This is a genomic window from Methylobacterium oxalidis, from assembly GCF_007992195.1.
Lineage (GTDB): Bacteria > Pseudomonadota > Alphaproteobacteria > Rhizobiales > Beijerinckiaceae > Methylobacterium > Methylobacterium oxalidis.
In genome coordinates, this window is the sequence record NZ_BJZU01000004.1 from 111,285 (window position 1) to 221,089 (window position 109,805).

General features: G+C 70.3%; 111 protein-coding genes and 3 pseudogenes (2 of these 114 cut by a window edge). 52 read left to right on the forward strand and 62 right to left on the reverse strand.

Translation table 11 applies throughout. The features are described 5' to 3' along the window. The 3 genes from MOX02_RS02175 to MOX02_RS02185 form a co-directional block, all read left to right on the forward strand. Positions 1-799, forward strand: the 3' end of a protein-coding gene (locus tag MOX02_RS02175; RefSeq protein ID WP_147024081.1) for a RelA/SpoT family protein. 1,442 nt of this gene lie to the left of the window's left edge; 799 of the gene's 2,241 nt are visible here — the last part of the coding sequence; its start codon lies beyond the left edge, outside the window; it ends in the stop codon at positions 797-799. A 77-nt stretch (positions 800-876) separates the two neighbouring features. Further along, entirely contained in the window at positions 877-1,464 is a 588-nt protein-coding gene (gene pyrE, locus MOX02_RS02180) for an orotate phosphoribosyltransferase (RefSeq protein ID WP_147024082.1), read from the forward strand. Positions 1,465-1,872: 408 nt separating this feature from the next. Beyond that, a complete protein-coding gene (locus MOX02_RS02185) occupies positions 1,873-2,538 on the forward strand; it encodes a LabA-like NYN domain-containing protein (RefSeq protein ID WP_147024083.1) in 666 nt (221 codons plus the stop codon). A gap of 25 nt (positions 2,539-2,563) precedes the next feature. Here MOX02_RS02185 and smpB read toward each other — a convergent pair whose 3' ends face one another. Further along, positions 2,564-3,037: an SsrA-binding protein SmpB gene (gene smpB, locus MOX02_RS02190; RefSeq protein WP_147024084.1), complete on the reverse strand. Its 474-nt coding sequence runs from the start codon at positions 3,035-3,037 to the stop codon at positions 2,564-2,566. An 80-nt stretch (positions 3,038-3,117) separates the two neighbouring features. Then, on the reverse strand, positions 3,118-4,017 hold the full coding sequence (gene dapA, locus MOX02_RS02195) for a 4-hydroxy-tetrahydrodipicolinate synthase (RefSeq protein ID WP_147024085.1): 900 nt from the start codon (positions 4,015-4,017) through the stop codon (positions 3,118-3,120). 185 nt (positions 4,018-4,202) lie between these two features. Here dapA and MOX02_RS02200 point away from each other — a divergent pair, with 185 nt between their 5' ends. Further along, a complete protein-coding gene (locus MOX02_RS02200) occupies positions 4,203-6,491 on the forward strand; it encodes a lytic transglycosylase domain-containing protein (RefSeq protein WP_147024086.1) in 2,289 nt (762 codons plus the stop codon). A 19-nt stretch (positions 6,492-6,510) separates the two neighbouring features. On the opposite strand, the gene MOX02_RS02205 is transcribed toward MOX02_RS02200, so the two are convergent. The 7 genes from MOX02_RS02205 to MOX02_RS02235 all read right to left on the reverse strand — a co-directional run bounded on the left by MOX02_RS02205 (position 6,511) and on the right by MOX02_RS02235 (position 14,050). Next, complete coding sequence (locus MOX02_RS02205) at positions 6,511-6,804, reverse strand: hypothetical protein (protein ID WP_306424531.1); 294 nt, start codon at positions 6,802-6,804, stop codon at positions 6,511-6,513. A 5-nt stretch (positions 6,805-6,809) separates the two neighbouring features. Further along, on the reverse strand, positions 6,810-8,876 hold the full coding sequence (locus MOX02_RS02210; protein ID WP_238179856.1) for an OmpA family protein: 2,067 nt from the start codon (positions 8,874-8,876) through the stop codon (positions 6,810-6,812). Between the two features lie 157 nt (positions 8,877-9,033). After that, positions 9,034-10,680 carry a porin gene (locus MOX02_RS02215; RefSeq protein ID WP_147024087.1) on the reverse strand — a complete coding sequence of 549 codons (1,647 nt, stop codon included), beginning with the start codon at positions 10,678-10,680 and terminating at the stop codon, positions 9,034-9,036. A 426-nt stretch (positions 10,681-11,106) separates the two neighbouring features. Then, complete coding sequence (locus MOX02_RS02220; RefSeq protein WP_147024088.1) at positions 11,107-12,927, reverse strand: ABC-F family ATP-binding cassette domain-containing protein; 1,821 nt, start codon at positions 12,925-12,927, stop codon at positions 11,107-11,109. Positions 12,928-12,978: 51 nt separating this feature from the next. Then, a complete protein-coding gene (locus MOX02_RS02225; protein ID WP_147024089.1) occupies positions 12,979-13,197 on the reverse strand; it encodes a hypothetical protein in 219 nt (72 codons plus the stop codon). A gap of 97 nt (positions 13,198-13,294) precedes the next feature. Next, on the reverse strand, positions 13,295-13,609 hold the full coding sequence (locus MOX02_RS02230; protein ID WP_147024090.1) for a polyhydroxyalkanoic acid system family protein: 315 nt from the start codon (positions 13,607-13,609) through the stop codon (positions 13,295-13,297). A gap of 93 nt (positions 13,610-13,702) precedes the next feature. Beyond that, positions 13,703-14,050: a septal ring lytic transglycosylase RlpA family protein gene (locus MOX02_RS02235; RefSeq protein WP_147024091.1), complete on the reverse strand. Its 348-nt coding sequence runs from the start codon at positions 14,048-14,050 to the stop codon at positions 13,703-13,705. A gap of 662 nt (positions 14,051-14,712) precedes the next feature. Between MOX02_RS02235 and MOX02_RS02240 the strand changes: the two genes are divergently transcribed. Then, entirely contained in the window at positions 14,713-15,894 is a 1,182-nt protein-coding gene (locus MOX02_RS02240; protein ID WP_147024092.1) for a site-specific DNA-methyltransferase, read from the forward strand. Between the two features lie 34 nt (positions 15,895-15,928). On the opposite strand, the gene mutY is transcribed toward MOX02_RS02240, so the two are convergent. Beyond that, positions 15,929-17,239 (reverse strand): A/G-specific adenine glycosylase, encoded by a 1,311-nt coding sequence (mutY, locus tag MOX02_RS02245; RefSeq protein ID WP_147024093.1) that lies wholly within the window; start codon positions 17,237-17,239, stop codon positions 15,929-15,931. A gap of 173 nt (positions 17,240-17,412) precedes the next feature. Between mutY and MOX02_RS02250 the strand changes: the two genes are divergently transcribed. From MOX02_RS02250 to MOX02_RS02290, 9 genes are all read left to right on the forward strand, one after another. Then, entirely contained in the window at positions 17,413-17,910 is a 498-nt protein-coding gene (locus MOX02_RS02250) for a DUF721 domain-containing protein (RefSeq protein WP_147024094.1), read from the forward strand. A 97-nt stretch (positions 17,911-18,007) separates the two neighbouring features. Continuing rightward, on the forward strand, positions 18,008-18,661 hold the full coding sequence (locus MOX02_RS02255) for a DsbA family protein (protein ID WP_147024095.1): 654 nt from the start codon (positions 18,008-18,010) through the stop codon (positions 18,659-18,661). 253 nt (positions 18,662-18,914) lie between these two features. Further along, on the forward strand, positions 18,915-19,292 hold the full coding sequence (locus tag MOX02_RS02260) for an AtpZ/AtpI family protein (RefSeq protein WP_147024096.1): 378 nt from the start codon (positions 18,915-18,917) through the stop codon (positions 19,290-19,292). Positions 19,293-19,368: 76 nt separating this feature from the next. Then, a complete protein-coding gene (locus MOX02_RS02265) occupies positions 19,369-20,124 on the forward strand; it encodes a F0F1 ATP synthase subunit A (protein ID WP_147024097.1) in 756 nt (251 codons plus the stop codon). A 59-nt stretch (positions 20,125-20,183) separates the two neighbouring features. Further along, a complete protein-coding gene (locus MOX02_RS02270; protein WP_007566773.1) occupies positions 20,184-20,411 on the forward strand; it encodes a F0F1 ATP synthase subunit C in 228 nt (75 codons plus the stop codon). A 112-nt stretch (positions 20,412-20,523) separates the two neighbouring features. Beyond that, a complete protein-coding gene (locus MOX02_RS02275) occupies positions 20,524-21,105 on the forward strand; it encodes a F0F1 ATP synthase subunit B (protein WP_147024098.1) in 582 nt (193 codons plus the stop codon). 19 nt (positions 21,106-21,124) lie between these two features. Then, on the forward strand, positions 21,125-21,610 hold the full coding sequence (locus tag MOX02_RS02280; protein WP_174804869.1) for a F0F1 ATP synthase subunit B family protein: 486 nt from the start codon (positions 21,125-21,127) through the stop codon (positions 21,608-21,610). 94 nt (positions 21,611-21,704) lie between these two features. Further along, positions 21,705-22,631, forward strand: coding sequence for an ABC transporter ATP-binding protein (locus MOX02_RS02285; RefSeq protein ID WP_147024100.1), 927 nt, complete (start codon positions 21,705-21,707; stop codon positions 22,629-22,631). Beyond that, the gene (locus MOX02_RS02290; protein ID WP_147024101.1) at positions 22,628-23,389 is read left to right on the forward strand and encodes an ABC transporter permease; all 762 of its coding nucleotides are present in this window, start codon (positions 22,628-22,630) and stop codon (positions 23,387-23,389) included. Before MOX02_RS02285 ends, MOX02_RS02290 begins: the two co-directional genes overlap by 4 nt. A gap of 10 nt (positions 23,390-23,399) precedes the next feature. Here MOX02_RS02290 and MOX02_RS02295 read toward each other — a convergent pair whose 3' ends face one another. Continuing rightward, a complete protein-coding gene (locus tag MOX02_RS02295; RefSeq protein ID WP_147024102.1) occupies positions 23,400-24,179 on the reverse strand; it encodes an alpha/beta fold hydrolase in 780 nt (259 codons plus the stop codon). Positions 24,180-24,294: 115 nt separating this feature from the next. Between MOX02_RS02295 and MOX02_RS02300 the strand changes: the two genes are divergently transcribed. Then, positions 24,295-25,125 (forward strand): FkbM family methyltransferase, encoded by an 831-nt coding sequence (locus tag MOX02_RS02300; RefSeq protein ID WP_147024103.1) that lies wholly within the window; start codon positions 24,295-24,297, stop codon positions 25,123-25,125. A 27-nt stretch (positions 25,126-25,152) separates the two neighbouring features. Here MOX02_RS02300 and sfsA read toward each other — a convergent pair whose 3' ends face one another. Next, a complete protein-coding gene (gene sfsA, locus MOX02_RS02305) occupies positions 25,153-25,878 on the reverse strand; it encodes a DNA/RNA nuclease SfsA (RefSeq protein ID WP_147024104.1) in 726 nt (241 codons plus the stop codon). Between the two features lie 132 nt (positions 25,879-26,010). On the opposite strand from sfsA, the gene MOX02_RS02310 reads away from it, so the two are divergent. After that, entirely contained in the window at positions 26,011-26,754 is a 744-nt protein-coding gene (locus MOX02_RS02310; protein WP_147024105.1) for a competence/damage-inducible protein A, read from the forward strand. Positions 26,755-26,800: 46 nt separating this feature from the next. Continuing rightward, positions 26,801-27,667 carry a formate/nitrite transporter family protein gene (locus MOX02_RS02315; protein WP_147024106.1) on the forward strand — a complete coding sequence of 289 codons (867 nt, stop codon included), beginning with the start codon at positions 26,801-26,803 and terminating at the stop codon, positions 27,665-27,667. Positions 27,668-27,677: 10 nt separating this feature from the next. Here MOX02_RS02315 and MOX02_RS02320 read toward each other — a convergent pair whose 3' ends face one another. Further along, positions 27,678-27,905 carry a hypothetical protein gene (locus MOX02_RS02320; protein WP_147024107.1) on the reverse strand — a complete coding sequence of 76 codons (228 nt, stop codon included), beginning with the start codon at positions 27,903-27,905 and terminating at the stop codon, positions 27,678-27,680. Positions 27,906-28,094: 189 nt separating this feature from the next. Between MOX02_RS02320 and MOX02_RS02325 the strand changes: the two genes are divergently transcribed. Further along, a complete protein-coding gene (locus MOX02_RS02325) occupies positions 28,095-28,484 on the forward strand; it encodes a hypothetical protein (protein ID WP_147024108.1) in 390 nt (129 codons plus the stop codon). A 54-nt stretch (positions 28,485-28,538) separates the two neighbouring features. On the opposite strand, the gene MOX02_RS30935 is transcribed toward MOX02_RS02325, so the two are convergent. From MOX02_RS30935 to MOX02_RS02375, 11 genes are all read right to left on the reverse strand, one after another. Then, positions 28,539-28,715, reverse strand: coding sequence for a hypothetical protein (locus tag MOX02_RS30935; protein WP_170267623.1), 177 nt, complete (start codon positions 28,713-28,715; stop codon positions 28,539-28,541). Positions 28,716-28,805: 90 nt separating this feature from the next. After that, positions 28,806-29,240 (reverse strand): GlcG/HbpS family heme-binding protein, encoded by a 435-nt coding sequence (locus tag MOX02_RS02330; RefSeq protein WP_147024109.1) that lies wholly within the window; start codon positions 29,238-29,240, stop codon positions 28,806-28,808. Positions 29,241-29,289: 49 nt separating this feature from the next. Beyond that, entirely contained in the window at positions 29,290-29,577 is a 288-nt protein-coding gene (locus tag MOX02_RS02335) for a hypothetical protein (RefSeq protein ID WP_147024196.1), read from the reverse strand. 194 nt (positions 29,578-29,771) lie between these two features. Next, the gene (locus MOX02_RS02340; protein ID WP_147024110.1) at positions 29,772-30,746 is read right to left on the reverse strand and encodes an HpcH/HpaI aldolase/citrate lyase family protein; all 975 of its coding nucleotides are present in this window, start codon (positions 30,744-30,746) and stop codon (positions 29,772-29,774) included. Between the two features lie 139 nt (positions 30,747-30,885). Then, positions 30,886-33,648: a phosphoenolpyruvate carboxylase gene (locus MOX02_RS02345; protein ID WP_147024111.1), complete on the reverse strand. Its 2,763-nt coding sequence runs from the start codon at positions 33,646-33,648 to the stop codon at positions 30,886-30,888. Between the two features lie 148 nt (positions 33,649-33,796). After that, on the reverse strand, positions 33,797-34,690 hold the full coding sequence (sucD, locus tag MOX02_RS02350; protein WP_147024112.1) for a succinate--CoA ligase subunit alpha: 894 nt from the start codon (positions 34,688-34,690) through the stop codon (positions 33,797-33,799). A gap of 21 nt (positions 34,691-34,711) precedes the next feature. After that, positions 34,712-35,890, reverse strand: coding sequence for a malate--CoA ligase subunit beta (locus tag MOX02_RS02355; protein WP_147024113.1), 1,179 nt, complete (start codon positions 35,888-35,890; stop codon positions 34,712-34,714). A gap of 219 nt (positions 35,891-36,109) precedes the next feature. Then, positions 36,110-36,736, reverse strand: a complete 627-nt coding sequence (gene fchA, locus MOX02_RS02360; RefSeq protein WP_147024114.1) for a methenyltetrahydrofolate cyclohydrolase — start codon at positions 36,734-36,736, stop codon at positions 36,110-36,112. Positions 36,737-36,748: 12 nt separating this feature from the next. Then, positions 36,749-37,609, reverse strand: coding sequence for an NADP-dependent methylenetetrahydromethanopterin/methylenetetrahydrofolate dehydrogenase (locus MOX02_RS02365; RefSeq protein WP_147024115.1), 861 nt, complete (start codon positions 37,607-37,609; stop codon positions 36,749-36,751). A gap of 249 nt (positions 37,610-37,858) precedes the next feature. Next, complete coding sequence (locus MOX02_RS02370; RefSeq protein WP_147024116.1) at positions 37,859-38,803, reverse strand: D-2-hydroxyacid dehydrogenase; 945 nt, start codon at positions 38,801-38,803, stop codon at positions 37,859-37,861. Between the two features lie 108 nt (positions 38,804-38,911). Beyond that, the gene (locus MOX02_RS02375) at positions 38,912-40,120 is read right to left on the reverse strand and encodes an aminotransferase class V-fold PLP-dependent enzyme (protein WP_147024117.1); all 1,209 of its coding nucleotides are present in this window, start codon (positions 40,118-40,120) and stop codon (positions 38,912-38,914) included. Between the two features lie 401 nt (positions 40,121-40,521). Between MOX02_RS02375 and MOX02_RS02380 the strand changes: the two genes are divergently transcribed. From MOX02_RS02380 to rnhB, 4 genes are all read left to right on the forward strand, one after another. After that, complete coding sequence (locus MOX02_RS02380) at positions 40,522-40,725, forward strand: hypothetical protein (protein WP_147024118.1); 204 nt, start codon at positions 40,522-40,524, stop codon at positions 40,723-40,725. 130 nt (positions 40,726-40,855) lie between these two features. After that, complete coding sequence (locus MOX02_RS02385) at positions 40,856-41,635, forward strand: UDP-2,3-diacylglucosamine diphosphatase (RefSeq protein WP_373866708.1); 780 nt, start codon at positions 40,856-40,858, stop codon at positions 41,633-41,635. Then, positions 41,632-42,696 carry a glycosyltransferase family 4 protein gene (locus MOX02_RS02390; protein WP_147024120.1) on the forward strand — a complete coding sequence of 355 codons (1,065 nt, stop codon included), beginning with the start codon at positions 41,632-41,634 and terminating at the stop codon, positions 42,694-42,696. The genes MOX02_RS02385 and MOX02_RS02390 overlap by 4 nt, the downstream gene beginning before the upstream one ends. A 92-nt stretch (positions 42,697-42,788) precedes the next feature. Beyond that, positions 42,789-43,400: a ribonuclease HII gene (gene rnhB / locus MOX02_RS02395; protein ID WP_147024121.1), complete on the forward strand. Its 612-nt coding sequence runs from the start codon at positions 42,789-42,791 to the stop codon at positions 43,398-43,400. Between the two features lie 4 nt (positions 43,401-43,404). Here the strand turns inward: rnhB and MOX02_RS02400 are convergent, their stop codons facing one another. Beyond that, a complete protein-coding gene (locus MOX02_RS02400; RefSeq protein ID WP_147024122.1) occupies positions 43,405-44,529 on the reverse strand; it encodes a PA0069 family radical SAM protein in 1,125 nt (374 codons plus the stop codon). A gap of 177 nt (positions 44,530-44,706) precedes the next feature. On the opposite strand from MOX02_RS02400, the gene MOX02_RS02405 reads away from it, so the two are divergent. Continuing rightward, positions 44,707-45,228: a hypothetical protein gene (locus MOX02_RS02405; RefSeq protein WP_147024123.1), complete on the forward strand. Its 522-nt coding sequence runs from the start codon at positions 44,707-44,709 to the stop codon at positions 45,226-45,228. Between the two features lie 7 nt (positions 45,229-45,235). On the opposite strand, the gene moaB is transcribed toward MOX02_RS02405, so the two are convergent. Next, positions 45,236-45,793 carry a molybdenum cofactor biosynthesis protein B gene (moaB, locus tag MOX02_RS02410; RefSeq protein ID WP_147024124.1) on the reverse strand — a complete coding sequence of 186 codons (558 nt, stop codon included), beginning with the start codon at positions 45,791-45,793 and terminating at the stop codon, positions 45,236-45,238. Positions 45,794-46,050: 257 nt separating this feature from the next. On the opposite strand from moaB, the gene MOX02_RS02415 reads away from it, so the two are divergent. The 6 genes from MOX02_RS02415 (at position 46,051) to MOX02_RS02440 (ending at position 53,500) form a co-directional block, all read left to right on the forward strand. Then, a complete protein-coding gene (locus tag MOX02_RS02415) occupies positions 46,051-48,018 on the forward strand; it encodes a glycosyltransferase (protein ID WP_238179182.1) in 1,968 nt (655 codons plus the stop codon). Next, on the forward strand, positions 48,015-49,091 hold the full coding sequence (locus MOX02_RS02420; RefSeq protein WP_147024125.1) for a glycosyltransferase: 1,077 nt from the start codon (positions 48,015-48,017) through the stop codon (positions 49,089-49,091). The genes MOX02_RS02415 and MOX02_RS02420 overlap by 4 nt, the downstream gene beginning before the upstream one ends. Positions 49,092-49,389: 298 nt before the next feature. Further along, the gene (locus MOX02_RS02425) at positions 49,390-50,886 is read left to right on the forward strand and encodes a GumC family protein (RefSeq protein WP_147024126.1); all 1,497 of its coding nucleotides are present in this window, start codon (positions 49,390-49,392) and stop codon (positions 50,884-50,886) included. Continuing rightward, complete coding sequence (locus MOX02_RS02430) at positions 50,879-51,691, forward strand: WecB/TagA/CpsF family glycosyltransferase (RefSeq protein WP_147024127.1); 813 nt, start codon at positions 50,879-50,881, stop codon at positions 51,689-51,691. The genes MOX02_RS02425 and MOX02_RS02430 overlap by 8 nt, the downstream gene beginning before the upstream one ends. A 4-nt stretch (positions 51,692-51,695) precedes the next feature. Beyond that, a complete protein-coding gene (locus tag MOX02_RS02435) occupies positions 51,696-52,172 on the forward strand; it encodes a DUF2269 family protein (RefSeq protein WP_147024128.1) in 477 nt (158 codons plus the stop codon). 2 nt (positions 52,173-52,174) lie between these two features. Beyond that, positions 52,175-53,500: an SDR family oxidoreductase gene (locus tag MOX02_RS02440; RefSeq protein ID WP_147024129.1), complete on the forward strand. Its 1,326-nt coding sequence runs from the start codon at positions 52,175-52,177 to the stop codon at positions 53,498-53,500. 10 nt (positions 53,501-53,510) lie between these two features. Here MOX02_RS02440 and MOX02_RS02445 read toward each other — a convergent pair whose 3' ends face one another. The 5 genes from MOX02_RS02445 to MOX02_RS02465 all read right to left on the reverse strand — a co-directional run bounded on the left by MOX02_RS02445 (position 53,511) and on the right by MOX02_RS02465 (position 57,408). Further along, on the reverse strand, positions 53,511-54,083 hold the full coding sequence (locus tag MOX02_RS02445) for an NUDIX domain-containing protein (protein WP_147024130.1): 573 nt from the start codon (positions 54,081-54,083) through the stop codon (positions 53,511-53,513). Between the two features lie 82 nt (positions 54,084-54,165). After that, positions 54,166-54,390 carry a sulfurtransferase TusA family protein gene (locus tag MOX02_RS02450; protein ID WP_147024198.1) on the reverse strand — a complete coding sequence of 75 codons (225 nt, stop codon included), beginning with the start codon at positions 54,388-54,390 and terminating at the stop codon, positions 54,166-54,168. Between the two features lie 116 nt (positions 54,391-54,506). Beyond that, positions 54,507-54,935, reverse strand: a complete 429-nt coding sequence (locus MOX02_RS02455) for a hypothetical protein (RefSeq protein ID WP_147024131.1) — start codon at positions 54,933-54,935, stop codon at positions 54,507-54,509. Positions 54,936-55,114: 179 nt separating this feature from the next. Beyond that, a complete protein-coding gene (locus MOX02_RS02460; RefSeq protein WP_147024132.1) occupies positions 55,115-56,482 on the reverse strand; it encodes a glutamate--cysteine ligase in 1,368 nt (455 codons plus the stop codon). Positions 56,483-56,655: 173 nt separating this feature from the next. Continuing rightward, positions 56,656-57,408, reverse strand: a complete 753-nt coding sequence (locus MOX02_RS02465; RefSeq protein ID WP_147024133.1) for a 16S rRNA (uracil(1498)-N(3))-methyltransferase — start codon at positions 57,406-57,408, stop codon at positions 56,656-56,658. A gap of 258 nt (positions 57,409-57,666) precedes the next feature. Between MOX02_RS02465 and MOX02_RS02470 the strand changes: the two genes are divergently transcribed. Then, complete coding sequence (locus tag MOX02_RS02470) at positions 57,667-58,143, forward strand: hypothetical protein (RefSeq protein ID WP_147024134.1); 477 nt, start codon at positions 57,667-57,669, stop codon at positions 58,141-58,143. A 337-nt stretch (positions 58,144-58,480) separates the two neighbouring features. Further along, positions 58,481-59,431 (forward strand): 4-hydroxybenzoate octaprenyltransferase, encoded by a 951-nt coding sequence (gene ubiA, locus MOX02_RS02475; protein WP_147024135.1) that lies wholly within the window; start codon positions 58,481-58,483, stop codon positions 59,429-59,431. Between the two features lie 6 nt (positions 59,432-59,437). On the opposite strand, the gene MOX02_RS02480 is transcribed toward ubiA, so the two are convergent. Further along, complete coding sequence (locus tag MOX02_RS02480) at positions 59,438-59,929, reverse strand: DUF6101 family protein (RefSeq protein ID WP_373866706.1); 492 nt, start codon at positions 59,927-59,929, stop codon at positions 59,438-59,440. Positions 59,930-60,296: 367 nt separating this feature from the next. On the opposite strand from MOX02_RS02480, the gene MOX02_RS02485 reads away from it, so the two are divergent. Next, positions 60,297-61,121: an inositol monophosphatase family protein gene (locus MOX02_RS02485; protein ID WP_147024137.1), complete on the forward strand. Its 825-nt coding sequence runs from the start codon at positions 60,297-60,299 to the stop codon at positions 61,119-61,121. Between the two features lie 6 nt (positions 61,122-61,127). Here the strand turns inward: MOX02_RS02485 and MOX02_RS02490 are convergent, their stop codons facing one another. Beyond that, entirely contained in the window at positions 61,128-61,361 is a 234-nt protein-coding gene (locus tag MOX02_RS02490) for an AsnC family transcriptional regulator (RefSeq protein WP_147024138.1), read from the reverse strand. Between the two features lie 197 nt (positions 61,362-61,558). Beyond that, complete coding sequence (locus MOX02_RS02495) at positions 61,559-61,768, reverse strand: cold-shock protein (RefSeq protein WP_109896418.1); 210 nt, start codon at positions 61,766-61,768, stop codon at positions 61,559-61,561. 299 nt (positions 61,769-62,067) lie between these two features. Between MOX02_RS02495 and MOX02_RS02500 the strand changes: the two genes are divergently transcribed. Further along, on the forward strand, positions 62,068-62,457 hold the full coding sequence (locus MOX02_RS02500) for a hypothetical protein (RefSeq protein WP_147024139.1): 390 nt from the start codon (positions 62,068-62,070) through the stop codon (positions 62,455-62,457). A 6-nt stretch (positions 62,458-62,463) separates the two neighbouring features. On the opposite strand, the gene MOX02_RS02505 is transcribed toward MOX02_RS02500, so the two are convergent. Then, positions 62,464-62,685 (reverse strand): hypothetical protein, encoded by a 222-nt coding sequence (locus MOX02_RS02505; RefSeq protein ID WP_147024140.1) that lies wholly within the window; start codon positions 62,683-62,685, stop codon positions 62,464-62,466. A 159-nt stretch (positions 62,686-62,844) separates the two neighbouring features. On the opposite strand from MOX02_RS02505, the gene MOX02_RS02510 reads away from it, so the two are divergent. Next, positions 62,845-63,423, forward strand: a complete 579-nt coding sequence (locus tag MOX02_RS02510; RefSeq protein WP_147024141.1) for a type 1 glutamine amidotransferase domain-containing protein — start codon at positions 62,845-62,847, stop codon at positions 63,421-63,423. A gap of 89 nt (positions 63,424-63,512) precedes the next feature. On the opposite strand, the gene MOX02_RS02515 is transcribed toward MOX02_RS02510, so the two are convergent. Together MOX02_RS02515 and MOX02_RS02520 are read right to left on the reverse strand one after the other, a co-directional pair. Beyond that, positions 63,513-63,806, reverse strand: coding sequence for a hypothetical protein (locus tag MOX02_RS02515; protein ID WP_147024142.1), 294 nt, complete (start codon positions 63,804-63,806; stop codon positions 63,513-63,515). A 480-nt stretch (positions 63,807-64,286) separates the two neighbouring features. Continuing rightward, positions 64,287-65,489, reverse strand: coding sequence for a pyridoxal phosphate-dependent aminotransferase (locus MOX02_RS02520; protein ID WP_147024143.1), 1,203 nt, complete (start codon positions 65,487-65,489; stop codon positions 64,287-64,289). Positions 65,490-65,727: 238 nt separating this feature from the next. Here MOX02_RS02520 and MOX02_RS02525 point away from each other — a divergent pair, with 238 nt between their 5' ends. Beyond that, a complete protein-coding gene (locus MOX02_RS02525) occupies positions 65,728-66,747 on the forward strand; it encodes an LLM class flavin-dependent oxidoreductase (protein ID WP_147024144.1) in 1,020 nt (339 codons plus the stop codon). Between the two features lie 7 nt (positions 66,748-66,754). Here the strand turns inward: MOX02_RS02525 and MOX02_RS02530 are convergent, their stop codons facing one another. Beyond that, entirely contained in the window at positions 66,755-67,051 is a 297-nt protein-coding gene (locus MOX02_RS02530; protein WP_147024145.1) for a GCG_CRPN prefix-to-repeats domain-containing protein, read from the reverse strand. Positions 67,052-67,305: 254 nt separating this feature from the next. Between MOX02_RS02530 and MOX02_RS02535 the strand changes: the two genes are divergently transcribed. Then, a complete protein-coding gene (locus MOX02_RS02535) occupies positions 67,306-67,584 on the forward strand; it encodes a DUF6894 family protein (RefSeq protein ID WP_147024146.1) in 279 nt (92 codons plus the stop codon). On the opposite strand, the gene MOX02_RS02540 is transcribed toward MOX02_RS02535, so the two are convergent. The 4 genes from MOX02_RS02540 to MOX02_RS02555 form a co-directional block, all read right to left on the reverse strand. Then, positions 67,581-67,982 (reverse strand): hypothetical protein, encoded by a 402-nt coding sequence (locus MOX02_RS02540; RefSeq protein ID WP_147024147.1) that lies wholly within the window; start codon positions 67,980-67,982, stop codon positions 67,581-67,583. The two genes, MOX02_RS02535 and MOX02_RS02540, sit on opposite strands and share 4 nt — an antisense overlap. Positions 67,983-68,064: 82 nt before the next feature. Further along, positions 68,065-69,453: a sulfate adenylyltransferase subunit CysN gene (cysN, locus tag MOX02_RS02545; RefSeq protein WP_147024148.1), complete on the reverse strand. Its 1,389-nt coding sequence runs from the start codon at positions 69,451-69,453 to the stop codon at positions 68,065-68,067. After that, on the reverse strand, positions 69,453-70,394 hold the full coding sequence (gene cysD / locus MOX02_RS02550) for a sulfate adenylyltransferase subunit CysD (RefSeq protein ID WP_373866707.1): 942 nt from the start codon (positions 70,392-70,394) through the stop codon (positions 69,453-69,455). Before cysD ends, cysN begins: the two co-directional genes overlap by 1 nt. Further along, complete coding sequence (locus MOX02_RS02555; protein ID WP_147024149.1) at positions 70,391-71,185, reverse strand: phosphoadenylyl-sulfate reductase; 795 nt, start codon at positions 71,183-71,185, stop codon at positions 70,391-70,393. The genes cysD and MOX02_RS02555 overlap by 4 nt, the downstream gene beginning before the upstream one ends. A gap of 236 nt (positions 71,186-71,421) precedes the next feature. Here MOX02_RS02555 and MOX02_RS02560 point away from each other — a divergent pair, with 236 nt between their 5' ends. From MOX02_RS02560 to MOX02_RS02580, 5 genes are all read left to right on the forward strand, one after another. Further along, positions 71,422-71,925, forward strand: a complete 504-nt coding sequence (locus MOX02_RS02560) for an Lrp/AsnC family transcriptional regulator (RefSeq protein WP_147024150.1) — start codon at positions 71,422-71,424, stop codon at positions 71,923-71,925. A gap of 110 nt (positions 71,926-72,035) precedes the next feature. Then, entirely contained in the window at positions 72,036-73,805 is a 1,770-nt protein-coding gene (locus MOX02_RS02565; protein ID WP_147024151.1) for a diflavin oxidoreductase, read from the forward strand. 56 nt (positions 73,806-73,861) lie between these two features. Beyond that, complete coding sequence (locus tag MOX02_RS02570) at positions 73,862-75,664, forward strand: NADPH-dependent assimilatory sulfite reductase hemoprotein subunit (RefSeq protein WP_147024152.1); 1,803 nt, start codon at positions 73,862-73,864, stop codon at positions 75,662-75,664. Between the two features lie 70 nt (positions 75,665-75,734). Next, positions 75,735-76,844, forward strand: coding sequence for a Gfo/Idh/MocA family protein (locus MOX02_RS02575; RefSeq protein WP_147024153.1), 1,110 nt, complete (start codon positions 75,735-75,737; stop codon positions 76,842-76,844). 164 nt (positions 76,845-77,008) lie between these two features. Further along, complete coding sequence (locus MOX02_RS02580) at positions 77,009-77,206, forward strand: hypothetical protein (RefSeq protein WP_147024154.1); 198 nt, start codon at positions 77,009-77,011, stop codon at positions 77,204-77,206. A gap of 58 nt (positions 77,207-77,264) precedes the next feature. On the opposite strand, the gene MOX02_RS02585 is transcribed toward MOX02_RS02580, so the two are convergent. Together MOX02_RS02585 and MOX02_RS02590 are read right to left on the reverse strand one after the other, a co-directional pair. Continuing rightward, positions 77,265-79,013 (reverse strand): methyl-accepting chemotaxis protein, encoded by a 1,749-nt coding sequence (locus tag MOX02_RS02585; RefSeq protein WP_238179185.1) that lies wholly within the window; start codon positions 79,011-79,013, stop codon positions 77,265-77,267. Between the two features lie 250 nt (positions 79,014-79,263). Then, positions 79,264-80,034 carry an SDR family NAD(P)-dependent oxidoreductase gene (locus tag MOX02_RS02590; protein ID WP_147024156.1) on the reverse strand — a complete coding sequence of 257 codons (771 nt, stop codon included), beginning with the start codon at positions 80,032-80,034 and terminating at the stop codon, positions 79,264-79,266. A 188-nt stretch (positions 80,035-80,222) separates the two neighbouring features. Here MOX02_RS02590 and MOX02_RS02595 point away from each other — a divergent pair, with 188 nt between their 5' ends. Further along, positions 80,223-80,855: a TetR/AcrR family transcriptional regulator gene (locus MOX02_RS02595; RefSeq protein ID WP_147024157.1), complete on the forward strand. Its 633-nt coding sequence runs from the start codon at positions 80,223-80,225 to the stop codon at positions 80,853-80,855. Positions 80,856-80,862: 7 nt separating this feature from the next. On the opposite strand, the gene MOX02_RS02600 is transcribed toward MOX02_RS02595, so the two are convergent. The 5 genes from MOX02_RS02600 to MOX02_RS02620 form a co-directional block, all read right to left on the reverse strand. Continuing rightward, entirely contained in the window at positions 80,863-81,207 is a 345-nt protein-coding gene (locus MOX02_RS02600) for a DUF1330 domain-containing protein (RefSeq protein WP_147024158.1), read from the reverse strand. 16 nt (positions 81,208-81,223) lie between these two features. Then, on the reverse strand, positions 81,224-81,919 hold the full coding sequence (gene pyrF / locus MOX02_RS02605; protein ID WP_147024159.1) for an orotidine-5'-phosphate decarboxylase: 696 nt from the start codon (positions 81,917-81,919) through the stop codon (positions 81,224-81,226). A gap of 71 nt (positions 81,920-81,990) precedes the next feature. Further along, a complete protein-coding gene (locus tag MOX02_RS02610; RefSeq protein WP_238179187.1) occupies positions 81,991-82,629 on the reverse strand; it encodes a uracil-DNA glycosylase family protein in 639 nt (212 codons plus the stop codon). Positions 82,630-82,791: 162 nt separating this feature from the next. Continuing rightward, positions 82,792-85,008, reverse strand: coding sequence for a xanthine dehydrogenase family protein molybdopterin-binding subunit (locus tag MOX02_RS02615; protein ID WP_147024160.1), 2,217 nt, complete (start codon positions 85,006-85,008; stop codon positions 82,792-82,794). A gap of 29 nt (positions 85,009-85,037) precedes the next feature. Beyond that, positions 85,038-85,493 carry a (2Fe-2S)-binding protein gene (locus MOX02_RS02620; RefSeq protein ID WP_147024161.1) on the reverse strand — a complete coding sequence of 152 codons (456 nt, stop codon included), beginning with the start codon at positions 85,491-85,493 and terminating at the stop codon, positions 85,038-85,040. 248 nt (positions 85,494-85,741) lie between these two features. Here MOX02_RS02620 and MOX02_RS02625 point away from each other — a divergent pair, with 248 nt between their 5' ends. After that, on the forward strand, positions 85,742-87,277 hold the full coding sequence (locus MOX02_RS02625) for a sensor histidine kinase (RefSeq protein WP_147024162.1): 1,536 nt from the start codon (positions 85,742-85,744) through the stop codon (positions 87,275-87,277). A 45-nt stretch (positions 87,278-87,322) separates the two neighbouring features. Here the strand turns inward: MOX02_RS02625 and cobT are convergent, their stop codons facing one another. After that, the gene (gene cobT, locus MOX02_RS02630; RefSeq protein ID WP_147024163.1) at positions 87,323-88,345 is read right to left on the reverse strand and encodes a nicotinate-nucleotide--dimethylbenzimidazole phosphoribosyltransferase; all 1,023 of its coding nucleotides are present in this window, start codon (positions 88,343-88,345) and stop codon (positions 87,323-87,325) included. A gap of 96 nt (positions 88,346-88,441) precedes the next feature. Here cobT and cobS point away from each other — a divergent pair, with 96 nt between their 5' ends. Genes cobS through MOX02_RS02645 form a run of 3 tightly spaced genes read left to right on the forward strand, consistent with a single transcriptional unit; the run spans position 88,442 to position 90,223 of the window. Then, the gene (gene cobS, locus MOX02_RS02635; protein ID WP_147024164.1) at positions 88,442-89,272 is read left to right on the forward strand and encodes an adenosylcobinamide-GDP ribazoletransferase; all 831 of its coding nucleotides are present in this window, start codon (positions 88,442-88,444) and stop codon (positions 89,270-89,272) included. A 46-nt stretch (positions 89,273-89,318) separates the two neighbouring features. Beyond that, on the forward strand, positions 89,319-89,537 hold the full coding sequence (locus tag MOX02_RS02640; RefSeq protein ID WP_147024165.1) for a DUF1289 domain-containing protein: 219 nt from the start codon (positions 89,319-89,321) through the stop codon (positions 89,535-89,537). Next, positions 89,534-90,223 (forward strand): retropepsin-like aspartic protease family protein, encoded by a 690-nt coding sequence (locus MOX02_RS02645; protein ID WP_147024166.1) that lies wholly within the window; start codon positions 89,534-89,536, stop codon positions 90,221-90,223. The genes MOX02_RS02640 and MOX02_RS02645 overlap by 4 nt, the downstream gene beginning before the upstream one ends. Positions 90,224-90,244: 21 nt before the next feature. On the opposite strand, the gene dusA is transcribed toward MOX02_RS02645, so the two are convergent. Further along, positions 90,245-91,258 carry a tRNA dihydrouridine(20/20a) synthase DusA gene (gene dusA / locus MOX02_RS02650; protein WP_147024167.1) on the reverse strand — a complete coding sequence of 338 codons (1,014 nt, stop codon included), beginning with the start codon at positions 91,256-91,258 and terminating at the stop codon, positions 90,245-90,247. Between the two features lie 102 nt (positions 91,259-91,360). Between dusA and MOX02_RS31735 the strand changes: the two genes are divergently transcribed. Beyond that, positions 91,361-91,507: a hypothetical protein gene (locus MOX02_RS31735; RefSeq protein ID WP_174804867.1), complete on the forward strand. Its 147-nt coding sequence runs from the start codon at positions 91,361-91,363 to the stop codon at positions 91,505-91,507. Between the two features lie 336 nt (positions 91,508-91,843). Here MOX02_RS31735 and MOX02_RS32895 read toward each other — a convergent pair whose 3' ends face one another. Together MOX02_RS32895 and MOX02_RS32900 are read right to left on the reverse strand one after the other, a co-directional pair. Continuing rightward, a complete protein-coding gene (locus MOX02_RS32895) occupies positions 91,844-94,267 on the reverse strand; it encodes a PAS domain-containing protein (RefSeq protein WP_373866709.1) in 2,424 nt (807 codons plus the stop codon). 27 nt (positions 94,268-94,294) lie between these two features. After that, positions 94,295-96,016: pseudogene (locus tag MOX02_RS32900) on the reverse strand (PAS domain-containing protein); the annotation flags it as partial. Between the two features lie 392 nt (positions 96,017-96,408). Here MOX02_RS32900 and MOX02_RS02665 point away from each other — a divergent pair. Further along, on the forward strand, positions 96,409-96,624 hold the full coding sequence (locus MOX02_RS02665) for a hypothetical protein (RefSeq protein WP_147024168.1): 216 nt from the start codon (positions 96,409-96,411) through the stop codon (positions 96,622-96,624). A 341-nt stretch (positions 96,625-96,965) separates the two neighbouring features. Here the strand turns inward: MOX02_RS02665 and MOX02_RS02670 are convergent, their stop codons facing one another. Beyond that, positions 96,966-97,265, reverse strand: a complete 300-nt coding sequence (locus tag MOX02_RS02670) for a hypothetical protein (RefSeq protein WP_147024169.1) — start codon at positions 97,263-97,265, stop codon at positions 96,966-96,968. A 22-nt stretch (positions 97,266-97,287) separates the two neighbouring features. Continuing rightward, positions 97,288-98,047: pseudogene (locus MOX02_RS02675) on the reverse strand (Crp/Fnr family transcriptional regulator). A 171-nt stretch (positions 98,048-98,218) separates the two neighbouring features. On the opposite strand from MOX02_RS02675, the gene MOX02_RS33125 reads away from it, so the two are divergent. Together MOX02_RS33125 and MOX02_RS02685 are read left to right on the forward strand one after the other, a co-directional pair. Then, the gene (locus tag MOX02_RS33125) at positions 98,219-99,055 is read left to right on the forward strand and encodes a hypothetical protein (RefSeq protein WP_170267625.1); all 837 of its coding nucleotides are present in this window, start codon (positions 98,219-98,221) and stop codon (positions 99,053-99,055) included. Positions 99,056-99,530: 475 nt separating this feature from the next. Further along, on the forward strand, positions 99,531-99,734 hold the full coding sequence (locus MOX02_RS02685) for a hypothetical protein (RefSeq protein WP_147024171.1): 204 nt from the start codon (positions 99,531-99,533) through the stop codon (positions 99,732-99,734). 124 nt (positions 99,735-99,858) lie between these two features. Here the strand turns inward: MOX02_RS02685 and MOX02_RS02690 are convergent, their stop codons facing one another. After that, positions 99,859-100,278, reverse strand: coding sequence for a winged helix-turn-helix transcriptional regulator (locus MOX02_RS02690; RefSeq protein ID WP_147024172.1), 420 nt, complete (start codon positions 100,276-100,278; stop codon positions 99,859-99,861). A 102-nt stretch (positions 100,279-100,380) separates the two neighbouring features. On the opposite strand from MOX02_RS02690, the gene MOX02_RS02695 reads away from it, so the two are divergent. Then, the gene (locus tag MOX02_RS02695) at positions 100,381-101,151 is read left to right on the forward strand and encodes an SDR family oxidoreductase (RefSeq protein WP_147024173.1); all 771 of its coding nucleotides are present in this window, start codon (positions 100,381-100,383) and stop codon (positions 101,149-101,151) included. 303 nt (positions 101,152-101,454) lie between these two features. On the opposite strand, the gene MOX02_RS02700 is transcribed toward MOX02_RS02695, so the two are convergent. The 5 genes from MOX02_RS02700 to MOX02_RS02720 form a co-directional block, all read right to left on the reverse strand. Next, on the reverse strand, positions 101,455-102,408 hold the full coding sequence (locus MOX02_RS02700; RefSeq protein ID WP_147024174.1) for a LysR family transcriptional regulator: 954 nt from the start codon (positions 102,406-102,408) through the stop codon (positions 101,455-101,457). Between the two features lie 98 nt (positions 102,409-102,506). After that, positions 102,507-102,797, reverse strand: a complete 291-nt coding sequence (locus tag MOX02_RS02705) for a formate dehydrogenase subunit delta (RefSeq protein WP_147024175.1) — start codon at positions 102,795-102,797, stop codon at positions 102,507-102,509. 4 nt (positions 102,798-102,801) lie between these two features. Next, complete coding sequence (gene fdhF, locus MOX02_RS02710; protein WP_147024176.1) at positions 102,802-105,663, reverse strand: formate dehydrogenase subunit alpha; 2,862 nt, start codon at positions 105,661-105,663, stop codon at positions 102,802-102,804. Between the two features lie 10 nt (positions 105,664-105,673). Continuing rightward, positions 105,674-107,233, reverse strand: coding sequence for a formate dehydrogenase beta subunit (locus MOX02_RS02715; protein WP_147024177.1), 1,560 nt, complete (start codon positions 107,231-107,233; stop codon positions 105,674-105,676). After that, positions 107,230-107,703, reverse strand: coding sequence for a formate dehydrogenase subunit gamma (locus tag MOX02_RS02720; RefSeq protein ID WP_147024178.1), 474 nt, complete (start codon positions 107,701-107,703; stop codon positions 107,230-107,232). The genes MOX02_RS02715 and MOX02_RS02720 overlap by 4 nt, the downstream gene beginning before the upstream one ends. Before the next feature lie 644 nt (positions 107,704-108,347). Here MOX02_RS02720 and MOX02_RS02730 point away from each other — a divergent pair. Next, a complete protein-coding gene (locus tag MOX02_RS02730) occupies positions 108,348-108,785 on the forward strand; it encodes a hypothetical protein (protein WP_147024180.1) in 438 nt (145 codons plus the stop codon). 42 nt (positions 108,786-108,827) lie between these two features. On the opposite strand, the pseudogene MOX02_RS02735 reads toward MOX02_RS02730, so the two are convergent. After that, positions 108,828-109,805, reverse strand: a pseudogene (locus MOX02_RS02735) (erythromycin esterase family protein); its annotated part runs 492 nt beyond the window's last position; the annotation flags it as partial.

The window sequence follows — 109,805 nt, forward strand, 5'->3', positions numbered from 1 at the left end:
GCGCTCGGCGGTGCGCCGGCAATACGCGGGCCTCGGCCGCCAGATCCTCGACAGGGCCTTCGAGCGGGCGGGCAAGAGCTTCTCCGAGGACAAGCTGCGGGGCGCCCTCCCCCGGCTCGCCCGCGGCTCCACCGAGGACGTGTTCGCGGCGGTGGGGCGCGGCGAGATGTTCTCGGGCGACGTGGTCCGGGCGGTCTACCCGGACTACAAGGACGAGCGGCGGGCCGGCGGAGCCTCCGTGCAGCAGCCGCTCGCCAACGGAGCCGGTCGCCTCAGCCGCTCGAAGGACCAGACGATGCGGCTGACCTTCCCCGGCGGCAACGGCGCCGCCGAGGGGGAGCAGGCGGACGCGATCCCGATCCGGGGGCTGGCCGGCGACCTGCCCGTCAGCTTCGCCCCGAACGGCGGGGCCGTGCCGGGAGACCGCATCGTCGGCATCCTGACGCCGGGGGTCGGGGTCACGATCTACCCGATCCAGTCCGCGGCGCTCGCCGCCTTCGACAACGAGCCCGACCGCTGGCTCGACGTCCGCTGGGACGTGGAAGCCGGATCGAGCGAGCGCTTCCCCGCGCGCATCGCCCTGCAATCGATCAACGAGCCGGGGACGCTCGCCCAGATCGCCCAGGTCATCGCCGACCACGACGGCAACATCGACAACGTCTCGATGAAGCGGCGCACGCAGGACTTCACGGAGATCGTCATCGATCTCTCGGTCTGGGACCTGCAGCACCTCAACGCCATCATCGCGGAGCTGCGCGGCAAGCGCGCCGTGAGCCGCGTCGACCGCGTGAACGGCTGATCGGGCGCTCGCTTGCCTCCCCGCGTCGCCGCTGCCACAAGCGGCCCGTTCGTCCAACCGCGCGGAGCCTCGATGCCATGATGCCGGAGCAGGTGCTCGAAGAGTTCCGTAACGCCGGTGCCCTGCTGGAGGGCCACTTCATCCTCAGCTCGGGCCTGCATTCGGGCGTCTTCCTGCAGAAGATGGCGATCTTCTCCGAGCCGCCGCGCACCGAGCGCCTGTGCCGGGCGCTGGCCGAGGCGATCCGCGAGCGCTTCGGACCGGTCGACATCGTGGTCTCGCCCGCGATCGGCGGCATCGTCCCCGGCTACGAGACGGCACGCCATCTCGGGGCACGAGCGATCTTCGTCGAGCGCGAGCCCGGCAAGCCTTTCCAGCTCCGGCGCGGCTTCGCGATCCCGAAGGGCACCAGGGCCGTGATCGTCGAGGATATCGTGACCACGGGCCTGTCGGCACGCGAGTGCCTCGCCTCCCTGCAGGACCAGGACGGCGAGATCGTCGGGGCGGCCTGCCTGATCGACCGCTCGGGCGGCCGCGGCGAGATCGGCGTCCCGCTCCTCTCCCTCGTCACCCTCGATATCCCCGCCTACCCGGCCGACGCGCTGCCGCCGGAACTCGCCGCGATCCCCGCGGTGAAGCCGGGCAGCCGCGCCATCCCGGTGTGAGGTGAGGCCCCGTCCACTCTCGGCAGGCGACTTCAACGAGAGTGGACACGGCCTCGAGCCGCGCACAACAAACGTGAGGTTTTGCTGTCAGGTTCGGCAGCGGACTACGATTCAGCGACAAGCAAATCTGATTGTCCCAGCGGCCGCTTGACAGGCACCAGCCCAACTCTCAAAGATAAGCCAGCATTCTCCAAACAGATCAAATGTGCGTGCGCAAGTTGTCGAGACCTGTGATCGTGTGTGCGATTTAAATAAGAGCTTTTTCAGAACGAGAGCTGACAGAAGCGAGCGTGCCGGCCACGCTCACGGATTTCGGGCATCCCCGAACATTGGACACCTTCATCTCGGGATCGCGATCTCCGCATCCTGAGGATTCTCTCGGCTTCTTTCGAACAGGCGAACGCCGTCATGCCCACTCAACAGCGCAGCGCACTCTTCATCGACGGCGCGAACCTCTACGCCACGACCAAGGCTCTCGGCTTCGACATCGATTACAAGCGCCTGCTGAAGGAATTTCAGAGCCGGGACAACCTAATCCGGGCTTTCTACTACACGGCCATGATCGAGGATCAGGAATACTCCTCGATCCGCCCGCTGATCGACTGGCTTGACTACAACGGTTACCGCGTCGTCACGAAGCCCGTGAAGGAGTTCACGGACTCGATGGGCCGGCGCAAGATCAAGGGCAACATGGACATCGAGCTCGCGATCGATGCCCTGGAGCTCGCCGCCTACATCGACCACATGGTCCTGTTCTCGGGCGACGGCGATTTCCGCTCGCTCGTCGAGGCCATGCAGCGCCGCGGCGTGCGCGTCACGGTGGTGTCGACCATCCAGACGCAGCCGGCGATGATCGCCGACGACCTGCGCCGGCAGGCCGACGAGTTCCTCGACCTCGTCCAGCTCATGCCGAAGGTCGGACGCGACCCCGGCGAGCGCCCGGCGCGCCCCGCGGGCGACAATGGACGCCCGACCCGCGACACCGCCGAGCGGGCGCCGCGGGGCAACCCGGGCCTGGAGAGCCGCTACGGCATCCGCCAGGGGCCGGGCAACGAAGACGTCGGGGAGGATTGAGGCGCAGAGCGACCGGCGGACCGGCTCAGCCCCGGTCGCGCAGGAGCCGCGCCCGGTCGCGCTCCCAGTCGCGCTGCTTGGCGCTCTCGCGCTTGTCGTGGAGCTGCTTGCCCTTGCCGAGGCCGAGCTCGACCTTCGCCCGGCCGCTCTCGTTGAAGTAGATCTTCAGCGGGATCACCGTGAAGCCCTGGCGCTGCGTGGCGCCGATCAGCTTGTCGATCTGCCGCCGGTGCAGGAGGAGCCGCCGCGGCCGCTTGGTGTCGTGGTTGAAGCGGTTGGCCTCGAGGTATTCGGGGATGTAGGCGTTGAACAGCATCAGGTCGTTGCCTGACGGCCCCGCATAGGCCTCGCCGATCGTCGCCTTGCCGTTGCGGAGCGACTTCACCTCGGTCCCGGTGAGTGAGATTCCGGCCTCCAAGGTCTCCGTGATGGCGTAGTGGAACCGCGCGGCGCGGTTGTCCGCGACGACGCGGCGGGACGGGTCGGATTTCGGGGCCATCGCGCTATCGTCTCAGGCCGGCCGCCCGATGCGGCCGGGCCGGTGCATATGGGTCGGTCCGCATCGGCGGACGAGGGCTCTCAGCCCTCGATCAGCCCGGCATGGCGCAGGGCGGCGTCGACGATGCCGCGCGTCTCGGCGCTCACCGGAAGGAGCGGCAGGCGCACCTCCTCGCTCATGTGGCCGAGCCGCGCCAGGGCGTACTTCACCGGCGACGGATTGGTCTCGCGGAACAGGCTCGTGTGCAACGGCATCAGCCTGTCCTGGATCTGCAGGGCTCGCGCATAGTCTCCGCCGAGCGTGGCCTCCTGCAGATCCGCGCAGAGGCGCGGCGCGACGTTCGAGACGACGGAGATGCAGCCGCGGCCACCGTGCGCATTGAAACCGAGCGCCGTCGCATCTTCGCCAGAAAGCTGGATGAAATCTTCGCCCATGGCTTGGCGTTGCAGGCTGACGCGGTCGATCTTGGCCGTGGCATCCTTCACGCCGGCGATGTTCCGGAGCTCGTACAGGCGCGCCATCGTCTCGACGCTCATGTCGACCACGGAACGGCCGGGGATGTTGTAGATGATGATCGGGATGCCGACCGCGTCGTTGACGGCCTTGAAGTGGGCGTACAGCCCGTCCTGGGTCGGCTTGTTGTAGTAGGGCGTGACGATGAGCACGGCGTCCGCCCCGGCCCGCTCCGCATGACGCGCCCGCTCGACGGCCTCAGCAGTCGAGTTCGAGCCGGCTCCGGCCACGACCGGCACACGGCCGCCGGCCTCGTCCACGCACACCTCGACCACGCGATCGTGCTCGGCGTGACTCAGCGTCGGGCTCTCGCCGGTGGTGCCCACCGGCACGAGGCCGTGCGTCCCCTGCTCGATCTGCCAGCTCACGAAGGCGCGGAAAGCCGCCTCGTCGAGGGCGCCCTCGCGGAACGGGGTCGCAAGCGCGGTCATCGAGCCCCTGAGGCGGCGCGCGTGTGTCTCGGTCATCCTGGCGTTCCCAGCCGTCGCTCTGTTCCCTCGCCGGAGGCCCGGCTGCTCCCCGCGAGGAGCGGCGCAGACATAGGGCTTCCGCCCCGCGCGCGCAAACAATCTGCGGTCGCGGTCAATGACTTCTTAACGGAGGAGGGGCGAGCCTGGGACATGCGCGCTCCCGTCGGGGACTGATCCAAGCCATGGCGATTTCCACCCGGCCTCCCCTCGCGGCCCTGGCCCTGGCGCTGATGGCGGGCGTCGCCTTCGCTGCGACGCTGCCCGCCGAGACGCGGGCGCCGATTCCCGAGGCCGCCTCGCAGCCGACGCCGCCCGCGAGCGACGCGAGCGCCCCCGCCGCGCAGGTGCAGGACGCGAAGACCAGGGTCGATCCCGTGGCGGCGGACGCCCTGCGGGTCGAGGCCGACACGACGGAGGCCGCGCCCAAGGCCGTGCCCCCGACCGCGGCGGCCTACGCCTCCGCCGATCCGGACACCCCGCTCGCCTTCCCGCTGCCCGATGCCGGAGTGGCGCCTGCCGCGCCCGTGCCCGAGATGCCGGACCCGGGCCGCGCCGCCCGCAGCGGCGACGCCGACGTGACGCAGCTCCGGCAGGCGATCGACCTCTACCGCAAGGGCAAGGTCGCGGACGGAGACCGGCTGCGCGAGAGCATCGCCGATCCGGCGGCGCGCGCCCTCCTCGAGTGGATCGCGATCCGCGCCGGTGCCGGCATCGGCTTCGAGCGCATCATGGCCTTCCAGCGCGCCAACCCCGACTGGCCGGCCGGCCCCCTCCTGCGCCGCCGGGCCGAGGAGGCGCTGCTCGCCGAGCGCAAGCCCGCCGCCACCGTGCGCGCCTTCTTCGCCGCTACCCGCCCGTCGAGTGCCCCAGGCCGCTTCGCGCTGGCCCTCGCCTTCCGGGCCGAGGGCCTCAACGAGGACGCCGCCGCCCTGGTGCGGGAGATGTGGCGCGAGGACGCGTTCGGGCGCTCGCTCGAGGCCAAGGTGCTCGACGCCTTCCCCGGCGTGCTCACCCGGGCCGATCATCGCTACCGCATGGAGCGCGCGCTCCTGAAGGAGGATTGGGAGGCGGCCGGCCGCGCCGCGGCGCTGGCCGGCGGCTCCTACGCGACGCTGGTGCGGGCGCGCCGGGCCGTGGAGGACAAGAGCTCGGGCGCCCTTGCCGCGCTCAACGCCGTGCCGCCGAGCCTGCGCAGCGATTCGTCCTACATCCTGTCGCGCGCGCAGTATCACCGTCGGGCCGACCGTGCGGCGGAAGCCGCGACGCTGCTCGCCGCCGCACCGACCAATCCGGACGTGCTCGTCGACGGCGACGAGTGGTGGGTGGAGCGCCGCATCGTCGCCCGCAAGCTGATGGATCTCGGCGACCCCAAAGGCGCCTACGCCGTGGCGAGCGGCCACAGCGCCCGCACCGTCGAGAAGCGGATCGAGGCCGAGTTCCACGCCGGCTGGATCGCCCTGCGCTTCCGCGGCGACGCCGTCGCGGCGAGCCTGCACTTCCGGCGCGCCGCCGACATTGCCGAGACTCCGATCTCGGTGGCGCGGGCCGCCTACTGGCAGGGCCGCGCCGCGGAGATCCTTGATCAGCCGGCCGACGCCAAGACCCATTACGAGCGGGCGGCACTCCAGCCGATCGCCTATTACGGCCAGTTGGCCCGAGCCAAGCTCGGGCAGACGAGCCTGCCGCTGCGCAGCCCCGCTCCCCTCGAGCCGGCCGGCCGCGCCGCTTTCGAGAACCGGCTCTGCGTGCGCGCGCTGCGGCTCCTCGGAGAGGCGTCGCTGAAGGAGCTCGCGCTGCCCCTCTACATCGACGCCGCGCAGAAGCTCACGGACCCGGGCGAATTGCAGGTCCTGGGCGACCTCGCCACCGAGATGAAGGATGCCCGCGCCCTCGTCGCCATCGGCAAGCTCGCCGTCCAGCGCGGCCTGCCCCTCGACGCCCATGCCTACCCGACGATTGGCATCCCGACCTACGAGACGTTCTCGGCGGTGCCCGCCGTCGAGCGGGCGATGGTCTTCGCGATCGCCCGCCAGGAGAGCCAGTTCGACCCGCGCGCGCAGTCGGGCGTCGGCGCCCGCGGCCTCATGCAGATGATGCCGGCCACCGCCCAGCGCACAGCCAAGCGCGTCAGCACGAGCTATGACCAGGACCGGCTCACGAGCGATCCCGCCTACAACGCCCGCCTCGGCCAAGCCCATCTCGGCGAGCTGATGGAGGATTGGCGCGGCTCCTACATCCTCGCCTTCGCCTCCTACAACGCGGGCGGCGGCAACGTGAAGAAGTGGATCGACGCCTACGGCGACCCGCGCAAGGGTGAGGTCGACGCGATCGACTGGGTCGAGCGCATCCCCTTCACGGAGACGCGCAACTACGTGCAGCGGGTGATGGAGAACCTGCAGGTCTACCGGAACAGGCTCGACGGCAAGAGCGCGCTGCTGATCGAGGGTGATCTCCAGCGCGGCGCCCGCTGAGGGGGGCGGCGCGCTCCGCTCAGCCCCTGGCCGGCGAGGCGGATGCGCGCATGCGTCCCGCCCCGGCACCGAGGGCGCAGCCTCCGAGATAGCACCAGAGCATCATCGCCGCGCTCTCGGTCCAGAAGCCGGCCCGGCCCGGCACCAGTCCCGCGAGGGCGACCGCTCCGAGGAGGGAGGCGGCGGTGAGGAGGCCGAGCCCGGTCGCGAGGCCGCGAGGCCAGCCGCCGAGCCAGCCCGCGCACAGTCCGAGGCCGAGCGCGCCGGCGAGGCCCGGCCACAGAGCGTTCAGCAGAACGATCATCGTGTCCATTCGGCTCACCCGCGCGGCGTGAGGACGACGCTCTGGGCCCCCGCCTCGGGCGCGCCCGAGGCCGCGGCGACCTGGTCGGCTCCGGCACCCGCCTGGAGCAGGTACTCGACGACGACCTGCGCGCGCAGGCGCGCGAGGTCCGGCTCCGGCTCGGCGTGCGCCGGGTCCGCGGCGCGCTCGGCCCTTCCGGTGGCCTTCTTGTCTGCCGGCTTCCCCTCCGCCGCCTGCCCCTTGGCCGACTTCGCCGCGTCCTTGGCCTGCTTGTCGTCCCGAGCCTGCTTGCTGTCCTTGCGGTGCGGGCCGTCCTTCGTCGGGGGAGCAGTCTTTCCGGATCTCGCGCCCGCTCCCGCCTCGGGAGCGGCTTTGCCGGTCCTGCTCTCGGCCGTGTCGATCGAGGCCGTGGTCTGGACGGCGGAGCCCTCCGTCTGCGGCTTCGCGAGTTGGCTGCCGGGCGGGTCGAGATGGGCCGCGACCTCGATCTTCAGGTCGGGGCAGAGCTTCGCGAGAGCCGCGACAGCATCGAGTACGGGATAGAAGTCGGGGCCGAGGGCGCTGCTGCCCTGCGAGAAGCGCAAGGGGTGCGCCCGGGTCTCGGCGGCGAGGTCGCGGCGGCAGGTCTCGCCGTCGCGCCGCTCCGGGGCGCCCGGCGTGCCGATTCTGACCGAGGCGCGCCACGCCGCCGGCAGGGTCGCCGGGAAGGCCGCGCGGAGGCGCCGCCCGCTCTCGGGATAGAGGCTGTCGCCCGAGAGCGTCACCTCCCGGTCGGACACCGCGAGCTCGCCGCTCGCCAGGATCGCGAACTGGGGAATCGCCGTCTCCAAGAGGGCGACGAGGTTCGGAGGCGCGCCCTCGGCGATACGGGTCCGGTCCACGACCCGCTCGCGGACGAAGCGCGGCCGCAGCGCGGCGAGCACCCGCTCGCGCGATGCCGCGTCCGGCAGGTGCCCGGTCAGGGTGACGCTGTCCGCGTCTCGCCTGAGGGCGACCCGGTAGGGCGAGAGCGGCACGGACTCGACCGCGACGCCGCCGAGTTCCACGCCGGTCGGCCGCCGATCGCGCAGCAGCGTGCCGATCTCGGCCACCGCCTGACCGTCCAGGGCGTGGCCGGCAGCCGACAGGCGGCCCGCCTCGAAGCTGACGCGGCCGTCCCGCAGCAACCCCGACGCCTCGAGCGCGAAGCGGGCGAGCGCGTCCGGGTCGATCCGCGGATCGATCCCGCGCGCGGTCCGCGTGCGATCCTCGACGGCGGCGCCTTCGGCCGCCTCCTGAGCCGCCTTGCGCAGGGCGCTCCGGGCCGCCTCGGAGACGACGTTGCCGGTCAGGGTCAGGCCGCCATCGGCGCGGCGCTCGACGGCGAACCGGAAGTCGGCAACCTGCGGCGCCCGGATCTCGATCCGGCCCGCGCTGAAGCCGGCGGGCAGGCTCGCGAGCGCGGCGCGCAGCGCCTCGTAGGCCTCCGCACCGGCGGCCTCACCCTCCAGGGACAGTGTCGTGTCGCGCACGGTGGCGACGGCGCCCGGTCCGAGAGCCTGCAGCCGCGCCACCGCGAAGGCGGCGGCGTCGAGGAAGTCCGGCGGACCGCCGCGGGCAGAGCGGGCCTCGTCGACGAGCGTGGCGGAGGGCGCCAGATCCGCCCGCAGCCGTGCCGCGATCTGTGCGCGCCCGATCTCCGCCGGACGATGCCCGGAGAGCTCGACCCGGTCCCGGGCCACCTGCGTCGCCGTCCACACGAAGGGCGAGACCTCCTCGACCAGGCCGACGCTTGACTGGACGCGGCGGGCGCCAGCCACATCGGCGAGCCGCAGGAGCAGCATGTCGCGCGCGCGCGCATCCGGCGCGTCGCCGCGGACCTCGAGGTCGCGCCCTTCCGCCGCGAGGCGGAACCACGTCTCGACCGCCGCATCGAGGGCGTTCCGCGGGTCCGTCGCCGTAGCGCGCCCGGCTGCCTCGACGGAACGCTCCAGGCCGGGCTGCCCATGGAGGGTGGCTCCGGCCCAGACCAGGCCGAGGGCGGGCAGGCCGAGCAGCCAGCCGTGACGCTGGAAGGCGGGAGAGGAGAGCACGGCGACCACGCTGCGTCCGGGTGAGAAGCCTCGGCGACGGTCCTGCAGTGGAACCCGCCATCACGGCAGCTTGAAGGCTATCCCCGCAATCCTCGGGGGGGCAAACGAAAAACCCCGGCCTCGCGGCCGGGGTTCTGGAGAGCGGGGTTAAGCCCGGTGCGGCGGCTTAGAAGTCGCGCTGCACGCGGAAGCGGGCCTGGAACGTGTCCTGCTGCGTGACCGTGAAGAGGTTCGTACCGGAGGACGTGTTGCGGTCCGCGTTGAGGACGCGGCCGTTGAGCGTGCCGACCTTGATGTACTGGGCCTCGGCGCCGATATCGAGATCCTTCACCGGCGACCAGATCAGGCTCGCGCCAGCGACGAACTGGTACGTGTCGCGCAGGACGGGGCTGAGGCCGAAGCCTGCCGTGCCCGGAGCGGCCGTGATCAGGTTGGTCGTGGGGTAGGTGACTGCGCCGCTGGTGAGCGTGCCGGCGGCCGTACCGATGTTGGCCAGAGCGGCGCGGGTGCCCGACGGGAAGCGCATCTCGCCGTAGCTGCCGAAGAAGGCCGAACGCCACTCGGGAGCCCAGTAGTGGAGGTACGAGCCGACCACCGTGAAGCTGTTCGAGAGCTCGATGCGGCCGGTGTTCGGGTTCACGACGGCGTCGGCCAGCCACTGGTTGAACGGGTTGCCGCCGTAGACCGAGGTCTGGTTGATGTAGGTGCCGGTGAAGGCGGTGTAGCCCGTGTAGATCGAGGCGCCCTCGCCGTAGGCACCCTGCAGGTAGAGGGCGTCGCCCGGCGCGATGAAGGGCGCGTTGACCTTCACGCCACCCTGCACGGCCCAGCCGTAGGTGGTCTGGGCGCCGACGAAGGCGCCGGTGGCGATGCGGGCCGCAGCCGGACCGCCGACGAAGGTCGCGTTGAGCGGACCGCCGACGTTGATGTCCTTGACCGCCGCCGAGATCTGGGCCGAACCCCAGGCCGCGTCGTAGCGGAGCGCGCCGACGAAGTCGGGCATGCGGGAACGCTCGACGGCGTCGATCTGGGTGACGCCGGTCACGACGCCCGCGGCGTTGCGCGAGATGATGATCGGGGTCGGGGCGGTCGTGCCCTGGAAGAAGGCGGCCGCCGTGCCCGCGCCCTGAGCAGGACCCGCGACCTGCGAGTAGAGCGGGTTCTTGCGGAACATCGGATCTTCCATCGAGATCGTCGCCGAGAAGCCCTCGCCGAACTTCGCCGTGTAGGCGAGCAGGTTCGTGGAGGGGACGTCGGAGCCGAGCGTCGAGGCGATGATCTCGAAGTCGTGGGCGTAGAAGTCGAAGAACGAGGAGGCGCGACCGGCGGTCAGGCCGGCGAACTGCACGAACGCCTTGTCGGCGACCACGAACTCCTGCACGCGGCCGAACGTGTCCTGACCGAAGGCCGGGAAGGCGTTGGCGATGCGCTGCTGGGTGCCCGAGGACATCTTGCTCTGGCCGGTGCGGCTCGCGATCTCGGCGCGGACGAAGGCGCGCAGCGTGCCGTAGCCGGTCTGGGTGCGCGCGTCGAGGTTGAGGCGCAGCAGGCCGCGGGACTGGAAGGCGTCACCGGCGCCGGAGACCTGACGGCTGCCGTCGGTCATGTAGCCGGCCTCGTAACGGGCGCGGCCCGAGATACGCAGGCAGGTCTCGGTACCCGGGATGTAGAAGAAGCCGGCTCCGTAGGCGGAGCAGACGCGGACGAACTCGACAGGAACGGCCTTCTTGACGGGAAGGTCCGCGGCCTGAGCCCCTGCGACGACGGTCAGCCCCGCCGCCGACCCCAGAAGAAGGCTCTTCACGAGCTTCATAGTGAAACCTCCAAAAGCTTCGAGACCCTCGGGACCGGACGTTATGTCGGCACCGGCTTTCCTTGCGCGCCGGCTTGTCCGCTCGTCCTTTTTCCCGTGGAGGTCTGGCCCTCCCCGCACGGGCATCGGCCGAACCTTGGGCGGGATTTCATCCCTGCCTTGGCCATACCATGAGCGAGGGTCCGCCCGGCGGCAACACGGATCAGCAAGTTCACAGCTGCGTGAGAGGGCTTTGCCAGGTGCTGTTGCAGGTCAGCAACGAATCCATACACGAGGCGCCGCTTAACCTGCCGATCGGGCGGCTTTCCCGGGGCTCCTGAGCCGCCTCAGCAAGATCGGACGAGGTGAAGGGAACGTCCTCCAGGCGGCGCGCAAGGTAATCCGGCCCGCCTCTTCGGCATTCGATTCGAGAATCGGGCGGTCGATTCAGGCGCCGGACGCCTCGCGCTGCATCTCCAGCGTGAGCCAACGCTCTTCTGCAACCGCGAGCTCGCTTTCCGCATCGACGAGGGTCGCGGATGCCTTCTCGAAGCGAGCCGGATCGCGGGCGTAGAGATTCGGATCGGCCAGGATCTCGCGCAGCTTGGCGATGGCGCCCTCGAGCTTCTCGATGCGCGCCGGGAGGGTCTTCAGCTCGTGCTGCTCCTTGAAGCCGAGCTTCGCCCGTGCCGCGCCCGGCGCTTCCTGAACGGCCTGCCGCTCGCGGAGGGACGCCTTCCTCGGCTCCGGCTTCGGACCCGTGCGGGCCTGAATGCCGGCGCCGCGCTGCGCCACCATGTCGGTATAGCCGCCCGCGTACTCGATCCAGCGCCCCTCCCCCTCGCTCACGAGCACGCTGCCGACGACCCGGTCGAGGAAGTCGCGATCGTGGCTGACGAGGATCAGGGTTCCGGCATAGTCGCCGAGCATCTCCTGGAGGAGGTCGAGGGTCTCGAGATCGAGGTCGTTCGTCGGCTCGTCGAGGACGAGGAGGTTCGAGGGCTGCGCGAGCGCCTTGGCGATCAGGAGGCGGTTGCGCTCGCCGCCAGAAAGGACGCTCACGGGCGTGCGCGCCTGCTCGGGCGTGAACAGGAAGTCCTTCAGGTAGCCGATCACGTGGCGGCTCTCGCCGCCGACCGAGACCGTGTCGCCGCGCCCGCCCGTCAGAACCTCGGTGACGGTCTGTCCAGGCTCCAGCACGGCGCGCGTCTGGTCGAGGAGCATCATCCGGAGGTTGGTGCCGAGCTGCACGCTGCCCGAATCGGGCTCGAGCTTGCCGGTGAGCAGGTTGACGAGGGTGGTCTTGCCCGCCCCGTTCGCTCCGACGATGCCGAGCCGGTCGCCGCGTGCGACGCGCAGGGACAGGCCGTCGACGATGCGCCGCGCTCCGTAGGACTTCGCGACGTTTCGCGCCTCGACCACGATGGTGCCGGAGGATTCCGCCTCGGTCGAGGTCATGCTGACGGTACCGACCGGGCGGCGGTCCTCCCGCCGCTGCTGCCGCAGGGCGTGCAGGTTGCCCAGGCGCCGGACGTTGCGCTTGCGGCGGGCGGTGACGCCGTAGCGGAGCCAATCCTCCTCGGCGGCGATCTTGCGGTCGAGTTTGTGCCGGTCCCGCTCCTCTTCCTCGAAGAAGGCGTCGCGCCACGCCTCGAAGCCCGAGAAGCCCTGCTCGATGCGCCGCGTCACGCCGCGGTCGAGCCAGATCGTCGCCCGCGACAAGGCGGAGAGGAAGCGCCGGTCGTGGCTGATCAGCACGAGGGCCGAGCGCGTGCCGCGCAGCTCCGCCTCGAGCCACTCGATGGCGGGCAGGTCGAGGTGGTTCGTCGGTTCGTCGAGGAGCAGGATGTCGGGCTCGGGCGCCAGCGCCTGGGCGAGCGCGGCACGCCGCCCCTCGCCGCCGGAGAGGCGGCGGGGATCCTCCTCGCCGGTGAGGCCGAGGCTTTCCAGGAGGTAGCGGGCCCGGTGCGGGTCGTCGCCGGGCGCGAGACCGGCCTCGGCGAAGGCGAGCACCGTCTCGAACCCCGAGAAATCCGGCTCCTGCGCGAGGTAGCGGATCGTCGTGCCCGGCTGCACGAAGCGCGCGCCCCGGTCGGGCTCGATCAGCCCGGCCGCGATGCGCAGCAGGGTCGACTTGCCGGACCCGTTGCGCCCGACGAGGCAGGCGCGCTCGCCCGGCGCGATCGCGATCTCGGCGCGCTCGATCAGCGGCGTGCCGCCGAAGGTGAGCGCGACGTCCTGGAGGGTGAGAAGCGGGGGAGCGGCCATGCGCGGGCTTATGACAGCGCGCGCGACCGCGAACAATTCCGCCGGCCGGCCTCAGGCCGTGGGATTGGCCGGCCCCGTCGGCGAGGGATCGGGCGTGATCTGGGGCGAGGGCCCGGGGTCGTTGATCGGGATCTCGGCCGGGCGCCCGCCGGGCGCCTCCTGCGGCGTCTCGCCGGGAATCTCCGGGCCGGGACTCGGCTGCGGAGTCTGCGGCGGCTCGTAGGGGGTCTCCGGGATCGGAGCCTCGGGGATCGGGCCCGGGTTCGACATGCGCGACGCTCCTCCTCACAGCGACGGGGTGTCGTCGCCAACGGATGCCCGCGCGCAGCGGTTCCTCGGGGAGCGCACGCTCTCCCGCCCCCTTCCGCTACTTCTTCGTGAGGAGGAGGTTGCCCTCCTTGCCGACCGACTTGCGGATCTTCTCGGCGAAGAGGGCGAGCAGCAGCGGCAGGCGAACCTCGACGCGCACGCTGTCCTGGCCGACATCGATCTGACCGTCGACGCTCTGCGTCAGCGCCGAGAGGGCGAAGTCGAGCCTGTCGCCCGTCCAGGCGAGATTGCCGATCGTGACGCCGCTCTTGCCGAGCAGCGCCCGGCCCTGCTCCACGCCGGTCTCGATGCGGCGCCGGGCCTCGTCCCGGCCGAGCTCGTGCGGGATCTCGACGATGAGGGGCTTGGCCATCTGCGGGTATCGTCCTCTTGGGCTGAACCCTGCTCAGATGGGGCCGCTCTGCGCCCCGGGCAACGCCGGCGCGCTGGCGCCGGCGCCGGAAGGTCAGTCGAGCACGTGAAGCGAGACGTAGGTGGTGCCGCCCATGCCGAGGGCCCGGGCCGAGCCGCGGGACAGGTCGATGATGCGGCCGCGCACGAACGGGCCCCGATCGTTGATGCGGACCACGACGGAACGGCCCGTGCGCGCGTCGGCGACCCGGACGCGGGTGCCGAAGGGCAGGCTGCGATGGGCGGCGGTCAACCCGTTCGGGTTGAAGCGCTCGCCATTCGCGGTCCGGCTGCCGCTGCCGTACCAGGAAGCCGCGCCGGACTGGGCCGAGGCGGTGTTCAGGGCGGCGACGGAGAGGACGGTTCCGAGGATGGCGGCGGCGGTCCAACGAACGGGCTTCATGTGCATCCCGCATTCCCTTGTTGTTTGTGACGGTCGCGGAAAATGAAGCGGATGTCGGCCAAAATGAGACGCCGCTCTTCGAACGGCGTTCAGGCCGCATGCAGGCTATATCCAACGCGCAAGCTCGGGTTGACCGGTCTAAGCAACGTGCAAGATCTGATTTCTTCAGCGCCACTTCGTTCGGCGGGCCAAATACATCGGTCTGCTGCCCTCTAAAGAAGACGGCAAGTCGAACGAGAACGGCATTCCGGCCGACGAGACCTGCGTGCGGCGAAACCCTGCCCCACGCGACATGCGGGAACTTTTCCCGCGCTTGCCCCGCGTGCGGGAATCGCGACCGTGCCGTTGCTCAGAGGTTTGTGCGGACGAATGGCTGACAGGCGCGAGCGTTGTCCGCCCGGTTCTCAGCGATGAGAGCCTGCCGCGCTCACGTCGAGCCGAGGATAGAGGCAGGCCAGCACAGCAGAGATCCGCGCGAGTCAGAATTCGAGCTTGATCTGCCGCACCTTACCGCAGTGCATCATCCTCGTTCTGCTGAGAAGGCGTGCCGCTCGGCAAAATCTGCAGCCCCAAATCGAGACGCCTTTTCTCGAACCTGGCAACCCGACCTTTACCCTACCCGCAGCATGGTGCCCCGGTCAGTCGCGTAACCGGTGTTTGCCATGGCTTCCCAGCGTACCGTGGTTGCCGGCGCCGCCGCCCGGAAACAAGTCTCGCGTACCGGGCGGGTCGCGCCGGCGCCACGGATGGGTCTCGTACCCGCCGTCCAGCGTCTTCCCCTCGACGACATCCTGATCGGCGACTGCATCGCCGCGATGAACAGCCTGCCGGCCGCGTCGGTCGACTGCGTCTTCGCCGACCCGCCCTACAATCTCCAGCTCGGAGAGGGCTCGCTGCTGCGCCCTGACCAGAGCCGCGTCGATGCCGTGGACGACGACTGGGACAAGTTCGCCAGCCTCGCGCAGTACGACGCCTTCACGCGCGACTGGCTCACCGCCTGCCGCCGGGTGATGAAGCCGAACGCCACGCTGTGGGTGATCGGCTCGTACCACAACATCTTCCGCGTCGGCAGCGTGCTGCAGGATCTTGGTTTCTGGATCCTCAACGACATCGTCTGGCGCAAGGCCAACCCGATGCCGAACTTCCGCGGCAAGCGCTTCACGAACGCCCACGAGACCCTGATCTGGGCCTCGCGCGACCAGAGCGCGAAGTACACCTTCCACTACGAGGCGCTGAAAGGGGGCAACGAGGACCTCCAGATGCGCTCGGACTGGTTCATCCCGCTCTGCACGGGCGAGGAGCGGCTGAAGGACACCGCCGGCCAGAAGGTCCATCCGACACAGAAGCCGGAGGCGCTGCTGGCGCGCACCCTGCTCTCGGCGACGAACCCGGGCGACGTGATCCTCGACCCGTTCTTCGGCACCGGCACGACGGGTGCCGTGGCCAAGCGCCTCGGGCGCCGCTTCATCGGGATCGAGCGCGAGACCGTCTACGCCGACGCCGCCCGCCGCCGCATCGCCGCGGTGGAGCCGCTCTCGCAGGCCGCCCTGGCGCTGGCGCCGGCCAAGCGCGCCGAGCCGCGGGTGCCCTTCCTCAGCGTGATCGAGGCCGGCCATGTCCGTGCCGGCGAGACGCTCACCGACGCCCGCGGCCGCTTCAAGGCGGTGGTCCGCCCGGACGGGACCGTGATGACCGGGCCGGTCAGCGGCTCGATCCACAAGATCGGTGCCCTCGTCCAGGGGCTTCCGGCCTGCAACGGCTGGGATTTCTGGCACGCGGAGCGCAACGGCCGACGCGTCGTGATCGACACGTTCCGCGCCGAGATGCGCGCGCAGATGGGCTGAACGCTGCCGGGTCCGGCGCCGGGCCCGTGTCGCCTCAGCGCTTCGGCGCCCGGGGTCGGCGTGCCCTCACCGCCGGCCTGGAAGGTGCCCGACCCTCCTCATCCCCCACTTCGGCCTCGTCCCGGGTGGGGCGGGGCGTGATCCGCGGCGCCGGCTTCGGCACGGGCCTGAAGCGCGGTGCGGGCGCCGGCACTTCGTCGGGCGCCTCGGCGATGGCCAGCAACGGCGCCGGCGCGGGCTCGCGCTTCGGCCGCCCGCGCGGCTTCGCCTCGGCCTCGGGCTTCGGGTCGAAGGCGTGGGCCAGCACCTTCTTCATGAGGCCCGGCAGCGGCTCCTCGCCGAGATCGCGCCGGGGCGTGAAGCGCATGCCATCGGGGGGACGCGTGTCGAGAGCGACACGGGCCTGAAACACCGTGAGCTCCAGCGGGAAATGCGTGAAGCCGTGGCGCACGAGGCCCGGCAGGCGTTTCCAGCGCGCGTCGAGCGGCGCATCGAGCAGGGCGCGGGCCGCATCGTAATCGGGCTCCCAGGGGCTCATCGGCGGCTCGGCCATGGCGCCGAGCAGGCCGCCGGGCGGGCGGGTCCGCAGCAGGATCGCCTCGTCGCCGCTGCGCACCGCGACGAAGGCCGCCCCCCGCCTGAGAGCTCCCTTCAAGGCCCTGACCTTGCGGGGGAAGGTCTCCTGCAGCCCGAGGTCCCGGGCCCGGCAGGGCGCCATCCAGGGGCAGAGCGCGCAGGCCGGCCGCTTCGGCGTGCAGATCGTGGCGCCGAGGTCCATCAGCGCCTGGGCGAAGTCGCCGGGCCGCTCCGCGGGGACGAGGGCCTGCGTCAGGCGGTGGATCTCCGGGCGACTGCCCGGCAGGGGCGCCTCGACCGCGAAGAGGCGCGTCATCACCCGCTCGACGTTGCCGTCGACCGCCGCCTCCTGGCGGTCGAAGGCGATCGCCGCGATGGCGCCGGCCGTGTAGGCGCCGATGCCGGGGAGCCGGCGCAGGCCCTCCGCATGGTCCGGGAAGCGGCCCGCCCCCGCCACGGCACGCGCGCAGGCGTGGAGATTGCGCGCGCGCGAGTAGTAACCGAGGCCGGCCCAGGCCGACATCACCGCCTCCTCGGGCGCCGCGGCCAACGCCTCCACGGTGGGAAAGCGTGCGAGGAAGCGCTCGTAATACGGCCGCACCGCCGCGATCGTGGTCTGCTGCAGCATCACCTCCGAGAGCCAGACCCGGTACGGGTCGGGCCGCTCGCCGGGCAACGCCCGCCACGGCAGGACGCGCCGGTGCCGGTCGTACCAGCACAGGAGGTCGGCGGGCCGAGGTTGGCCGGTCTGGATGCCAGGCTTTGCCATGCGTGCGGCTGCATAGCCGTCCCTCCCGGCCTCTCCAAGGACTTCCGAGGGGCGGTGAGGAACAAGAAGCCTCGGCGCGCGAGATGGCAGGTTTCCCGAAACCGCACCCGCGCTACACTGCGCGGGAGGATCCGCCCTCAGGGGATCCGTGCCTCGTCTCGCAGTGGTGACCCATGGCGCGCGTCAGACCGCTGGCCGAACTCATCGAATCGTGCGTCGGCCCGGCCTTCGCGGCGCAGGGTTTCGCCTCGACCGACATTCTGGCCGCGTGGCCCGACATCGTCGGGCCGCGGCTCGCCCGCTACTGCCAGCCCTCGAAGCTCGAGTGGCCGCGCCGGCGCCGGAAGGATTCGGGCGGAGACGAGGGCGCGCGCCCGGAATCCGGCACCCTCGTCGTCCGGGTGGAGGGCGTGTTCGCCCTCGAACTGCAGCACCTCGCCCCCGTCGTGATCGAGCGCATCAACGCCCATTACGGCTGGGCCTGCGTCGGCCGCATCGTGATGAAGCAGGGCCGCGTCGAGGCGGGTCGGCGGCGACCGGAGGCGCTGCGCGTCGACCCGGCCCGGCGCGGCGAGGTGGCGCTCGCGGTCTCGACGATCGGCGACGAGGCGCTGCGCGACGCCCTCGACCGGCTCGGCACGGCGGTCGTCGCCGCGGCGCCGAAGCGCTGAGCCCCTGAGCGACAGCGCGGCGCCTTGCCACCTTCGCCCCGAGATTCTACCGCAGGCGTCGTCTCTCGCAGGAACTGTCACCGGAGCCCGTCACGACATGATCACCCGGCGCGACGCCCTCAAAGCCACCGGCTTCGCCCTCGGCGCGGCCATCCTCCTGCCGAAGCTGACGCTCTCGGCGCTCGCCGAGGGCGAGAACGCCGCGGCCCTGATGCAGCCGGGCCCCCTCGGGGACGTCTGGCTCGGGCCGAAGGACGCCAAGGTCACCATCATCGAGTACGCCTCGATGACCTGCTCGCACTGCGCGGCCTTCCACAGGCTCACCTGGCCGGCGCTCAAGGAACGCTACATCGACACCGGCAAGGTGCGCTTCACGCTGCGCGAGTTCCCCCTCGACCCGCTCGCCACCGCCGCCTTCATGCTGGCGCGCTGCGACGGCGACGCGAAGTACTACCCGATCACCGACCTGCTCTTCGACCAGCAGCAGAACTGGGCCTTCGTGCAGAAGCCGCAATCGCCCGTCGACGCGCTGGAGGGCCTTCTCCGGCAGGCGGGCATCAACAAGGAGAAGTTCGAGGCCTGCCTCAAGGACCAGAAGCTCTACGCGGGCGTCAACGCCGTGAAGCAGCGCGGGCTCGACGTGTTCAAGGTCGATTCGACGCCGACCTTCTTCATCAACGGCGAGCGCTACAAGGGCGAGATGACGATCGAGGGCATGGAGAAGGTCATCAAGCCGATCCTCGGCGCCTGACCCCACGCTCCGGGGCGGTCCCAGGGAACTCTCCCGGAGAACTCTCCCGGAGACTTGGGCCGCCCGCTCGCGGGAGTGCGGAAGAAGGTTGCGCGCAATGCGCGGCAAAACCGCGTTTCTATATGAATTACAATCACTTAGACCATGCCCGGCTCGCCTTGACACCCAAGAAGGGCGAAACTATGGTGCGCCGCGCTTGAAGGGGGCGTTCCAGCCGGTTCCTCTCGCTCTCGCCAATGTTGTGAGTATCGCCGTGAGCGGCAACGACGCGCGGGACGAGGGGGAGAACGGTCGGGCAGCGACACCGGACAGCGATCTCTCCGCGAGGCTCAGACGTCTCGAGACGCAGATTGAACGGAAGCGGCCCTCGGCCTCTCCCGGCCTTTCGTCGCGTTCCGGGTCTGCCGGGCCGTCCCCCCTCGGGCAAGCGATGCGGCTCTCCACGGAGTTCGTCGCCGGCGTGATAGCGGGGGGCATCCTCGGCTGGATCTTCGATCATCTCCTCGGGACTAAGCCCTGGGGCCTGATCGTGTTCCTGATGCTGGGCTTCGTCACGGGCGTCTACAACGTGATGCGCGCGTCCGGCTTCGGCGGGCGGCGCTCCGGACCGGACGACCGGCGGGGATCTTGAGAGACGGCAGGCTTGACGGGATGGGCCGGGGCGGACCCTCGGGACGCCCGGCTGACAACAAGGGACGGAAGCGGGCATGGCGGTCAGTGTAGACCCGATCCACCAGTTCGAGCTGCAGCCGCTCGTGTCGCTGGGTCACATCGGAAACCAGCAGATCGCCTTCACGCAGTCGGCGCTCTACATGTTCGCCGCTGTCGGCGTCATCGCGCTCCTGACCATCGTGGCCACCTCCGGCCGCTCAATCGTGCCGAGCCGCATGCAATCGCTGGCCGAGATCTTCTACGAGTTCATCGCCGACACGCTGCACCAGGCGACCGGCGACGAGGGCAAGCGCTTCCTTCCGCTCGTGTTCTCGCTGTTCATGTTCGTCCTCATCCTGAACCTGTTCGGGATGATCCCCTACGCCTTCGCGGTGACGAGCCATCTCATCATCACCTTCGGCCTCGCCGCTCTCGTGATCGGCGTCGTCATCGGCTACGGCGTGATGAAGCACGGGTCCCACTTCTTCGGCCTGTTCGTGCCCTCGGGCGTGCCGAAGCCGCTCCTGGCGATCCTGGTGCCGATCGAGATCATCTCCTTCGTGTCGCGGCCGATCAGCCTCTCCGTCCGTCTCTTCGCGAACATCCTCGCCGGCCATATCGCGATGAAGATCTTCGCTTTCTTCGTCGCAGCGCTCCTTTCCGCCGGCGCCTGGAGCGTGCTATCGCCCCTGCCGCTCGCGCTGACGATCGCGCTGACGGCCCTCGAGTTCCTGGTGGCCGCGCTGCAGGCCTACGTCTTCGCGACGTTGACGGCGATCTACCTCAACGACGCCCTTCACCCCGGCCACTGACGGTCGGCTCCACCCGCCGAAAACGATCACTCGTTCTTCCAACACCCTAGGAGTTTCACATGGATCCCGTCGCTGCGAAGTACATCGGCGCCGGCCTCGCCTGCCTCGGCATGGCGGGTGCGGGCATCGGCCTCGGCAACCTGTTCGGTCAGTTCCTCGCCGGCGCCCTTCGCAACCCCTCCGCGGCCGACGGCCAGCGCGCCACCCTGCTCCTGGGCTTCGCCCTCACCGAGGCGCTCGGCATCTTCTCGCTGCTGATCGCGCTGCTGCTGCTCTTCGCCGTCTAAGGTGCGGCAGACCGGCTGACTCCGCGGCACCGGCCGCGGAGACCCGGCCGAGACGGACGAGCGCTCCGACTCCGTGGGGCGCTCCCTTTTTTATCAGCCAACGGACGAGGCCATGGCGCAGCCCAACGCACTCACCACCCCCCCGCCTGGCTCCGACACGCATGTGGGCGCGCATACCGAGCAGCCCGCGCCCCACAAGGGCGCCTTCCCGCCCTTCGAGAGCCACACCTTCCTCTCGCAGCTGATCTGGCTCGCGCTGGCCTTCGGGCTCCTCTACTATCTCATGGACAAGGTCGCCCTGCCGCGGATCCAGGCGATCCTGCACGACCGGGCGAACCGCCTCTCCTCCGACCTCGACGAGGCGCAGCGGATGAAGTCCGAGGCCGACGCCGCCGGCGCGGCTTACGAGAAGTCCCTCGCCGACGCGCAGTCGAAGGCCCGCGACATCGCGCAGGAGACGCGCAACGCGCTCGCCGCCGAGGCCGAGACCAAGCGCAAGGCCCTTGAGGCCGACCTCAACCAGAAGCTTGCCGCCTCCGAGGCGACCATCCGCCAGCGCACGGGCGAGGCGATGGGCAACGTCCGCGAGATCGCGGGCGAGACGGCCTCGGCCATCGTCGAGCGGCTGACCGGACAGGCCCCGGACCAGGCCAGCCTCGACCGCGCGCTCGACCGCGCCGCCACCGCGCACTGAGACGGGAACGACACCGATGCTGATGACAGCCGAGTTCTGGGTCGCCGTCGCCTTCGTCGTCTTCCTGGCGATCGTCTGGAAGGTCGGCGGCTTCGGGATGATGACGAAGGGCCTCGACGGCCGCGCCAAGCGCGTCCGCTCCGAGCTCGACGAGGCCCGCCGCCTCCGCGAGGAGGCCGCCGCCGTGCTGGCCGACTACAAGCGCCGCCGCACCGAGGCCGAGCGCGAGGCCGAGGCGATCGTCGCCTCCGCCCGCGAGGAGGCCGAGCGGATCGCCGAGGAGGGCCACACCCGCCTCAACGACTTCGTCGCCCGCCGCACCAAGGCGGCCGAGACGAAGATCGCCCAGGCTGAGGCGCAGGCCGCCGCCCAGGTCCGGGCCGCGGCCGCCGACGCCGCCGTGCGGGTCTCGGAGACGATCCTGCGCGAGCGCATGCAGGGTGAGGCCGCCCAGGACCTCGTCCGCCTCAGCCTCGGCGAGGTGCGCAACCGCCTGCGCGCCTGAGCCGGGCGCCGACACCCATCGAGAAGCCGCCTCCGGGCGGCTTTTTCGTTTCGCACGGTTGCCTATCCGGACGGCAGCCCATCGGGAGGCGCCCATGCAGCCGATCATCGAGATCGAGAATCTCTCGAAGACCTACGCCTCCGGCCTCGCGGCCCTGAGCGAGGTGAGCCTGACGATCCGGCGGGGCGAGATCTTCGCGCTGCTGGGGCCGAACGGGGCCGGCAAGTCGACCCTCATCAACATCGTCTGCGGCATCGTCACGCCGAGTTCCGGCCGCGTGCGGGCGAACGGGCATGACATCCTCTCCGACTACCGCGCCGCCCGCGGGGCGATCGGCCTCGTGCCGCAGGAGCTCACCACGGACGCGTTCGAGACGGTCTGGGACACGGTGAGCTTCACCCGCGGCCTGTTCGGCCTGCGCAAGGATCCCGCCCATATCGAGCGGGTGCTGCGCGACCTCTCGCTCTGGGAGAAGCGCGACAGCCGGATCATGACCCTCTCCGGCGGCATGAAGCGGCGCGTGCTGATCGCCAAGGCGCTCTCCCACGAGCCGCAGATCCTGTTCCTCGACGAGCCGACCGCAGGCGTCGACGTGGCCCTGCGGCAGGACATGTGGCGCCTCGTGCGGCGCCTGCGCGAGCAGGGCGTCACCGTCATCCTCACAACCCACTACATCGAGGAGGCGGAGGAGATGGCCGACCGGGTCGGCGTCATCCGGGGCGGGCGCATCATCCTCGTCGAGGAGAAGGCGGAGCTGATGCGCAAGCTCGGCCGCAAGCAACTCACCCTGCAGCTCCCGGCGCCGGTCGAGGTCCTTCCGGACTCGCTCGCGGGCTTCGGCCTGGAACTCGCCTCCGGCGGTCAGGAACTCGTCTACACCTACGACACCAAGGGCGAGCGCACCGGCATCACGGGCCTGCTCACCGCGCTGTCGGCCGCCGGCATCCGCTTCAGCGACCTCAACACCAGCCAGAGCTCGCTGGAGGACATCTTCGTCGACCTCGTGAAGGAGCGCGCATGAACTGGCACGCGGTCCGCGCCATCTACGGCTTCGAGATGGCCCGGTTCTGGCGCACCTCGATGCAGAGCATCCTGGCGCCGGTGATCTCGACCTCGCTCTACTTCGTGGTGTTCGGCGCGGCGATCGGCTCGCGGGTGAGCGCGGTCGACGGGGTGCCCTACGGGCTTTTCATCGTGCCCGGGCTGATGATGCTGGCGCTTCTCACGCAGAGCATCTCCAACGCCTCCTTCGGCATCTACTTCCCGCGCTTCGCCGGCACGATCTACGAGATCCTGTCCGCGCCGATCTCACCTCTCGAGGTGGTGCTCGGCTACGTCGGGGCGGCGGCCTCGAAGTCGATCCTGATCGGGCTGATCATCCTGGCGACCTCGGCCCTGTTCGTGCCGCTGCACATCGAGCATCCGTTCTGGATGGTGGTCTTCCTGCTGCTCACCGCGATCACCTTCAGCCTGTTCGGCTTCGTGATCGGTCTGTGGGCGGACGGGTTCGAGAAGCTGCAGCTGGTGCCGCTGCTCATCGTCACCCCGCTCACCTTCCTCGGCGGCAGCTTCTACGCGATCGACATGCTGCCGCCCTTCTGGCGGGCGGTGAGCCTGTTCAACCCGGTCGTCTACCTGATCAGCGCCTTCCGCTGGAGCTTCTTCGGCAAGGCCGACGTGAGCCTCGGCGTCAGCGTCGCGATGATCGGCCTGTTCCTGGCGGTCTGCCTCGGCCTCGTCACCTACATCTTCCGCACGGGCTACCGGCTGAAGAGCTGAGGGCCTGCCCTCAGGGTCGCGCCGCCAGGAAGGCCAGCACCCCGTCCCGGTGCGGCTTGGCGCCGACCGCCGTGCTGTGGTCGCGGTCGGGCAGTTCCAGCGCCCGGGCATTCGGCATCAGGGCGGCGAGCCCCGCGGCCGAGCCCGCCACCGTGTCGAGGGTGCCGACCGTGACGAGGGCCGGCACCTCGATCTGGGCAATCTCGGCCCGGGACAGGGTCTGGCGCGAGCCGCGCATGCAGGCCGCGAGCGCGCGCAGGTCGCTCTTCGTCTGCTCGGCGAAGGTGCGGAAGGCCGCCGCGGTCGGGTTCGGGGCGGGCGTGCCGGGGGGCGCCTCCAGCGCCTCGGCGATGCCACTCGGCAGCCCCCTCCCCTCGACGAGGTGCATGCCGAGCCCCCCGAACAGGGCCGAGCGGACCCGGTCGGCGTGGTCGAGGGCGAGGTAGGCGGTGATCCGCGCGCCCATCGAGTAGCCCATGATGTCGGCCCGCCCGATGCCGAGATGGTCGAGGAGGCGCCGCGCGTCGCCCGCCATCGCCTCCGAGCTGTAGGCGGCCGGGTCGTAGAGCTTCTCGCTCTCACCGTGGCCCCGGTTGTCGAGGGCGATCACCCGGTAGCCCGCCTGGCTCAGCGTCCTCACCCAGAGGGTGTTGACCCAGTTGACCACGTGGTTCGAGGCGAAGCCGTGGATGAGCAGGACCGGGTCGCTCCGACCCGGGGCATCCGCCCCGCCGGCGGCCGGCACGTCGATGTAGGCGATGGTCACGCCGTCGGAATCGAAGGTCTGCATCGGTATGGCCAGCGCCTCTCGGATCGTCGCCGACCGGCTTAGATCAGCAGCGGCGCGCGGTGCAATGCGGCCCGCGGCTTGCGGCGTGACGATCCGGCTGGCATCACCGCTGCCGATGAAGGATACGCAGCCCTACGGAACCTACGCGCCGGCCGGCCTCGTCGCGCGCATCGCGGAGCGGACGGGGCGGTTCTCGCCGGACACGTGGCGCGGCCGCCGCCTCGCCCTGGCCCTGCGCCGGCTCGCGATCACCCTGCTGCGGGGGCAGCCCCTCGACGTGGAGCGCTTCGGCGCCCGGATGCGGCTCTACCCCTACAACAACAACTGCGAGAAGAAGGTGCTCTTCACGCCGCAATTCTTCGATCCGCGGGAGCGCGCGCTCCTGAAGGAGCGGCTGCCGGCGGACTGTGTCTTCCTCGACATCGGCGCCAACATAGGGGCCTACGCCCTGTTCGTCGCGGCCTTCGCAGGGCCCCGCGCCCGCATCCTGGCGGTGGAGCCGCAGCCCGACGTGTTCGACCGCCTGACCTACAACATCGCCCAGAACCCGTTCGGGACCGTGAAGGCGGTGGCCTGCGCGCTGGCCGACCGGGCGGGCGAGTTGACCCTCTTCATCGACCCGCGCAACCGCGGCGAATCGAGTCTCAAGATCGTGGGCACGAACGAGGGCGCGCAGATCAAGGTCCCGGCCATGACGCTGCTCGACCTCGTGCGCGGCGAGGGGATCGAGCGGATCGACGCGATCAAGCTCGACGTCGAGGGGGCGGAGGACCTGATCCTGGAGCCGTTCCTGCGCGAGGCGCCCCCTGCCCTGCTGCCGAAGCTGCTTCTCGTGGAGAACGGCACGGACCGCTGGCAGCTCGACCTGCCGAAGCACCTGGAGAGCCACGGCTACCGGGAGATCGCCCGCACGCGGCTCAACCTGATGTTCGAGCGGACGGGCTGACGGAGCGGGCCGGGGCGCCCTCGCGCATCAACCCGGCAGGCCCGGCAAGAGCACGGGGATCGCCTCCGCGATCGCCACGCCCTCGGGGCCGACCGCGCAGCGGAAGGCGTGGACGTCGACGCCGGCCTCGCGCGCGGCACGGAAGGCGCGATCGAAGGCGGGATCGATGTCGCGCGCCACGTCGAAGGCGTCGGCCCGCATCTGCACCACGACCACGAGCATGGCCCGTCCGCCCTCCGCGACGACGGCGGTGAGTTCCTGCATGTGCCGCGCGCTGCGGGCGGCCGTGCAATCGGGAAACTCGGCGAGGCCGGGTTGGCGCATGAGGTGACAGTTCTTCACCTCGACGTGGCAGGGCGGCAGGCCCTCGGCCGTGGCCAGGAAATCGACCCGGCTCGCCCGCCCGTAGCGGACCTCGGGCTGCAGGGCCGCGTAGCCCGCGAGCGGCGGCAGCCGACCCTCGCGGAAGGCCTCCGCCACCAGGGCATTGGGGCGCATCGTGTTGATCCCGACCCATTGCGGGCCACCGGGCAGGTCGGCCTCAACCAGTTCCCAGGAATAGGCGAGCTTGCGCCCGGGCCCGCTCGCCCGCGAGAGGAGGACGCGGCTGCCCGGCTCGTTGAGGCCGAGCATCGCACCCGGATTCGCGCAGTGTGCGGTGATCTCCGTACCGTCCGCGAGCATCACGTCGGCGAGGAAGCGCTTGTAGCGCCGGACGAGACGGCCGGCGACGAGCGGGTCAGTGAAGCGCATCGGTGATCTCGCCTGCAGGAGCGGCCGGAGATCGCGCATTTTTCCCGCCCTGGCGATGCGGCGCAGCCGCGCTAAGTCGGATGATCGCGATCATTCCCGCGAAGATCCCCGAAGATCACTGAAGACCCCTCGATGACGTCCGCTTCGAACGACGCCGTGACCGCCGCCATCCTCGTGATCGGCGACGAGATCCTGTCCGGCCGCACCAAGGATCGGAACATCGGCACCATCGCCGACTATCTCACGGCGGTCGGCATCGACCTGCGGGAAGTCCGCATCGTGCCGGACGAGCGGGCGATGATCGTCGAGGCGGTGAACGCGCTTCGCGCCCGCTACACCTATCTCTTCACGACCGGCGGCATCGGGCCGACCCATGACGACATCACAGCGGATTGCATCGCCGAGGCGTTCGGCGTGCCGATCGACGTCGACCCGCGCGCGCGCGCGATGCTGCTCGAGCGCATCAAGCCCGAGGATCTCAACGCCGCGCGCCTGCGCATGGCCCGGATCCCCGAGGGCGCCGACCTGATCCCGAACCCGATCTCGAAGGCGCCGGGCTTCCGCATCGGCAACGTCCACGTCATGGCCGGCGTGCCAGCGATCATGCAGGCGATGCTCGACCAGATCGGCCCCTCGCTCCGCACGGGCGGGCGGGTCATCTCGGAGACGATCGAGGTCGGCAACATGCCCGAGGGCGCCTACGCCTCGGAGCTCGCGGCGATCGCGGGCGCACATGCCGGCGTCTCCATCGGCTCCTACCCGTCGATGACCGAGTCGGGCTTCCTCAACCGCATCGTGGTGCGCGGCCGGGATGGGGCCGCGATCACCGCCGCCCGGTCGGAGATCGAAGCGCTCATCGCACGGCTGCGCGCGTGAGCACCCACCCGGCGGGCCGACGGCCCCACCAATCCAGGCGGAGACGATGACGGAGCGGGACCGAGCCGAGGCTGTCGCCAAGCACGACGAGATGATCGAGGCGGTCAACGAGATCGGCCGCCCGGACGCCTACGTCCTGCACGAGGTGATCCGCCACGAGGGCGACGAGGAGCTTCGGCGCCACGGCCTCGCCCTCTTCCTCTCGGCCTTCGCCGCCGGCCTCAGCATCGCCCTGTCGCTGATCGTGCCGGGGGTGCTGAAGGCCCATCTGCCCAGCGCCGAGTGGGCGAAGCTCGTGACGACGACGGGCTACGCGGTGGGCTTTCTCGTGGTGGTGCTGGGCCGCCAGCAGCTCTTCACCGAGAACACCATCACGCCCATCCTGCCCCTGCTGCACGACCGCTCGGTCAAGACCGCGCTCCGGGTGCTGCGTCTCTGGGCGATCGTCCTGTCCGGCAACATCCTGGCGACCGCCGCCATCGCCACGGTGCTGGCGCACTCGGACGCGTTCGGACCGGCCGTCACGGCGGCCTTCTCCGAGATCAGCCATCACGCCATCGCCTTTCCCTTCGGCGCGACCGTGATCAAGGCGATCTTCGCCGGCTGGATGATCGCCCTGATGGTCTGGATCCTGCCCGCGACCGGCACCGCCGCGCCGTTCGTGATCTTCCTGATGACGTGGCTCGTCTCGATGTGCGGCCTCGCCCACATCGTGGCGGGTTCGGTCGAGGGGTTTTTCCTCGTGGCAAGCGGGGCGGCCACCCTCGGCGACTACGCCTACCGGTTCTTCCTGCCGACGCTCATCGGGAACGTGTTCGGCGGCGTCGCCCTCGTGGCCGTGCTGAATTACGGGCAGGTCGCACCTGAGGTGGAGGAGAACCGGGAGGTCGAGGAGGGCCCGGCGCGGCCGTGACGCTCCGCCTTCAGCTGTCGGACCTCTCCGCATCGAGGGCTCTGCGCACGTAGCCGCGCGAGATCAGCCGGTCGCGCCGCAGAGTCCGGCGCTCGGCCTCGCACAGGTCGGTCAGCGCGTCGCGGATGATCGCGCGCATCGCCGCCTCCGCATCTCCCTGCGCCGCGTCGAGATAGGCGGCCGCGATGGCCTCGACGGTCGGCGGAAGAGTGGATTCTGCGCTGCGTACCGGGCCCATCGCGTGTCCTGCTATGCGAACAGAACAAGAACACGCCACGGCACTCATGGTTCGGTCAAGAGCCTCTGCGCCGCCATCCTGAACGGATGCACACGCTGTCGCTCCGGCGCCGTTCAGCCCGGACGACGGAAGATCGCGGCCGAACGGTAGCCGCGCGATCCTGCCGGCCCTTCCCGGAGCCAGAAGCCTGTGTCGAGTCCGATCCTGATGCGCCTCTGCGGCCTCGCGGCCATCGCGCTCGCAGCCGGTGCGGCGCACGCCGCCGACTTCGACCGCCCCTACCCGCCGCCAGGAGAGGTCGAGTTCGAGCGGGGACCGCCCCCTCCCCCGCCGCCGGAGCCACGGCTGCACGCACCCCGGTTCACCGCCGGCCCGCGCTTCGAGCCCCCGGTCGACGAGTGCCGCGTGTTCGTGAAGCGCCGCTTCGACGTCTACGGCGACGAGGTGGTGCGGCGGGTGAAGGTCTGCGACGAGCGCCCCGGTTTCAGGGGCGGTCCCCGTTTCGGACGGGACGATTTCGCGCCGCCGATCCCTCCGGCGCCTGTCCCCGAGGGGCGCTGGGGTGGGCCGCGCTGGTAGCGCGGGACGGTCGGGCCGCGCTACCGGCGCCTGTCGCGGCGCCCGCGTCCTGCCTCAGGCTCGCGCCGGCGCCTTCTTGAGGGCGGCAGCGAAAGCCTTGAGCTGGCGGTTGAGGTCCGCCAGCTCGTTCAGCGCGATGGTCTTGTGCCCGTCCCTGACCGCGCGCTCGATGTCCTCGACCTGTGAGGCGGCCAGCCGCCTCAGCGCGTCCGCGAGTTGCTCCCGATTCATCGCCGCTCCCCGTTCCCGCAGCCCATGGCTCTCGGGTCCGTGATAGGGCGCCTATGCTTAACCGCAGGTTTTTGGCGGGTGGTCGGCCGCTCAGGTCCGCCAGGGGTGCTCCGGCAGCTCGGTCGCGCCGATCGCGCTGGCGCCGGCCTCGGCGACCGCGTGATCGTTCTCGACGGTCGAGCCGCTGACACCGATCGCCCCCGACATCACGCCGTCCTTGTCCACGATCGGAATGCCGCCGGGAAAGGTGATGAGCCCGTCGTTCGAGTGCTCGATGCCGTAGAGGGGACCGCCGGGCTGGGAGAGCTGGCCGATCTGGCCCGTGGGCATGCCGAAGAACAGGGCGGTCTTGGCCTTCTTCTGCGAGATGTCGATCGAGCCGACCCAGGCATCGTCCATCCGGTAGAACGCCTTCAGGTTGCCGCCCGAGTCGACCACGGCAATGCACATCTGCGTGCCGAGCTCGACGGCCTTGGCGCGGGCCGCCTCGATGGCCTTGTGGGCGTCCTCGATCGTCACGTGCATGGCGGAACTCCTCCGAGCTTGGCCGCGGAGCGCGGCGCTGTAGAAAAGGCTAGAGGTGGCGGCCGGTTCCGCCGTCGGGCCCGCGGGCCAGCCATGTGACCGAGGCGTAGGCGCCGATCCACGAGCCAGCGGCCGCGAACATGACGTAGAGCGCGTTCTGCGTGTAGCTGATCACGGCGAAGGCGGAGAGCAGGTACCAGACCGCGCTCCAGTTGGCGGCGCGGATCCGGTGCCGAGCACCGACGGCGGCGTTGAAGAAGACGTAGGCCGCGTCCGTCACGGCGGTGGCGACGACGACCCCCACCGTCACGAGGGGATCGAGGTCCGAGAGGGACATCACCGAGAGCGGCGTGGCTGCAGCGTTCATGGGCGGCTCCTGCACGTCCGGCCGGGACGATTGCCGCGATCCGGCCGGATGCGCCGAGGCTGCCTCGTGCGGCGCGCCTCGCCAAGCCTCCTGTAACCGAGAGGCCCGGCGCGGCGCGGCGCGGAGCCGGTCCCGGGCGGACCCGGGCTCGGGATGCGCCCTCGTTACTTCGACGCCATGGCGTTGGCCTTCTCGATCAGCGCCTCGGCCATGCGGATCGAGGCGATGTCGATGAGGCGCCCGTCGAGGGAGACGGCGCCGCGGCCGGCCTTGGCCGCCTCCTCCATCGCCTCCAGGATGCGCCGCGCCTTGGTGACCTCGGCCTCGGAGGGCGTGAAGACATCGTTGGCGAGCTCGATCTGGGTCGGGTGGATCGCCCATTTGCCCTCGAAGCCGAGGGCGGCGCAGCGCTTGGCCGCCGAGACATAGCCGTCCGGATCCGAGAAGTCGCCGAAGGGACCGTCGATCGGGCGCAGGCCGTAGGCGCGGCAGGCCACCAGCATCCGGTTCTGCGCGAACAGCCACGGGTCCTGCCAGTGGGTCTGGCGGTTGCCGCCCTCATCCTTGTCGGTGAGCACGCTGTAGTCCTGGTTGACGCCGCCGATGACGGTGGAGCGGGCGCGGGCCGAGGCCGCGTAGTCGGCGACGCCGAAGGACATCGCCTCCAGGCGCTTCGAGGACTGCGCGATCGCCTCGACGTTCGCCATGCCCAGCGCGGTCTCGATCAGCACCTCGAAGCCGATCGCCTTGTCGCGCTTCTTCGCCTGCTCGATCTGGGTGACCAGAACGTCGATCGCGTAGACGTCCGCGGGCACGCCGACTTTCGGGATCAGGATCATGTCGAGGCGCGGGCAGGCCTCAACGATGTCAACCACGTCTCGATACATGTAGTGGGTGTCGAGACCATTGATGCGGATCATCATGGTCTTGTTGCCCCAGTCGATCTCGTTGAGCGCCTGGATGATGTTGGTGCGGGCCTTCTCCTTGTCGTCGGGCGCGACCGCGTCCTCGAGGTCGAGGAAGATCACGTCCGCTGCGGACTTGGCCGACTTCTCCATGAAGGTCGGATTGGAGCCCGGAACGGCGAGTTCCGAGCGGTGCAGGCGCGGGGTGGCCTGCTGGATCAGGGTGAAGCTCATCGGGGTCCTCCGTGTTGTGAGACTTGCGTGTTGTGAGACTTGGGATGTCTGGAATTCCGGCGGGCAGCTAGGGCACGGCCCGCCTCTGTTTCAACCTCTCGCCCGGCTTCCCCTGAGACAGGGCGCTCGGATCGTCGGCTCACCCGGTCGCGCCGAAGCCCACCGCGATGCAGTTGATCGAGAGGAGCAGCGCGGACTTCACGGCCTCGCGCTTGTCCTCGTCCTCCTCGCCGCGGAAGCGGCGCAGAAGCTCGACCTGCTCGCGGCTAACTTGGTTGATCGTCGGCAGGCGCTCGTTCAGCCGGTCGCGGAAGAGGGGAAAGCGCTCGGCGAGCTCGCGGCCGCCGCTCACCAGCAGCGCCATCTCGCAGGTGAGCCGGTACTCGGCCTCGATCATGCGGAAGATGTTCTCGCGCACGCTCTCGTCCGGCACGAGGCTCGCGTAGTCGCGGGCGATCTCCAGATCGACCATCAGGAGCGTCTTCTCGACCTCGTCGAGGATGAGGCGGAACAGGCGCGAGTCGCGGAACATCCGCTTGAGCTGCATCTCCCCTTGCGCGCCGCGCACGTCGAGGAAGCTCTGGAGCCCCGAGCCGACGCCGTACCAGCCCGTGATGACGTGCCGGTTCTGCGCCCACGCGAACACCCAGGGGATCGCCCGGAGGTCGCTGAGCGAGCGGGCGCCGAAGCGCCGGGCCGGCCGCGAGCCGATGTTGAGGAGCGCGATCTCGTCGAGCGGGCTCGCACAGCCGAAATAGGTCACGAGATCCGGGTGCTGGATCAGGTTGACGTAGGCCGCCCGGCTCGCGCCCGAGAAGGCTTCCAGCACGTCGTCGAACTCGGCGCGGGGCAGCGAGGCCGCCTCGCGCTCGGACCGGAGCGCGTGCTCGAAGACCGAGGAGGCGAGAAGCTCCATCTGGTAGGCGGCGGTGCCGCGGTTGGCGTACTTGAACGAGACCACCTCACCCTGCTCGGTGGTGCGGAAGCGCCCGTTGATCGAGCCCGGCGGCTGGGCGGCGATGGCCCGCGCGGTCGGCGCGCCGCCGCGGCTCACCGAGCCGCCGCGGCCGTGGAAGAAGGCGATCGGCACGCCGAGATGCTTGCCGAGCACCGTGAGCTTCGACTGCGCCTTGTAGAGCTCCCAGTTCGAGGCGACGAAGCCGCCGTCCTTGTTCGAGTCCGAGTAGCCGATCATCACCTCCTGCACGCCGCCCTGCCAGCGGGTGGAGCGGCGTACGACGGGGATCGACAAGAGCTCCTTCATGATGACGGGCGCGGCGCGCAGATCGTCGATCGTCTCGAAGAGCGGCACGATCGGCAGCGGGCAGATCTCGGTGCCCGCCGTGTCGAGGAAGATGCCGGCCTCCTTGGCCAGCAGGTAGGCGCCGAGGATGTCGGGCACCGATCGGGTCATCGAGAGGATGAAGGCGCCGAACGCCTCGCGGTCGAGTTGCTCGCGCATCTCCCCGACGAGGGCGAAGGTCTCCAGCGTCTCGCGGGCGTCGTCCGGCAGGTCGTCGAAGCTGCGCTCCAGGTTGCGGGGTTTCGCCAGCTCGGCGATGAGCCACGCCTTCCATTCCGGCGTATCGACGTCCGGCGGAGTCTTGCCCTCGCCGTACTGCTGGCGCCAGAGAGCCTGCAGCGCCTGCGTGGTGCGGGTGCTGTTCTCACGCAGGTCGAGGCGCACGGTCGAGAAGCGGAAGATCTCGACCATCCGCCGCACGGGCCGCACGAGATCGACCGCGAGCGAGGCGCATTTCGCGTCCGCAAGCCCCTGTTCGAGGATGCGCAGGTCGTTGATGAGCCCGTCGGCGCTCGGATAGTCGGGGCCCGTCGCCCTCTGGCCCTCGTTGCGGGCGATCGTCGCCTCGATCTTGCGCAGGATGCAGGTGAGATACTGGCGGAAGGCTTCTCCGGGATTGCGGCCGGCGATGGCCTTGCCGTCCCCGCTCTCCGCTAGGAGATGCGCGAGCTCGCGCTTGAAGCTCTCCGGCACCGGCAGCGAGCGCTCGGTGAGCGAGAGCATGCGGCCGAGCCCGTTCACGCCGTCCCGGTAGCGGTGGAGCGAAGCCAGCGCGTTGCGCTGGAGCGTCGCCCGGGTGACGCTCGCGGTGACGTAGGGGTTGCCGTCCCGGTCGCCGCCGATCCAGGAGCCGAACTGGAAGAAGGCCGGCACCTCGAACTTCTCGTCCGGGTAGAATTCCGCGAGGCTCTCCTCCAACGAGTAGAGAACCTCCGGCAGCATCTCGAAGAGCGTCTCGTCGAAGAAGTGCAGGCCCCAGGCGACCTCGCGCTCGACGGTCGGCTTCTCCAGGTGCAGTTCGCCCGTCATCCAGACCAGCTCGATCTGGTCGCGCAGGTCGTTCATCAGACCGTTGCGCTCGCGCTCCGTCCAGCGCGGCAGCTCCAGCTCGCGCAGCAGAAGGTAGATGCGCCGGAACTTCTCCAGCACCGTCACGCGCTTGCCCTCGGTGGGGTGCGCCGTGATGGTCGGACGGATCCGCAGGTCCTTGAGCAGGGCGTGGATCTCGCGCGCCTCGATGCCGCCCGCAACGGCCTCGGCCAGCACCTTGCTGAAACTGCCGCCGAGCGCCGCGCGGCCCTCGTTCCGCTCGATGTGGCGGCGGCGGCGCATCGCGGCGTTCTGTTCCGCGATCGAGAGGAGCTGGAACCAGATCCCCTGCACCTGCAGCGCGCGCGCGAGCAGCTCGGGCGAGAACTCCGAGATGTTGGCGTTGCCGTGCAGAACCACCTCGAGCTCGGGCTCGTGCCGCCGCGCGACCTCGAGCAGCGCGTGGAACAGGATGTCGAGCGCCTCCTTCGAGGAGGTGCCCGTGATCACCGGAGGCGCGAAGACGTGGTCGACCGCGGTGCCCGGCGAGGCGTGGAGCGTCTGGGTCATGGCTGATCGTGCCTCCCGCGCGACGGCGATTCCCCTCCCCTTCGGGGAAGAAGTTGGAGGTGGGGATGCGCGGGAGGCTTCGCGGAGCCTCGCGCGGACACCATCCCCGCCCCTGCCCCTCCCCGCGAGGGGAGGGAATGCGTGCGGCTCAGGCCGCGCGCTTGCGCATCACCTCGGCGACGGTCGCGCCGAAGGAGCCGGGGTCCGGCGCCACGGTGAGGCCGTAGGAGCGCATGATCTCCGCCTTCTCGGCGGCACTGTCGCCCGTGGCCGAGATGATGGCGCCGGCATGCCCCATGCGCCGGCCCTTCGGCGCCGTGAGGCCGGCCACGAAGCCGATCACGGGCTTCGTCATGTTCTCCTTGATCCAGGCCGAGGCCTCGGCCTCCTGCGGGCCGCCGATCTCGCCGATCATCAGCACCGCGTCCGTGTCCGGATCCTGCTCGAACAGGGCGAGATGGTCGAGGAACGAGGAGCCGTTGATCGGGTCACCGCCGATGCCGACCGAGGTCGAGATGCCGATGCCCTCCGCCTTCATCTGCGAGGCGGCCTCGTAGCCCAGCGTCCCGGAGCGCGAGATGATGCCCACGTTGCCCTGGAGATAGATATGGCCGGGCATGATGCCGAGCATCGACTTGCCGGGCGAGATGATGCCGGCGCAGTTCGGCCCGACCACCATGGAGCGGCGGTCCTTCGGGTAGCGCATCAGGTAGCGCTTCACGCGCATCATGTCCTGGGCCGGAATGCCGTCGGTGATCGAGCAGATCAGCCGCACGCCCGCATCCGCCGCCTCCATGATGGCGTCCGCCGCGAAGGGCGGGGCCACGAAGGTTATGGTGGCGGTGGCCCCCGTCTCGCGTACGGCCTCCTTGACCGTGTTGAAGACCGGCACGCCCACATGGGTCTTCCCGCCCTTGCCCGGCGTGACTCCGCCGACGACGTTCGAGCCGTACTCGATCATCTCGCGGGCGTGGAACGTGCCCTTGTCGCCCGTGATGCCCTGAACGAGGATCGGGGTCTTCTCGTCGATGAGGATGCTCATGGTCCGTCTCCTCCCGTCCGCTCAGTGGGTTGCCCGGGCGCCCTGGCAGGCCTGAACGGCCTTGCGGGCAGCCTCGGTCAGCGTGTCGGCGGTGATCAGGTCGAGCCCGCTCTCCGAGAGGATCTTCTTGCCGGCTTCCACATTCGTGCCCGCGAGCCGGACGACCAGCGGTACGTCGATCTTCACCTCCCGCGCGGCCTTGACCACGCCCTCGGCGATCCAGTCGCAGCGGTTGATCCCGGCGAAGATGTTGACGAGGATCGCCTTCACATTGCGGTCGGACAGGACCAGCCGGAAGGCGGTGGCCACGCGCTCCGGACTCGCGCCGCCGCCCACGTCGAGGAAGTTCGCCGGCTCGCCGCCCGCGTGCTTGATCATGTCCATGGTCGCCATGGCGAGGCCGGCCCCGTTGACGATGCAGCCGATCTCGCCGTCGAGGCCAATGTAGTTGAGGTTGTGCTCGGCGGCCTGCGCCTCACGCGGGTCGCTCTGGGACGGGTCGTGCATGTCCGCGATGTTGCGGCGGCGGAACATGGCGTTGTCGTCGAAGGACATCTTGGCGTCGAGCGCCAGCACCCGATCGTCCTTGGTGACGACGAGCGGGTTGATCTCCAGCATGGTGCCGTCGCAGTCGCGGAACGCGCGGTAGGCGTTCATGATCGTCTTCACCGCGGCCGAGACCTGCTTGATGTTGAGGCCGAGCTGGAAGGCGATCTCGCGGGCCTGGAACTGCTGCAGGCCGACCGCGGGCTCGACCACGATCTGGATCAGCGCCTCCGGCTCCTTGGCCGCGATCTCCTCGATGTCCATGCCGCCGCGCTGGCTCGCGATCACGCGGACGCGCTCGGCCTTCCGGTCGAGGACGTAGCCGAGATAGAGCTCGCGCTCGAAGGGATCGGCGGTCTCGACGTAGACGCGCTGGACGGGCTTGCCGTCCGCCCCGGTCTGGATGGTGACGAGGCGCTTGCCGAGGAGCTCGCGGGCGGCGTCGCGCACCTCGTTGTAGGTGCGGCAGAGCTTGATCCCCCCGGCCTTGCCGCGGGCGCCCGCATGGATCTGCGCCTTCACCGCCCAGAACGAGCCGCCGAGCTCGGTCGCGGCGTAGACCGCCTGATCGGGGCTGAAGGCGACGGCGCCCTTCGGCACGGCGACGCCGAAGCTCGCGAGCAGCTCTTTGGCTTGGTACTCGTGAACGTCCATCCGAGACCTCCTGTTTTTTGGCGCTTCCTTGGGAGCGATCATCCCGCAAATTTCATTTCGCGGGAAGCGCTCCAGCGTTTATATTTTTTTGCATTCTCCTTAAGTCTGCCTTGAAGGGCAGCCGGAATGCTTTTCGTATTCAGAATGAGATCGTCCCCGGCGGCAGGAACCGGGGACGCGGCGAGCCAAGACTGAGAAGCTGGCTCAGTTCAACTTGTCTCAATTCACCTTGGCCTTGACGACCTCGTAGACCTTCTCGTTGAGAGCACCGGCCTCGGCGAGGAGCCCTTCGAGTTCCTTCAGACGCGCCTCGGCGAAGGCACGGTCATCGAGCCCCTTGGCGTTGACGTAGACGTTGAGGGCGGCGCTGCGCAGGCCCGCATAGGCTGAGAGGACCGCCACGCCCGCGTCCGAGATCACGTTGAGGTTGCCCTTGTCGGCGGCGATGGCGGCGAGATCGATCACCTCTCGGCAGACGCGGCAGCAGGCGAGCGGCACGTCCGTGGCGATCTTGAGGGCGGCCTGGATCTTCTCGGCCCGCGCAGCCTTCTGCTCGTCGGTCTCCTTCGGGAGCCCGTAGGCGCCCATCACCGCGTCGAAGGCCTCGACGTCGTCGGCGATCATGCCGGTGAGCGTCGAGCGGAGGGCTTCCGACTTGGCGAGCACCTCCTTCAGGTCGGCCTCGACCTCGACGTACTTCTTCTTGCCGATGGTGAGGTTGCACACCATCGAGACGAGGGCCGCGCCCATCGCGCCGGAGATGGCGGCGGCACCGCCGCCGCCGGGAGTCGGGGCCGAGCTCGCCAGCCCGTCGAGGAACTTCTGGATGGTCTCGTTCTCGGCCATATGCCCCTCCCCTCAGGCCATCTTCTTGGCGAGCGCGTAGATCTCCTCGGCATCGAGCACCTGCTCGGTGTTGTCGAAGAGCTGGCCGACGCAGGCGCGATGCAGCTTCAGCTTGAGGCCGCCGATGCCGAGAGCGCCGAAGACACGCTTGCCGTTGCGCTCCTTGCCCTTGTCCATGGCCTCGATGGCGCCGAAGCCAAGCGGGGGCTGCGCGTTGTAATCGGCCAGGAACTCGATGCTGGCCTCGTCCTTCCAGGCCTCCTCGGGCAGCAGCTCGAGGCCGATGGCGCCCGCCGAGAAGACGAGGTTCTGACCCTTGACGATGCGCGCGCGCGAGCCCGCGTCCGGCGTCTCGGCGGCCATCACTTTGACGTTGAAGCGCTTGTTGATGGCGTCCGCGGCGGCCTGCGCCTTGTCCATGGAGCGGCCGGCGACGGTCACCTGGGCGCCCTCCTTGGCGAGCAGCGCGGCCGAGCGCATGCCGACCGGGCCGGTGCCAGCGAGCACCACGGCCTTCTTGCCCTCGAGCGAGCCGGCGGCCTTGGCGACGAGCGCCACGCCCGCGGCCGCGGTGGTGTTCGAGCCGTTCGAGTCGAGCATGGTCGAAACGCGGAAGGGCCCGAAGAAGCGCTTCTTCACCGCCGCGAGCACCGCCTCGCCGGCCGCCATGTTGCCGCCGCCGACGAAGATCGCGGTCGACTTCTTCTCCGAGCCGCCACGGGTGTAGATCGTCCCGTCGACCAGGGCGCCCACGTTCTCGGGCGTCACGTTGCCGTAGCCCGTGATGTGGTCGGCGCCGCCGTCGTAGCCGACGACCGTATCGAACACGCTCGGCACCGGATCCGTGTCGAACAGGAAAAGCAGCTTCTTCATTGGTTGTCCCTTCAGTCCGCGCCGTTTCGCGCGGTTCAGCGTTTCCGAGATACCGGGTTCAAGTCCGGGATGTTCGAGCCGGCCGCCACCCCGTCGTCAGGCCGGGGTTGCCCGGCGCGGCTCGGGAGCCGTGCGCTCCGGCGCTCCTCGCCCGCGCTGGCCCGGCTTCCGGGCGCCCGCGGCGCTTTGGAATGGCGAAGCGGTACCGTGACGCGAGGCGGTGAACCGCCTCGCGTCACGGAAACCGGCTCAGGCCTCGACGACGTTCTGCGGCTTGCCCGCGACGAACGCCTCGACGTTGTCGACGAGCTGATCGGCGAGGATCTGCATCGCCTGCTTGCTCGCCCACGCGACGTGCGGCGTGACGATGAGGTTCGGCAGGTCGGCATCGCACAGGATGTTGCCGTTCTTCGGCGGCTCCTGCGCCACGACGTCGAAGCCCGCGCCCCCGATGGTGCCGTTCTTGAGGGCCTCCAGCAGGGCCTCCTCGTCCACGAGGCCGCCGCGGGCCGTGTTGATGAGGATGGCGCTGCTCTTCATCTTCGCGAGCTCGTCGCGCCCGATCATGTTCTTGGTGTCGGGCGTCAGCGGCACGTGGAGCGTGATGACGTCGGATTCCCTCAGGATCGTCTCGAAGTCGACGAGCCCGTCCTGCGGGAACACGTCGTAGGCGATCACCTTCATGCCGAGCGCCTCGGCGCGCTTGCCGATCGACTTGCCGAGCGCCCCGTAGCCGACGATGCCGAGCGTCGAGCCCGCGATGTCGTGGATCGGGTAGTCGAAGTAGCAGAACTGCGTCGACTTGTTCCAATCGCCCCGGCGGACCGAGATCGCATAGGGGACGATCGCGCGGCGCAGGGCGAACATCAGCGCGATGACGTGCTCCGGCACCGTGTTGAAGGCGTAGTTGCGGATGTTCGAGACCGTGATGCCCTGAGCCTTGGCCTGGGCCTTGTCGACGACGTCCGTGCCCGTGGCGGCCACCGCGATGAGCTTCAGCTTCGGCAGTTGCTTCAGGACGTCGGCGCGCATCGGCACCTTGTTGATGAGCGCGATCTCCGCGTCCTTCAGGCGCTCGACGATCTCCTCCGGCGTCCAGGTGGACTCGTACTCGGTGTACTCGTGCGGGAAGTTGAACTCACGCACCTTGGCGTCGAGGGATTCGCGGTCGAGGAAGACGATTTTCTGCGTCATGGGGAACCCCTTTCAGAACCGGGCGGCCGGCGCGGCCTCCGCCCGGCCTTCGTCCGTGTCTCTCAGCGAGACGGGGCCGGCAACCGCCGACCCCGCCCGGGATGTCCCTTACGCCTTCGAGAGGGGGTTCTCCCGCAGGTAGCTCGACGCGGCGGCAACGCCCGAGCCCGGGGTCACCTTGATGCCGTTGTCGAGCATCGACATCTCGGCGCCCGCGATGGCGCCGAGGAGCGACAGCTCGTTCAGGTCGCCGACATGGCCGATGCGGAACACCTTGCCCGCCACTTCCGACAGGCCCGCGCCGAGGGCGAGGTTGTAACGGACGTAGGCGTGCTTGATGATCTTGGCGGCGTCGACGCCCTCCGGCACGACGATCGCCGTGACGGTGTCGGAGTTCCACTTGGGCTCCTTGGCGCAGGTCTTGAGGCCCCAGGCGGCGACCGCCTGGCGGGTGGCCTCACCGAGCACGGCGTGCCGGTGGTAGACGTTCTCCAGCCCCTCCTCGAACAGGCAGTCGAGCGCCTCGCGCAGGCCGTAGAGCAGCGGCAGCGGCGGGGTGTAGGGGAAGTAGCCGGTCGGGTTCGCCTTCCGCTGGTCGGCGTAGTCGAAGTAGACCTTGGCGAGGCGGTCGTTCTTGCCCGCCTGGCTCTCCGCGGCCTGCATGCCCTTCGGGCTGATGCAGGCGACGCCGAGGCCGGCCGGCAGCATCAGGCCCTTCTGGGAGCCGGCGATGGCCGCGTCGACCTTCCACTCGTCCGCGTAGAACGGCAGCGAGCCGATCGAGGACACGCCGTCCACGAAGAGCAGCGCCGGGTGGCCGGCCGCGTCGATCGCCTTGCGCACGGCGCCGATGTCGCTCGTGACGCCCGTGGCGGTCTCGTTGTGGACCACCATGACGGCCTTGATCTCGTGGTTCGTGTCGGCGCGCAGCGCCTCCTCGATCCGCTGCGGGTTCGCGCCCGTCCCCCAGGCCTCCTCCTGGACGATCACGTCGAGGCCGAGGCGCTGCGCCATGTCGATCCAGAGGTGGCTGAACTGGCCGAAGCGCGAGGACAGCACCTTGTCGCCGCGGGCGAGGGTGTTGCAGAGCGCGGATTCCCAGATGCCGGTGCCGCTCGACGGGAACAGGAAGATGGTGCCGTCGGTCGAGCCGAACACCTTCTTGGAATCCTCGAACAGGGGCTTCGTCAGCGAGGGGAAGTCGACCGAGCGGTGATCCTCGGACTGAACCATCATCGCGCGCAGCACGCGGTCCGGGATGTTGGTCGGGCCCGGCACGAAGAGATGGTTACGACCCGGCCGTCTCGTTGCCGCCATGTTGTGTCCTCCGATTTCCTAAACTCGTGGCCGGCCCGTCGGGCGGGACCAGGATGATGTCAGTGAGCCAGCGTCGCTCGTTTGTGGCCCGTCGTCGGGGCCCGTGGATGCCGTGACCGGAGGGGGCAGGTCCCTCGACCACGGGGGGTCGTCGGGCGGTCTCGGACGTGACGGTCCGGTTCTCGCGGATCCCGCCGCCTGGAACGGGCCGGGCCGGGTTGAGTGGCCGCACTCCATTCCGCCGACGTCGTCCGCCCCAGCTCAGATCATGGTGCCGCACGGAGCGGCGGACCGGCATGAGCCGGCCGCGTTCGCGGCATGTTCGCATGCCGGTCGCCTCCGATGGGCCGAGAGCCTCAATGCGTCGGTCCGGCCGCGCTTGCAAGCACTCCCGACGCCGTGTGGACACCTTCCTTCCTGCCGCGGTTGATCCCATTGGCCGTTTCCGGCACCGGGCGAGCCCGGTGGTCTCCTTGGCCACGATTATGACCGCCTTCGCCGAGGAAGGAAAACTCAAAAAACTTGGGCGGCCGTCCAAAAAATTTGTCGTGCACTGCAGCGTAAACCTGTGCAGTTGCTCACTCTTCTTCGGCGCTGCAACATGAAGTCCGGGCTGGCGTCATCAAACTGATACGGGAATCCGGTTTGGCTCCCCCGCGGGAATATCGCCGGGAGACGCTCGTGGCCGAAGATACGGAGAAGGCTGTGCGGGTCCGGACGCTCTTCCTGTCCGACATGCATCTGGGCACGAAGGGCTGCCAGGCCGGCCTCCTGCTCGACTTCCTCCGGGATTACGACGCCGACGAGATCTACCTCGTGGGCGACATCGTGGACGGCTGGCAGCTCCGCTCGGGCTGGTACTGGCCGCAGGCGCACAACGACGTCGTGCAGAAGCTCCTGCGCAAGGTCCGCAAGGGCTCGACCATCATCTACGTGCCGGGCAACCACGACGAGTTCCTGCGCGACTACATCGGCACGACCTTCGGCGGCATCGAGATCGCGGAGAGCCGGATCCACACGGCGGCGGACGGCAGGCGCTACCTCGTCATCCACGGCGACCAGTTCGACATGGTGGTGCGCCACGCCAAGTGGCTCGCCTATCTCGGCGACGGGGCCTACAGCCTCGCCCTGTCGGTCAACACGGTGCTCAACAAGGTGCGCCGCCGCCTCGGCCTCGCCTACTGGTCGCTCTCGGCCTGGGCGAAGCTGAAGGTGAAGAACGCGGTCAACTTCATCGGCAAGTTCGAGGAATTCCTGGCGGCCGAGGCGCGGCGCGTCGGCGCCGACGGGGTGATCTGCGGCCACATCCACCACGCGGCGAACCGCGAGATCGAGGGCCTGCGCTACCTCAACACCGGCGACTGGGTGGAATCCTGCACCGCCATCGTCGAGCATTACGACGGCCGCATGGAGGTGCTGCACTACCCGAGCCTCCTGCGGGCCCGCGACGCGGAAGCCGCCGCGGAGACGCGGCGGACGCAGGATGCGGCTCCGGGCCGGCGGGCCGTCGCGTGAGGCTCCTCATCGCCTCCGATGCCTGGCACCCGCAGGTCAACGGCGTCGTGCGCTCGCTCGAGCACATGGCCTCGGCCGGGCGCAGCCTCGGTTTCGACCCCGTCTTCCTGACGCATCAGGATTTCCCGTCCCTGCCCCTGCCGGGCTACCGGGAGATCCGCCTCGCCTACGCGACGCGGCGCAAGCTCGCGGCGCGGGTGGCCGCCATCGCGCCCACCCACGTCCATATCGCGACCGAGGGCACGGTGGGCTACGCGGCGCGCCGCTACTGCCTCGCGCACGAACGGCCCTTCACGACGAGCTATCACACCCGCTTCCCCGAATACCTCGCTGCCCGGGCCCCGGTGCCGCAATCCTGGAGCTACGCCTGGCTGCGGCGCTTCCACGGGGCGGGCAGCGGCACCATGGTGAGCACGTCCTCGCTGGAGCGCGAGCTGTCAGGCCGGGGCTTCACCAACCTGATGCGCTGGACCCGCGGCGTCGACACAGACCTGTTCCGGCCGCAGGATTCCGACGCGCTCGCCGGCCTGCCGCGCCCGATCTTCCTGTTCGTCGGGCGGCTCGCCGTGGAGAAGAACGTCGCCGCCTTCCTCGGTCTCGACCTGCCCGGCACGAAGGTCGTGGTCGGGGACGGCCCGGACCGCCAGCGCCTCGAGGCGCTGGCGCCGCAGGCGCGCTTCCTCGGCACGCGGACGGGTGCGGACCTGGCGCGGATCTACGCGGCGGCCGACGCCTTCGTCTTCCCGAGCCTCACCGACACGTTCGGCATCGTGCTGCTCGAAGCCCTGGCCTGCGGCCTGCCGGTCGCCGCCTACCCGGTGACCGGCCCCCTCGACGTCCTGAGTGAGACGGGCGCCGGCGTGCTCGGCGCCGATCTGCGGCAGGCCGCGCTCTCCGCCCTCGCGATCCCGCGGGAGCGCTGCCGCGAGGAGGCTCTGCGCTACACCTGGGCCGAGAGCGCGCGCCAGTTCTACACGAACGTCGAGCTCGCCCATCAGCGCGGCGCCCTGCGGAAGCGCGCGGCCAAGCGCCCGGCCGCAGGCATGGTGGAACTCGGCTGAGGCCGCGGCGGCGAGGCCGTGACGCCGACCGCCGATGATGCCAAGGAGAGGATTGCCACGTCCCTCACCCGAGCGTCCTGCGAGCCGGCCCCATGCCTCCCTTCGACCCCGCGCGCGCGGCGGAGTACCCCGCCGTCATCGGCTGCGACGAGGTCGGCCGGGGCGCGCTGTGCGGTCCGGTGGTGGTGGCCGCGGTCTGGTTCGACCCGACGGCGCTGCCGCCCGGGATCCTGGGGCGCCTTGACGACAGCAAGCGCCTGAAGCAGCCGCTGCGGGAGACCCTGGCGCCGCTCATCCGCGCGCATGCCCGCGTGGCCTTGGCGGCGGGGTCCCGCGCTCTCGTCGACCGGCTCAACGTGCGCGGGGCGACCCTCGACGCGATGGCGCGGGCGGTGGCCCGCCTCGGGCTCGACGCGCCCGTGTTGGTCGACGGGCGCGACGCCATCCCCGGGCTCGGGGAGACCTGCCGGGCCGTGATCGGCGGCGACCGGCTGGTGCCGCAGATCGCGGCGGCCTCGATCGTCGCCAAGACGCTGCGCGACGACCTGATGCGCGCGCTTGCCCGCCGCCACCCGCACTACGCCTGGGACCGGAACGTCGGCTACGGCACCGCCGCCCATCTGGCCGGTCTCGCGCGGCTCGGCCGGAGCCCGCACCACCGCATCAGCTTCACCCGCTCCCTCGGACCGGACCCTCGGACCTGAGGCGTCAGAACAGGCTGAGCTGCGCGCCCGGCGCCGCGAAGGCGTCGGCGTTCAGGGTGACGCGCTCCATCGCGTAGCCGAGCCGCGCCCTGGCGACCTGCATGCGGCGGGCGATCAGCTCCGCGTAGGCGCCCTGCCCGACCATGCGGCGCCCGAAGGCGGCGTCGTAGACCTTGCCGCCCCGCGCCTGCCGGATCAGGGAGAAGACGTGGCGGGCGCGATCGGGATAGTGCTCCGCGAACCAGTCGGAGACCAGGGCGTCGAGCTCGTGGGGCAGGCGCAGGAGCACATGGTTCGCTTCGCCCGCGCCGCGGGCCCGTGCCTCGGCGAGGATCGTCTCGATCTCGTGGTCGTTCAGCGAGGGGATGATGGGGGCCACGATCACCATTACGGGGATCCCGGCCGCGCTCAGCCGCTCGATCGCCTCCAGGCGCTTGCGCGGATGCGGCGCCCGCGGCTCCATCCGGCGCGCGAGGGCGGGGTCGAGCGTCGTCACCGAGACCGCGACCTTCACGAGACGATCCGCGGCCATGGCGCCGAGGATGTCGATGTCGCGCACCACGAGGTTCGACTTGGTGACGATGCCGACCGGGTGGCGGAAGCGGGCGAGCACCTCCAGCACGCTCCGGGTGATGCGGTGGGCTCGCTCGATCGGCTGGTAGGGATCCGTCGCCGTGCCGAGCGCGATCGTGCGCGGCGCATATCCGGGTGCCGAGAGCTCGCGCTCCAGGAGGCGCGCAGCGTCGGGCTTGGTGAAGAGCCGCGTCTCGAAATCGAGGCCCGGCGAGAGGCCCGCATAGGCGTGGTTCGGCCGCGCGAAGCAGTAGATGCAGCCGTGCTCGCAGCCGCGATAGGGGTTGATCGAGCGGTCGAACGGGATGTCGGGCGAGGCGTTCCGGGTGATGATGTGGGAGGCCCGCTCAGGCAGGACGTGGGTGCGCAGGCGCGGCCTCTCCACGGGCTCCCAACCGTCGTCGAAAGCCTCCCGGCTCAGGCGCTCGAAGCGGCCGTCGGGGTTTGCCGTGGCGCCGCGCCCGCGCCGGGAGGCGGCCTCCACCGTCGTCCCGGCGAGCCGGCGCGAGGCGTGGGGGTCGGTGCCGTCCCGGAATCGTCCCAGGTCGTTGGACATGTGGTGAAATCTCGCGAGGCTTTCCGGGCGTCCGAATAGAACATAAAGCGAACACGCGCGAGTCCGCCTGCCCGAATGTCGGACATTTGCTGTGCATTCCGCCCCGATGCGGGGCCGCAACGCCGCGCGTCGCGCAAACGGCTGTCGCATCCCACGGAAAATGGTCTATGGGCGCGCATGATCTCCGCCCTGACCTACGTGGCGCGACCGGCAGATCCGGACACGATCGATCGCCTTGCGGACACTCTCGGCGCCCTGGTGACCGGTGTGGCCGCGGGACTGATCGGCGACGCCGTGATCATCGCGGCCGCGCCGCATGAGACCGTGGCCGCGGTCGCCGAGGCCACGGGGGCCGCGCTCGTGGTGCGGCCGCGCGGCGCCTCGCCCTGGGCGGCGGGCGCCAAGGCCGCCCGGCGCGAGTGGGTGCTGTGCCTCGAATCGGGCGACGTCCCGGCCGAAGGCTGGATCCGCACGCTCGACCGCTTCGTCAACACCGCGCGGCCGGACGTCGCCCTGGCCCGGCTGCGCCGGCCCCATGCGAACCTGCCGGTGCGCCTCGCGACGAAGGGCGAGAGCGTCCTCGGCGCCAGCGCCCCCCGGCCCGGCGACCTCGTCCGCCGCGAGCGGCTGGTGGCCGGCCCGAACTTCTCGCCGCGGCTGAAGCCGCGCCTGCTCCTGGCGCGGCTGGAGCGGGCCTGAGCCGCCCTCAGGCCACGACGGAAGCTCCGCGGCGCAGGTGCTCGTCGAGGCGGGGCATGATCTCGACGAAGTTGCAGGGCCGGTGCCGGTAGTCGAGCTGCTGGGCAAGGATGCCGTCCCAGGCATCCTTGCAGGCACCGGGCGAGCCCGGCAGGACGAAGACGTAGGTGGCGTTGACCACCCCGGCGGTTGCCCGCGACTGCAGGGTCGAGGTGCCGATCTTGTCGTAGGAGATTCGGTGGAACACCGCCGAGAAGCCGTCCATGCGCTTCTCGAAGAGCGGCTCCAGAGCCTCGGGCGTCACGTCGCGGCCGGTGAAGCCGGTCCCGCCCGTGGTGATGACGACGTCGATGCCGGGATCGCGCGACCACGCCTCGACCTGAGTGCGGATCGCCGCCACCTCGTCCGGCACGATGGCGCGGGCCGCGAGGCGATGGCCCGCATCCGTGAGGCGCTGCACCAGCGTGTCGCCGGACCGGTCGTCCTCCGGGCGCCGCGTGTCGGACACCGTGAGCACGGCGATCGAGAGCGGTATGAAGCTGCGCGAGGCGTCGGAGGCGGGCATGGTTCTGGCTCGCAGGAACGCGTGGGCTGGAGGCCGGGAGGATGCCCCCGGCTCGAAGGATCAGATAGGCTCGGCGGGCAGGCGTGGGAAGTTCGGCCGGGAAAGGGCTTCTTCAACCACTGTGCGTTCAGGATGCGAGATCTGAGACCCGCGATGCAGCCCCGCCCGTACCAGCCGTGAAGCGCCCTTCCGACGATCTCGCAGACGGCGCGCACGCGGCCGTGCCCGCCGCCGGCCGGCCACGGCCGGCGCACGGCGTGGCGGATTGGCCTCGGGGTGGGCATCGCTCCGCACCGGAGCGTCCGGACACGCTGCCCGACGGGCGGCCCTGGCCGCGGCTGCGCGTCGTCACCATCGCCGACGGATCGGAGGTTGGCCTCGCCGACACGCTCGCCTCGGTCCTCGCCCAGGCCTATCCGGAGGCACGCCACGACGTGCTGCCCGCGGGCGCGGCGATCGCGGAGGCGTTCGGCACCGAGGCGGATGAGGCGGGGGCCGGCCACGCCCTGATCCTGCGGGCGGGCGACATGCTCGCGCCCGGAGCCCTCGTCGCCCTGGCGCTCGAGGCGGCGTTGACGGGTGCCGCCGCGGTGGCGGGCCTGCGCGTCCTCTACGGGGAGACCGTCCTCGGCCTCGATGCCGCCTCCCTGCGCGGGGCAGCCGCCGGGGACGACGCCCTCCCCTCCGGCAGCGAGATCCTGTTCGACCTCGCGCGTGTCGGAAGGGCCGCGAACCTCGCGGAGCCGGCCGCCCTGTGGGCGCAACTCGCGGCCTCCGGCGCGCCGCTCGCGCGGATCGGGCGGCCCGTCCTCCTGCAGCGCGCGAGCGAGCCGCCCGCGAGCGGCGCTAGCCTGTCGATCGTGTCGCTCACTGGAACCGGCCACCGTGGCGGGGCGGGCATCGCGCAGCGCCGCCTCGGCGAGGCGCTGAGCCTCGCGGGCCATCGCTTGGCGCACGTGGCGCTCACGGATGAATCACCGGCCGCCGCGGCCGAGTGGGCCGACCGCTTCCCCCGCGCCGAGGCCGCGATCCGCGACTTCGCACCGGACCTCGTCATCGCCGGCAACCTTCATGGGGCGACCCGCAGCCTCGACATTCTCGGGCGCCTCCGCTCGGAGAGCCCGGTCGCCGTGGTGCTCCACGACTTGTTTCCGCTCACCGGTCGCTGCGCCTACCCGAAGGGCTGCACCCGGATCGTCACGGGGTGCGACGCCGCCTGCCCGACGCCCGACGAGTACCCGCAGCTCCGGCGCGGGCGCATCGCCGCCGAGCACACCCGAAAGCGCACATTACTCGCTGGAGCCGCCGGGCCGCTGCTGCTTGCCAATTCCGACTGGACGGCGGAGCAGGCGCGGGGTCACGCGCCGGGGTCGGCCGTCGCGCGCGTCGCCCTGGCCTTTCCCACCGGCGTTTTTGCCCCCGGCGACCGGCGGGGGCTTCGCCATCGCCTCGGCCTGCCGGGCGACGACGTGCTGATCCTGTTCTCCGCGGTGATCGTCGACGCGCCCGACAAGGGTGTCGCCGACCTCGTCGCCGCGCTCCGGTCCGTGGCGGGCCCGGGAGTGGGATTCGTGGCGATCGGCCGGCTCGACGATCCGGCGCGCCTCGGCCTGCCGAACCTGTACGCGCCCGGCCCGATCGCCGAGGAGGCGGATCTCGCCGCCTGGTATGGCGCCTGTGACCTGCACGTCACCGCGAGCCGGCTGGAGACCCTCGGCCAGACGCCGATCGAGGCAGGGCTGTGCGGCACGCCGACCCTCGCCTACCGGGCGACCGGCCTCACCTCCGCCGTCATCGACGGGGTGAGCGGGCGGCTGGTGCCGGAGGAGCCCGGCGCCCTCGCCGCCGCCCTGAAGGATCTCGTCGCGGACGGGGCCGCCCGCCAGCGTCTCGGCGCCTTCGGCCGGATCACCCTGGAGAGCCGCTTCAGCCACGCGGCGGCGGCGATGTCCCTCGACGAGGCCCTCACCGGCGCCGGTCTCCTGCCGCCCCGGGCCGGGCGCGTGCGCTTCGCCCCCGAGATGCTCGCCCGCTTCGCCCTCGCCGCCGAGCGGGACGGCGGCTCGGGCGGTACCGTCGATGCTCTCTCTCCTCCGTTCGTCCGTCGCCTGAGGCGCGCGAAGCACGCCGTCCTCGGCCGCAACCTCCCCTTCTGGATGCGCCGGGGCCTCTACCTCGCGGCACGGATGCGCGGCGCCCTGCGCCGGGCGGAGCGCCTGGCGTGAGCGCGCGCCGCATCTACGTCGACCAGACCCACATCCGCGGCCATGTCACGGGCATCGAACGGGTCGCCCGCGACCTGTTCGCAGCGGACCTCCTCGATCCCCACGACGTCCGCTTCGTGAGGAGCCGCGGCCTGCCCGGGATGCTGGCCGCCCAGCAGGTCGGCCTGCCCTGGAGGGGCCTGACCGACCGGGATGCCCTCGTCATCCTCCCGGGCTTCCCGCCCGGTCCCCTGTGCGCGGCACTCGGCGAGCGCTGCATCCTCTACGTCCACGACATCTTCCTGATGACCCGCCCGCAGGATCTGAACTGGAAGAGCAGGCTCTACATGGCGCCGAGCTTCGCGCTCGCGACGCGCTACGTCCGGCGCTTCCTCGTCAACTCGCGCACGACGGGGCGCGACCTGCGGCGCATCTGCCGGCGGGATGCCCTCGTCGCCCTGCTGCGGCCTGCCGTCGGCGACGTGTTCGGGCTCGCCGGCCTGCCCGACCGGCACCGCGCCCCTGCGCCCGGCGAACCCCTGCGCCTCCTCGCTCTCGGCACGATCGAGCCGCGCAAGAACTATCCGGCCGCCATCGCCATCGTGGCGGCTCTCAACCGGATGGGCGTGCCGGCCGAGCTGCACCTCGTCGGCCGCGTCGGCTGGGGCCGCCACGCTTTCCTCGACGCGCCTCCACCCTTCCTGACGTGCCACGGCTACGTGGACGATGCGGGCGTGCGCCGCCTCGTCGAGAGCAGCCACCTCCTTCTCTCCACCTCGAAGGCGGAAGGTCTCGGGCTGCCGCTCCTGGAGGTGCAGCACGGCGGCCTGCCCGTCGCCGCGCCGGTCGGTCCCGTGTTCGAGGAGGTGCTGGGAGAATCCGGCCTCCATCTGGATCCGGACGATCCGGAGGGCGCTGCGGGGGCCGTGGCGGCCTGGGTGGCCGAGGGCCGACTGGCCGCAGCGGCGCGGGCTGCTCGCCGCAACGTCGCTGCGTGGAACACAGAGGCAACGCGGGACGCGACTCGATTTCGCGACTTCCTCGTCCGCGGGATGGCCGCCTATGCGGAGGGCGGCACTGTTGCGACAACGTGAAGCTGCGGAAATCATAATTTCGCGATTTCACGCGATCAGGAGTGGCAGCCGGATTAATCTTAATCGTCGGTAACTGCTGATGACCTGACGTTTGCACTGCGATGACTCGCGCCTCACAAGACATTCGTGGCGCGAGGTGATCTATCTCTTCGGCATGACGGTTGCGATTGGTTGATCGTTCGTCACCGTTAGCGGAGACACCGTGCCGATTCGGTACGGCACGCCCACAGGACGGGTCCGACGAGGCCAAGCGTTGCCCCTGCGCGTGCCGGGGGCGGACAGGTCAGGGACGAGGCAGATGTTCGACTTCGCGACACCCATTCGCGGCGAGCCGGTTCAGGTTGTCCTCCAGCACTCGGAGAGTGCCGGGCCGAGCCTGCGCACCGTCGCCCGGCGCCTCTGGGGCGGGCTGAGCTTCATCCTGCTCGGCGGCCTGTTCATGCTGGCCGTGGCGGTGGCCGTGATGGGCCTGCTGACCCCGAGCTACACCTCGACCATCCAGATCCTGATCGACCCTTCCGATCTCCGGGTCGTCGAGAACGAGATCAGCGCCCGCACGCCGCAGGCCGATGCCGGCGTCTCGATCGCCGAGAGCCAGGTGCGGGTGATCCAGTCGGACAACGTGCTGCGCCGGGCCGTCGCCAAGGTCGGCCTCGCCGAGGACGACGAGTTCGTGAAACCGGATTCGAACAATCCGGTCATCGTCGGCCTGAAACGCGCTCTCGGCATGACGCCGCCGCCGGCGAGCCGCGACCCCGTGAACCTCGCCCTCGACACCCTTCGCCTGAAGCTCACCGTGCGCCGGGCCGAGCGCACCTTCGTGATCGAGGTCGCCGTCCAGTCGCGCGATCCCGAGAAGGCGGCCCGCATCGCGAACGCGATCGGCGACGCCTATTTCGCGGAGGAAGCAGGCGCCCGCACCGAGGCGGCGCGCCGCGCCTCCGACGCACTCTCCGCCCGGCTGAACGCCCTGCGCCAGGACGTCGAGGCGGCCGAGAGCAAGGTCGTGCGCTACCGTGAGGAGAACCACCTCGTCGCCTCGTCCGGGCGCCTCCTCACCGACCAGCAGCTCGGCGACCTGAACCAGCAGCTCGTCACCGCCTCGATCAAGACGGCGGAGGCCCGCTCGCGCCTTGAGCAGGCCCGCAAGATGAAGGTCGGCGACGCCGGCACGGCGCTGCCCGAGATGCTGCAATCCCTCGAGATGCAGGCTCTGCGGCAGCAATACGCCACGCTCTCCCGCAACACCGCCGAACTCGCGACGCGCCTCGGCGAGCGCCACCCGGCCATGGCGGAGCAGTACGCCCAGCAGCGCGATCTGCAGCGCCTGATCCAGCGCGAGAAGGAGCGCATCATCGAGACGACACAGAAGGACTACGACCGCGCCGCCGCGAGCGAAGCCGCCATCCAGAAGAACCTGGAGCGGGTGAAAACGGAGAACGCCGCGAGCGACCGCGCCAATGTCGGGCTGCGGGAACTGGAGCGGGCGGTCGAATCGCGCCGCGGCATCTACGAGACCTTCCTGCGCCGCTCCCGCGAGGCCAGCGAGCAGGAGCGCCTGAACAACACCAACGTGCGGATCATCTCACCGGCGACGCCGGCCCGCGAGCGGACATGGCCGCCCTCGCCCAAGATCGTGCTGCCGGTGGCCCTGCTGCTCGGCCTGCTGCTCGGTGCCGGCATCGCGCTCATGCTCGGCGCCGACCGGGACCGGCGCCAGGCGCAGCGCCGGAGCGTGCCCGCGCCGGCCCCCGCACCGGCCCGAGCCCGCAGCTTCCGGGCGGCCGATGCCTGAGACCGGACGCGACGCCACGGGCGGGATGCCGGAATGCCGGGCGAGCCTGCGCCTGTTCGGCCTCGACTTCTCCACCGGCGGACCCGACGAGATCATCGCAGAGGCGGCGGCCCGCTCCGGCAGCGCCCCCCGCCTCGTGGTGACGGCGAATGTCGACCACATCGTCCTCCTGTCCGAGCACGCGGCCTTCCGGGCGGCCTACGAGAGCGCCGCGGTGCGCACCCTCGACGGCATGCCGCTCGTCTGGTTCTCGCGCCTCATCGGGCGGTCGGGCGCCCGGCGCGTGACCGGGCACGACCTCCTCACCAGCGCCCTCTCGGCGCCTGCGGACCCGCGGGCCCGGATCTTCCTGGTCTGTCCGAACGCTCTCGTCGGCGAGCGCCTGCGGGCGCGGCTCGTGCGCCGCGGTCACGCCGAGGCCGGCGTCGCAGTCGCGGTGCCGCCCTTCGGCTTCGAGGACGACGCGGCCTACGGGCGCCATCTCGCGGAGCGGGTGCGGACGCACGGCACCACCCTCCTCGTCATGGGCGTCGGCGCGCCGAAATCGGAGATCTGGGTCCACCGGCAGGGCGCGGCGCTCGGCGCCCCCGTGACACTCGCTGTCGGGGACGCGCTCAGCGTCGCGGCCGGTCTCGTACCGCGCGCGCCGCTCCTGATGCAGCGCACCGGCCTCGAGTGGCTGTTCCGTTTCCTGCACGCGCCGCAACGCCTGTTCTGGCGCTACTTCGTCCGATCCTGGCGGTTCCTGCGCATCGCCGCGCAGGATCTCGCGGAGTCGGGCAAGGCCGCGGCGCCCCGGGCGTGAGGCGGTGAGCCTCTACCTCGCCCTCAAGTTCCTGCACCTGCTCGGCGCCACGATCCTCCTCGGCACCGGGACGGGCATCGCCTTCTTCATGCTGATGGCGCACCTGAGCCGGGATGCGGCGTTCGTGGCCGGAACCGCCGGCATCGTCGTGGTCGCGGACGCGCTCTTCACGGCAACGGCGGTGGTCGCGCAGCCGGTCACGGGTTATCTCCTCACTCGCGAGACCGGCATCGGCCTCGGCGAGGGGTGGGTGGCGCTCTCCCTCGGGCTCTACGTCACCGCGGGTCTGTTCTGGCTGCCCGTGGTCTGGATACAGGCCCGCATGCGCGACCTCGCCGCAGCCGCCGCGCGGGCCGGCGCGCCACTTCCCGCAGCCTACAACCGGCTGTTCCGGATCTGGTTCGCCTGCGGCATCCCCGGCTTCGGCTCGGTCATGGCCATCGTCTGGCTGATGGTCGCGAAGCCGGCGCTCGGCGGGTGAGCATGGACGCCTCCGCACGCATCGCCATCCTCGGGGCTTCGGGCCTGATCGGGCAGGGTCTCGCCGAGGCGCTCGGGCGCGAAGGGTTCGCCGTTACGGCCATCGCGCGCCGTTTCACGCCGGCCCAGACCGAAGCCTTCGGCGCGGGGGCGATCTGCTGCCCCATCGTCGATCTCGGCGAGCCCGAACTCGGAGCGCTGCTGGCCGAGCATCGGCCGGACCTCGTCGTGAACTGCCTCGGTGTCCTGCAGGACGGCCCGCGGGGCTCGACCCAGGACGTCCACGGCGGCTTCGTCGGTCGGCTGCTCCGGGCGATCGGAGCGCAGGGCCGGTCGATCCTGCTCGTCCACGTCTCGATTCCCGGAGACCCCGACGAGGACGAGACCGCGTTCAGCCGGACGAAGCGGGAGGCCGAGCGCCTGATCGCGGACGCGGCCTGCCCCTCGGTCATCCTCCGGCCCGGCTTCGTGATCGGTCCGGCCGCCTTCGGCGGCAGCGCCCTGATCCGCGCGCTCGCCGCGGCTCCGCTCGACCTGCCCGAGGCGGTCGCGAAGCGGCCGTTCGCCGCAACGGCGATGGCGGACATCGTGCGTACGGTCTCGACGGTCGCCCGGCGCTGGCAGGCAGGCGAGCGGGACTGGCACGCGGTCTGGGACCTCCTGGAGGAACGCCCCTCGCGGGTCGGGACGGTGATCGATGGCATACGGCTGCGCTTGGGCGGCCCGCGGCCGCGCATGACGCTGCCCACCTGGCTCCTGAGCGTCGGCGCCCGGCTGGGCGACGCGGCGGCGATGCTCGGCTGGTCGCCCCCCGTCCGGACGACGGCAATGCGCGAGATGATGCGCGGCGTCAGAGGCGATCCGGGACCGTTCATCGCCGAGAGCGGGATCCGGCCGGCCCCGCTGCCGCAGATTCTCGCGGACCTGCCGCCGACGGTCCAGGAGCGCTGGTTCGGTGGTCTCTACCTGCTGAAGCCGCTCGTCATCGGCGGCCTCGCCGTGTTCTGGGCCATGTCGGGGCTGATCGCGCTGGTTCCAGCTTTCGATGCCGCCGCCGCTATCCTCACGGCAAGGGGTTTTCCGGACGGCCTCGCCCGCTTCATCACGCTCGTCACGAGCCTCGCCGACATCGCGGTCGGCCTCGCGATCGCGCTCCGCCGAACCTGCCGGGCCGGGCTCGTCGCGGGCATCGCCCTGTCGCTGTTCTACATGGCCGGTGCGGCGATCCTCGCGCCGTCCCTCTGGATCGAGCCGCTCGGCGCCCTCGTTAAGACCGGCCCGGCGGTCATCCTGATGCTCGTGGCGCTGGCGACGCTGGACGAGCGCTGAGGCCGGCGCCTCAGCCCGCGGCGAACAGCTCGGGCCGGCGCAGGCGGAGGGCCTGGACGAGAACCAGGGTCTTCATGTCGTTGAGCTCGCCACGGTCGCTCATGGCGGCGAGATCCGCGAGCGGCACCTCGTGAACCGTGATCGCCTCGTGCTCGGAAGCGAGGCCACCGCCGGGTCCGGTGCGGTCGGCGGCCGTGAAGGCAGCGAGGAACAGATCCATCTGCTCCGTCGAGATGCCCGGCATGCTCCAGGCGCGCACCACCCGCTCCAGGGAGCCGAGGGCGATGCCTGTCTCCTCGAACACCTCGCGCCGCGCACCGTCCTCCGGCTCACCTTCGTCGAGGAGGCCGGCCGGCGCCTCCAGGAGGTCCGGAACTCCGTCGGCGTAGAAGGGCGCTGCGCGGAACTGCGAGATCAGCACGGCGACGCGGCGCTCTGGATCGTAGGGCAGCACACCGACCGCGCGGCCGTGATCCTCGATCTCCCGCTTGATCGGGGTGCCGTCGGGCATCGTGACCTCGGCGACGAGGAAGCGGCTCCAGCCGTCGTGCACGGTGCGCGTGCCGCGAATGATGGGGGCCATGCCGAGATCTCCGCCGGGCCCGTTGCCCCGGGCCTCCGAATCCGGCCTCTAGGAGACTGTTGCCGCAGGAATGAGGCGGCCCTTATCCGCCGTCCCGACAAATCGTGAAGCGGAGCGTCTCGCCGAGCCGCTCCTGCGCGTCGAGGCGCGCGCCCTCCTCGCGCACGAGGTTCGGGATGTCGATCGCCGACATCGGATCCGTGCAGGCGACGACGAGGCGCCGACCCGGCGCGAGGCCGCGCAGGACCTTGCGGGTCCGCAGGACCGGGAGCGGGCATTTGAGGCCCCTCAGATCCAGCTCGATCATGCTGCCGACGTCTACCTGATCGCTCACACGAAAACCCCGCCGGGGCGCTTGCCTTCGGCGGGGTGTCTAGACGATGGCGGCGGCCGCGTCAGGCGGAGCGGCGCGCCTGTCCGGTCTCAGTAGCCCCAGCCGTAAGCCGGGTAGCCGTAGCCATAGCCGTAGGACGGGTAGCTGTACCCGTAGCCGTAGGCCGGGTAGCCGCCGTAGCCGGCGCCGTAATAGCCGTCGTAGTAGCCGTAGCGGGGTGCGGAGCTGGCCGCGATGGCGCCGCCGATGATGCCGAGGGCCGCACCGGCCGCCAGCGCACCGCCGACGCCGCGGCGGTAGCCGTAACCGCGATAGCCGTAGCCGCGGTAACCGATGCCGCGGTAGCCGCCGTAATAGCCGCCGCCGCGCCAGCGAACCTGGTCGACGTTTCCGGCCGGACCGCCTACCTGCGACGAGGAGAGGGCCGGCAGCGGAGCGGCCTCGGCAGCGGTGAAGGAACCTGCAGTCATGCCGATCGCGGCAGTGCCGGCGAGGGCGAGGGTCATGATGCGGGACATGCGGACGAACTCCTGAGTCGAAGCCTTAGTGCCCTAGGAACGACGTCGCTCCGCTTCCGTTCCGCCGGCCGTGAGTTCCCCGGCAATCTCCGGGTGCCTTCACGCACATGTGTACGGTCCAGCCTCCGGTAGGGCGGCGCCGCACGATCCTGGCAGGCTGGCGCGACCCTGTCGAAGGGTCAGAACACGCACTCCGCGAAGGCAGGTGAGACCGAGCGCCGCCAAGGGCCTTCGTAATCGGCGAGGTGATCCTCGGCCTCGGTGCGGCCCGCCGCGACGATCGCCTCCAGCGGCTGCAGGTACACGGTCTCGTCCCGTCCCGCGGCGTCGCGACGCGCCCGTGCCTGGAGTCCGGTGCGGGCGATCGTGAGCGCCTCGGCCGCCACCTCCCCGAGGCTGCGACCAGCGATGGGCGTGGCGAGGCCGAGGCGCGGCACCGTGGCCCGCACCGCCTCGCGCTCCGCCTCGGTCCAGTCCTTCGCCAGGTCGAGCGCGGCGTCGAGGGCGGCCTCGTCGTAGAGGAGTCCGGTCCAGAAGGCAGCCTGCGCCGCGATCATCGCGGGGCCGCCGACATCGGAGCCGCGCATCTCGAGGAATCGCTTCAGGCGCACCTCCGGAAACGCCGTGGAGGCGTGGTTCGCCCAGTCGGAGACGGTGGCGAATTCGCCCGGCAACTGGGGCAGCTTGCCGGCCATGAGGTCGCGGAACGAAGCGCCCGCGACGTCGTGGTAGGTGTCGCCACGCTTCACGAAGTACATCGGCATGTCGAGCAGCCAGTCGACATAAGCCTCGTAGCCGAAGCCGGGCTTGAACGCCTCGGGCAGCATGCCGGTGCGGTCGGCGTCGGTGTCGCGCCAGATCTCGGAGCGGCGGGAGAGAAATCCGTTCGGCCGCCCGTCCGTGAACGGCGAGTTGGCGAACAGCGCGGTCGCCACCGGCTGGAGCGCCAACGAGGCGCGCATCTTGCGCACCATGTCGGCCTCCGAGCAGAAGTCGACGTTCACCTGCACGGTGGCTGTGCGCAGCATCATGTCGAGGCCAAGCGAGCCGACCTTCGGCATGTAGGCCGCCATGATGCGGTAGCGGCTCTTCGGCATCACGGGCGTCTCCTCCCGCGTCCATCTCGGGCTCATACCGAGGGTGAGGAAGCCGATGCCGTGGGGCTCGGCGGCGCGGGCGACCGCGTCGAGATGCTCCTGCAATTCCCGCACGGTGGCGTGGACGTCGGGCAGGGGCGCGCCGGAGAGCTCGAACTGGCCGCCCGGCTCGATCGAGATCGCCCCGCCCTCGGCGCCGGCCAACCCGATGATGTTGCCGGAATCGACGATGGGCTCCCAGCCCGTCTCGCGAGCGACGCCTTCGAGGAGTGCGCGGACGCCGTGATCGCCCGCGTAAGGAACGGGGGCGCCGCCGTCGCGGTAGAACGGGATCTTCTCGTGCTCGGTGCCGATCGCGAACTGCTCGCGCGGCTTCTCGCCGGCGGCGAACCACGCGATCAGCTCGGCGCGCCTGGTCAGCGGGGTCGTGTCGGACGTATCGCGCGCCATGCGCTGCCTCGTCGTGCGGGATCGTTCGGGGGAAAGAGAGGCGCGCCGGTCATGCGTGCGGTCGAGCCCTTCGATCGGATGTCGTGTCCTTAATCCAGCCCGCGAGGCGCGACAACGCGAGGAACGGGCGCCGCCGCGCGTCCCGGTGTGCGCCCGCGCACGCTGGACCGGGCTCAGCGGGCGTCGCCGAGGACCGCCTGGACGAGGGCCAGCACCGCCACGGCCGCCGTGTCGGCCCGCAGGATCCGAGGTCCCAGCGACAGGGCCACGGTGTTCGGCCGGGCCGCGATGAGGGCCCGCTCGTCCAGCGCGAAGCCGCCCTCGGGCCCGACGAGAACGGCGAGCGGCGGCGGGGCGGCCGGATCCGCAGCGCCGCGCAGGGCCGCGATCGGATCGGAGACGGGAGCGTCCTCGTCGCAGAAGACGAGCAGGCGCTCGGGCGCGAGGTCGGCGAGCGCGGCCGGCAGGCGCACCGCCTCCGGCAGGTCCGGGATCGCGAGGATGCCGCACTGCTCGGCCGCCTCGATCGCGTTGGCGCGCAGCCGCTCGGCGTTGATGCGTTCGCCCTGCGTGTAGCGGGTGAAGACCGGGCGTATCGTGCCCGCCCCCATCTCGACGGCCTTCTGGGCGAGATAGTCGAGGCGCGCGCTCTTCAGCGGCGCGAACAGGTAGTGAAGGTCGGATGACTTGGGCTGGGTCCGCGTCCGCTCCTCGAGGACGAGGTCGGCGCTCTTGCGGCCGGTGGGGTCGAGGCGGGCGCGCCACTCGCCGTCGCGCCCGTTGAAGACGAGGATCATATCCTCGGGCTTCCGACGCAGCACGGTGAGGAGGTAGTTCGCCTGCGCCCGGTCGAGGGGCAGGCGCGCGCCCGATCCGAGATCCGTCTCGACGAAGAGGCGGGGAGCGGTGAAGTCGTAGGCGGCCATGAGGGCGAAGTCGCGCGTGCGGCCGGCGCTGTCAACGCGCCCGAAGAAGCGTTGCAAAAACGTTACGCCCCGCCTCATTCGGCGATTTGCCCACGCCCGATCGCGCGCGCCGGTTTGCGGCTCGAATGACGCCACATTCTCATGCAGAACCGAGCCCAAGCAGAACGGAACGATCCCGGTCCCGCCCTGGAGAGTCGATCGCGCATCTGTCGCGGACGGGGCAGCGGACCGAAGACCGACGCCTAGAGGGAAGACGGCATGCTCACGAAAACCATCGCCACGCTGACCGGCGCGATCACGGGTGTCGTCGTCCTCGGCGGCGCCGCGCTCGCGCAGGCCCCTGAGTGCGGCGCGATCCAGCAGACGCTGAAGACCCGCCAGGAGCTCGTGGCGAAGGCGAACGCGGCCTCGCAATCGAAGAAGAAGATGACGCCGCAGGAGGCATGTGCCCTGTTCGGCAAGCTGCAGTCGAACGGTGCCGACGGGCTGAAGTGGATCGCCGCCAACAAGGAATGGTGCTCGATCCCCGATTCCTTCGCCGAGGGCTTCAAGGCCGACCACGTGAAGGTCTCGGGCATCCGCACCAAGATCTGCTCGGTGGCCGCCCAGGCGGCGAAGATGGAGGCGCAGGCGAAGGCTCAGGCTGCGGCGGGCGGCGGCATGCCGGGCGCCGGCGGCCTCCTCGGCGGACCCGGCCTGACCGGCTCCTTCAAGATGCCACAGGGCGCGCTCTGAGCGCCCTTGCCCGGACCGCACGTCGTCTCATCACGGATAGGCGCCGCGCCTGAGCGCAGCGCTGCTCCGCCCCGCGACCGCTTCCCGGGACAGCGCGTGGGGGCGCCTTCGTAAGCGGCCTCCTGCCCCCGCGAGCCCTGAAGCCCGCCTGCGAGGCTGCCGAGCCGGAATTCGGCCTTCGGCTGGTGAGCCGGCGGGGCCGCGTCATACACGGGGGTGGCCTCGGCCGGGCAACGCGCGCATACCCGTTCCGCGCAGAAGCCCCTGCCCGCCCTCGAAGCTCCGCGATGACCGCCCGCGCGTCGATGTCCCGTCCTTCCCCCCGCCCCGGTTGGCCGTGAGCGATCTCTCCGTCGAGAACGGCCGTGTCGCCGACGCTGTGGCGGGACATTGGGTCGATCGCCTCGCACCCCGGCGCGCGCGGCCCTACCTGCGGCTCGCGCGGATCGACCGGCCGGTCGGCTGGTGGCTGCTGCTTCTGCCGTGCTGGTGGTCGGCGGCGCTCGCGGCAGGCCGGGACGGGAGCCTCTACCCCGATCCCTGGCATCTCGCCCTGTTCCTGATCGGCGCGGTCGCGATGCGGGGCGCGGGCTCGACCTACAACGACATCGCCGACCGCGACCTCGACGCGCAGGTGGAGCGCACGCGCTCCCGCCCTCTTCCCTCCGGCCAGGTGAGCACGAAGGCGGCCGCCCTGTTCCTTCTCGCCCAATCCTTGGTCGGGCTGGCCGTGCTGCTGCAGTTCAACGCGACCGCCGTCGCCGTGGGCATGGCCTCGCTGGTGCCGGTCGTGATCTACCCGTTCATGAAGCGGGTGATGTCGATGCCGCAGGCCGTGCTCGGCCTCGCCTTCGCCTGGGGCGCGCTGATGGGCTGGGTCGCCGTGTTCGGGCGGCTCGATCCGCCGGCCCTGCTGCTCTACGCCGGCGCGGTCGCGTGGGTGATCGGCTACGACACGATCTACGCGGTGCAGGACATCGAGGACGACGAGATCGCCGGGATCCGGTCCTCGGCGCGGCTGTTCGGGCAGCGGCTGCGCCTCGCGGTGGGGCTCTGCTACGGGGCGGCGGTGCTGCTCGCCGGGCTCGCCGCCCACGCGGCCGGCGCCGGTGCGGCGGGTTTCGCCGGGATCGCGCTGTTCGCGGCCCATCTCGGACGGCAGGTGCTGAAGCTGCGCGAGCGCGACGGGCGGGGGGCGCTCGCCCTCTTCCGCTCGAACCGCGACGCGGGGCTGATCCTGTTCGCGGGCCTCGCCGCGGACGCCCTCTTCAGGAACTGGCCCGGCTGAATCCGCTCACGAGCGGGCGATGATCTCCTGCTCGCCGCGGTGGATCAGCGGGCGCACCGGCAGGCGGCCGGTCTTGCGGCGCACGAGGAAGCGGGGGCGGCGCCCGCCGAGGAGGCCGCAGCGGCGGCGCATCCGGGTGGTGCCGAGTGCGAGCCGGCCGATCAGCGAGGAGACGGGGCTCAGGCCGCCGTCCTCGCGCACGATCATCCGCGGCAGGCCGGTCCGGTTCGAGAGGTCCCGCCAGACCGCGACCACGTCCTCCTCCGCGAACGGTCCGAGCCGCGAGGCCACCTCGCCCTGCCCGTCGACGAGCAGGAGGTCGAAACGGTCCTCGCCGCAGCTCTCGGCGGCGTCCGCAGCGAAAGCGAGGGCGATCCCGGCGAGCCGAGCGGCGCCGGGCAGGGTGCCGAGGATCGGGAGCGGCGAGGCGACGAAGGCAGGAGACTTCGCCGAGGCCGGGTCGAGGCTGTGCGCGTTCATGCTCTGATAAGTGTTCATCTGCCTGACGCCCTGATGCAAGTGGCGATCTCTGTCGGATCGTCCGTTATGCCAAGCAAAATCGCGTCGAACCTCCTCAGACCACCTTAAGAGTGAGCGTTAAGCGTTCGTGGAGAGCCGCCTGATGGCCGGAATGCTCAACGCTTCCTTGCACAGAACGGCGCAAAGACGGCGTATCCCATTCTGCGTCGCGCTGCTTGTGACGAATCGGGTCGCGACCTAGTTTCAGCTTGCGCAACGCACGGGCCATGCCGCACCCTCGGCGGGGAGCCTCCCGCCATCGGAAGCGGCGACCGCCCGACCCGCCGCCTGCACGACGCCGCCTTGGGCCCGTGCGGGCAGACCGCCCCGTCCGACCCGGTTCTTCATGCCCGACACGATGTCCTCCGAGGCCGCGCAGGCCGTGATGCCGGCCTTGCGCGAGGCGATCCGCGAGGCCGCCTCGCTCGCACTGCCGCATTTCCGGCCGGGCGAGCAGACACGGGCGCGGATCTGGTCGAAGGCGGGCGGCTCCCCGGTGACGGAAGCGGACGTGGCCGTGGACGCCTTCCTGAAGGTGCGGCTCAGTCAGATCGTGCCGGCGGCGGCATGGCTCTCGGAGGAGACGCGGGACGATTCCGGGCGGCTCGGGGCCGACCTCGTCTGGATCGTCGACCCGATCGACGGCACCCGCGCCTTCCTGTCGGGCCATCCGGACTGGTCGATCGCGGTGGGTCTGCTCTCGGCGGGCCAGCCCGTCGTCGGCATCGTGCACGCACCCGCGAGCGGGCACTTCTACGAGGCCGTTGCGGGCGCCGGCGCGCGTCGCGACGACGTGCCGATCGCGGTCTCGGCCTGTACCGATCTCCCCGGCGCGCGGGTCACGGGTCCGAAACCCATGATCGAGCGCCTCGCGCGCGGCCTCACGCGCGAGGGCGTCGAGCCGGACTTCGTCCGGATCGACCGTGTGCCCTCGCTCGCGCTGCGGGTCGCCCGGGTGGCGGAGGGCGCCATCGATGTGGGGCTTGTCTCGTCGGACGCGCGGGATTGGGATCTCGCGGCGGCCGACCTGATCCTGCGCGAGGCGGGCGGTTCGGTCTGCGATCTCGCAGGCCGCCGCACCGTCTACAACCGGAACAACCCGGTGCACGGCGAACTCGTCGCCGTTTCGGAGGGATTGCTCGCGCCGGTGATCGCTGCGCTCACCGCCTGATTGAGCTCAGGCCCGAGCCTCGCGCAGCGAGACGTCGGCGGGCGGCAGGCCGAAGCGCTCGGCCAGATGCCAGCGCAGCTCCCGCGGCGAGTGGTAATTGTAGGAGCGATCGATGATGTGGCTGCAATCGGTGCCGGGGCGTCCGGCGATCGAGGCCTGGTTCAGGCGGGCCACACGGAAGGTCGCGGCGTCGGTGACGGGCGACCGGGCGCTACGGCGCCGGGTGAACTCGAACTGCATGTCGTTTCTTCTTATGTCTCTAGGACCGGATATTCGCGCGTCGGCGAAGCCCGGACTCGTTTCTGGTTATGGGTTTCACCGTCCGGCGCGACCGGCCCGAAACGGGCATTCGGCGGCGTCGGATGGTTTCGGCTCGGAGAGCCGTTCGTGGACGCCAGCCCGCGCGAACGGGCTGGCGCTGGACGATCGGTCGCCGATCAGGCCGCCTGAAGGTTGCCTGCAGCGTCCTTTCCGCTGCGCTTGTCGGTCAGGATCTCGTAGGAGATCTTCTGACCCTCGACGAGATTGCGCATGCCTGCGCGCTCGACGGCGGAGATGTGAACGAACACGTCCTTGCCGCCATCATCGGGCTGGATGAAGCCGTAGCCCTTGGTCTCGTTGAACCACTTCACAGTGCCGGTATTCACGAATAGAACCTCGTATCGTCCATTGGTCGACAACGCGCGTCCACGCGAGACATGCGTCGTGACCTCTTCCGTAGTCTGATGGAGCGGCGGGGCTGGAGACGCAAGACCTGTAGAGCGCCCGTCTCACCAATGGCCCCCCGAGACCCTATGTAGGCGCTTCATGCGGCCGCAACAAGGCGTTGCCGGCCCGACCATCCGTCTTCCTGCCGCGTGGACAGGGGGCGGCCGCCGCCGCGACCCTGTGTTTTTCGCGCCGCAGCGTGCATATATGAGTTCGGCTCCAGGCAGTTAGGCGATCCATGGCGGGTATCTCGGTTTCCCTCGAAGGCGGCAACATCCAGCTCTCGTTTCAGAAGGACGACCAGGCGACGGCGGTCGTGATGGACGCCCGCGCGGCCCGCGCCCTCGTGCGCGCCGTCGGCCAGCTCCTCACCGCGATCGACGAGCCGGACGAGACGGACTTGGCCGACGAGATGGGCGACGAGGACATCGCCATGCTGGACGTCACATCCTCCGCCATCGAGGTCGGCACCGACGAGCAGGGCCAGGCCGTCGTCGCCCTGCAGGCTGGCGCCCTGCCCCCGTTCCAGCTGCGCCTGACGGACGAAGAGGCCCGCCACGTCGCGACGAGCCTCTCCGAGATCCTCAACGCCCCGCGCGACGTGCGTGCCTCGCACGGGGGCCACTGAGCCGAACTACATCCGCACACCGGGATCGGTCGGGTTGCCCGGCAGGTAGTCGGGTTCGGAACCGGGTCCGGAGGGCTCGTCGATGCCGGGGTCGTCGACTGGATAGGGCGTGCGCGGCCCGGTCGGGCCGGTATCCGGCAGCTCGTCGGGCTGTGGCGGCGGCGGAAGGTCGCCGGGGATGTTGCCGCCGGGCGTGGGTTCGGGGGTCGGAAGGCCGGGATTGGCCATGCGGAGCCTCCTCTCAGATGTCGGGATATGCGAGTCAACGGGACCGTTAGGCGGGCGGTTCCGTTTTTGTCCCGTGCGGCATCGGGCCTGCAGCCCTGCCGGAACCTCGCCGAACCCCTGCGGTTTGCGCCTCCAGATCCCGAACATGGAGGTTTGACCATGGCCGACATCAAGCAGGCCAAGATCCTGATTCTCGCCACCGACGGCTTCGAGGAGAGCGAGCTGACGGTGCCGCAGGCCAAGCTCAAGCAGGCTGGCGCGACCGTCGACGTGGCCGCTCCACAGTCGCGTCAGTCGAAGGATTCCATCCGCGGCTGGGACAAGACCGACTGGGGCGAGAGCGTGGCCGTCGACAGGGATGTGGAGAGCGTGAGCGCGGGCGACTACGACGCGCTCGTGCTGCCGGGTGGCCAGATCAACCCCGACAAGCTGAGACTGGAGCCGAAGGCGCTCGAGGTGATCCGGAGCTTCCTGACATCCGGCAAGGTGGTTGCCGCGATCTGCCACGCACCCTGGCTGCTGATCGAGACCGGCGCCGTGAAGGGTCGGCAGCTCACCTCCTACGCGTCGATCAAGCGCGATGTCATGAATGCCGGCGGGAACTGGCAGGACAAGGAGGTCGTGACCGATCAGGGCATCATCACGAGCCGCAATCCCGGTGACCTCGATGCGTTCTGTGCGAAGATCATCGAGGAGGTGCAGGAGGGCAAGCACGAGGCCCGTCAGCTCGCGGCCTGAACGCCATTCGTCCGCGCCGCCGCAAGCTGCGCGGCGACATCACGCGCGGGCGCGACGCGGGCCGGGATCGGCCGCGCCCGTCCCGCATGTCAGCGCTTCGCGACCGCCTTCTGCACCTTGGCCTTGTCGCCGGTCGTGCTCGCGATGAGTGCCGAGAGATGGTCCTGGTCGAGGCCGCGGGTCGGGGTCCCGGAGATCGATTGGCGGCCCGCCTCGACCTTGCGCGCCTCGATCGAGCCCGTGGTGACGGGGTCGGGGACCGCCGCGACCGGGCCGGGGCGGGCGGCGGGCTCGCGCTGCACGCGCATGGCCCAGTGGGCGGCGGTGGAGAGGGCCGCGATCGCCAGGATCGCCTTGATGCCGCCGGACAGGAGGCGCCGCATGATGGGTAACCTGAGGATACGCGGTGGAACGCGGCCGGTTTCACGGCCAAGCTCAGCTTCGCTCAGGATCGTGAATGAAGCCGCAAGGCGGTCCCGCTGAAGCGATCCCGGAATGGCGCAGGTGCGGAAGGCAGGTGGGCCATGCGCCAAGGTCCGCGGTTCCTGTTCCCCGCGCTCCCGACACGCCTGCAGCTACTCGGCCCACTGAGCCTCACAGGAGGAGCGCAGAGAACTGGTCCGCGCCATCCCGTCACTGCCGGCCCCGCCGCCATGCAGGCCCGAGAGGGCTCGCGAAACCGTCGGACGCATCGGCGGCTGGGGAGAGCGGATGTAGGCGGTGGTACCCGCCCGGGCAACAGACGATCGGCGTTTCGGCAAAGCTGTGACGATCAGCCTGGGGCGGCTCAGAGAGCCCGGCATGAGAAAGGCGCCCGGTGCGAGGCACCGGGCGCCCGATTTCGCCGACCAGGAGGTTCGCGATTACCGCAGCGAGCCGCAGAAGCGCTGGATGCGGTGACAGGCCTCCTCCAGCGTCTTGTTCGAGGTCGCGTAGGAGATGCGCAGGTTGGGCCCGAGGCCGAAGGCCGAGCCGTGGACGGCGGCGACGCCCTCGGCCTGGAGCAGCTCCGTGACGAAATCCTCGTCCGTCTCGATGGTCTTGCCCGAGGGCGCCTTGCGGCCGATCGTCTCCGCGCAGGACGGGTAGACGTAGAAGGCACCCTCCGGCACCGGGCATTGCAGGCCCTTGGTCTGGTTGAGCATCGAGACCACGAGGTCGCGGCGCTCCTGGAAGGCCGCCTTGAAGCGCTTCAGGTGCTCCTGCGTGCCGTCGAGGGCCGCCACCGCCGCCCATTGCGAGATCGACGAGGCGCCCGAGGTCTGCTGGCCCTGGACGAAGTCCATGGCCTTGATCAGGTGCTCGGGCCCCGCCGCGTAGCCGATGCGCCAGCCGGTCATCGCGTAGGCCTTCGAGACGCCGTTCATGGTGAGCGTGCGCTCGTAGAGGCCGGGCTCGACCTGGGCCGGCGTCACGAACTCGAAGTCGCCGTAGGTCAGGTGCTCGTACATGTCGTCAGTCAGTACCCAGACGTGCGGGTGGCGCATCAGCACGTCGGTGATCCGCCTCATCTCGTCCCGCGTGTAGGCGGCGCCCGACGGGTTCGAGGGCGAGTTGAGGATGATCCACTTGGTCTTCGGTGTGATGACGCGCTCGAGATCCTCCGGCTGGAGCTTGAAGTCGTGCTCCATCGTGGTGTCGGCGAAGACGGGCGTCGCGCCGCACAGGATCACCATTTCGGGGTACGAGACCCAGTAGGGACGCGGGATCACGACCTCGTCGCCCGGGTTCAGGGTCGCGAGCAACGCGTTGTAGATGACGTGCTTGCCGCCCGTGCCGACGATCGTCTGGGAGACCTTGTAGTCGAGCCCGTTCTCGCGCTTGAACTTCTTGACGATGGCCTCGCGCAGCGGGTTGATGCCGGAGACCGGCGGGTACTTGGTCTCGCCGCGCCGGATCGCCTCGATCGCCGCTTCCTTGATGTGGTCGGGCGTGTCGAAGTCGGGCTCGCCGACCGAGAGGCTGATCACGTCCATCCCCTGCGCTTTCAGCTCGCGCGCCTTCTGCGTCATCGCGATGGTCGCGGACGGCTTCACGCGGGAGAGGGCGTCGGCCAGAAAGCCCATGGGGTGGTACTCCGATCGAAGGATAGGTGGTGTGCCGTGTTCCAGGCGGCGCGGACCCTAGTCGCGGCTCGTGCCAGGGGCAAGGTGCGGAGGCTGGCCTCGGGCGGCGAATGTCATGCTTGGCCGGAATGCCGGAGCAGTCCGGACCCCGTGCCGGCGCGGGGCTCACGGCCGGGCTGCCCGCGCCGCATGCGGGGCGGCCTCGTACGGGCCGCAGCGCCTTCCCATCTCGCAGGGCATGATCCCGCTCTCCGTCCTCGACCTCTCCTTCGTCAACGCCGGCGCGAGTCCGGCGCAGGCGCTGCACGACTCGCTCGCCCTCGCCCGCCACGTCGACGGGCTCGGCTTCACCCGCTACTGGCTCGCCGAGCATCACGCCCTTCCCTCCGTGGCGAGCCCGGCGCCCGAGATCATGATCGGTCAGATCGCCGCCGCCACCCGCTCCCTTCGGGTCGGCTCCGGCGGCATCATGCTGCCGAACCACGCCCCGCTGATGGTCGCCGAGCGCTTCAAGATGCTGGAGGCCCTGTTCCCCGGCCGGATCGACCTCGGGCTCGGGCGGGCACCCGGAACGGACGGCGTCACCGCGCAGGCTCTGCGGCGCCGCGATGTCGCGCGCGGTGGCGACGACTTCCTCGATCGCCTTCAGGAGTTGATGCTCTGGGAGACGGGCGATTTCCCCGCGGGCCACCCGTTCCGCAGCGTCGAGGTGATGCCGGCGGGCGCGCCGCTGCCGCCGCTCTTCCTGCTCGGGTCTTCAGACTACAGCGCGCACCTGTCGGCGCAGGTCGGAACCGGGTTCGCCTTCGCGCAGCACTTCGCATCCTTCGACGCGGAAGCCGCGATGCTGGCCTACAGGCAGGGCTTCCGCCCCTCCCGCTGGCGGGAGAGCCCGCACGCGATTCTCGCCGTCGCGGCGGTCTGCGCGCCCACGGATGCGGAGGCCGAGCGCCTGGCGCTGAGCGCCGGGCTCGCCACGCTTCGGCGTGAGCGGGGCGAGTACCTGCCCCTGCCGAACCTCGCCGAGGCGGAGGCCTATCCGTACTCGGCGGCCGAGCGCGCCCGCCTGGAACGGGGACGCGCCCGGCTTCATGTCGGCTCGCCGGAGACCCTGCGGGCGCGCCTCGGCGCTCTGGCCGAGGCGACCCGTTCCGACGAGATCATGGTCTTCTCGGCGATCCACGATCAGGCGGCGCGGCAGCGCTCCTACACGCTCCTCGCGGAGGCGTTCGGCTCCGCCGCACCGGCTGCGGCCTGAGGTTGGCTCACCAGCGGCAGACGCGCCGCGGCCCGAACGGCGTCGGGCGCAGGAAGCAGCGCCGGCCGTAGAACGGGCGCGGACCGTAGACGCGCCCGGGGCCCGCGAAGGGGCGGCAGCGGCCGTAGGCGCCCCGGCCCCAGCCGGGCCCGCAGCCCTGCGCCACCTGCTCGACGAGGGGGGTGGTGCCGGTCAGGCCCTCGACCGCACCGACGCCGAGCGGCGCGGCCTGCGCGGCCGGGACGGCTCCGAGGCCGCCGAGGGCGAGCGCGGCGCCCAGGCCGAGCATCCAGCGTTTCGACATCGCAGATTCCTCCTGTTCGCGTCCTACCTGTTCGCGTCCTGCACCGCGGCGGTCGCGCGGCTTGGCCGTAGGCCCATCTAGGGCACGGCAGCCTTGCGAGCGCCTGTGCGCAACATGACGATTTGGACAGGTGTGGATGATCCCGGCGCGCACGCGTCGCCCGGCGCGAGGCGCGGGCGGCCGCGGGCCTGCTTCAGGTTAATGCGGCCGGCCGCGGATCGCCTAGCGTCGCAGGGACCGGAATGGGAGCTACCATGCCTCGCTACTTCATCGACGCTGCCGTCGGGTCCCTCCGCGACCGCGACGACGACGGTGTGGTCGCCCTCGATGATACGAGCGCCCACGAGATCGCGGTCGCGACGCTCCACGATCTTGCCCGCATCGCCACCGCCGAGGGCCGCGAGGCGCCCCTCAGCGTCGTCGTGCGCACGGAGACCGGCGAGCGGCTCTGCACGGTCTCGATGACGATCAGCACGGAATGGTCGAGGGCGCGCGGCAGTGCGGCCGGACGGGTGCTGGAGCAGGTCGCCTAGGATCGACCCGCCGGAAACCAGCGCTGCACCGCCTCCGCCGTGTCGGTCGGCCGCGTGTTGAAGCAGAATTTCGCCTGCGGCGCGTGCACGTGGATCACGTTGAGGAGCTTTTCGAACAGGGCGGTGTTCTCCGGGATCAGGCGGACACCCGCGCCGATCATCACCGCGTCGAAGAGCCTGCGCCGAAGACGCTCGCGCACCACCGCCTCGGCCGTCTGCCCGAGATCGACGAAGCAGATCTCCGGGTCGTAGCCGAGGTCCCGGAGGCGCGCCGCGTCGGCCTCCAGCCCCGCGCGGATCTTGGCCGCGTCGAGTCCGGGGAAGCCGCTGTAGGCGGGGGCGGAGAAGTCGATCAGGTCGGGGTCGATGCCGACCAGCACCACGCTGATGGGAGCCATGGCAGCCTCCGCACGGGACGCGCGGCACGACTCGCCGCGCGGAGGCCGATGTTAGGGCCGGCCCTCCGAAAGGGCCATCTGGTCACCCCCCGAACAGGCGGCGCAGGCCCGCCAGGAAGCCGCCGGACTTGCGTGCCTCGGATACCGGAGCCGCCTGCGCGTCGGGCGGGCGAGACGCCTGCACCAGGCCGAGGGCCGCCGTGTCGGTGGTCTCGCGGTCGATCAGGATGAGGCTGCCCGTGTCCCGGTTCTCCGCGTAGGCGTCGAAGGCGACCGCGCGGTCGAGGCTCAGGGTCACGTCGGCGATGTCGTTGGCAGCGAGCCGCTCGGCCGGGCAGGGCCGTCCCGTCTCGGGGTCGATGCGGGTGCGGATCGCGCTCACCGTGGCGTTCACCGTCACCGTTCCGATCTTGGCGAGCAGGGTCGCGCCGGGCCGGAGCTCGGTCTCGGCCGCCCAGAACAGGCGCGTCTCGAGCGTGTCGGACACCTGCATCGGCGCCGTCTCCGCAGCGATCACGGAACCGCGGGAGGCATCGACCTCGTCCGCCAGCACCAGCGTCACCGACTGGCCCTCGACCGCCTCCTCGAGGTCGCCGTCAGCGGTGACGATACGGGCGATCGCCGTGGAGCGGCCCGAAGGCGCGATGGCGACCCGGTCGCCGGGACGCACGCGCCCGCTGGCGATGAGGCCGGAGAAGCCGCGGAACTCCGAGTTCGGGCGGTTCACCCACTGGACCGGCATGCGGAAGGGGGCGGCCTGCGCCTCCTCGTGCACAGGCACGTCCTCGAGGTATTCGAGGAGCGGACTGCCCGTGTACCAAGTGGCGGCAGCACCGGGGAGCACGACGTTGTCGCCGTTCTTGGCCGAGAGCGGGATCGCCCGCACCTCCGCGAAGCCGAAGCTCGCGGTGAAATCCAGGAAGCCCGCCAGGATCGCCTCGAACTTGTCCTGCGACCAGCCGACGAGGTCCATCTTGTTCACGGCGAGCGCGACGCGGCGGATGCCGAGCATCGAGACGAGGAGCGCGTGGCGCCGCGTCTGGCGGGTAAGGCCCTGGCGCGCGTCGACGAGGATGACCGCGACGTCCGCCGTCGAGGCGCCCGTGGCCATGTTGCGGGTGTACTGCTCGTGTCCGGGCGTGTCGGCGACGATGAAGGAGCGCCGGTCGGTCGAGAAGAACCGATAGGCGACGTCGATCGTGATGCCCTGCTCGCGCTCGGCCTGAAGGCCGTCGACGAGGAGGGCGAGATCGACCTCCGCTCCCTGCGTGCCGTGCTTGCGCGAATCCCGCTGCAGGGCCGTGATCTGATCGTCGAAGATCTGCTTGGTGTCGTGCAGGAGGCGCCCGATCAGGGTCGACTTGCCGTCGTCCACGGAGCCGCAGGCGATGAAGCGCAGGACTTCCTTGCTCTGGTGAGCGGCCAGGAACGCGTCGTAGCCGAACGCCTCGGGTGACTGATGGATCGTCATCAGAAATAGCCCTCCTGCTTCTTGCGCTCCATGGCGCCGGCACCGTCCTTGTCGATCACCCGGCCCTGGCGCTCCGAGGTGCGGGCGGCGAGCGTCTCGCCGATGATCTCGGGCAGCGTCGCGGCCCGGCTCTCGACGGCGCCCGTGAGCGGATAGTCACCGAGCGTCCGGAATCTCACGGAGAGGGATTTCGGGGTTTCGCCGGGCTCGAGCGGCAGCCGCTCGTCATCGACCATGATGAGCTGGCCCTCGCGCTCGACGACGGGGCGCGGCTTGGCGAAGTAGAGCGGCACGATCGGGATCCGCTCCTGCTCGATGTAGAGCCAGATATCGAGCTCGGTCCAATTCGAGAGCGGGAAGACGCGCAGGCTCTCACCGCGCTTCTTCCTCATGTTGTAGAGGTGCCAGGGCTCGGCGCGCTGGCGCTTCGGATCCCAACGGTGCTGGGCCGTGCGCAGGGAGACGATGCGCTCCTTGGCGCGGCTCGCCTCCTCGTCGCGGCGCGCGCCGCCGAAGGCCGCGTCGAACTTGTGCCTGTCGAGCGCCTGACGCAGGGCCTGCGTCTTCATCACGTCCGTGTGCACCTCGGAGCCGTGGCTGATCGGGCCGATGCCCTTGGCCAGACCCTCCTGGTTCGTGTGCACGATGAGTTCGGCGCCGATCTCGGCCGCGCGCCGGTCCCGGAAGGCGATCATCTCGCGGAACTTCCAGGTCGTGTCGATGTGCATAAGCGGGAACGGCAGCCGCCCCGGCGCGAACGCCTTCTGCGCGAGGTGCAGCAGGACGGAGGAATCCTTGCCGATCGAGTAGAGCATCACCGGGTTCTCGGTCTCGGCGACCGTCTCCCGCAGGATATGGATGCTCTCCGCCTCCAGGCGCTGGAGGTGGGTCAGGCGATCGTGGCCGCTCCGGGCGGCCGTCATCGCGGGGGCGGCGCTCATCGGGCCATCTCCGGTGTCTTGAGGTTCGTGGTCTCGAAGGCGGCCGCTTCCTGGCCGGGCCGCACGTCCGCCTCGGGCGTGTGGACGTGCAGGCCGCACTCCTTCTTGGATTCCTGCTCCCACCACCAGCGGCCGGCGCGCTCGGGCTCGCCGACGCGCACCGCGCGGGTGCAGGGGGCACAGCCGATCGAGGGGAAGCCCCGGTCGTGCAGCACGTTGTAGGGAATGAAATTGTCGCGCACGAAAGCGTCGACATCCGCCCGGGTCCAGTCCGCGAGCGGGTTCACCTTGATCAGGCCGCGAGCCTCGTCGGCCTCCGCGAGCGGGGTCTCGGCGCGATTCGCGGACTGGCCCGCCCGCAGGCCGGTGAACCAGACGGCGGCGCCCGCGAGCGCGCGGCCGAGCGGCTCGACCTTCCGGAAGCCGCAGCATGCCTGCCTTGCGGCCACGGAATGCCTGAAGCCGTTGATACCCTCCTCCCGCACGAAGCGCTCCTCGGCCTCGCGCTCCGGGGCGTAGGCCCGGATGCGGATGCCGTAGGCCGATTCGGTCTCGGCCCAGACGTCGTAGGTCTCGGGAAAGAGCCGGCCGGTATCGAGGGTGACGATCTCGGTGCGGGACTTGCCCATCGCCAGAGCGTGCGTGAGCGCCTGATCCTCGATGCCGAGGCTCGTGGTGAAGACGAGGCGGCCCGGCACGCGCCGTTCCACGAGCGCGATGCGCCCGGCGAGATCGAGGCCGGCCATCGCCGCGGCCAGCTCGTCCGCAGCCTGTGCGATTTCGCGATTCATGACGATTGACGGGTTCGAGATGGGATGACTGCTTGTCCGACCCCTGAAATGTTCGCTATAACGAACGGTGTCAAGGCGTGAACGGCGGGGCAACGTGGCCCTCGCACTGCGGCAAGCTGTGGGCGGGCAACCGATGCCGGGGCCTCCCGGTTGCGTGAGTGAGGAAAATCCTTCTCATGCACGGGTGATGTCGGTGCGGCCTCGCACCCTGCCTTCATGAACAAGAGGGGTCCGGCTTGGATTCGATCGACCTGAAGATCCTCGCGCTCCTGCAGCAGGACGCCACGCTCTCCATCGCCGCCATCGGCGAGAAGGTGGGCCTGTCGCAGACACCCTGCTGGAAGCGCATCCAGCGCCTGGAGGCGGACGGCGTGATCGACCGGCGCGTGGCCGTGCTCGACCCGGTCAAGCTCGGCCTCGGTCTCACCGTCTTCGTCTCCATCGAGACGGCCGACCACTCGAAGGAGTGGCTCGACCGCTTCGCCGCGACCGTCGCGGCCATGCCGGAGGTGCTCGAGTTCTACCGGATGGCCGGTGACGTCGACTACATGCTGCGCGTCGTGGTGGCCGACATGCAGGCCTACGACGCCTTCTACAAGAAGCTGATCGCGACGCTGCCGCTCAAGAACGTCACCTCGCGCTTCGCCATGGAGAAGGTGAAGTCCACGACGGCCCTTCCCCTGCCGGCTCCGCCCACGAACACCCGGCACATGCCGGTTCTGGCCCTGGCCGGAGAATAGTTTTCTCTTTCGCGTCGCAACAGCAGTCAGCTCCTTCTCCCGCAACGGCGTTCTGTAAAACGGACATTCCCCGTTGACAGGAGACGCGGCGCACACGACATGGTCCCCTGATGTCACGACAAGCCCTCCTCCCCCAGACCGCGCCCTTCGGCGATATCGAACGGGCCAGCCTCGACGCCGTGCTCGGCACCGCGACGCCGATCCAGCGCGCCTGGCTCGCAGGATTCCTCGCCGGCCTCGACGCGGCGGGCGGACAGCCGGCCGCCGTGCCGGCCGCGGCTCCGAAGGCGGCCGAGCCGCTGGCGATCATCTACGCGAGTGAATCCGGCAATTCGGAGAAGCTGGCCGGCGACGTGGCGAAGCTCGCTCGCAAGAGCGGCTTCAAGCCGAAGGTGATCGATTTCGCCGATCTCGACGTGGCGAGCCTCGCCAAGGAGAAGCGCATCGTCGCGATCGCCGCGACCTGGGGCGAGGGCGAGCCGCCCGCGCGCTCGGTCCGCGCCTACAACGAGCTGATGGGCGAGGCCGCGCCGCGCCTCGACGGCGCCGAGTTCGGCGTGCTCGCCCTCGGCGATACCAGCTACGCCGAGTTCTGCGCGATCGGAAAGGCGCTCGACGCGCGCCTGGAGGCCCTGGGCGCCAAGCGCGCGCACGAGCGCGCCGACCTTGACCTCGACTTCGACAAGCCTGCCGCGGAGTGGATCAAGGGCACGCTGAAGGCGCTCGCGCCGCCGGCGAGCGCCGCCGACAACGTCGTGGCGGTCGATTTCGCGCGGGGCGCCTCCCACGACGAGGATGCCGAGCCGAGCCGCGAGCCGTCCGTCGTCGAGGTGGTCGACCACGTCAACCTCAACTCGTCCCGCTCCGACAAGGAGACGATCCACCTCGCGCTGGCCTTCGAGGACGGTGCGCCGGCCTACGAGCCCGGTGATTCCCTCGAGATCTATCCCGAGAACGACCCGCAGCTCGTCGAGGAGATCCTGAAGGCGAGCGGCCTCACGGGCGACGAGGCCCTGCGCCGCGCGCTCCTCTCCGAGCGCGACATCACCACCCTCTCGGCAACGACCGTGGAGCGGTTCGTGAAGGCGACCGGCCACGCCGAGGCGAAGCGCCTGATCGAGAGCGGCGAGGTCCGCGCCTGGATCGAGGGGCGCCACCTGATCGACCTGATCGAGACCTATCCGGCCGCGCTCTCGGCCGAGCATCTGAACAGCATCACCCGGCCGCTGCCGCCCCGCGCCTACTCGATCGCCTCCTCGCGCAAGGAGGTCGGCGACGAGGTGCACCTCGCGATCGCCGCCGTGCGCTACGAGACCCACGGCCGGGCGCGCTCGGGCGTCGCCTCCGTGCACGTGGCGGACCGCATCCGCAACGGCGCCAAGCTCCGCGTGAAGCTGAAGCCGAACCGCCATTTCCGCCTGCCGCAGGACCCGGCCGCCGACATCATCATGGTCGGCCCCGGCACGGGCGTGGCGCCCTTCCGCGCCTTCGTGCAGGAGCGCCGCGCGGTCGAGGCGCCCGGCCGCTCCTGGCTGTTCTTCGGCGACCGGCACTTCACGCACGACTTCCTGTACCAGCTCGAGTGGCAGGAGGCGCTGGAGGACCGCTCGCTGACGCAGATCGACGTCGCCTTCTCGCGCGACCAGCCCGAGAAGATCTACGTGCAGGACCGCCTGTTCGAGCGCCGCAGGGAACTCGTGGCATGGCTCGACGGGGGCGCGTACTTCTACGTCTGCGGCGATGCCAAGAACATGGCCAAGGACGTGCGGGCCTCGCTCGTGCGCGCCTACGCGGACGTGAAGGGCCTGTCGGAGGCGGGCGCAGAGGCCGCCGTCGCCGGCCTGGAACGCAGCCACCGCTACCAGCAGGACGTGTATTGACCGGGTGACCTCCTCCCCCGAGGGGAAGACAGAGGAACCTGAACCGGATCTCCGCCATGACCGACCGCAAGTCCCCCCCCGAGCGCGTCTACGAGGCGCCGCCGACCGACCGCCCGATCTCGGAGGCCGAGGCTGCGCGCGCGGCCGGGCTCGCCCACAACGAGCACATCAAGATCGCGAGCGGCTACCTGCGCGGCACGCTGGCCGACGGGCTCCTCAAGCACGCCACCGGCGCCATCTCGGAGGATGACGGGCAGCTCGTGAAGTTCCACGGGATGTACCTGCAGGACGACCGCGACCTGCGGCCCGAGCGCACCAAGAAGAAGCTCGACAAGGCCTACAGCTTCATGATCCGCTTGAGGATCGCGGGCGGCGTCGTCACCCCGAAGCAGTGGCTGATCCTGGACGACATCGCCACCACCTACGCCAACGGGACGCTGCGGGCGACGACGCGCCAGACCTTCCAGTATCACGGCGTCATCAAGTCGAACCTGAAGCGGGCGATGGCCGGCATCGACGCCGCGCTCCTCGACACGATCGCGGCCTGCGGCGACGTGAACCGCAACGTCATGGCCGCCACGAACCCGGCCCAGGCCGGCGCCCACAAGGCCGCCTACCAGCTTGCCAAGGACATCTCCGACACGCTGCTGCCGAAGACGAGCGCGTGGCGCGAGATCTGGCTCGACGGCGAGCGGGTGATCGGCGGCGAGGAGGCGGCCGAGGTCGAGCCGGTCTACGGAAAGACCTACCTGCCCCGCAAGTTCAAGACGGTGGTGGCGGTGCCGCCCTCCAACGAGGTCGACATCTTCGCCCACGACCTCGGCTTCATCGCGATCCTCGACAAGAAGGGGAAGGTCACGGGCTGGAACGTCACGGTGGGCGGCGGCATGGGCATGACCCACGGCGAGACCGACACCTTCCCGCGCACCGCCGACGTGATGCTGTTCTGCGAGCCCGCGGACGCCGTGAAGGTGGCCGAGGCGGTGATGACCGTCCAGCGCGATTGGGGCAACCGCAAGAGCCGCAAGAACGCCCGCCTCAAGTACACGATCGAGCGCTACGGCCTCGCGGCCTTCCGTGCCGAGGTCGAGAAGCGCGTCGGCAAGAGGCTCGCCGACCCGAAGCCCTTCAAGTTCGAGGGCAACGGCGACCGCTATGGCTGGGTCGAGGGCGAGGACGGGCGCCACCACCTGACGCTCTACGTGCCCTCGGGCCGCATCAAGGACGTGGAGGGCGGCCCCCGGTTCCTGTCGGGCCTGCGCCGGATCGCCGAGGTGCACGAGGGCGATTTCCGCCTCACCGGCAACCAGAACGTGATCATCGCCAACGTGCCGGCGGCCAAGCGCGCCGAGATCGAGGCGCTGGTGGACGATTACGGGCTCACGAAGGGCGCGGGGGCGCTGCGGCGCAACAGCATGGCCTGCGTGGCGCTGCCGACCTGCGGGCTCGCGCTCGCCGAGAGCGAGCGCTACCTGCCCGACCTCATCACGGAACTGGAGGAGAGCCTCGCCCGCCACGGACTCGCGGAGGACGAGATCACCATCCGCATGACGGGCTGCCCGAACGGCTGCGCCCGCCCCTACATCGCCGAGATCGGTCTCGTCGGCCGTGGTCCGGAGCGCTATCACCTCTACCTCGGCGCCGCTTTCGATGGCTCGCGCCTGGGCAAGCTCTACGCCGAGGACGTCACGGCGGCCGAGATCCGGGGCACGCTCGACCCGCTCTTCGCCGCCTACGCTCAGGGCCGCAAGCCGGGCGAGCGCTTCGGCGACTACCTGATCCGGGCGGGCTACGTGGCCCGCACGATCAACGGGCCGGACTTCCACGAGCAGACCGGCGCGCTGAAGAGCGCCGCCTGAGGCGCGCCTCTGGCGCCGGGATACACCGCTCCCCGCCTCGCGTTCCCCATCCGATTGATCGGAGACGGGCATGGACGCGAGACGGGTGACGGACGGCAAGGTGCGCTACGCGGTGGTGGCGGGCGGCTGGATCTCGCAGGCCGCCTTCATGCCGGCGGTGGCGCAGACCGGCAATTCCGAGATGACGGCGCTCGTCACGGGGGATCCCGAGAAGGCCCGGGTGCTGGGCGAGAGGTACGGCCTCAGGACCTTCTCTTACGAGCAGTACGGGGAGGCGCTGGCCTCCGGCCTGTTCGATGCCGTCTATCTCGCCCTGCCGAACTGGATGCACCGGGACTATGCGGTGCCCGCACTCGAAGCCGGCTGCCACCTGCTCCTCGAGAAGCCGATGGCGGTGAGCAGCGCCGAGTGCGAGGCGATCCGTGAAGCCGCCCGCAGGTCGGGCGCCAAGCTGATGATCGCCTACCGGCTGCACTTCGAGCCCGGCACGTTGGATGCCCTCCGCCGGGTGCGGGCGGGCGAGATCGGCGAGCCTCGCCTCTTCACCGCAACCTTCTGTCAGCAGGTCTCGCCGGACAATCACCGCGCGAAGCACGGCTTCTGGGCCGGCCCTGTCGCGGACATGGGTCCCTACCCGATCAACGCCTGCCGCAACCTGTTCGGCGACGAGCCGACCGAGGTAAGCGCCCGCGCCGTGCGGGCCGCCGACAGCCCTTACGATTTCGACGACACGGTCGCGGTGACGCTGCGCTTCCCCGGGGCGCGGATCGCGCAGTTCACGGTCAGCTACGGGACCGCCGCCGTCGACGCGTACCGGATCGTCGGTACGAAGGGCGACCTCGCGATGTCGCCCGGCTTCGGGTTCGGGAAGGGCCTAGCGGGCCGCCTCACGGTGGACGGCAAGTCCAAGGACCTCGTCTACGAGAGCATCGATCAGTTCGGCGCCGAGACGCGAGCTTTCTCGGCCTGCATCCTGGAGGACCGCGAGCCGGAGCCCGACGGCGAGGAAGGCTTGGCCGACGTGCGCGTGGTCGAGGCAGTGAAGCGCTCGCTCGCCAGCGGCGCGCCGGTCGCGCTGCCGCCGCTCCGGCGCCGGACCCGACCGGACCCGTCCCAGGTGGTCGTGCTGCCGGAGATCGAGACACCGGACCTCGTGAACGCGGCCGGTCCAGGCGGCTGAGGATGGTGCCCGGGGCGCGCACGACCCGCTGCGCCGCGAGCCCGACAGTACGCGTGCGGACGGACAACAGCCACGCTTCAGTCCTCGACCCTGAAAAAGCTTTCCGTCCGGTGAACCGTTGCTTGGTCCGGCCGTTGTAAGCTTAAGTTCATGGGGAGGCGGACATGGCCAAGCACGAGATCCTGGGCTATTTCGAGCATCGCCGCGACGGCGCCTGGGTCTGCGTGAAGCCGTTCACGCTCACCACCAAGACCGCCAGCGTCGACATCCGACAGGGTATGCGCTTCGACTACGGCAAGCGTATCGGCGGCGTCGATCTCGCGGAATACCTCGAGCAACTCGGCTCGCAGTTCGGCTCCTGAGCCTCAGGACATCCCGTCGAGAAGCGGTCGGGCCGCAAGGCGCCGGCGCGTTACCGCGTCAGAACCGGTAGGCCGTGCGGCAGGCGCCCCAGTGTCGGCCGTCAACACGGATCGGCGCGTCCACCTCCCGCACCATCACGATCTGACCGCCCACCTCCCGTCGATAGACCTGCACCGTGGCAGGACGCTGCGAGCGCGCGGCGGTGATGCCCGTGCGGTCATCGAAGATGCGCAGGTTGCGGCAGTTGGCGTTATTCCAGACCGGATCTTCGGAGCGCGGCGTCTGCGACACGCGCCGATTGTGCACCGGCACGAAGCCGTTGCGATCGGCCACGATGCAGAACAGCATGCTCGCGTCGCGGTCGAGTTCCGGCTCCAGGATGCCCGGCAGCAGGCGCTCCAGCGGCTCCACCGAGGCGGTTCGATATTGCGGCGGGTTCGTTCCCCTGATCGGCCGGTACGCGGTGTCGAAGAGGGCGTCTGGCGAGAGGCGGCCCGCCCGGATCTCGGCCTCCATCACGCCGCCGATACGCTCGGCGAGGCCCTGCGCCTTGACGATCAGCGGCTCGTAGGCCGCCTCGATCGCGGCGATCTTCTCCTGCAACCGGGCCTGCTCCGAGGGCTCCATCATCCCGAAGGCGCAGTGCAGGCCCATCGGGCTCACCGCGACGATCGTCGCCGGAAGGCGGCCGATCCCGTCGAGGCTGAGCGTGAACCGGTGACCGACCGGAGGGGCGGCGCCGTCCGCGGGCATTGCGAGGAGGACGCCGCCGGCGCTGATGTCCTGGGTGCGGGTGCGCCGCCCGTCACCGAGATCGGCACTGAGATCGACGGGGTAGCGGTCGGAGCGGCGGCGGTCGCCGATCTCGCTCTGGCGGATCACCGCGACGAAGCGGCGGCCGAGGCCGGCCGCCTGCTCGGCCGCGTGTCCGGAGGCGGCCTCCATCGCGGCGGCCTGCGCGTCGAGGGCAACGGTCGCCTCGCTCGCGGCGCCCGCCTCCGCATCGACGGCCGCGACGAGGTCGGCCGCCTGCGAAACGCCGGAGACCACACCCGCCACGATCGCCGCCTGCTCGTCGGAGATCCCGCGCACCGTGGCGAAGGCCGGCCGCACCGCGTCGAGGGCGCCTGCTACGGCCTCGATCGCCGCGCTTGAAGCCGTCGCTCCCTCGCGCAGGCGCGCGATCCGGGCGCGGACCTCCTCGGCGGCCCGCGCCGTCTCCACCGACAGCGCCTTCACCTCGCCGGCGACCACGGCGAAGCCGCGCCCCGCCTCGCCGGCGCGCGCCGCCTCGATCGTCGCGTTGAGGGCCAGAAGGTTCGTCTGGCGCGCCACCGCCGCGATGGTATCGACGATGCTGGCGATCTCATTGCCGGCCTGCGCGAGCGCGGCGACCAGGGTCCGCGCCTCGGAGCCGCGCGCACCCGCATCGTCGAGATGGGCGCCCGCATCCGTCATGGCGCCGGCGATCCGGCTCGTGGTGGCGGAGAGCAGGCCCGTCGTCTCGGTCAGGCCGCCGCTCGCACACGCGGCCGCCACCGCGGCGCGGGCGAGCGCGTCCATCTGACCGCGGATGCCGACGAGCCCGGCCTGCATCTGCTCCACCTCGGCGCGCGCCGCGGCGATCGAGGTGCCGACGCCGCCGATCGCGGTGAGGACGTCGGCCTCGATCGCGTCGAGGATCTCGGTGTCGCCCCGCCGTACATCCGGTTCGGACGACTTCGTCGAAGCCGCCGCCTCGGCCCGAGGCCGGACCTCCGCTTCGGTCTTCGCGGACGGGGAACGGGAGCGCAGGGAGAACCGCATGCCCATCCATACCGCCCGGATGACTAACGCTCCCTTAAAGCACGGATTCGACGAAGCATTCGGACACAATCCCTCACCGGGATCCGAGCCTCGTTGCCGCAAGATCCGCGGTCCATTCGCCATCTGAGCAGATTTTGCTCTCGCTTTCTCGCGATATCGACCAGCCGAATACAAGGCTCGATCCAGCCCGCCGTTAGATCTGAACTGGGATCCGGCAGGCCTTTTCGAGAAGCTGATCGCAACGGGCCCGTCAGGCACCGCCCCATTGCATCGTCAGGCCGCCGTCGACCACCCAGGTCTGGCCGGTCACGTAGTCCGCGTCGTCGGAGGCGAGGAAGAGCGCCACCTTGGCAATCTCGTCCGGCTGACCGGCGCGATGCCACGGGATCTTCTCCAGCGACGCCTCGATCTTCTCCGGCTGCTCGAAGCGCTTCTGCGTCATCGGCGTCTGGATGAGGCCCGGGGCGACGTTGTTGACGTTGATCTTATCCTCGGCGAGTTCCCGCGCGAGGCTGCGGGTCAGGGAGCCGACGCCGGCCTTCGACATGCCGTAGGGTGCGCTCTCCGGCGTCGGCAGGTGCTGGGCGACGGAGGAGATCGTCACGATGCGCCCGCGCCCGCCCGCGGCCCGGCGGACCTTGATGAAGGAGCGGCAGCAGAAGAGCGGACCCATCAGGTTCACCCGCAGGATCTGCTCGAGCTTGCCGTCGTCCATCTCGGCGACTTCCATGCCGCTCATCGCCTGCCCGGCGTTGTTCACGAGAATGTCGAGCACGCCGAGATCCTGCGCCACCCGCTCGAAGGCGTTCCTGACCGAGGCGGGATCGCCGACGTCGCCCTGCAGCACGAGGGCCTTGCGGCCGGCGGCCTCGACCTGCCGGGCGGTCTCTGCCGCGCCGGCCTCGTCCGTGTGGTAGAGGATGGCGACATCCGCACCCTCCTGCGCGAACAGGATCGCGGTGGCCTGGCCGATGCCGGAATCCGCGCCCGTGACGAGGGCCTTCCTGCCTTGCAGCTTCATAAGGGATCTTCCCGGAATGTCGTGAGGGCGGCCGCGGGGGCCCGATGCCATGGGCAATCGGCCCTCGCTCCGGTTGTTACCGCGCCGCGTGCATGCAGGTGATGCGGCGACGGCACTTCGCCGGCTATTCGGAATTGATTCTTCAAAGTTGTTTTGACGCCCGGGAGCCCCAAGCCTAGGTTCCGCCCATGAGCCAAACAGCCGAACAGGAGCTCGCACTCGCGGAGGAGAGCGCACCGACCACCCGTTGCCGAATCCTGGCGACGGCCGAACGCTTCTTCCGGGAGATCGGATACCAGAAGACCACGGTGGCCGACATCGCCAAGACGCTGCGCATGAGCCCGGCCAACGTCTACCGGTTCTTCGACTCGAAGAAGGCGATCAACGAGGCGGTGGTGGAGCGCGTCACCCGCGAGGTCGAGGCGCTCATCGCGACGATCGCGGCCGCGCCCGGCCTATCGGCTTCCGAGCGCATCGCCGAGATCGTGCGGGCGCTCCACAGCGACTGCCTGGAGCGCTGCCGCCAGAACCCGCGCATCCACGAGATGGTCGAGGCGGCGATGACCGAGAGCTGGGAGGTCTGCCGCCACCACGTCGACCGGATCCTCGCCGTGCTGGTCCGGGTGGTGACGGAAGGGGCGCGCACGGGCGAGTTCGCGGCGGAGGATCCCGTCCTGGCGGCGCAGTGCGTGCACGTAGCGATCGTGCGCTACTGCCACCCCGTCCTGGTCAGTCAGTACCCGAACGGGCCCGCCCCGCCGATCGAGGCGATGATCGCGTTCGTGCTGCGGGCACTGCAGGCGCGGCCGGCGAGCGCCTGAGGGCGCGCTATTCCGAGGCGGGATTGGCCGGCTGCGGGGGCGCGCCGGCGCCGGGCTGCTCGCCCTCGTAGCCCTCGATCACGATAAGATCCGTCTCGGCGCCGCCCTTCTGCCTGGCGCGGGCGGCCTGATAAGCCTCGGAATGCCAGCAGGCGAGCGCAGCGTTGTAGGACGGAAACTCGATCACCACGTTGCGAGCCCGCGCCGAGCCCGACACCGCCTCGAAGGCGCCGCCCCGCACGAGGAAGCGGCCTCCGAACTGCGCGAACGCCGCTCCGTTCGCCGCCGCATAGTCCCGGTAGGCTTCCGCGTCCCGCACATCGACCCGGACGATCCAGTATCCGCGCGCCATCGGCACCTCCTCCTGCTCAGGCCATCTCGGCGACGATGCGCCGGGCCATCTCCGCCGGGTCGGCGGCGCCCGTGATCGGGCGGCCGACGACGATGTGGTCGATGCCCGCCGCGCGGGCCTGATCCGGCGTCATCACACGCTTCTGGTCGCCGAGATCCGAGCCGGCAGGCCGGATGCCCGGCGTCACGATGAGGCGGTCCGGCCCGACGACTCCGCGCACGGCCTCCGCCTCCTCCGCGCTGCAGACGATCCCGTCGATGCCGGCCTCCCGCGCCTGCGCGGAGCGGCTGGCGACGAGGTCGCGCACGCCGAGCGCGTAGCCGGCCTCCCGCGCGTCCGCCTCGTCGTAGGAGGTGAGGACCGTGACGGCGAGGATCTTCGGGCCGTCCGCGCCCCGCCCGCGCACCGCCGCCCGCATCGTCTGCGGGTAGGCGTGGACCGTCAGGAAGGTCGCCCCGAGGCCGGCGATCGAGCGCACCCCCTCCTCCACCGTGTTGCCGATGTCATGGAGCTTGAGGTCGAGGAAGACCTTGAGGCCGCGGGCGGCGAGCTTCGGCACGAGGTCGAGCCCGCCGGCATAGGCGAGGCGATAGCCGATCTTGTAGAAGGTCGCCGCGTCCCCGATGCGCTCGACGAGCGCCTCCGCCGCGGCCACGTCGCCGAGGTCGAGGGCGACGATGAGGCGGTCGCGAGGGTCGGCGGGATCGGGCATCGGGCACTCCGGAAGGGTCGCGGGCACCGATCACGCGGGCGGCCCCGCGTGTCAATGCGCCCGCGCCGGCCTCAGGCCATCGCGCGCGCCACCTCGGCGCGCAACACCGGCAGAAGGTCGGTCTCGAACCAGGGGTGGCAACGCAGCCAGCCGTTGTTGCGCCAGGACGGGTGCGGCAAGGGCAGCACCCGCGGCCGGCGCGGCTCCGCCAGGATCTCGCGCCAGCGCGCGACGGTGCCCGTGAGGCCGCCCTCGCAGCGCCCGAGATGCCAAGCTTGCGCGTACTGCCCGATGACCAGGATCAGGTCGAGGTCGGGCAGCCCGGCGAAGAGTTCCGCCCGCCAGCTTTCCGCGCATTCGCGGCGCGGCGGCCGGTCCCCGCCCTTGGCGTCGAGGCCCGGGAAGCAGGAGCCCATCGGCACGATGGCGACGCGGGAAGCGTCGTAGAACGCCGCCTCGTCGAGGCCGAGCCAGGATCGCAGGCGCACGCCGGACGGATCGGTGAAGGGGCGCCCGGTGCGGTGGGCCCGGGTGCCCGGCGCCTGCGAGGCGATGCAGAGGCGCGCGGTGGCGCTGCCCTGCACGATCGGCCGCGGCTCCTGCGGCAGGGGCGCGCCGTAGACGGGCGCGTCGCGGCAGAGGCGGCAGGCTCTGAGCCGCGCGGCGGTCTCGTCGAAGGCGGCGGGGAAAATTCGGGCGCGTTGCGGCACGTCCCGCAGATGGGCGGGAGAGGCCGGAACGAAAAGACGGCGCGGTGTTGAGCCGCGCCGTCGATGAGTTGGGTCGAAACCTTTGGGGTGAGGCGAACCTGCGCCTCGAGCGCCCGGAGGTCTGTGCGTTTCCTCACACCCCCGGCTCACCGGATCCTTGGATCACACGCCTCTGAGGCTCGCGAGGTCGAGGGGCAGCGAGCGCAGGCGCTGGCCCGTCGCGGCGAAGATCGCGTTCGAGATCGCGGGGGCGAGGACCGGCACGCCGGGCTCGCCGATGCCGGTCGGCGCGGCCTGCGAGGGCACGATGTGCACCTCGACGACCGGCATCTCGCTCATCCGCGTCGGCTCGTAGCTGTCGAAGTTCCGCTCCTGCACCACGCCGTCCTTGAGCGTGATGCGGTTGCGCAGGACGGAGGACAGGGCGAAGCCCACGGCGCCCTCGACCTGCGCGCGGATGATGTCCGGGTTGACCGCGATGCCGACATCGACCGCCGCGACGATGCGATTCACCTTGACGCTCGCCTCCTGCACCGAGACGTCGGCCACCATGGCGACGTAGGAGCCGAAGGATTCGTGCGCCGAGACGCCGAGGCCGTGCCCCTTCTCCCGGGTCCGCTCGGCCCAGTTCGCCTTTTCGGCAGCGAGCTTCAGCGCGGCGGAGAGCCGGGGCGCCTGGTTCAGCAGTGCGAGGCGGTAGGCGAGCGGGTCGACGTTCGCCGCGTGAGCGAGCTCGTCGATGAACACCTCCATGACCTGCGCCGTGTGGGTGTGGCCGACCGAGCGCCACCACAGCACCGGCACGCCCTCGCGGGCATTGTGGACTTCGAACCGGTAGGCCGCCAGCGCGTAGGGCGTGTCCGATGCCCCCTCGACGGTGGTGCCGTCGATGCCGTTCTTCACGATCATCGCCTCGAAGGGCGAGCCGATCATGATCGACTTGCCGACCATCACGTGCTGCCAGCCCGTGATGGCGCCCTTGGCGTCGAGCCCGGCGCGCAGCTTGTGATAGACGGTCGGGCGATAGTAGCCGCCCGTCATGTCGTCCTCGCGGGTCCAGACGAGGTGGACCGGCGCCTTGCCGCCCGTCGCCTTCACGATGGCGGCGGCCTCGGCGAGGTAGTCCGCGCCCGGCGTGGCGCGGCGCCCGAACGACCCGCCGGCCCAGAGCGTGTGCAGCCGGACCTTGTCGGTCGTCACGCCGAGGATCGCCGCGATCACCGCCTGCTCCACCGTCTGGAGCTGGCAGCCGGCATAGACGTCGTAGGTGCCGTCAGAGGCCCGCTCGATCGTCGCGTTGAGCGGCTCCATCGCCGCGTGGGCGAGGTAGGGGAAGCTGAATTCGGCCTCCAGCACCTTGGCGGCGCCCTTGATGCCGGCCTCCGGATCGCCGCGCTCGGAGGCGACGAGGCCGGGGCGCCTGGCGGTCTCGCGGTACTCGGCGAGGATCGCCTCGGAGGAGCGGGCTTCCGCCGCGCCATCGTCCCAGGTCACCTTGAGGGCGTCGCGCCCCTTCATGGCGGTCCAGGTGTCCTTGGCGATGACCGCGACGCCGGTCGGGATCGTCACCACGTCGAGAACGCCCTTCACGGCGCGGGCCGCCGTATCGTCGACGCTCTTCACGGCGCCGCCGAAGCGCGGCGCGTGGGCGACCACCGCCGTCACCTGGCCCGGCCGCCGGATGTCGAGGGAGTAGATCGCGCTGCCGTCGGTCTTGGCCACCGAGTCGAGGCGGGGCACCCTCTGGCCGATCAGCCGCCACTCGCCCGGCTCCTTGAGGCGAGGTTCCTGCGGCACCGGCAGGGTGGCGGCGGAAGCCGCGAGCGCGCCGAACCGGGCCTCCCGCTTCGAGGCCGCGTGGCGCACGACGCCCTGCTCGACCGAGATCTCGGCGACGGGCACCTTCCACTGGTAGGCGGCGGCGGCGACCAGCATCTCGCGGGCGGCCGCGCCCGCCTTGCGCAGCTGGAACCAGGAATTGGCGATGGCGGTCGAGCCGCCGGTGCCCTGCACCGGACCCATCAGGGTGTTGTTGTAGAGGGCGGCGTCGGCCGGCGCGAATTCGGTGCGCACGCGCGACCAGTCCGCGTCGAGCTCGTCGGCCAGGATGGTGGCGAGCCCGGTCGTGTTGCCCTGGCCCATGTCGAGATGCTTGACGATCACCGTGACGGTGTCGTCGGAGGCGATCCGCACGAAGGCGTTCGGCATCGCCTTCACCTTCGAGAGGTCCGGGCCGCCGGCGGCGTAGGCCGCGCCCTTCGGGTCGAGGCGGAAGCCGATCACGATGGCGCCTGTGGCGGCGGCGGCGCCGCCGAGGAAGCCGCGGCGGGAGACGCGCGGGGCGCGCGCTCCGGTCTTCGACCGACCGATTGTCAGCATGGGGGTGCTCCAGTCAGGACGAACGGGAATCAGGCGAGGGAGCGCGCGGCTTCGTGGATCGCCGCGCGGATGCGCTGATAGGTGCCGCAGCGGCAGATGTTGCCGTCCATGGCGCCCGCGATGTCGGTATCCGAGGGTTTCGGATTGTCGGTGAGGAGCCCGATCGCCGACATGATCTGGCCGGACTGGCAGTAGCCGCACTGGACCACGTCGAGCTTGCGCCACGCCGTCTGGACCGCCTCGGCCACCCGGCCCGAGACGCCCTCGATGGTCGTGACCTTGCCCTCGCCGACGTCGCCGATCCGGGTCTGGCAGGACCGGACCGGCTGCCCGTCGAGATGGACGGTGCAGGCGCCGCACTGGGCGATGCCGCAGCCGTACTTGGTGCCCGTCTTGTCGAGATGGTCGCGCAGCACCCAGAGGAGCGGGGTCTCGGGATCGGCATCGACCTCGTGGGCGGTGCCGTTGACGGTCAGCTTGATCATCCCGAAGCCCTCCGATCTGGCGAGGATCGCCGAGCGGTAGCGGTGCCGCGCGCGCAACCGATGTGCGGCCGCGCACCTGCCGGCCGCGCGAGGGGCGCGGCGGGGCCCGGCACCTTTCGCGGATGCGGACAATCCGAGCGGGCGCAGCAGGCGGTTCTTAACACATCCATACCATCCTGCGGGCGGTGGCGTTTCGGCACGCCGCCCTCGACCCGTGTGGGCGTCCCCAAGCGTAAACTTCGAGACCGATGTCCGACCTGACTGTGGAGATGGTCCAGCGGGGTCGCGGCCCGTCCGCGGAGGAGGCCAACCGCCGCCGCGGCATCGCGCGCGACATGCGCTCGGCGCGCGAGAAGCTGACCTCCGCCACCGGCCTGGAGCGGGCCTTCGACTACGAGCTGCTGCGCCTCTACGCGCAGTACCGGGTCGGCGCCGGGATCCCGCTCGGCCTGTTCGCCGTGGTGATGGCGGGCGCCTCGGCCTTCTGGACGCCGCCCGTCGTGGCGGGAGCCTGGGCGCTCTGCATCTTCGCGGCGATCACGGTGATCTCCGCCGGCTGCCGCCGCTTCCTGCGCCAGAATCCCGAGGAAGTCTCGCTCGCGCGCTGGCGGCGCCTGTTCGTCGCCGGCGAGACGGTGCAGAGCCTGTGCTGGTCGGCGATGATCGGGCTGTGCGCGACGGGCGGACGGACCTTCGCCCTGTTCGGGCTCGTCATCGCGGCGGCGGTGGCGACCATGCTCGCCGCGACGGTGCCGGCCGCCGCCGTGGCGGGCCTCGTGCCGCTCGCGCTGGCGACGCTCTCGCTCCTCGCCTTCTCGCGGGACATGGACGCGCTGCTCTTGGTGGCCATGGCGGTCGGCTCGCAGCTCTTCTTCCTGGGACTCGCGCGCCGCCTCTACACCTCGACGGTCGGCGCTCTTCAATCGCGCGCCGAGAAGGACGCGATCTTCGCCGAGCTGGAGCAGGCCAAGGCCAATTCCGACGAGGCGCGGCGGCGCGCCGAGGAGGCGAACCTCGCCAAGTCCCGCTTCCTCGCCACGATGAGCCACGAGCTGCGCACGCCGCTCAACGCCATCCTCGGCTTCTCGGAGGTGATGAAGAACGAGGTGTTCGGGCCGCACACCGCGCCGAGCTATCAGGAATACTCGAACGACATCCACGACAGCGGCCTGCATCTCCTCAACCTCATCAACGAGATCCTGGACCTCTCGCGGATCGAGGCGGGACGCTACGAGATGAACGAGGAGGCGATCTTCCTCGCCCACATCGTCGAGGAATGCCGCCACATGATCGGCCTGCGCGCGCGCTCGAAGGGGCAGGTCTTCCACGACTTCGTGGACGATTCCCTGCCTCGGATCTGGGCGGACGAGCGCGCGCTGCGCCAGATCGTGCTGAACCTCCTCTCGAACGCCGTGAAGTTCACGCCGCCCGGCGGCGAGATCACCATCAAGGTCGGCTGGACAAGCTCCGGCGGCCAGTACCTCGCTGTCAAGGACAGCGGCCCGGGCATTCCCGAGGACGAGCTCGGCACGGTGATGTCGTCCTTCGGCCGCGGCTCGCTCGCCATCAAGACCGCCGAGCAGGGTTCGGGGCTCGGGCTACCGATCGTGAAGGGCCTCGTCGACCTGCACGGCGGCAACTTCCAGCTCGCCTCGCGCCCCCGCGAGGGCACCGAGGTCATCGTCACCCTGCCGGCGAGCCGGGTGATGGATACGCTGCCGGCCGTGGATGTCACGGCCGAGGCCCAGCCGGCGACGGTGCGGCGTCCGGCGAAGGCTGCCTGAGGCAGCTCCCGCCTCTCCCGTTCGGGATAGGGAGCGCGGCGCGCCCTACGCGTCCGAGCGCCCCGACACGCCCGCCTGCTCGAAGGTCGCCATGTCGCGGTGGCAGGCGAGCGCGGCCTTGAGAAGGCCCATGGCGAGCGCCGCGCCCGAGCCCTCGCCGAGGCGCATGCCGAGCGCCAGCAGCGGCACGAGGCCGAGGCGCTCCAGAACGTCCGCGTGCGCGCCCTCGGCCGAGACGTGGCCCGCCAGGCAATGGTCGAGGGCGGCGGGATCGACGGCGTGCAGGATCGCGGCCGCGGCGGTGGCGACGTAGCCGTCGAGGATCACCGGCACCCGCTGCAGGCGCGCGGCCAGGATGGCGCCCGCCATCGCGGCGATCTCGCGCCCGCCGAGCCGGGAGAGGATCTCCAGCGGGTCGTCGAGATGGCCGGCGTGGTGGGCGAGCGCAGCCTCGACGGCCGCGATCTTGCGGGCGATGCCGGCGTCGTCGACGCCGGTCCCGCGCCCGACCCAGTGGCGCGCCTCGCCCCCGTACAGCGCCGCGTAGATCGCCGCCGCGACCGTGGTGTTGCCGATCCCCATCTCGCCGACCGCGAGGCAGTCGGTACCGGCTGCCACCGCCTCCATGCCGAAGGCCATGGTGGCGACGCACGCCTTCTCGTCGAAGGCCGGCCCGACCGTGATGTCTCCGGTGGGCAGGTCGATGGCGAGATCGAACACCTTGAAGCCGAGCCCGTAGGCCGCGCAGATCTGGTTGATGGCGGCGCCGCCGGCGGCGAAATTGTCGAGCATCTGCCGGTTCACCGCGTCCGGAAAGGCCGAGACGCCGCGCGCCGTCACGCCGTGGCTGCCCGCGAAGACGCAGACGAGCGGCCGGTCGAGGGTGGGGCTCGGCTTGCCCTGCCAGGCGCCGAGCCACGCCACGAGGTGCTCCAGGCGCCCGAGGGCGCCTGCCGGCTTCGTCAGCCGCGCCTCGCGCTCGGCGACGGCCGACGCCGCCTCCCGGTCCGGGCCCGGCATGGAGGCGATCAGGCCGCGGATATCCGCGAAGGGGCCGGCATCGGTCATCGGTCGAACATTCCTGTGGGCAGGGCCGCCCCCGTGCCGGGGCGACCGCGGCCGGAGCTATAACGGGGCGGGATGCGGGGGTGAAGGCGAGGCGCGATGGCCGACGATCCGAGGCGCTCCGGCGAGGCCGACATGCCGGGCCTCGACCACCTCTACGACCTCGCCGCCTGCCTGCGATTCTACTCGCGCCTGCCCGTGCCGCGCCTGCCCGGCGAGCCCGACCCGCACCTGCCGCCCGATTTCCGGACCGTGCCGCGGATGCTGCCACTGGCCGGCCTCGTCCTGGCCCTACCGGCCGCCCTGGTCCTCCTGGCGGGCCGCGGCCTCGGCCTGGGGCCCTTCCTCGCCGCGACGCTCGCGGTCGCCACTCTCGTGCTCGTGACGGGCGCGCTCCACGAAGACGGGCTGGCCGACGTCGCGGACGGGTTCGGCGGCGGGGCGGACCCGGCCCGGCGCCTCGAGATCATGCGCGACAGCCGCATCGGCGCCTACGGGGGCGCGGCCCTCGTCCTCGCCCTCGCCCTCCGGATCGGGGCGCTGGCGACGCTCCTCGACCGGACTGGCGCCGCAGCGGCCGTCGCGCTGATCCTCGCGGCCAGCCTCTCGCGCACCGCGGCGCTCACCCCCATGGTGCTGCTTCCGCCGGCCCGGCCGGGCGGGGCCTCCGCCTCGGTCGGCCGCCCGAGCAAGTCGGCGACGGGGCTGGCCGGGTTGCTCGCCCTCGTCCTGGTTCTGCTGTCGCTCCCTTTCGGCCTGCCCTTCGGCGGCCTCGTGCTGATGCCGGTCCTGGCCGTCGCGGCGAGCCTCGCGGTGACCGCGCTCGCGCGCGCCCGGATCGGCGGCCAGACCGGCGACGTGATCGGCGCCTGCCAGCAGACCGCCGAGATCGGCGCGCTCCTCGGCCTGATCGTGGCCGTCCCGATGTAGCGCGGGGCTTGATCGCCCGGCGCGCCCGCGGGCATGGATTCAAGCCATGAACCAGCCGAGCCGCCCCACGCCCTCCTCGCCCTGCATCAGGGTCTGCATCCTCGACGAGAGCACCGGCCTCTGCGAGGGCTGCGGGCGCACCCGCGACGAGATCGCCCGGTGGGGTTCGCTCAGCGAGGCGCAGCGCCGCGCCATCATGGCCGGCCTCGAAGCGCGGCTGCGGGATGCTTATCTCAAGCCCGCGGAGGTACGCGCATCCCCATGATCTATCTCGGGCTCATCGCTCTCGGTCTCGTCCTCGTCGTCCTCGTCGCCACGGATGGCGGCCCGATCGCCGGCGTGATCGAGCCCGACCAGCTCGCCGGCCTGACCTGGGGCGTGGCCATCCTGGGCCTCGTGATGGCCGGCTTCTGGCACCAGTTCCGGGACCGGATGGGCACCAACCTGCGCTATCTGCTGATCTGGGGCCTCCTCGGCCTCGCCTGCATCGTCGGCTACTCCTACCGCGACACCGCGCAGGAGGTGGGGGCCCGGGTGATGGGCGAGCTCAACCCCGGCAGCGCCACGGTCGGCCCGGGCGGCACCGTCACCATCACCCGCCGGGCGGACGGGCCCTTCGCGGTCAAGGCCGAGGTCAACGGCAGCACCCAGAGCTTCCTGTTCGACACCGGCGCGAGCGCGGTGGTGCTGACGGCCGAGAACGCGGCCGCGCTGGGCATCCGCCCGGGCGAGGACGCCTTCACGACGCGGGTCGCGACGGCGAACGGCGTCACCTTCGCGGCGCCCATTCTCCTCGACAGCCTGCGCATCGGGCCGATCATCGAGCGGCGCGTCGCCGCCATGGTGAGCCGGCCCGGCGTCCTGTCCGGCAACCTGCTCGGCCAGAGCTTCCTGAACCGCCTGCCCTCCTACGAGGTCCGCGGCGACCGGCTGATCCTGAAGGGCAAGTGAGCGGGCCGCCGCGCGACGGGATCAGGCCGCCTCGGGGATCTCGCGCGAGACGAGGGCGACCGCCTCCCGCAATGTGGCGAGCCCGGCCTCCGGGCGCATCCCCTGCGTGGCGAGATGGCGGCGGAAGGCGCGGGCGCCGGGGCGCCCGTTGAACAGCCCGAGCATGTGCCGGGTCAGGCTGTGCAGGCGCGTGCCCGCCGCGAGAGCCTGCGCGACGTAGGGCTCGAACGCCTCGACGGCCGCGAAGGCGTCGGCGACCGGCGCCGGCTCACCGAACAGCTCGGGATCGACCGCCAGCAGCTCCGCCGGATCGCTGTAGGCGGCCCGCCCCATCATCACGCCGTCGAGATCCTGCAGGTGGGCCCGCGCCGCCGCGACCGTGGCGATGCCCCCGTTGACGGCGACCGGCAGGTCCGGCCGCGCCCGCTTCAGGCGCACCACCCGGCCGTAGTCGAGGGGCGGTATGTCTCGGTTCTCCTTCGGCGACAGGCCCTGCAGCCAGGCCTTGCGCGCGTGAACGATCAGGGCGTCGACGCCCGCCGCAACGACCGCCTCGGCGAGGGCGTCGAGAGCGGACTCCGGGTCCTGATCATCGACCCCGATACGGCACTTGACCGTCACGGAAACCGACACGGCGGCCTTGATGGTCGCGATACACGCCCCGACGAGTTCGGGCTCGCGCATCAGGCAGGCGCCGAAGCGCCCGTCCTGCACACGGTCCGAGGGGCAGCCGACGTTGAGGTTGATCTCGTCGTAGCCGAAATCCTCCGCGATCCGGGCGGCCTGGGCCAGCTCGGCCGGGTTCGAGCCGCCGAGCTGCACCGCCACCGGGTGCTCCGCCGCCGAGAAGCCGAGGAGGCGCTCGCGCGGCCCGTGCAGCACGGCGCCGGTCGTGACCATCTCGGTGTAGAGCCGCGCGCGCCGCGACAGGACGCGATGGAACGCCCGGCAGTGCCGGTCGGTCCAGTCCATCATCGGAGCGACGGAGAAGCGCCACTCTCTGAAATCGCTGGATTTTTCAGCCTCTACCGTCACTTGCTGCTCGATCCTTGCTGTACCGTTTCCGCCGCTTTCGTAGCCGGGAGGTACAGCAACGCTGTACCTCCCGGCTCCATGCCGTACCTGCTGGAGGCAGGCATGGGCACGATTCAGGAACGCAAGCGGAAGGACGGGTCGACCGGTTACCATGCACAGGTGGTGGTGAAAAAGGCGGGCGCCACTCACCGCGAGACTCGAACCTTCGATCGCCGCCCGGCCGCCCGCGCCTGGTTTGAGACGCGATAGCAGGAGCTCGCGCTACCGGGCGCTCTTGCCGCCGCTAAGATCGACGATCCCACGTTGGGAGTTTTCGACCGTGATGTCCGCGATGCACGCCGAGCGCTCGGACGCACGAAGGCGCAGGTGCTGAAAGCGATCAAGGGCTACGGCATCGCGGGGAAGCCCTGCTCTGCGATCACCAGCGCCGAAGTGGTAGCCTTCGTCTCCGAACTCTCGGCTGGCCGGGAGCCTCAAACCGTCAGCAACGACCCTGCTCACCTCGGCTCAGTGTTCGCCATCGCCTGGCCGGCCTGGGGCTACCCGCTCGCCTCCGTCGCCATGGACGACGCGCGGGAGGCAGCCTCAAGGAGCCGCGATCAGATCCTTGATGCGCGAGGCGAGCGCCTCCATCACGAAGGGCTTGGTGAGGACGGCCATGCCGGGTTCCAGGTGCCCGTTGCCGACCGCCGCGTTCTCCGCGTAGCCGGTGATGAACAGGACCTTGAGGCCGACCCGGGCTATCCGCCCCGCGTCGGCCATCTGCCGGCCGTTCATGCCACCCGGCAACCCGACATCGGTGACCAGCAGGTCGACGCGCACGTCCGACTGCAGCACCTTCAGGCCGGCGACGCTGTCGGCCGCCTCGATGGCGGTGTAGCCCAGGTCCTCCAGAACCTCGGTGACAAGCATGCGCACCGTCGGCTCGTCGTCGACGATCAGCACCGTCTGGCCCTGCTCGGCCCGGGGGGCGCCGGCGAGGTCGGGCAATGCCTCGTCGCCCTCGGCCTCACCGTAGTGGCGGGGTAGGTAGATGCACATCGTGGTGCCCTGGCCAACCTCCGAGTAGATGCGCACTTGGCCGCCGGACTGCCGGGCGAAGCCGTAGATCATCGAGAGGCCGAGCCCGGTGCCCTGGCCGAGGGGCTTGGTCGTGAAGAACGGATCGAACGCCTTGGCGATGACGTCGGGCGTCATGCCGGTCCCGGTGTCGGTGACGCACAGCGACAGGTACTGACCCGGCGGCAGGTCCCGCTCCCGGGCGGCACGTTCGTCGAGCCACTTGTTCGCGGTCTCGATGGTGATCCTCCCGCCGTCCGGCATCGCGTCGCGGGCGTTGATGCACAGGTTGAGCAACGCGTTCTCAAGCTGCGGCGGGTCGACCAGCGCGAGCCAGAGCCCGGCCGCCCCGACCACCTCGATGTGCACGGAGGGACCCACGGTGCGCCGGATCAGGTCCTCCATGCCATGGACGAGGGCGTTCACGTTCGTCGGCTTCGGATCCAGCGTCTGTCGGCGCGAGAAGGCGAGCAACCGGTGCGTCAAGGCGGCCGCCCGCCTCGACGCGCCCTGGGCGGCGTTGATGTAGCGGTCGAGGTCGGTCATCCGGCCCTGGCTCATGCGGGTCTGCAGGAGCTCCAGGCTGCCCGCGATGCCGGTGAGCAGGTTGTTGAAGTCGTGCGCGATGCCGCCGGTGAGCTGCCCGACCGCCTCCATCTTCTGCGACTGCCGGAGCGCCTCCTCGGTCCTCGCAAGCGCCTCAGCGGCCTCCTTCTCGACCTGCACGTCGCGCCCGACCGCGTGGATGAAGCTCTCGTCCGGCACCGCCGTCCAGGATAGCCAGCGGTAGCTGCCATCCCTGTGCCGGTAGCGGTTCTCGAAGCGCGGGATGACGGAGCCGGCCGACAGGTCGCCGGCCGTCGCTGCGGTGCTGGCCGCGTCGTCAGGGTGCACCAAGTCCATGAACGAGCGCCCGATCAACTCGGCCTCGCTCCAGCCGAACAGGGTGGTCCAGGCCGGGTTGACGGCCACGATGGCGCCGTCGAACCGCGCCACGAGCATCACGTCGGTCGACAGCCGCCACATCCGGTCGCGGTCGCGCGTGCGCTCCTCAACCTGCTGCTCCAGGCTGCCAGCAAGGCGTGCCAGTTCCGCGACCGCCCGCTTCTGGTCGTCGATGTCGGTGTTGGTGCCGACCCAGCGCGCGACCCGGCCGGCAGCGTCGCGCACTGGCTCGCCCCGGACCAAGAACCAGCGGTAGACCCCGTCGGCGCGGCGCACCCGGTACTCGGTCTCGTACACGACCTCGGTCGCGCGGGCGTGGGCCCAGGCGGCCGCGGCGGGTGGGACGTCCTCCGCGTGGACGATTCCGGCCCAGGCCTCCGGGCCGAGCATGCTGCCCCTGGGCTCGCCGCAATAGGCGTAGAACTGGTCGTTGAACCAGTAGAGGGAGCCGTCCGGGCGCGCGGCCCAGACCTGGTTGGGGATGGCCTGGGCGAAGACCCGGAACTGCTCCTCGCTCTCGCGTCGGCTCGCCTCGGCGCGGAACCGCTCGATGGCGGCCCGGGTGCGCTCGGCGATGTCGTGGATGAAGGCGAGCTTGTCGGTGCGCCAGTCGCGCACTTGCCGGTCGTGCAGGAAGAACACCGCCACGATCCGGCCCTGCTCCATAACCGGCACGTTGATCAGGGCGCGGACGCCAATGGCGAGGAGGGGGGCCGGGTTGCCTGCCGTCCGCGGGTCCGTCGTCACGTCCGGGATGACGATCTCGCGCCCCTCCTCCAGGCTGGCCTGGACCTCGCCGTAGTCGGCAAAGCGATGGCGGCCCGCGATGCTGGCGACGCCGGGTGCGGTCCAATCCCGCTCGATCTCGATATGCTCCAGCCTCGCGTCGACGGTGCCGTAGCCGGCGCGATCCAAGCCAAGGGTGCGCGCCATGATCTCCGCTCCAACGGCGGCCATCTCCGCTGTGTCGCGGCAGGCCTGGAGGCGGTCGCCGAACGCGATCAGCGCGTCCCGGAAGGATTCCTGCCGCCGACGCTCCGTAAGGTCGCGCGTGACGGTGCCGAAGCCGGAGACCGCACCGTGCGCGTCGCGGACCGGGAAGATGGTGTGGTGGACGGGGACCGCGGCGCCGGTGGAAAAATTGCGGAACGCGAGGTCGCCCTCCCAGAAGCCGCTTTCGCGCGCCGCCGGAAGGGCCTCACCCAGCACCGCCGACCTGTCGCCGGGCTCGAAATAGTCCACCAGGTCGTAGCTGCGGGCCTCCTCCAAGCTTGCCAGACCCACGAGCCTGCGGCCGGCCTCGTTGAGGAACTCGGCCCTCCCATCGACGCCCGCGATGCCGATGAAATCGCTCGACTGCTCGACCAGCGCGGCCAGGCGGCGCGCCTGCGCCTCGGCGGCCCTGGCCTCGGTGATGTCGCGAACCGTGCCGACGAAACGGACGGGCCTCCCGTCCCGGAAGACGGTGTTGCCCTTGGCGCCGAGCACGCGCTCGACGCCGTCGCGCCGGCCGACGACGCGGTAATCGATGTCGAAGCCTTCGGGCGAACCGATGGCCGCCTGGACGGTTCGGTCGGCCCGCGCGCGGTCATCCGGGTGAACGCCGGGCAGGAAGGCGCCCTCGTACGAGACCGGATCGTCCTCCGAGAGCCCGAACAGGGCGCGGGTGCGCGCGTCCCAGGTCAGCTCACCGGTCACGAGGTCATAGTCGTAGATGCCGGTGCCGGCCCCCTCCAGCGCCAGCCTGAGGCGGTCCTCGGCTGCCTGCAGGTCGGCTTGCGCCTGCTGCCGCTCGGCGATGTCGGTGACCATGACGAAGAAGCCGTCGACGGTCCCCGACCGGGTCCGCCGTGGGATGTAGCGGATCTCCGCCTCCCGGGTGGTGCCGCCCCGGTACGGCATGAACGCGTCGAAGGCGACCTCCTCGCCGGCCAGGGCCCGCGCCATGTAGGGGAGCCGGGCCGCGTAGATCTCCTCGCCGACGACTTCCCGCACCTTCCGGTCGAGGATCTCGCTCGCGGGCCGGTCAAACCACGTCTCGTAGTGCCGGTTCGCGAAGCGGTAGACGTGATCCGGGTCGATGAAGGAGATCAGCACCGGCAGCGCGTCGGTGACGACCTGCAACTCGTCCCTCACACGGCGGTTCTCGCCCTCCCGCGCCGTGGCCTCGGTTCGGTCGCGCAAGATCTTGAGGAAGCCGAGGTCGGCGCCCTCGGGGGAGAGCAAGGGCATCATCTCGCCGCTGGCCCAGAAGCGGGAGCCGTCCTTGCGCAGGTGCCAGCGTTCGTCGGCGGAGCGCCCGGTTTCGACTGCGCACCTCATCTCCGTCGCGGGCCGGTCCGCCGCCCGCTCCTCGGGGGTGAAGAAGGTCGCGGCGGACTGCCCGAGCATCTCCTCGGCCGACCAGCCCATGATGCGCTCGGCGCCCGGGTTCCAGGCGGTGACCCGTCCCTCGTGATCGGTCGTGATGATGGCGAAGTCGACGGCGCTGTCGAAAATCGCCCGGTAGGGAGCCGCCTGAGGCGAGGAGCGGTCGCCTCGCAGGCGCGCCAGCTCCTCCTCCAGCTCGCGCTCGCGCCGCCGGAGTCGCTCGACCTCCGCCTCGCTCACGGACGTGCCTTTCCGACGCGGGAGCGAGTGACCGGGCGAGCCCGCTTCCGGAAGGAGGCGGACCCTGACGTGCGGCCAGCGGGGATGGCGAACGTGGACGTGGACAAGACGAGGAACCGGCCGGATCGGCAGAGGGGAAGCCACCGCGTAGGTGAGACGAGCGGCGCTCGGCAGTAGCGGGGGCGTACGTCGCGTTCACCTGTCATGCAATCGCGCCAGGAGAATGGCTGCGCGTCGCAACCGTCAGGGCGTTGCAGCGTGACAGGGGTGGGGCCGAACGTGAGAACGCGGGATGCCAGCGTCATTCAGCCTTGCATGATCGCGCCGGACCGGATCGGCCGGATCTTCGAGCCGTTTTCCACCACCAGGGAAGCCTGTCGAAACGAGCATCATAATGCAAAAATGTTGGGTCTCGTCCCTATAGCGCCGCTACCCATGCGTTGTTCGCATGACTGGCATCTGGCATCTGGTATGCCAGAGAGGGTCGTTCAATGGCATAAGCGCTCCACCGCAAATAACCGCACGGGACGCCCACCATGATCTCTCTGCTCCTCACCGCCGCCGTCGCCGCTGGTGCCGCCAACGTCGCGCTGGTCGCATTCCTGGCCGACCGCCTGAGCCCGAAGGCTGGCACTGTTGCTGCTGGTGAGTTCGTCGCCGTCGCCGGGACCGCCTCTGCTTCCGGCAAGGTCAGCCGCGTCAAGGCGGGCAACGAGAACGTTCCGGCCGTGGCTGGCAAGCTCGCCGCCTAGGCAAACTCCTGCTCAGCACTGACGCTGCAAGCTGATGAGCCCCGCCAGGTCCTGGCGGGGCTGTTTCGTGCCTGCCGGATGCCGGGGAGCTGCGCGGAACGGGTGATCCGCAGCGTCGTTGACCTGATGCACGGCCTTCTTCCATTCCCCCGAGCGGCCGTGTTTTTGGTCCCCATAGATGACCTTCAGCCCCGGCCCCGCCGGGGTTTTTCTTTGTGCGAGGCGAGCGGAAATCTCGCGCGAGCCTGCGAAGAGAGCTTACGTATCTACTCCAGACATTGGGGTGGATTGGTCCGCGCTCGGAGGAGGGATCGGAGACGGCGCCCCTCGCCGGCTGGATGTCATGGAGGCCTCGCCTGTCCGGTACCTCGAGATCGCGGGAAGGTGGCCAGGGCCTGCAGGATGAGTTGCCGGTGCCGCTGGCCCTCCTCGAGCGTGCGCTGCATCGTCGCCAGCAGGGCCTCGGCGAGCGTGGTGTCATAGCTCTTCGCCTGCAGGTCCTCGATGAGGATCATCTGATCGAGCATACGCCGCCTCCAAACGGCCAGATGCCGATCGGCTTGGGCGAGATGATCAAGCTCCTGCGTCAACCAAGCGAGATCGTCTTGCTCGCGGTCCAGATCGGGTATCGGGTCGGGCATCGCGCACCTGCCCTTCAGATCGTCACGCCGACAGGTGCTCTGGTCCGTTCGCGTCGAGGTAGTGCCCCTCGCGCTCAAGGTGCAGGTAGTTCACGTTGAACAGCGACACCTGCTGAAGCGCCTCCAGGTCCGGAATGGTCAGGCGCTTGCCCTTCAGGACGATCAGCTCCCTGCTCCGCAACTCCTGCAGCACGCGATATCACGTGCACGTTCGACAAACCCGTCGCGTCGCCGAGCTCCACCTGGGTGACCGGCAGCAGGCAGCTGTCGCCCTCCGTCAACCCGACCGTGCGCAGCCGGATGAACAGCTCGCACAGGAGGTGCCCGATCCGCTCCAGCGCGGTGCGCTGGCCGAGGTTGACCGTCCACTCCCGCTGGATCGCCGTCGTCACCAGCATCTCCCACCACAGCGCCTTGGTGATCCGCGGGTACCGATCCGTGAGATTGAGCAGGACATCGCGTGAGATCTCGGCCAGCCGCACGGGCGTGATGGTGCCGATCGAGTGGTCCATCTCGCGCAGGACGAAGACGTGCGGGTCGCACAGGTCTCCCGGCACGAAGAACGAGATGATCTGCCGGCGCCCATCCTCCAGCTGCTTGTAGCGGCAGGCCCAGCCCTCCAGGATCAGGTTGACGTGCTCCGGGCTGTCGCCCTCGCTGATGATGTCCTGGTGGGCTCCGAAGACGCGCACGTTCCGGCGAGCAGCTTCCTCCAGCGCCTGCTTGTCCTCTGGCGACAGCCGAACGAAGTGCTCCAGCTTGCGGATGAGGTGCTGAGCCAAGCCTGCCTCCCTGGCGTGCAGCCTCAGCGTAGGCGGCTTAGCCCAGCAGAGATTTCACCTGTGTGAATGATCGCAATCGTAGCGGCATAGGAAATTCGGGCGGGTGAATCCAGGATGTCGATCCAACCCTAGCCGATCGCATTGTCGGCCGAGCCCAGCCGAGGCTGCTACATGCCGCGCGACGACTTCCAGCTGCGCACTCCCGACGGCCTGCAGCGGGATCCGGAAGCTGCCTCCTTCGACAACTTGGAGGACGCCTACCTCGACGTGTGTCAGGGCATCACGATGATCGCGGCCGGCCTGGCGCATGCCGGGGCGAGCCGGGCCCGCCTGATGCGCTCCGCCTTCGAGACCTCGGACGCGGAGGGGCACTTCCTGAGGGAAGTGGCGTTCACGGAGGTCCTCGCCCCGGATCGCGAGCCACGCCGGTCATCGCGCGTGCTGGATCGGAAGGCACGGGCGGAGGTCGAGCGGACCCGCCGCCTGATCGTCGCGGTGGGCCGGGAGCGGGACGCACTCTGCGCGAACCTGTCCGAGACCCATGCCCTCCTGGCTCGCCTTCGCGCGCTGGACATCGGCGGTCACGGTCACCGACAGCCATCGCGAGCGGATCTATCGCTGCAATCGGAGGCCCGCGAACGAGAGCGTGGCCGAGTAGACGGGATGGCCGCTCTCGTCCCTGACCATTACCGTGAAGATGCGCTGGTCGCCATTCTTGGGGATCTCCTCGCGGGCGATGTCCGGCAGGAGGGACCGGGCCTTTGCACGGGCCTCGTCTGGGCCGGAAAGCTCGGTGCCAGTGTCATCGAACTCCGGACCGCCGTCGTGAACGTCGAAAAAGTACCGCGGCATGTCGCTCTCCGCAGAATACAGGCGGGAGCACACTGGTCTCACAGTCGCCGACGCCCGGGCTCAAAGTCAGCGATCGTCGACTTCTGCACCGAGCAAGCGGTTGGTTGCCACAACCTGGGTGAAGCCACGCGGACGATCACGGCCCCGTTCCAATAGGGCTCGCTCATGTGGACCGGCCCACGCGTCGACATAACTCGTTCCCCACACGTCGTCCGGTATTCTGGAGCAGCAGACGCGCCGACGTTCCGGACCCTATTGAACGTCGCTCGCGAGGGATTGACACGGACGATCCCAGCCGAACCGAGACGTCCACTGAGCCCAGCACTCGCCCGTACGCCGCCGTTCCGCCTTCGGTCAAAACCCGCCCGGCAACGATGCACCCCTTCCGGCCATTCGATCAGTCCCAGCGACCTCCGGGAGGCGGTCATTGGCAATGCTCGCCATCGCGACAGTCGTGATTGGAAATCGCATCGGAAACTGCTGACGTGACGGCCGGTCGGTTCGCATGGCCCAGTCGCGAAGGCCGAACCGCATGCACTTCTGGCATGCCACGATTGCCAAGGGATCGCTGGTCCCGGGGCAGCGCCGCGGCCACATGCAATGCAGTTCACCACTGACTGGAGCTGCGCCGGTGACCTCCCTTCTTCTCTATTACGCCTTCTGCGCCGGCGTTGCCGCCGCGATCTACTACGGCTTTTCTGCGGCAGTCGCACTGAAGTTCGGCCCGGCCGTGCGCTTGGCCGATGCTCTTCGGCCAATCCCCGCTGCGGCACCCGTTCGATCCTCGTCGGCGGGTAACGAGAACATCGTTCGGACCGCCCGCCACGCCGCGTGACGGACAGGCCGGTCGCGAAACACGTTTCGAGATCCGGAGCTTCTCCGGATCTCGCCTCGCGCAGCTCATCGGGCATCCCGCCGGAGAGGGAGGCGGAGACCTCTGCGGCGGTGAGACGACGGCGTCACGCCTTCCTGGCAGCCGCGAATGCCTCACGTGCCCGCAGGATCTCGGCATGGTGCGCCTCCGCCCAGATCCAGACGCCGCAGAACGCGGCGCTCAGGCTCTCACCGAGCGGCGTGAGCGTGTAGTCGACGTGAGGAGGGATCACCGGATGCACCGTCCGGTGCACCAGACCGTCCTGCTCCATCTGCCGCACCGTCTGCGTCAGCATCTTCTGGCTGATGCGCCCGACCGCCTTGCCGAGCTGGGTGAAGCGAAGCGTGCCCTGCTCCTGCAGAGCCTCGAGGATCAGCATGGTCCACTTGTCGGCGACCTTGCCGATGATGTCCTGGACCAGGGCTTCGATGGCCGGATCGGTCTCGGCCGGGACCGGGTATCGGCGACGCGTCTCGATCTCCGAGTCCGCTAAAGCCTTGCGCATCCGACACTCTCCTTTCGGTGCGTATAAATCTTTTCGGTGCCTACTTCAGGCTGGAAAGCTCGGTTCCTACCCTCTGCAGCGACAACAACGAAGGTCGCTCAGATGAAAACATCGGGTAACACCATCCTGGTCACCGGCGGCGGTTCCGGTATCGGACAGGCTCTCGCTCACCGCTTCCATGATCTCGGCAATACCGTCATCGTCGCCGGCCGCCGCATGGAGGCGCTGCAGCAGACGATTGCCGGACGCCCGAACATGCATGCCCTGGCGTTCGATGCCGACCGCGGCGACGTCGTCGAAGACTTCGCCCGGCGCGTGACCTCGGAGCATCCCGCCCTCAACGTGCTGATCAACAATGCCGGGATCATGCGCTTCGAGGCCTTGGACCAGCAGCGCGACCTCTCGGATGCGGAGGCGACCGTCACCACCAACCTGCTCGGCCCCATCCGGCTGACCAACGCTCTCGTCGAGCACCTCGGCCGGCAGCCCGACGCGGCGCTGATCAACGTCACCTCGGGCTTGGCCTTCGTTCCGCTCGTCGCGACCCCGACCTACTCGGCGACCAAAGCGGCCATGCACAGCTACACGGTCGCGCTCCGGGAGGCGCTCAAGGGCATGGTCGAGGTGATCGAGCTGGTGCCGCCGGCGGTCCAGACTGACCTCACACCGGGCCAATCCACGCGGGAAGGCTACCTGCCGCTGGACGACTTCATCGACGAGGTGATGACGCTCTTCCAGCGGCAGCCGACGCCGCGTGAGATCCTGGTGCAGCGGGTTGCCTTCCAGCGCAACGCCGAGGCTGAGCACCGCTTCGACGAGGCCGTGACGATGCTCAACGAGATGGCGCGCACGGCCCGCGAGGCGCAGACGTAAGGTCGAGCAGAGGCACAGGTCCTGACCCCGGTGGCGATGCAGCGTGCGCCTTCGCCAACGAGCCTCCGCACCTGCGTGCCGCTCGTCTCCGTGACGGAGGTGGATTGGATGCGGCCGCTCGGGAACAACTGAACGCCGGGGCCGCAACCGCGGCTCTTGACGGGTGAGACCTGCGGCGCGGCGATGTTGCAACTCACTTGGAGCACAAGCGAAGCTGTGCGGACCGCTCAGCCTGGATAAGCAGCCTGTTGGATGCTCCCGACGCAAGGGAGCAAGCCTCCGCGACTGAGAGATTCATCCTGCTCAATTAAGCGGAATTTCCAAGCTCGCTCGAAGGTTCGGCAGGCCTGGGACAGCGACGCCATTCCCACGAACACTTCGCGCCACATCGCGAGCGATGCTCATGAGAGCGTTCACCGTGGGCGTAGACGGATTCCGGTCGAGCGCGACGAGCCCGATCGTGTGCTGGATATCCGGATCTACGATCGGGATCGCGCGGATATCATCTCGCGAGCCGAGGGCATCAACGAGTATCGCGGGCATCACGCTGGCCCAGCGCAGCGTATGCACATGCGTCAGCAACACGATCATCGAGTTCGACTCGAGAGCGGGAGTCGGCTCGACCCCGGCTTTGCGGATCTGCTCGTCGACGATGCGCCGGTTCTGCATGTTGGGCGTCAGGAGGCACAGGGGCGTGCGGGCGACATCGGTCCAGGTCACGACGTCGCGATCGTAGAAGGGGCCGCCGACTGCCGTGACGAGGCGGTAGTGCTCTCGGTACATCGGTATGGCCATCACATGGCCGAGGGGTTCGTTGTCGAGGTAGGTGACCCCGGCATCCGCCTCCAGGTTCTTCAGATGGGAGAAGATGTCCGAGGACGTCGTCGACTCGATGGTCAGACGCACATCGGGGTGACGCTCCCGGTACGGAGTGGTGAGGGCAGCCACCATCGGGAGCGCGGTCGGGATCACGGCGATCCGCAGATGCCCGGACAGACCACGGCGGAGCGTCCTCACATCCTGCTGCATGGCACGGCTGTCGGCGATGATGCGACGTGCCCAGGCAAGCACCCGCTCGCCTTCCGGCGTGAAGCCCTGGAAGCGCGAGTCGCGCTGCACGAGCTGCACGCCGAGACGGTTCTCCAGGTACTTGATCCCGGCAGAGAGCGCCTGCTGACTGACGGAGCAAGCCTCGGCGGCACGCCCGAAATGCTGCTCGCGCGAGAGAGCCAGCAGATAGTCCAGCTTGTCGATCACAGCCCAAAACCGAGTCCGCGTGGCCGCGAGCCTCGCGGCGGATCGGTGCTATTCTGCTGTTGCTCGCCCTTCAATATGAAGTGCGATGCCGGAAAGGCTTATCCGGCGTCGCTGGCGCCCGCTCCGAGAAGATGCGGGTCGTAGGTGGCCGGCCTGATCGGGCCCGGATCGTCGCTCGTGCTGGCGATCGCCGCGACCACCAGCGGGTCGAGCCGGGCGCCCGCCTGCGGCGCGTACTCCGCGAGCCGGTCCCGCATCCGCGGCGTCCAGAAGGCCACGAGATGCTTGTGGATGCCGGCGACCGCCTCCTCCTCCGGGTAGGACCGGAAGAAGGCGGCGATCTGGTTGGCCATGCGCACGAGCTTGTCGGTCTGAGAGGTCGCGCTCATCCCCTCACTCCGCCGCGTCCAGAACCTTGGCGATGCGCGTCAGCGAGAAATCCTCCTCGAAGAAGCGCGCCTGCCAGTCGGAAGGCCGGTTCGTGCGCCGCACCTGCACCGCCGTCACCTTATACTCGGGGCAGTTCGTCGCCCAGTCCGAGTAGTCCGTGGTGATGACGTTGGCGCCGGTCTTGGCGTGGTGGAAGGTGGTGTAGACGACGCCGGGCTGCATCCGCTCGCTCACCCGGGCCTTGAGGGCGATGTCGCCCGAGCGGCTCTCCAGCGCCACGAGGTCGCCCTCGACGATGCCGCGGCTCTCCGCGTCGAAGGGGTGGATCTCCAGCACGTCCTCCTCGTGCCAGCGCGAGTTCTCGGTGCGCCGGGTCTGCGCGCCGACATTGTACTGGGACAGGATGCGGCCGGTGGTCAGGATGAGCGGGAAGCGCGGCCCGGTGCGCTCCTCGGTCGCCACGAACTCGGTGATCATGAACTTGCCCTTGCCGCGCACGAAGCGGTCGACGTGCATCATCGGCGTACCCAGCGGGGCCTTCTCGTTGCAGGGCCACTGCACCGAGCCCAGCGCCTCGAGCTTCTCGTAGGAGACGCCGGTGAAGCTCGGGGTCAGGCCCGCGATCTCGTCCATGATCTCGGACGGGTGCGTGTAGGCCATCGGGTAGCCGAGCGCGTTCGAGAGCAGCACCGTGCCCTCCCAGTCGCCGTAGCCGCCCAGCGGCTCCATCACCTTGCGCACGCGCGAGATGCGCCGCTCGGCATTGGTGAAGGTGCCGTCCTTCTCCAGGAACGAGGCGCCCGGAAGGAAGACGTGGGCGTACTTCGCCGTCTCGTTCAGGAACAGGTCCTGCACGACGATGCACTCCATCGCCGTCAGGCCCGCCGTGACGTGGTGCGTATCCGGGTCCGACTGGGCGATGTCCTCGCCCTGGATGTACAGGCCCTTGAAGCCGCCATCGACGGCCTCGTCGAGCATGTTGGTGATGCGCAAGCCCGGCGCGGCGTCGAGCTTGGCGCCCCAGAGCGCCTCGAAGCTCTCGCGCGTGGCGTCGTCCGAGACGTGGCGGTAGCCGGTCAGCTCGTGCGGGAACGAGCCCATGTCGCAGGAGCCCTGCACGTTGTTCTGGCCGCGCAGCGGGTTCACGCCGGCCCCGACCTTGCCGATGTTGCCGGTGGCCATGGCGATGTTGGCCATGCCCATCACCATGGTCGAGCCCTGGCTGTGCTCGGTGACGCCGAGGCCGTAGTAGATCGCGGCGTTGCCGCCCGTGGCGTAGAGGCGGGCGGCGGCGCGGAGCTCGGCCGGGTCGACGCCGGTGACCTCGGCGAGCGCCTCCGGCGAGTGGCGCTCCTCCGCGATGAAGCGGGCCCAGGACTCGAAGTCGCCGAGCTCGCAGCGCTCGCGCACGTAGGCCTCGTCGACCAGCCCCTCGGTGATGATGACGTGGGCGAAGGCGTTGATGAAGGCGACGTTGGAGCCGGGCTTGAGCGGCAGGTGATGGTCGGCCCGGATGTGGGGCGACTTCACGAGGTCGATCCGGCGCGGATCCGCCACGATGAGCCTGGCGCCGGCCCGCAGCCGCTTCTTCATGCGCGAGCCGAAGACCGGGTGGCCGTCCGTCGGGTTCGCGCCGATCACGAGGATGACGTCGGACTCGTCGACCGACCTGAAGTCCTGCGTGCCGGCCGAGGTGCCGAGCGTCGACATCAGCCCGTAGCCGGTGGGCGAGTGGCAGACGCGGGCGCAGGTGTCGACGTTGTTGTTGCCGAAGGCCGCCCGCACGAGCTTCTGGACGAGGTAGGCCTCCTCGTTGGTGCAGCGGGACGAGGTGATGCCGCCGACCGAGTCCTTGCCGTAGGTCGACTGGATGCGCTTGAACTCGGAGGCCGCCCGGGCGATCGCCTCCTCCCAGCTCACCTCGCGCCACGGATCCGTGATCCGCTCGCGGATCATCGGCTTAGTGATGCGGTCCTTGTGGGTGGCGTAGCCGTAGGCGAAGCGGCCCTTCACGCAGGAATGGCCCTCGTTGGCCTTGCCGTCCTTGTAGGGGACCATGCGGACCACGCGGTCGCCCTGCATCTCGGCCTTGAAGGCGCAGCCGACGCCGCAATAGGCGCAGGTCGTCACCGCCGCGTGCTCCGGCTGGCCCATCTCGATGATCGACTTCTCCTGGAGCGTCGCGGTCGGGCAGGCCTGCACGCAGGCGCCGCAGGACACGCACTCCGAGTCCATGAAGTTCGTCGGCCCCGCCGCGACGCGGCTGTCGAAGCCGCGGCCGGAGATCGTCAGCGCGAACGTGCCCTGGGTCTCCTCGCAGGCCCGCACGCAGCGATTGCAGACGATGCACTTCGACGGATCGTAGGTGAAGTAGGGGTTGGACTCGTCCTTCGGCAGGTACTTCTCGGCGGTCGGCTTGACGTGGTTGTCGCCGTCGTAGCCGTAGCGGACCTCGCGCAGGCCGACCTGGCCCGCGGTGTCCTGCAGCTCGCAGTCGCCGTTCGCCGCGCAGGTGAGGCAGTCGAGCGGGTGGTCGGAGATGTAGAGTTCCATCACGCCCTTGCGCAGGCGCGCGATCTTGTCGCTCTGGGTGCGCACCACCATGCCCTGCTCGGCGGGCGTGGTGCAGGAGGCGGGCGTGCCGCGCCGGCCCTCGATCTCCACGAGGCACATCCGGCAGGAGCCGAACGGCTCGAGCGAGTCGGTCGCGCAGAGCTTCGGGATCTGCGTGCCCATGCTCATGGCGGCGGCCATGACGGAGGTGCCGGCCGGGACGGTCACGGCCACGCCGTCGATCGTCAGCGTCACGCTCTGGTCGGAGACGCGGATCGGCGTGCCGTAGTCGATTTCCTTGATGAGGCCCATGGAACGCTCCTCACTCCGCCGCGATCGGCAGGTCGCCGCCGCGCGTAAAATCATCCGGGAAATGCGTGATGGCGCTCATCACGGGCATCGGTGTCAGGCCGCCCATCGCGCAGAGCGAGCCGTCGGTCATGATCTCGCAGAGATCCTCGACGAGCTTCAGGTTCTCGGCCGGACGGATGCCGGCCATGACCTTGTCCATGGTCTCGACGCCGCGGGTCGCGCCGATCCGGCAGGGCGTGCACTTGCCGCAGGATTCCGTGGCGCAGAACTCGAAGGCGAAGCGGGCCTGCGCGGCCATGTCGACGGTGTCGTCGAACACCACGATGCCGCCGTGGCCGACGAGCCCGTTCTTGGCCGCCATCGCCTCGTAGTCGAGGGGCGTGTCGAGGAGGCTGTCCGGGAAGTAGGCGCCGAGCGGACCGCCGACCTGCACGGCGCGGACCGGACGGCCCGAGCGGGTGCCGCCGCCGAAATCCTCGATCACCTCGCGCAGCGTGATGCCGAAGGCGTACTCGATGAGGCCGCCGTGCTTGATGTTGCCGGCGAGCTGGATCGGCAGGGTGCCGAGCGATCGGCCCTGGCCGTAGGCGGCGTAGGCCGCAGCCCCGTGCTCCAGGATCCAGGGGACGGCCGTGAAGGTCATCACGTTGTTGACCAGCGTCGGGCGGCCGAGGAAGCCCTTGAGCGCCGGGATCGGGGGCTTCGCCCGCACGATGCCGCGCTTGCCCTCCAGGCTCTCCAGGAGCGAGGTCTCCTCGCCGCAGATGTAGGCGCCGGCCCCGAGGCGGACCTCCAGGTGGAAGCTGCGACCCGAGCCCAGCACGTCGTCGCCGAGGACGCCGGCCGCGACGCCATTGGCGATCGCCTCCTGCAGAGTGCGGAAGGCCTGCGGGTATTCCGAGCGGCAGTAGATGTAGCCCCGCGTGGCGCCGGTCGCGATGCCGGCGATCGTCATGCCCTCGATCAGGCAGAACGGATCGCCCTCCATCATGATCCGGTCGGCGAAGGTGCCGGAATCGCCCTCGTCGGCGTTGCAGACCACGTACTTGCGGTCGGCCTGGGCCAGCATCACCGTGTTCCACTTGATGCCGGCCGGGAAGCCGGCGCCGCCGCGGCCGCGCAGGCCGGACTCGCGGACCGCGCCGACGACGGCCTCGGGCCCGAGCCGCAGGGCCGCCTCGAGGCCCCGATAGCCCCCGTGCGCGCGATAATCGTCGACCGAGACCGGATCGATCACGCCGCAGCGATGGAAGGTGAGACGGTGCTGGCGGGCGAGATAGGGGATCTTCTCCGGGTCGCCGAGGCGCAGGGGGTGGTCCCCGCCCTCGGCGAGGCCCGCGTCGAGCAGCGCCTCGACGTCGCCCTGGGTCACGGGCCCGTAGGCGACGCGGCCCTGCGCCGTCGCTACCTCGATCATCGGCTCCAGCCAGAGCAGGCCGCGCGAGCCGGTGCGCACGATGGTGAGGTCGAGGCCCCGGCGCTCGGCGCCGGCGAAGAGGGCGCGGGCGATCCGGTCGGCGCCGAGGCCGAGGGCGACGGCGTCGCGCGGGACGGTGACGGTGACGCTCATGACCGGGCCTCCGCCAGGGCGGCGCTGAGAGAATCGGCGGTGAGCCGCGCGATCGGCTCCTCGTCCACGAGGGCGGCCGGGCCGTTGGCGCAGAGGCCGAGGCAGTAGACGGGCTCCACCGTGACGGCGCCGTCGGCGCTGGTCTCGTGCCAGCCGACGCCGAGGCGCGCGAGGATCTCGCCGTGGAGCCGCTCCGATCCTTGGGCCTGGCAGGCCTCGGCCCGGCAGAGCTTGACCGAGCGGCGGCCGGCCGGCGCGCTGCGGAAATCGTGGTAGAAGGTGATACAGCCGTGCACCTCGGCGCGCGACAGGTTCAGCGCGTCGGCGATCAGCGGCACGGCCTCGGCATCGACATAGCCGAAGGTCTCCTGCAGCGCGTGCAGGATCGGCAGCGTCGCACCCTCAAGATGACCATGCTCGGCGACGATCTCGGCGGCGCGGCCCGCGTTCCACGGCTCGTGACGTGGCATGAACTTTCCTGCTCAGATTGGTCTCGTTCTAAGACCGATAGGAACAGGAGTGCCGCCGCGATTCAATCAAGCTATCTGGTCGACCAACAAGCAGGCCTTGTTGATAGGCATCATTTCTGTAGGCGCGCTCTCAGGGTCTTGCCAGCGGGCTCTTAGAGGTCTTCCCCGTTTTCAGGATTAGGATTATCGTCGTCTTACATCCGCGAGATTCATGTGCTGGTGAGATCGGCGACAAGCTTCGCCTTTCGACCGAAGGGCCGCATGGCGAGATCGGCCCGTCAAACATGGCCCGCCGGTTCGCTGAACGGGATCGGTGCCTTAGCCATGGCGCTCCATTGCCAGCAGACCCTTATGTGTCCAACCCGGCATGGTGTTTCTCGACGGTACCAACATGCGCGCATCAGAAGGCGGCCGGGGCCGCGAGAAGGGGGATCTGCAGCCCAGCGAGACGATCGCGAGGCACTTGGCCGATCGCGTGGCGGCTCCGACGCGGAGCCCACGGTGCGGTCCGGACCTCTCGCGGCCGGTTGGCATGCGAGGCGGATGGTGAGAAGGGCAGCCCGCGCCCGGCGCGGCGTGAGGCCCCGTGTTGCGCTGCCGGCGCGGCGGACTAGAAACGGTTCGCCGCCGGAAACGAGAGAAGCATGCGCGAGGTCCGCTACTGGCACAGCCGGCTGTTCTGGCAGACTTACGGCCGGGACCGCTCGTGGAAGGGTTTTCCGCGGCAGGATGCGTCCGGCTGCTACCTGACGATGGGCTACCGGATCCTGCTCGACGACGGCCAGCCGGAGGACGGCGAGCCGAGCCGCGAACCCTCCGCGCCGATGAGGACGGCGCAGGTGAGGACCGCGCCGAGCGCGCCGGCGCCGGCGGAGCCGCGCGCGGAGAATCAGGCGGGAGCCGGCAGCATCCCGCGCCCGATCGATCCGGCGCGCGAGCGCTCCGACAGGCGCGCGCCCTACCGGCGGTTCGGGCATTCGGGCGGATTCGACGGCTACGAGGGCCGCATGGCCACCTCCGAGCCCGCCCGGCCGGCGAAGGCACCCCTCGGGGACCGGCGCCCGAAGGGTGGCCAACGCTGATCGACCGAAGTGGCCGTCGCGGGGGGTAGAGCCCGCCCGGCGTCAAACCCCGAACGGATAGGTCTCGGCGCCGCCCGGCGCCGGCCGGTCGGGACCGAGCGGCGTCACGGCTCCGGTCTCGTCGAACCACGCGAAGGCGTCGAATTGCTGCGGCAGCGAGGCTTCCATGTAGTGGCTCGCGAGCTCCGTCTCGGGCCGGTAGATCACGCCGATGAAGCGCTCCAGCCGCGGCTCGGAGAGACGCCGGCGCAGCGCTTCGTCGCGGCGGGGATCGAGCAGGAAGCGCGTCAGGCCAGCCTCTCGCCCGGCCTCGTGGCAGAGGCGCTCGTAGCTGTCGCGGTGCGAGGGCCGGACCGTCATGATCTCCATCGGCCCGTCCCAGTCGGTGGCGGCCGCAACCGTGCCGACATGGGTGCCGAACCCGACGAGGGCGGCCTCGTCCCCGAAATGCGCGCGGCAGAGCTGGCCGATGTTCAGCTCGGCGCGGAGGCTGCCCATCTCGGTCGCGCGCGCGTCGCCGATATGCGAGTTGTGCGCCCAGACCACCGCCCGCGCCTGCGGTCCGCCCGCCTCGACGAGCTGGCGCAGCGTCTCGAACATGTGCGTGTCGCGCAGGTTCCAGGATTTCGCACCGCCGTCGTACATGGCGCGGTAGTAGCGTTCGGCCGCCGCGATCAGGCGCGCGTTCTGGGCCGCGTCGACGAGGCCGTCGTTCGAACTCCCGTCCGCGAGGCGGCGCTCCAGCAGGGCCCGGCACTGCGCGATCACGGCCTTCTCGCAGCCTCGATAGCCCGAGCGGGCGACCGCCCGCCCGTAGCCCGCGGGCTCCGTCCGCCACGGCGTCAGGCAGCCGTAGCGCTCGCGCGCGACCGCCGCCGCCTCGGGATCGACCTCACCGAGATAGGCGAGCACGGCCGTGATCGAGGCGCTCATGTTGTAGAGGTCGAGCCCGTAGAAGCCGGCCCGGCGGTCCGGCTCCGGGATCGCCGCGTTGTGCTGGCGCATCCACGCGACGAGGGC

Coding starts and splice junctions, on each gene's coding strand:
- pyrE (WP_147024082.1), top strand. CDS start 877: ATGATGCCGGAGCAGGTGCTCGAAGAGTTCCGTAACGCCGGTGCCCTG.
- MOX02_RS02185 (WP_147024083.1), top strand. CDS start 1,873: ATGCCCACTCAACAGCGCAGCGCACTCTTCATCGACGGCGCGAACCTC.
- smpB (WP_147024084.1), bottom strand. CDS start 3,037: ATGGCCCCGAAATCCGACCCGTCCCGCCGCGTCGTCGCGGACAACCGC.
- dapA (WP_147024085.1), bottom strand. CDS start 4,017: ATGACCGAGACACACGCGCGCCGCCTCAGGGGCTCGATGACCGCGCTT.
- MOX02_RS02200 (WP_147024086.1), top strand. CDS start 4,203: ATGGCGATTTCCACCCGGCCTCCCCTCGCGGCCCTGGCCCTGGCGCTG.
- MOX02_RS02205 (WP_306424531.1), bottom strand. CDS start 6,804: ATGGACACGATGATCGTTCTGCTGAACGCTCTGTGGCCGGGCCTCGCC.
- MOX02_RS02215 (WP_147024087.1), bottom strand. CDS start 10,680: ATGAAGCTCGTGAAGAGCCTTCTTCTGGGGTCGGCGGCGGGGCTGACC.
- MOX02_RS02220 (WP_147024088.1), bottom strand. CDS start 12,927: ATGGCCGCTCCCCCGCTTCTCACCCTCCAGGACGTCGCGCTCACCTTC.
- MOX02_RS02225 (WP_147024089.1), bottom strand. CDS start 13,197: ATGTCGAACCCGGGCCCGATCCCCGAGGCTCCGATCCCGGAGACCCCC.
- MOX02_RS02230 (WP_147024090.1), bottom strand. CDS start 13,609: ATGGCCAAGCCCCTCATCGTCGAGATCCCGCACGAGCTCGGCCGGGAC.
- MOX02_RS02235 (WP_147024091.1), bottom strand. CDS start 14,050: ATGAAGCCCGTTCGTTGGACCGCCGCCGCCATCCTCGGAACCGTCCTC.
- MOX02_RS02240 (WP_147024092.1), top strand. CDS start 14,713: ATGGCTTCCCAGCGTACCGTGGTTGCCGGCGCCGCCGCCCGGAAACAA.
- mutY (WP_147024093.1), bottom strand. CDS start 17,239: ATGGCAAAGCCTGGCATCCAGACCGGCCAACCTCGGCCCGCCGACCTC.
- MOX02_RS02250 (WP_147024094.1), top strand. CDS start 17,413: ATGGCGCGCGTCAGACCGCTGGCCGAACTCATCGAATCGTGCGTCGGC.
- MOX02_RS02255 (WP_147024095.1), top strand. CDS start 18,008: ATGATCACCCGGCGCGACGCCCTCAAAGCCACCGGCTTCGCCCTCGGC.
- MOX02_RS02265 (WP_147024097.1), top strand. CDS start 19,369: ATGGCGGTCAGTGTAGACCCGATCCACCAGTTCGAGCTGCAGCCGCTC.
- MOX02_RS02270 (WP_007566773.1), top strand. CDS start 20,184: ATGGATCCCGTCGCTGCGAAGTACATCGGCGCCGGCCTCGCCTGCCTC.
- MOX02_RS02275 (WP_147024098.1), top strand. CDS start 20,524: ATGGCGCAGCCCAACGCACTCACCACCCCCCCGCCTGGCTCCGACACG.
- MOX02_RS02285 (WP_147024100.1), top strand. CDS start 21,705: ATGCAGCCGATCATCGAGATCGAGAATCTCTCGAAGACCTACGCCTCC.
- MOX02_RS02290 (WP_147024101.1), top strand. CDS start 22,628: ATGAACTGGCACGCGGTCCGCGCCATCTACGGCTTCGAGATGGCCCGG.
- MOX02_RS02295 (WP_147024102.1), bottom strand. CDS start 24,179: ATGCAGACCTTCGATTCCGACGGCGTGACCATCGCCTACATCGACGTG.
- MOX02_RS02300 (WP_147024103.1), top strand. CDS start 24,295: ATGAAGGATACGCAGCCCTACGGAACCTACGCGCCGGCCGGCCTCGTC.
- sfsA (WP_147024104.1), bottom strand. CDS start 25,878: ATGCGCTTCACTGACCCGCTCGTCGCCGGCCGTCTCGTCCGGCGCTAC.
- MOX02_RS02310 (WP_147024105.1), top strand. CDS start 26,011: ATGACGTCCGCTTCGAACGACGCCGTGACCGCCGCCATCCTCGTGATC.
- MOX02_RS02315 (WP_147024106.1), top strand. CDS start 26,801: ATGACGGAGCGGGACCGAGCCGAGGCTGTCGCCAAGCACGACGAGATG.
- MOX02_RS02320 (WP_147024107.1), bottom strand. CDS start 27,905: ATGGGCCCGGTACGCAGCGCAGAATCCACTCTTCCGCCGACCGTCGAG.
- MOX02_RS30935 (WP_170267623.1), bottom strand. CDS start 28,715: ATGAATCGGGAGCAACTCGCGGACGCGCTGAGGCGGCTGGCCGCCTCA.
- MOX02_RS02330 (WP_147024109.1), bottom strand. CDS start 29,240: ATGCACGTGACGATCGAGGACGCCCACAAGGCCATCGAGGCGGCCCGC.
- MOX02_RS02335 (WP_147024196.1), bottom strand. CDS start 29,577: ATGTCCCTCTCGGACCTCGATCCCCTCGTGACGGTGGGGGTCGTCGTC.
- MOX02_RS02340 (WP_147024110.1), bottom strand. CDS start 30,746: ATGAGCTTCACCCTGATCCAGCAGGCCACCCCGCGCCTGCACCGCTCG.
- MOX02_RS02345 (WP_147024111.1), bottom strand. CDS start 33,648: ATGACCCAGACGCTCCACGCCTCGCCGGGCACCGCGGTCGACCACGTC.
- sucD (WP_147024112.1), bottom strand. CDS start 34,690: ATGAGCATCCTCATCGACGAGAAGACCCCGATCCTCGTTCAGGGCATC.
- MOX02_RS02355 (WP_147024113.1), bottom strand. CDS start 35,890: ATGGACGTTCACGAGTACCAAGCCAAAGAGCTGCTCGCGAGCTTCGGC.
- fchA (WP_147024114.1), bottom strand. CDS start 36,736: ATGGCCGAGAACGAGACCATCCAGAAGTTCCTCGACGGGCTGGCGAGC.
- MOX02_RS02365 (WP_147024115.1), bottom strand. CDS start 37,609: ATGAAGAAGCTGCTTTTCCTGTTCGACACGGATCCGGTGCCGAGCGTG.
- MOX02_RS02370 (WP_147024116.1), bottom strand. CDS start 38,803: ATGACGCAGAAAATCGTCTTCCTCGACCGCGAATCCCTCGACGCCAAG.
- MOX02_RS02375 (WP_147024117.1), bottom strand. CDS start 40,120: ATGGCGGCAACGAGACGGCCGGGTCGTAACCATCTCTTCGTGCCGGGC.
- MOX02_RS02385 (WP_373866708.1), top strand. CDS start 40,856: ATGCATCTGGGCACGAAGGGCTGCCAGGCCGGCCTCCTGCTCGACTTC.
- rnhB (WP_147024121.1), top strand. CDS start 42,789: ATGCCTCCCTTCGACCCCGCGCGCGCGGCGGAGTACCCCGCCGTCATC.
- MOX02_RS02400 (WP_147024122.1), bottom strand. CDS start 44,529: ATGTCCAACGACCTGGGACGATTCCGGGACGGCACCGACCCCCACGCC.
- MOX02_RS02405 (WP_147024123.1), top strand. CDS start 44,707: ATGATCTCCGCCCTGACCTACGTGGCGCGACCGGCAGATCCGGACACG.
- moaB (WP_147024124.1), bottom strand. CDS start 45,793: ATGCCCGCCTCCGACGCCTCGCGCAGCTTCATACCGCTCTCGATCGCC.
- MOX02_RS02425 (WP_147024126.1), top strand. CDS start 49,390: ATGTTCGACTTCGCGACACCCATTCGCGGCGAGCCGGTTCAGGTTGTC.
- MOX02_RS02430 (WP_147024127.1), top strand. CDS start 50,879: ATGCCTGAGACCGGACGCGACGCCACGGGCGGGATGCCGGAATGCCGG.
- MOX02_RS02440 (WP_147024129.1), top strand. CDS start 52,175: ATGGACGCCTCCGCACGCATCGCCATCCTCGGGGCTTCGGGCCTGATC.
- MOX02_RS02445 (WP_147024130.1), bottom strand. CDS start 54,083: ATGGCCCCCATCATTCGCGGCACGCGCACCGTGCACGACGGCTGGAGC.
- MOX02_RS02450 (WP_147024198.1), bottom strand. CDS start 54,390: ATGATCGAGCTGGATCTGAGGGGCCTCAAATGCCCGCTCCCGGTCCTG.
- MOX02_RS02455 (WP_147024131.1), bottom strand. CDS start 54,935: ATGTCCCGCATCATGACCCTCGCCCTCGCCGGCACTGCCGCGATCGGC.
- MOX02_RS02460 (WP_147024132.1), bottom strand. CDS start 56,482: ATGGCGCGCGATACGTCCGACACGACCCCGCTGACCAGGCGCGCCGAG.
- MOX02_RS02465 (WP_147024133.1), bottom strand. CDS start 57,408: ATGGCCGCCTACGACTTCACCGCTCCCCGCCTCTTCGTCGAGACGGAT.
- MOX02_RS02470 (WP_147024134.1), top strand. CDS start 57,667: ATGCTCACGAAAACCATCGCCACGCTGACCGGCGCGATCACGGGTGTC.
- MOX02_RS02480 (WP_373866706.1), bottom strand. CDS start 59,929: ATGAACACTTATCAGAGCATGAACGCGCACAGCCTCGACCCGGCCTCG.
- MOX02_RS02485 (WP_147024137.1), top strand. CDS start 60,297: ATGCCCGACACGATGTCCTCCGAGGCCGCGCAGGCCGTGATGCCGGCC.
- MOX02_RS02490 (WP_147024138.1), bottom strand. CDS start 61,361: ATGCAGTTCGAGTTCACCCGGCGCCGTAGCGCCCGGTCGCCCGTCACC.
- MOX02_RS02500 (WP_147024139.1), top strand. CDS start 62,068: ATGGCGGGTATCTCGGTTTCCCTCGAAGGCGGCAACATCCAGCTCTCG.
- MOX02_RS02505 (WP_147024140.1), bottom strand. CDS start 62,685: ATGGCCAATCCCGGCCTTCCGACCCCCGAACCCACGCCCGGCGGCAAC.
- MOX02_RS02510 (WP_147024141.1), top strand. CDS start 62,845: ATGGCCGACATCAAGCAGGCCAAGATCCTGATTCTCGCCACCGACGGC.
- MOX02_RS02515 (WP_147024142.1), bottom strand. CDS start 63,806: ATGCGGCGCCTCCTGTCCGGCGGCATCAAGGCGATCCTGGCGATCGCG.
- MOX02_RS02520 (WP_147024143.1), bottom strand. CDS start 65,489: ATGGGCTTTCTGGCCGACGCCCTCTCCCGCGTGAAGCCGTCCGCGACC.
- MOX02_RS02525 (WP_147024144.1), top strand. CDS start 65,728: ATGATCCCGCTCTCCGTCCTCGACCTCTCCTTCGTCAACGCCGGCGCG.
- MOX02_RS02530 (WP_147024145.1), bottom strand. CDS start 67,051: ATGTCGAAACGCTGGATGCTCGGCCTGGGCGCCGCGCTCGCCCTCGGC.
- MOX02_RS02535 (WP_147024146.1), top strand. CDS start 67,306: ATGCCTCGCTACTTCATCGACGCTGCCGTCGGGTCCCTCCGCGACCGC.
- MOX02_RS02540 (WP_147024147.1), bottom strand. CDS start 67,982: ATGGCTCCCATCAGCGTGGTGCTGGTCGGCATCGACCCCGACCTGATC.
- cysN (WP_147024148.1), bottom strand. CDS start 69,453: ATGACGATCCATCAGTCACCCGAGGCGTTCGGCTACGACGCGTTCCTG.
- cysD (WP_373866707.1), bottom strand. CDS start 70,394: ATGAGCGCCGCCCCCGCGATGACGGCCGCCCGGAGCGGCCACGATCGC.
- MOX02_RS02555 (WP_147024149.1), bottom strand. CDS start 71,185: ATGAATCGCGAAATCGCACAGGCTGCGGACGAGCTGGCCGCGGCGATG.
- MOX02_RS02565 (WP_147024151.1), top strand. CDS start 72,036: ATGTCACGACAAGCCCTCCTCCCCCAGACCGCGCCCTTCGGCGATATC.
- MOX02_RS02570 (WP_147024152.1), top strand. CDS start 73,862: ATGACCGACCGCAAGTCCCCCCCCGAGCGCGTCTACGAGGCGCCGCCG.
- MOX02_RS02575 (WP_147024153.1), top strand. CDS start 75,735: ATGGACGCGAGACGGGTGACGGACGGCAAGGTGCGCTACGCGGTGGTG.
- MOX02_RS02580 (WP_147024154.1), top strand. CDS start 77,009: ATGGCCAAGCACGAGATCCTGGGCTATTTCGAGCATCGCCGCGACGGC.
- MOX02_RS02585 (WP_238179185.1), bottom strand. CDS start 79,013: ATGCGGTTCTCCCTGCGCTCCCGTTCCCCGTCCGCGAAGACCGAAGCG.
- MOX02_RS02590 (WP_147024156.1), bottom strand. CDS start 80,034: ATGAAGCTGCAAGGCAGGAAGGCCCTCGTCACGGGCGCGGATTCCGGC.
- MOX02_RS02595 (WP_147024157.1), top strand. CDS start 80,223: ATGAGCCAAACAGCCGAACAGGAGCTCGCACTCGCGGAGGAGAGCGCA.
- MOX02_RS02600 (WP_147024158.1), bottom strand. CDS start 81,207: ATGGCGCGCGGATACTGGATCGTCCGGGTCGATGTGCGGGACGCGGAA.
- pyrF (WP_147024159.1), bottom strand. CDS start 81,919: ATGCCCGATCCCGCCGACCCTCGCGACCGCCTCATCGTCGCCCTCGAC.
- MOX02_RS02615 (WP_147024160.1), bottom strand. CDS start 85,008: ATGCTGACAATCGGTCGGTCGAAGACCGGAGCGCGCGCCCCGCGCGTC.
- MOX02_RS02620 (WP_147024161.1), bottom strand. CDS start 85,493: ATGATCAAGCTGACCGTCAACGGCACCGCCCACGAGGTCGATGCCGAT.
- MOX02_RS02625 (WP_147024162.1), top strand. CDS start 85,742: ATGTCCGACCTGACTGTGGAGATGGTCCAGCGGGGTCGCGGCCCGTCC.
- cobT (WP_147024163.1), bottom strand. CDS start 88,345: ATGACCGATGCCGGCCCCTTCGCGGATATCCGCGGCCTGATCGCCTCC.
- cobS (WP_147024164.1), top strand. CDS start 88,442: ATGGCCGACGATCCGAGGCGCTCCGGCGAGGCCGACATGCCGGGCCTC.
- MOX02_RS02640 (WP_147024165.1), top strand. CDS start 89,319: ATGAACCAGCCGAGCCGCCCCACGCCCTCCTCGCCCTGCATCAGGGTC.
- MOX02_RS02645 (WP_147024166.1), top strand. CDS start 89,534: ATGATCTATCTCGGGCTCATCGCTCTCGGTCTCGTCCTCGTCGTCCTC.
- MOX02_RS31735 (WP_174804867.1), top strand. CDS start 91,361: ATGGGCACGATTCAGGAACGCAAGCGGAAGGACGGGTCGACCGGTTAC.
- MOX02_RS02665 (WP_147024168.1), top strand. CDS start 96,409: ATGATCTCTCTGCTCCTCACCGCCGCCGTCGCCGCTGGTGCCGCCAAC.
- MOX02_RS02670 (WP_147024169.1), bottom strand. CDS start 97,265: ATGCCCGACCCGATACCCGATCTGGACCGCGAGCAAGACGATCTCGCT.
- MOX02_RS33125 (WP_170267625.1), top strand. CDS start 98,219: ATGCCGCGCGACGACTTCCAGCTGCGCACTCCCGACGGCCTGCAGCGG.
- MOX02_RS02690 (WP_147024172.1), bottom strand. CDS start 100,278: ATGCGCAAGGCTTTAGCGGACTCGGAGATCGAGACGCGTCGCCGATAC.
- MOX02_RS02695 (WP_147024173.1), top strand. CDS start 100,381: ATGAAAACATCGGGTAACACCATCCTGGTCACCGGCGGCGGTTCCGGT.
- MOX02_RS02705 (WP_147024175.1), bottom strand. CDS start 102,797: ATGAGCGCGACCTCTCAGACCGACAAGCTCGTGCGCATGGCCAACCAG.
- fdhF (WP_147024176.1), bottom strand. CDS start 105,663: ATGGGCCTCATCAAGGAAATCGACTACGGCACGCCGATCCGCGTCTCC.
- MOX02_RS02715 (WP_147024177.1), bottom strand. CDS start 107,233: ATGAGCGTCACCGTCACCGTCCCGCGCGACGCCGTCGCCCTCGGCCTC.
- MOX02_RS02720 (WP_147024178.1), bottom strand. CDS start 107,703: ATGCCACGTCACGAGCCGTGGAACGCGGGCCGCGCCGCCGAGATCGTC.
- MOX02_RS02730 (WP_147024180.1), top strand. CDS start 108,348: ATGCGCGAGGTCCGCTACTGGCACAGCCGGCTGTTCTGGCAGACTTAC.